This window comes from Aquimarina hainanensis (genome assembly GCF_042684685.1).
Taxonomy (GTDB): Bacteria; Bacteroidota; Bacteroidia; order Flavobacteriales; family Flavobacteriaceae; genus Aquimarina; species Aquimarina hainanensis.
Window position 1 is genome coordinate 239,058 of the sequence record NZ_JBHULX010000004.1, and the last position, 115,343, is coordinate 354,400.

Genomic DNA, 115,343 nt, shown 5'->3' on the forward strand with positions numbered 1-115,343 from the left:
CCCTGTTACTCCTACATTGTCTGTAGCGGCATTCCATGATAATGTAAGAGAAGTGCTGCTGATATTAGAAGCGACTAAAGCCGTCGGAGTAGTTGGAGCTTGTGTATCTCCTCCGGATGCTCCGGCAAGAGGAACTTTCCATACACCACGACCGTAAGTAGCGGCTATCAGTACCTGATCTTTTAAATTAACCTCCAGGTCTCTTACAGAAATAGTTGGCAGATTCGAAGAATAGTTTACCCAATTGTTATTACCACTTTTGTAATATACCCCCAGGTAAGTTCCCAGATAGATATTTTCTGTTCCTTTTTGGTGACGAACAACAATTTTTGCTTCTCCAGGAAGACCTCCTGCAATATTGCTAAAATTGGTTCCCTGATTAGTAGACTTAAAAACTCCTCCGTTACCAGAACCACTGGTGGTTACATAGATAATATTAGAATTGTCATTATGAACTTCTACAGAAGAGATATTTGTTTGGAAGGTATGGATAGAACTCCAATTAACTCCTTTGTCCGTACTTTTATATAAATTTCTATCTCTTGCCACATACATATTATTGGCATTGTTAGGATCTAATTCTATATGGTCTATTTTTCCGCCAAAGTTAAAATTAGACACTTTTTGGAAGGAATTGTTACTCACTTTGTAGAACTTGCTATATCCAGCATATAATACCCCATTTTTATCTGAGACAAGTGGAGTAATCCAATTTCCTGTTTCTGGTCCTCTTGCTACTTGACGCTGCGTAACTCCTCTGTTGGTTGTAACATATAGTTGTTGCCCATTTTGTATAAAGCCATAATATGTATTAGAATTATTACCACTTACAGCACAATCCATTCCATCAGCTCCGTAATAGTTATTCCATTCTGTTCCATTGAGGGCATATCCTCCATTGTCCTGTAGGCCACCAACTAATCGATTAGCACTACTGTTTTGAGCTACAGATATTCTATAGAACTGTCCGATCTGTAATCCTTTGGTTAAATCATTAAAGCTACTTCCATCGTTTTCAGAAAGGTATACTCCTCCATCACTACCACAAAATAGTTTTCCGTTATAATATCTCAAAAAGTGGATATCAGCATGTGTATAAGTTGCTTGTCTGGGGGAACTCCAATTGTTGATTTTGGTAAATCTGTTTCCTCCATTAGTTGACTTCCACACATTAAGACATCCTACAAAAACAATGTCAGGGTTTTTGTCAGATACTCCAAGAGCTAAATCATACCAAGCTTGAGTACTCTCAAAAATATTTTGAGTTTCTTGCGTTTTAGTGAAGCTTTCTCCGCTGTTTGTCGATTTGTATAGACCTTGAAAAGAATTTCTAGTGTTGGCACTTAATACATATACATACTCAGGGTTAGCTGGAGTAATATCAATCACTAATCGTCCTGATCGGGAAGGAAGGCCACTCTGTTTTTGACTAAATGTATTTCCTCCATCAGTAGATTTGTAAAAATTAGAACTGGTAACAGCGTAAATCACCTTAGAGTTTCCAGGTTTTAGTTTGATGTCTTTGATGTTGCCATTCAGTGTTTTTGTCCAATTTGTTCCTGCATTGGTAGTTTTATAAACTCCCGTATCGGTGGCTACCCATAAGGTATTGGAGTTATTCGGATCAATGTAGATATCATTACTGGATGCTCTGCTACTGGTGAAGGTCAGTCCGGTTTTGTTCCAGCTAGCACCTCCGTCAGTAGATTTTAATACCCCAATACTGTAATTATCATTGGTATCATCATCTCCTGTAGAGATATAAATAACTTTAGAGTTATTCGGGTCAATAGCAATTCCAGAAACTCCTATTTGAGGGAGTTTGTCGGATAGTGGCGTCCAGTTAGCTCCTCTGTCTGTAGATTTCCAGATTCCTCCTCCCGGTGCTCCTACATAAAAAGTGCTAGGGTTGTTAGGATCTATGATGGCTACATTGACACGTCCTTGTCCTGGAGACCAGGAATTTGCCTGATTGTGATCAAATGGTCCCATAGGAGTCCAGGTAGCTGCTGAAGCATTTTTGGTAGTTGCCGTCATTTTTTTTCTTTGCTCCCAGGCATTCCAGAAGAACTGAGGAGTAGGCACTGTTCCATCAGGAAGTAATGCATGCTTCCAGTACTCTCTCCATCTCATAAAAGGCTTGTATCCACTTCCTTTTTTGGTGTGGTCTTTATTTTTCCAATAAGAGTCAAAAGCTTGACTTACTTCTTGGAATTCCATCGTTTTTCCTGATTTGGCTTTGTTCCCCTGGTTTACCCATGGTGCATCAGGATTAAATTGAGCCTGACTGATACCACAGGTCAGGCCAATTAAGGCAATTAATGTTTTTTTCATTAGTTGAGCTTGTGTTAAATTAGTTAAATTTTAATTCTAAAGTTTGTGTTTGTTTATTATGGTATCTACATAAGATAAGCATAGCTATTAATAGCTACTTGCGTGTCTTGGTATTATATAGGAAGTTAGTTAGGCTGCCTAAATACGGGGAATAAAGAACAAATGCAAGTAGGTTTCGATTAACCTCGATGCTATCTGTGTATAGAATTAAATCGTTAAATACTGTATGATGTACGTGTGTTGGTTAGTTTGACGAGGAAACTAAGACAAGGGCGTTTATAGGATTTCATTTGTTTGACGTTGAGTTTGTTAAAAAAAGTTAGTAGTTAGTCCCAAATTTCTTAAAAAAAATATAGAAAAAACAGACTTTTCGATAAAATGCAAATAAATTAGTGTGTTCGAACATTTTTGTGAAATAATCGATATGATTTTGAAATGATTTTTTGTTTTTGTAAGAAAAAAGATTACAAACAAGAAGTAACGTCCTCTTGTATCAGATGATTAAGCACTGGGATTGTATTGCCTTCTTTTGTTTTTCTGAGACAGAATGATTTTTAGGTAAGGGGTTGCGGGATAATTGAGAGTTAGATCCCTTGCGTACTTGTATTGAGGAGGAACATTGTATTTTTTCTGAAAGAGAGAATCAACCAGGTAAGTTGATTTTGATGAGGTAGTTTAGAGAAAAAATAAAATCAAAGGTGTTCCTCAATAAATTCAAAGGTTCTAATTTCATTGTAAAAGACGTGATTAGGTAGATAGTATCCTACATGCCCTCCAAAATCAGGAGTTTCTAAGAATACATTTTTATTTTGTGATGCTTCGGTATATGGATAGCAATCTGCTCCTAAAAAAGTATCATTTTTAGCATTGATAATTAAGGAAGGAATCTTGATAGAAGGTAAAAATTGTTTGCTGCTACACTTTTGGTAGTAATCCAGCGCATTCGTATACCCATGAGCTACACTTGTATATAAATTATCAATGTCGATCAGGTTTTTACACTTTTTAATGTCTGAGATTCTAATTTTATCAGGGAATAAGATCTGTTTTTCCAGTAACTTCTTTTTTAGGTGTCTCAAGAAACGTATTCTATAGAGTACATTTTCAGGCTTGTTTAACTGAAGTAAGGAATCATATAAATTACATGGGGTAGAAATGGCTACCCCTGAGCATACTTGAGATGGGATTTCTCTTCCCTCTCCTAGGTATTTTAGTAATACATTACCTCCCAGGCTAAATCCACAGATTGATAAGGATGAATATGCATAAGAAGAACTTATGTAATTGATAATGAAATCCAGATCTTCACTAACTCCTGCGTAATACGAACGGTATTTCCTGTTGGGTTCTCCACTACAATTTCTGAGATTGATCGCTACAGTATCCCAATTGTTTTGATTTAGATATTTGGCAAGTCCGGTTATATATTGTCGTTGTCCGTTCCCTTCTAGACCGTGAATTAAGATGCATAATTTAGAGGCTTGCACTGTGCTATAACTCCAATCAAGGTCGATAAAATCCCGATCTTTTAATTCGATTCTTTCTCGTTGTTGGATGACTCCACTTACTTTTCTGAAAAGATTAGGATATATAGTAGAGATATGACCATTTCTAAATAGATAAGAAGGGGAGTAGGATGATGAAATTATAGGCATAAAAGAAGTACAAAATAGCGTGATTTCAAAAATACATTGATTTTTCAGAAATCAAAGGTTTTTATATTCCGATCATGTCAAAATAATTGTAGTTTTAACAGGTCTTTCTTGATAAGGAAGTACCTGTGGAAATGATATTGATTTTTAAAGAATAATATAGATGTATACAAAAGATTTTGACATTAGATGGAGCGATATTGATGCGAATCGTCATTTAGCAAATAGTGCTTATCAAAATTTTATGAGTCATACCCGTATGGCATTTTTGATAGCGCATGGTTTTGGGCATAAAGAAATGGCGAATTTTGAGATAGGTCCCGTTATTTTTTATGAACATATTTATTATTATCGGGAAGCTTTTCAGGGGAAGCCAATTACAGTAAGTTTGGAGTTAACAGGGTTGAGTGAAGATGGTGCTTTTTTTGAGTTTACACATAATTTTTATGACTACAAGGGAAGAAACCTGGCATATTGTGAGATGATGGGAGCATGGATGAATCTAAGAGATAGAAAAATCAACCCATTACCCTCTTCTGTTAAAGGGATAATAGCAGCTTTTCCCAAAGCTGAAAACTTCAGAATTCTAACAAAAGAAGATACAAGGAAACACGGCAAAAAGCCAAAGGATATAGCTATGAGTTAATCTTTTTTTTGTTTTGAGCAGTAGGTTTGGTTACCAGGTATACTCCTGTAAAGATTATAATGGCTGCTACAATTTTAATGCTGTCCAGATGATCACTTCCTAGAGCAATAGCAAAAATAGATGCCAAAAGTGGTTGTAAATAAATAAAAACAGCAACAGTAGTTGGTTTTAGCTCACGGATAGCAAAGATGTTTAAAACATAGGTTCCAAATGTCGCAAAAAGGATTACGTATCCTATTTTTAAATACCCATCAAGAGGGATGTGTGCTGGTTGCATTTGGGTGATTTGCTCGTAGCCAAATGGAAGTACCATAAAAAAACCAATGGTATACATCCACTTCATAAAGGTAAATGGGTGGTACTTTTGCGTGATTTTTTTTACTACAATAATATAACAAGCATAGGATGCAGCATTGACGAAAACCAAAAAATTACCTAATGTAGGATTCGAAGCCGTTAGACTATTTCCTTTTCCGTATAAAATGATCAATAATGCCCCCGAAAGCCCGGTGAGCACTCCTATGATTTTTATTATGCTGGCTTTTTCTTTTAGAAAAATAACGGATAGAATAAGAACAATAATAGGAGCTGTGATCATTAATACAGATGCGCTGATAGGAGTAGTTAAGTTTAGCCCTTCAAAAAAAGCCAACATGTTTAGAGCTACACCAAAAAAAGCAGCTGCAGTGATACGTTTAAAATCTTTGGGAGCTATCTTTTCTTTTGGTCCTAAGAAACTAATTGCCCAAAATAAGAGCATGGTTCCTAATACCCGAAGAACAATAAAACCAAAAGGCTGAATGTAATGTGGCATTACATCTTTGGCAATAGTAAAATTCGCACCGTAGAATATAGCTACAAAGCTAGCAGCAATAAGGGCAAGAGTTCTTTTACTCATAGGTAATTTATATGGAAGCTTTGGCGGCTTCTATCGTTTTTTTTGAGTTTCCGATGAATATGGATGTTCCGTTGATAATAACTGGACGTTTCAAAAAAGTATAATGTTCTAATAGTAAGGCTTTGAAATCTCCCTCGGTTAGGTGTTGGTTTTTGAGATCTCTTTCTTTGTATAAACGAGCTCTTTTGCTGAACAATGACTCATAATTCCCGGCAAGTGTTTTCATTTCTTCTAATTGCTCAGGAGTGATAGCATCAGACTTTATGTCTTGTAGTTCAAAACTCGTATCAGGAGCGAGTTCTTTCAAAATTCGCTTGCAGGTATCACAGCTGGATAAGTGATATATTTTTTTCATAGGGTATCGTTTTGTTACAATTAAGATTGTGTGATCTTTTTTAGTTTATAAGCATGACTGCTAAACTAGAAATATGTATTTGATGCAAAGGAAATTCTTTTGAAAATAAAAATCATACTTTTGAGAAAAAAATAACAGTAGAAATGAAAGAAAAACTTCGTATCACTCATGTGAACAGGAAATTAATGAAAAAAATATTAGACTCCTATTCTTTAGAGGCACTTAATACTGTTCCGGAAGGGTTTTCTAATAACTTAATTTGGAACGTAGCGCATGTTGTTGTGACACAGCAACTACTGGTGTATAAATTGAGTGGGTTGCCTATGATGTTGGATGAGGAAATGGTCGAGACATACAGAAAAGGGACTAAAACAGAAAGAGATGCTACTCAGGAAGAGGTTGATAAAGTAAAAGAACTGTTGTTCGCTACTTTAGATCAAACAGAGAAAGATATAGAAGCGGGGGTATTTAAGAAATATACAGAGTATCCGACGAGTACAGGATTCGTTTTAGAAACAATAGAAGATGCGATGGATTTTAATAACTTTCATGAAGGGATCCATCTGGGGTATATACTGGCGATGAAAAAAGGATTATAAAACTTCTGAAGAAAGAGCCGTATCAATCTCTTCCCTGTTAATTTTTACTTCGATAGGACCATTCGCATAGGAGTTTACCTCATATGTGTTGTAATATAATATCACTTCCTGATCTGTGAATCCAATATTTTCAGGAAGTGAAAAAACATCATTTTCGAAAAAGAACCCGGTACTGTTTATAGGAGCGTCAGAAGGGATTTTTTGAGATTTTCGAAAAACAGACTCTGCTACTTTCAGAAATAACTGCTTGTCGGCAAATAATTGATCAGTTGGTATAAGCTTACCATTTTTTTTTGAAATGTTTAGATAAGTAGAATAACTATTTCCATGGGCTCCTCCTGTGTATGTGTACTTATTAACCAGAATAGATATTAAATAGTCATTTTGAAGAGAAACTGAAGTATTAAAGATCGCCTCATAAAGATGAGTTTCGTCAGGGAATTCCTCAATGTTTTTTTTAAACACATCATTAAAATCTATAGCTGCTTTTTGTATGGTAGATTCGGCGGTTTCCTGACTCATGGTTAGATCAGCAGTGATTACCTTTTCTATTTCTGAATTTACAGCTTCTGCTAATGCCGAGTTTTCGATTGCTTCAATAAGGTTTATCTCGATATTGGCACAATCAATATCTCTACATTCTTCAGGAAATAAAGAGTCGGTGGTTATTTTTGAGGTTTGGAATGTTAATGATTCAACCTTATTGCAGGCAGATAAGAGGATAGAAATACAGAGAATTCCAATTATATTTTTAGAGAAGTAAGTTTTTGTCCAAATCATCCACTAAAGGTACTGAATGAATATGATTAGAACGAATTAAATGATATTTTTGTAGTGCCTTTTGATATAGCTATATGCTAAAAGGTTTATAATGATTGTTTTGCTTGATAAAATAAATCGCTTTGGGGTAAGCATATGAGGTGTTAGATGTTATTTAGAGACAAGCTTTGGAGATATTTAAATCCCAATTGTAGCGTAAAAAAAGAAGAGGAGCTGAAAAATTATAAAAAGACCTCCTTTTGTCGTATTTTTAAAATTAGCTTTAGCATCTTTCCCTGTTTAAGAATGTATAGCAAATGAATTATCTCAGGATAACCATATAAGGCATTAAAAAATATTGAGAATCAGGTGAAAGAGAAAATACTATTAATATAGTAGCCAATTGTACTAAAAAAATAAAAGAATGAAATTTAATACAAAAACGATACATGGAGGGCAAGAACATGATCCGGCATATGGATCGGTAATGCCACCAATCTATCAGACATCTACCTATGCACAAACTACCCCTGGAGGGCATAAAGGATATGAGTATAGTAGAACGCATAATCCTACAAGAAATGCTTTGGAGAATTCTCTGGCAAGTATAGAAAACGGAACACATGGATTGGCTTTTGGTTCCGGGTTGGCAGCGATTGATGCAGTTATAAAACTATTACAACCAGGAGATGAAGTGATCAGTACAAATGATTTATATGGAGGAACGTACCGCTTATTCACCAAGATCTTTGAAGGATTTGGGATTAAATTTCATTTTGTAGGAATGGAGAATGCTGATAAAATTGAGCGTTATATTACAGATAAGACGAAACTTATTTGGGTAGAAACTCCAACCAATCCTATGATGAATATTATTGACGTAGCTTCTATTGCTTCTATTGCTAAAAAACATCAGATTCTTTTGGCGGTCGATAATACATTTGCTACCCCATACCTGCAAAGACCATTGGACTTGGGAGCAGATATCGTTATGCATAGTGCAACAAAATACTTAGGCGGACATAGTGATGTGGTGATGGGGGCTTTAATTGTTAAAGATGAAAAAATAGCAGAACGCCTGTATTTTATACAAAATGCGAGTGGAGCTGTTTGTGGTCCTCAGGATAGCTTTTTAGTGCTAAGAGGAATTAAGACATTACATGTCCGAATGCAAAGACATTGTGAAAACGGAGAAGCAATTGCGAAATACCTAAAGACACACCCCAAAGTAGATAAAGTATACTGGCCTGGTTTCGAGGATCATCCGAATCACCATATTGCCAAAGAACAAATGGATGATTTTGGAGGAATGATTTCTTTTACAACTAAAGAAGACTCATTAGCAGGAGCTGTACAGGTGGTTGAAAAGTTAAAGGTTTTTACCTTGGCAGAATCCCTGGGAGGTGTAGAAAGTTTGGCAGGTCACCCGGCAAGTATGACACATGCCTCTATTCCTAAAGAAGAACGAGAGAAAACAGGTGTTAAAGATTCTTTGATTCGATTGAGTGTAGGAATAGAAGATATGGATGATTTGATTGCTGATTTGGAACAAGCATTATCAAATTAACGGAATCACTAAAAATAAAAGGAAATTACACGAGAACGTTTTCGAAATGCGAAATTCTTAAAAAATGAGGCTTAAAATTTTAATAAAATTATAATTGTGTAATAATATATCTTTACTTTTGACAACTCAATGGAGAAGAAAGCCTTAAGACAAAAGTAGTTTTCTTTTTATTTTACTAAACAAACAACGAAAGTAGTTATAACATAACTGAATAGATAATGAAAGAAAGGATAGAAAATTTCATTAGTTCTGTAGAGAAGCGTAATGCTAACGAGCCAGAATTTATCCAAGCTGTTAGAGAAGTAGCAGAAACAGTAATACCTTTTATAGATAAAAATAAAAAGTATCAGAATGCAAAGCTTCTAGAGCGTATGGTCGAGCCGGAACGTGTATTTATGTTCAGAGTTCCTTGGACAAACGATCAGGGAGAAATAGAGATTAACAGAGGATTTCGTGTACAGATGAATTCTGCAATAGGACCTTATAAAGGAGGATTGCGATTCCATCCATCTGTGAACCTTAGTATTCTTAAGTTTTTAGCGTTTGAGCAAACGTTTAAAAATAGTTTGACAACACTTCCTATGGGAGGTGGAAAAGGAGGGTCAGATTTTAACCCAAAAGGAAAGTCAGATGCTGAAGTAATGCGTTTCTGTCAGAGCTTTATGACAGAGTTGTCTAAATATATCGGAGCAAATACGGATGTACCAGCAGGAGATATCGGTGTTGGAGCTCGTGAAATAGGATACTTGTTTGGACAGTACAAACGTTTGAGAGATGAATTTACAGGAGTACTTACAGGAAAAGGACTGGAGTACGGAGGATCTCTGATCAGACCAGAAGCTACTGGATATGGAACAGTATATTTTGCAGAAAGTATGCTAAAAACCAGAGGAGAAGATTTTAACGGGAAGAAAGTAGTTATATCTGGATCAGGAAATGTAGCGCAATTTGCAACAGAAAAAGCAATTGAACTGGGAGCTACTGTAGTTACATTATCAGATTCTTCAGGGTATATTGTTGATGAAGCAGGAATTGACTCAGAAAAACTAGCGTTTGTAAAAGAACTTAAAAACGTAAAAAGAGGTCGTATTAAAGAATATGTGGAGAAATATCCGGAAGCAACATACGTAGAAGGAAAAACGCCTTGGACTGTAAAATGTGATATAGCACTACCTTGTGCGACACAAAACGAACTACAGGAAGAAGATGCAAAAACATTGGTGAGCAATGGATGTATCTGTGTAGGAGAAGGAGCAAATATGCCTTGTACAGCAGATGCAGTAGAAGTGTTCTTAGAAGCTAAGATTTTATTCTCTCCAGGAAAAGCATCCAATGCGGGAGGAGTAGCTACTTCGGGATTAGAAATGTCTCAAAATTCACTTCGTTATAACTGGACAAGAGAAGAAGTAGATGCAAAATTACATCAGATCATGAATGATATTCACGCTAAATGTGTAGAATACGGAACAGAAGAAGATGGTTTTGTAAACTACGTAAAAGGAGCAAATATCGCTGGATTTGTAAAAGTTGCAGATGCCATGCTGGCACAAGGGGTAGTATAAATACTGCTTTTTATATAATGAAACCGGAAAAGACCACTTATTTAAAGTGGTCTTTTTTATTTTTGGAGATTAGCATTTATAGATAATAACTTTGTAGCAAATCTGTGAGATATTGGTTTGTGACAGTTTTTGAATGTAGAGATATCTCTGTAAAAGTAAAATTTCACAAAATGAGTAAAGGGTAAAACAATATGGTTGTTACAACTGCGGCAATTGTTATTCATTCATTGCGATATGGAGAGGCAGATTTGATAGTGACGTTATTCACTAGAAAATATGGAGTGCGCTCCTATCTTCTCAAAGGGGTGCTAAAGTCTAAGAAAGGAAAGTTAAGAGCAGCTTTATTCCAGCCACTTACCTTATTAGATATAGAAGCAGTCCATAAAGATAAAAATACGCTGGAACGAATAAAGGAAGCCAAAGTCCGAATGCCTTATCAGACACTTCATCTTGATTTTGTAAAAACATCCATGGTTTTTTTTATTTCAGAAATGCTAAAGAGTTTAATTCAGGAGGAAGAAACGAATGAGGAACTATATGAGTATCTGGAAACTACCTTTCTATGGTTAGATGCGCATGACCAGATAGGGAACTTCCATATTATTTTTTTAATTAAGCTGATGCAATATTTGGGATGTTATCCCGATATATCACAAATGCAATTTAGTTGGTTTAATATGTATGATGGATGTTTTCAGTCAATAAGTACCGATGCTTTTTGTGTAGAAGGAGTACATGTAGAAGCGTTTAAAGAGTTTTTCGGAATGACATTTGAGGGAAGTATGAATATCAAGTTAACGAAGAAAGTGCGTAAAGATATTCTTAACATGATATTAGGTTATTTTGAATTACATTTGCAAGGTTTTAGTAAACCAAAGTCACTTTCAATTATAAACGAAATTTTTAGATAAATAAAATGCGATTATTCACCCTAAGCTTATTGATGTTTGTTTTTATGCAGACAATCATGGCTCAAAAGATAAAAGTGCTAAATAAAACTACTAGGCAACCAATATCTAATGTCGCAATTTATAATAAACAAAAAGAGAAAAGTACAATTACTGATTTTGATGGGATGGCAGATATTTCTGATTTTGAAGGAACAGAACTGCTGTATTTTACACATGTTTCTCATCAAGAGTTCGAGATAACAAAAGAGAAAATCATTACCAATGGAAATGTAGTGTATCTGGAAACAGACGAGAATAAACTTTCCGAGGTAGTGATTTCTATTTCTAAATGGGAAGAGGACGAAAAAGATGTGTCTCAAAAAATAGTAAGTATACGATCCAAAGATATAGCACTGGCAACTCCACAAACTTCAGCGGATCTATTGCAGGGAAGTGGACAGGTTTTTATCCAGAAAAGTCAGTTAGGAGGAGGAAGTCCTATGATTAGAGGGTTTTCTACCAATAGGTTGTTGATCACGGTTGATGGAGTACGTATGAACAATGCTATTTTTAGAGGAGGAAATGTACAAAATGTAATCTCTATTGACCCGTTTTCTATAGAAAGAACAGAAGTGATTTTGGGACCGGGATCAGTAGTGTATGGAAGTGATGCGATTGGAGGGGTGATGAATTTTTATTCCTCATCTCCTAGATTTTCGAAACAAGAATCTCCGCTTTTTAATGTAAATGCCGTTGCCAGGTATGCTAGCACGAGTGAAGAAAAAACAGCTCACTTTGATGTGAATATAGGATTGAAAAAATGGGCATTTCTGACAAGTGTGAGTTATACGGATTTTGATGACCTCAAAATGGGGAGTCATGGTCCGGAAGAATATCTGAGAAATGAATATGTAGAAGTATCCGATGGAGTAGATAAAGTAGTGGCTAATAGTGATCCCGAAACACAAATCTATACGGGGTATAACCAAATTAATTTTCTTCAGAAAATTAGTTTTAAACCAAATAAACAATGGGATTTTTATGCGGGACTCGTGTATACGACTACCTCAGATTATCCGAGATACGATAGGTTAATTCGCAGAAGAAAAGGAAGTCTGAGGTCTGCAGAATGGTACTATGGACCACAAAAATGGTTGATGGGGAATATACACATAGAGCAACACACAGGGAATACGTTGTATGATAAAATGAAACTAACAGCAGCATATCAGCATTTTGAAGAAAGCAGGAATGATCGCGATTTTGGAAAAGATATTTTAGGAATGACAGAAGAACAAGTAGAGGCGTATTCGTTTAATATGGATTTTGAAAAGCGATTGGCTAAAAATACATTGTTCTATTATGGAGGAGAATATGTCTTTAATAAGGTCTCTTCTATAGGACTAGAAAAAAATATTCGAACAGAAGAGGTGGTTGCTGCTCCTTCTAGGTACCCGGATGGATCGACATGGCAATCAATTGCGGCATATCTTAGCATTAAACATAGGTTTAGTGAAAAAGTAAGACTGAACAGTGGTTTGAGGTACAATCAGATTTTATTGAAATCTGAATTTGATAATACATTTTTTGAATTCCCATTTAATGAGGCAGCTATTAATACAGGAGCCTTGACGGGATCTGCAGGGATTAGTTGGTTGCCTAACGAGATCTTGAATTGGAAACTGAATTTTTCAACAGCTTTCAGATCTCCTAATGTAGATGATATCGGAAAAGTTTTTGATTCGGAACCAGGAGCTGTTGTTGTGCCTAATCCTGATTTGAATCCTGAATATTCTTATACAGGAGAACTAGGAGTGAGGGCAAAATTAGGAAAAGCTTTTGTAGTTGATTTGGCGACGTATTATACTCATTTAGACGATGCATTAGTGCGAAGAGATTTTTTGCTCAATGGAGAATCAGAGATTATTTATAAAGGAGAGCCTAGTAGAGTGCAGGCAATTCAGAATGCTGCTAGAGCAAAAATCTATGGATTTGAAGCAGGGGTTCAAGTATCATTCGCTAAGTATTTTAAGTTGACATCTCAATATACTATTACAGGAGGAGAAGAGGAGTTGGATAATGGAACGGTAGCTCCTTCCAGACATGTAGCTCCACAATTTGGAAATACGCATTTAGTATTTAATTCCAAATCGTGGACCATTGATGCATTTACTGTTTATAATGGAACTTTAAAATTTGATGATTTATCCCCTTCGGAACAGAATAAAGAATATTTATATGCCATAGATGGTGAAGGGAATCCTTATTCGCCTTCTTGGTATACCGTGAACCTTCGGACTCAATACAAGCTATCTGAGAACCTTCAGGGAACCTTTGCTATCGAGAATATAACAGATCAACGGTATCGCCCCTATTCTTCTGGAATCGCAGCTGCGGGAAGAAATTTTATTGTATCCATGAAATACTCATTATAAATGTCGCACTTCGCTAATACGAATACCCTTTTTGTCTTTGATATTGATGGAACATTGACTGACAGTGTGCCAATGTATTTAATGGCAGTTACAAATGCAATGTACGCTCTTGGGATCAAAGAGATAGATACAGACTATAACGCATATAAGCATCACTCGGATAGCTATGCTTTGCGATTTAATTATGAACGGAATTTTGAAATTCCTTATACTAAAGAAATACTTACGCTGTTTGAGAAAGCTTTGATAGAAGAAATGAAAACATTTTCTCCGGTGACAGAAATTAAAGGAGCTGGGCGATTTATTGATTTTCTGAAAACCGCTAAGATTCCTTTTTGTTTTGCGACGGGATCCTTGCCAAAACCTGCATTGCTAAAAATGAAGCAAAGTGGTATTTGGTGCGATGAAGCTGTTTTGGCAACTTCCAAAACACATGAAGCAAGAACGGGATTTGTAGCAGAAGCTATAGAAAAGGCTAAAAAATACTATGCCACCTCTGGGTTTTCTAAAATTATCTCTGTAGGAGATGGAGTTTGGGATTTGAAAACCGCAAAAGAGATGTCATTAGACTTTGTTGGAATAGGCTCCAAAAATAAAAAGGAATTAATAAAATTAGGAGCTCAGCATTATTTTGATTCAATAGAAGAGCTCCAAAGTTATTTCTTTTCAGATTAATTGTTGATTAGTTTTGTTATTAGAGCAGCATCGAAGTCTTTTTTCAAAGAAGTGACATCAGATACATTCTCATTAGGAATCGCAATAGAAAGAACATAATGTTTTACTTTCCAGCCTGTTTTGGTTTTCTCAACAACCCCGCTTCCTCTGCATATTCCCATTTGTGTATTGAGTAGTTCATCAAACCAGGCAAATGTGCCAATACTGGATTCCTGACGAAAAACATTTCTTTCTATAGCAGTAAAGCTCCATGCTTTTCCCTTGTCAAAATAAGGTTTGGAAAAGGCTTTAAATGCATTCATATCCCAATGTTCGGTCGCATCAGTGCCTATAAAAATGGCATCTTCGGTCATATAACCAAAATACGTGTCAAAATTAGCATTAGCAGCAGCTTGATGCCAGTTATCCAATAGTTCTTGTATCTTCTTCGTCTCAGTAGAGTTGTCATTCCTGGTAGCAGTCTGTCCTATTAAAGTAAGACTAAACAGGAGGCATGTGATGATTGTTGTTAATTTCATATGTATAATTTAATTGAGGAATAGAAAACATGTGTTTTTTGTTACGTTCTCAAAGATAAGGAAGAAAACAATTGTAAAATAAAGAAGGAGGAGATGTGACTTGTTTCGTATTTGTTTATAAAGAATGTAAGTGGTTTGATGAAAATGAAAAAAAAGATTAATTAATTGAAAAACAGGTGTTTTTGCTGATTTCTTTATAAGGAGTATTGTTTTATTTTTGATATGTTCTTGATTAAGAAAGTGTAATTACAAGAAAAAATCAGATGATTATCATCTGAAAAAAATAAAATATAGTGCTTACAATAGAGTAAAAAAGGTAACTATTTGTTAGCGGGTTAAGGAAGAGGTTGTTTTTGGGCTTAGTATACAACCTCTTTTTTTATGTCTTAAAGTTGGGAGTGTTATAAAGTAAGCAAAGGATTTAATATCTTGTAAGAGTGCTTGAGGTTTGATAACAGGGTTAAGTTATACAGACACGCACTTTCTAAGAAAAACACAATGAATTATGAATGATTCAACACCAAAAGTGACAGGAATAGGAGGGATTTTTTTTCGCTCGGAGAATCCCAAAAAAATAAGAGAATGGTATGGAGAGCATCTGGGCTTAGCGGTTAATAACTACGGCTCTTCTTTTGAATTTAGAAATGCAAATCACCCAGAAAACATCAACTATCTTCAATGGAGTCCGTTTGATAAAAAAACGGAATATTTTAATCCTTCGAAAAAAGAATTTATGATTAATTACAGGGTCCAGAACATTGAAGGACTTGTGGCTAAATTAAAAGAAAAAGGAGTCATTATAGTGGATGAGATAGAAGAGTTTGAGTACGGTAAATTTGTGCACATTATGGATCCCGAAGGTAATAAGATAGAATTATGGGAGCCGGTAGATCATGTTTTTACTCAAATGGGAGGGGAAACTACCAAATAAAGAGAGAACACAAAAAAACCACCTTATTTCAGGTGGTTTTTTTGTGTTTAAGTGTTATTTTAAGTGTTTGGCAAAGAATCCCATCATCGATTTATATAGTTCGATTTTATTTTCTTCATGACCAAATCCGTGTCCTTCATTATATTTCACCATGTAAGGAACATCAAATCCTCTTTTTCTCAGATTGGTAACTATCTGATCTGACTCGTCAATGTTTACACGAGGATCATTTGCTCCTTGAATTACAAATAATGGTTTTTTGATTTTTTCAACATTAAGTGCAGGAGATACTTCTTTCATGATTTTTTGATCCTCTGGAGAGTTTTCATCATACCATTGTTCGTATACCTGCCCTAGATATGGTTTCCAATAGGGAGGGAATGATTTGAAAAAAGTAAAGAGATTAGAAACCCCAACATAATCAACTCCACAAGTATATAGATCTGGAGTTTTTACCAAACTTCCCAGAGTAGCAAGTCCTCCGTAACTAGCACCGTAAATTGCTATTTTGTTTTCATCGATAAACCCGAGAGATTTGGCATAGGCAACTCCATCTTCCAGGTCATTGAGCATTTTTCTACCGATCTGTTTATTTCCGGCCATAGAAAATTTCTTTCCGAATCCTCCTGATCCTCTATAGTTGATTTGTAATGTGGCATACCCTCTACTGGCAAATAGCTGTGTTTCAGGATTGAACCCCCAGTAATCTCTGGGACCGTAAGGACCTCCATGTGGATTGACGATTAAAGGTACTTGATTTGTTGCACTGGCTCCTTTTGGAATGGTTAGGTAACCATACAACGTAAGACCATCTCGGGAAGAAAACTTAATAGGTCGCATTTCTGCCATATCCGCCTCCTTGAGTTGAGGCATAAGGTTGAAGATTTCTTTAAAAGAATCTTTTGTGGTGTCGTACAGATAGTAAACTCCATATAATTTGTCACTACCTACATAGATAAGGTATTTATCTTCATCATCAGTTTTATTGACAATAGAAAATTCTTTATCTCCAAATTGAGTAGTGAATTTTTGGTGTAATTTCTTGTAGGTTTCACTAACAGGGATTACAACAGACTTTTCCCCGTTATAATGATAATAATCTACTTCGTAACCTCTTTTTCTGGAGCGATTGATACCTCCTACGTCGAATGTTTTATTGGCATAGACTTTCTTAATTACTGATTTTTTTGCAAAATCATAAAGTAAGATTTCGTTCGTATCGTTTTCTAAATTAGAGATAACATAAGCATCATGAGGGTTGTTAGTCGAATAATCAAATCCCGCGATATAAAAATTGTCTTTCCAGGTGGTCTTTACAATTTTTTCGAAAGGTTTTGTTTCATCTGTTCTGTAGTATAAAACATATTCGGTTCCATTTTGCTGTTGGGTGTATGCTTTCAGGTTTCCGTCTTTGTCAAAATCATAACCACTGATAGGGTTTTTAGGATCTTTATTCTCGAATAATTTTACAAGGTCTCCGGTTTTGATGTTTATCTTATAAGGTTCGAAGATTTGAGGATTATCTTTATTCATTTGGATAATCATATGATCCTTCTGATCTTTTAAGGAGTTAAGGATGCTTACCTGCACCCCTTCGAATGGTGTTAGCTCGGTATCATTTTTTCCGTCTAGATCTACTGCGAATAAATGATAGTTTTCGTCTCCTCCATTATCTCTGACATAGATCAGGCGGCTGTTATTAGCCCATCCGTATCCTCTGATTAGATCTTCTTTTTCTTCAATAACCCTTTTTATTTCATTTGTTTCCGTATTCTTTATGTAGACATGGTTTTTGTTGTTTTGATCTTTTTCTCTATAAGAAAAGAATAAACCATTAGGAGAGAACTTAAAAGAACTCTGTTTTGGTTTTTGGAAATAATCTTCTACGGAATATGCATATTTTTGCTTTTCGAGTTTTGCTAATGAAGCAAGTTCTTCCTTGGAAGAAGGGAGCGTTGTGTCTCCAGGTAGTTTTTTCTTTGTTTCTTGGGCTTGCATACTATAATTTGTTATGGCCCCGAACAATAAAATTAAAATTGACTTGTACATGAGTTTAGATTGTTAACTGGTTGTTTTGTAAATAGTGCTACTTCGGGGTGTATTTATATACAGATCAAATAACAGAATAAAGATACTGGTTTTATACACATTCCAAAGTGATTATACATGTTTGTTAATTAGTATGTATTGTTTTTAAATTGTTACGCCTGTTAACACTAATTAACGTTGTGGTTTTCTTGATCATAGAGATTTGTGTGTTTTGCTGTTTGCAATTCGTTTTTTCTTTAAATCGATAAGAGATAAGATGATAAAAATTTAGATTGTTTTTTATACAATAATTTGTAACAAACAAGGGTTTTTAGGGTCTTACTTGATAAGTTATTTTGTTTCTTTGAAACGTATATACGATGCGCGCTTTATTAAATAAACCATATCCATACCTGCATTCTTTCAAACGAAACATCCTGGGGGCTGTTTTAATAGGATTATTTGTAGTTGTTGTCAGTACGCTCTTAATAGATGGACAAGTGCTGAAAGGGTATATGGGGATATCCAGAACTACACTGGGATTATTATATGGTTTTAATACTTTTTTAGGGACTCTTCTTGTTCTTGAGTGGTTTCCTAAGGTAGGTATAACAGAGAAAAATAAAGATGAATGGACAATTGGAAAGGAATCTTTATTAATATTTTTTTTGCTTACAGTTATTACTTTATTGAATTATGGAGTCTCTTTTCTGTTTAGTTCAAAACCATCCGTTTTGTTAAGTGTTAATTATATTGCAAAAATATTCTTTTGGGTGATTGTAGTAGGGAGTGCTCCTACTTTTAGTATTGCTATATGGGTTAATTATAAAATGTTCTTAAAAAAGAATCTTTTAGAAGTTAAAGCATATAATGAAAAACTTAATGAAATAATAAAGAAAGAATTAGAGATGGAGGAAAAGAAAATGACAGTCGAAGAAAAAGTTACCTTATTTTCGACAGGGGAAACCAATAGTATTCTTACCGTTTCTGTTCATACCATATTATTTATTCAAGCAGAAGAGAATTGTATAGAAGTGTATTTAATGGAGGGGGATAAACCAGTGAAAAAACAGTTGTGCCAGTCGTTAAACGAAATAGAGGAGCAATTAGCATCTTATCAATTTATTGTAAAAACCCACAACTCGTTTTTGGTTAATATTCGCAGGATTAGTTTTACAGAAGGAAATGCTAGGAATTATCGATTATTCTTTGAGGGGATTACGCATAGTGTTCCTGTATCCAGAAGTGAGTTTAAAGCTTTTCGGGCTATTTTTCAGGAAGAAATGGCTAATTCGTCAGAAGAAGCTGAGGTTTAGAATTTAAATTTTTCGCGGATACTTGCGTTTTTGCTCGAAAAGTTGCCAGCTCATGATTTGTCTAATCAGAAAAGAGACTTTCTTATTTTTTGCAAAGGATAAAGGAACGCAGTACACCTGCATAATATAAAGTTGATGTTAGTTTTGGGGTAAGGTTTTAGCTTTTTTGATCTGTGTTTTTGTGTTATTTTTGTATTCTTTTAACTTCATCCGACGAAACATTGATTACGACTATTGCAAATCTTAAAATAGGGCAGAAGGCTATCATAAAGGAGATAAATGCCGATAATATTCCACTAAAGTTACAGGAAATGGGATGTCTTCCGGGAAATGAAGTCAAGCTTTTACAATTGGCTCCTTTTGACTGCCCTATGTATTTGATGGTTAATGGTACTCATTTGGCAATTCGCAGAAATATTGCAACACAAATTGAAGTAGAAATTATAGGATAATAGAACGAAATGGGTACAAAATTGAAAGTTGCACTGATCGGAAATCCAAATACAGGAAAAACATCTGTATTTAATGTGTTGACAGGTTTGAATCAGCAGGTAGGTAATTATCCTGGTATTACGGTAGATAAGAAAGAAGGGAGTTGTCAATTATCTGAAAAGGTAAGTGCAAAAATAATGGATCTTCCAGGAACCTATAGCCTGAATGCATCTTCTCTGGATGAGAATGTAGCGGTTAATGTTTTATTGGATAAGAAAGATGTGAACTATCCTGATGTTATTGTCGTAGTCTGTGATGTTGCCAATCTCAAAAGAAACCTGCTTCTTTTTACCCAAATAAAAGAGCTTGGAGTTCCTGTTGTCTTAGCGATCAATATGGTAGATAATATGGAGAAGAAAGGCATTTCTCTCGATATTCCGAAGCTGGAAGAAGAATTAAAGACCAGAATAGTACTGATCAGTGCAAGGAAAAAAATGGGGATTGAAGCGCTAAAAGAGAGTATTCTATCTTTTAAAGAGTTGTCTTTAGAACCTTGTTTAGATGCATTGCGATTTGCACCAGAGTATTTTCAAGCGTTGGAAAAAAGGTCTTCAGAGCAATTAAAATATGTTGCCTGGATAAAAAGAACACAGGAGATTTATTTTCAACAGAAAAAAGAAGAGCAATTACACGATTTTTTTGCTCATGAAGTAGATTCTGTAGCGGCATTAAAGCGTTTTCAACAAAAGGAAACGATCCTTAGGTATCAATTTATCAATAATACACTAAAAGAAGCTTTCTCTGTAGATACGGCAAAGGCAACTGGAATACGAGAACGACTGGATCGTATTTTGGTTCATAAGTTCTGGGGGTATATTATTTTCTTTATGATTTTATTGCTGGTCTTTCAGGCGATTTATGATTGGTCGTCATACCCTATGGATGCAATTGATGCATTATTTGCATGGATGAGTGAGAAATCAAAACTCATTTTACCTTCAGGTCCTTTAGTAGATCTGATAACAGAAGGAATCATTCCAGGGGTAGGAGGAGTCGTGATTTTTATTCCTCAAATTGCATTTTTGTTTTTCTTTATCGCTATGCTGGAAGAGAGTGGTTATATGAGTAGGGCAGTGTTTTTAATGGATAGAACGATGCGAAAATTCGGATTGAGTGGAAAAAGCGTTGTTCCTCTTATATCAGGAACTGCCTGTGCAATCCCTGCTGTGATGGCGGCACGGAATATAGAAAACTGGAAAGAGCGACTCATTACGATCCTGGTTGTGCCTTTTACTACATGCTCAGCAAGATTACCAGTGTATTTGATCATTATCTCTCTTGTTATACCAGAAGAAAAAATAGGAGGAGTAATCAGTTATCAGGGGCTGACAATGTTAGTGTTGTATATTTTAGGTTTTGTAAGTGCTGTGGGAGGAGCCTGGTTGCTCAATAAGTTGTTAAAAATAAAAAACATCTCCTATTTTGTAATAGAAATGCCGGATTATAAGGTTCCGTTGTTTAAAAATGTTCTGATTACAGTACTTGATAAGACAAAAGCTTTTGTATTTGATGCGGGGAAGATTATTCTGGCGATATCTGTTGTGCTTTGGGGATTGGCAAGTTTTGGTCCTAATGAGAATTTTAATAATGCAGCAACTATAATAACCGAGAAATATCCATCCTTGACAGAGGAAGAAAAAGAACATAGAATAGCCTCTTATCAATTGGAGCATTCATTTATTGGGTATGCAGGAAAGGCTATAGAACCAGTAGTGGCCCCTTTAGGGTATGATTGGAAAATAGGAATTGGGGTTATTAGTTCTTTTGCAGCAAGAGAAGTGTTTGTAGGAACACTAGCAACAATTTATAGTATTGATGGAGATAATGAAGATACGATTAAGAATAAAATGGCAGCAGAAATACATCCGGTAACAGGAAAACCATTATATAATTTGGCGAGTGGGATCTCTTTATTGCTGTTTTATGCTTTTGCGATGCAATGTATGAGTACACTAGCTATTGTAAAAAGAGAGACTAATAGCTGGAAGTGGCCAATGCTTCAGTTTTTCGTTATGAGTGGTTTTGCGTATATTATAGCGCTAATAGCATATCAACTATTGATATAATTGATTAGGTGAAATGAATATTTTTACACAGAATATTATCGTTGTGTTAATTATAGGATGGGCTGTTTTCTTTTTGATAACAAGATTCATTGGTATATCTTTTTTTGTAAAATCATCAGGGAAACAAAAAAAAGGCTGTAGCAAACATGATTGCAACTGTTAGTTTATAGATGTTTTTTTTTGTTTGCCAAAAGAACGATTACTACTAATTAAATAAACACCGATAATGATTAATCCGCAACATAATAATTTGGAAGCAGTAATGTCTCCTTTGTAAAGACTATCAGGAATCATATAGGATACGATTGCTACTAAGATCATTGCTACAGCAGGTTGCACATAAATATAACTACTGGAAACCGTTGGTTTTACATGCTTTAAAGCAAACATGTTAAGTAGGTATGCTAAAAAGGTAGGTCCTAAAACTACATAAAAAAGAGCTGTCCAATTCGTAGGAGCAAAGGAAGTAAAATCAGTTCGCATCAATGAAGAAAAGCAAAAAGGAAGCATGAATAGGAAGCCAAATAAAAAGGTCCATCCGATAACAGTTATGGGTTTGTATTTAGACATTATAGGTTTAACTAAAACCAAATACAAAGAAAAAACCAATGCGTTGATAAAAATAAAAAAGTTTCCCAGTATGGATCCTGTGCCTGTACCTGATTTTCCTAGATAGATAAGAATAACAGCTCCGCCCCCACCTACACATATTCCGAGAATCCGGGAAATAGTCAAAGGTTCTTTTAAAATAAAGTAGCTCATAATTACTGTAAAAATCGGCATTGCAGTCACAATGATTGCTGCATCAACCGGAGAAGTGAGACTTAGACCATTCATAGAGAAAAATTGGTTGGCAGCTACTCCGAGAAATCCACATAATGCCAGACGTGCAATATCTCTTTTTGCTACAGTCTCTTTGATGAATGTTTTGAGAACAATGAAAAGAAGTCCGGCTCCTCCTATTCGCAAAAAAACCAATGCAGAAGCTTCAATTTTATGAGGCATTAACCCTTTGGCGACTAAATAATTTGCTCCATATATAATATTGACACTTAATAAAGCAAGATGAGATTTAACAGTATTGGATATCATCTGACAAAGAAACAAAAACTATAGAAGTATCCATTTGTTTTTATTGTGTTAATACTTCTATGTAATAGTCTTTTTTATGAAAAGTCTTTTTAGAAGAAGGGTATGGTTTTATGGTATGAGTGATAATGGTCTTGTCCTTAGTTTGGAATAAAGAAGCAGGGTTTTTAGGGTTGATATTATTAACACCAAATGTAAGTTCTTTTGTAACAGTAGGGGTACCTGTTTTTTGGATGGATATAATTGCTAGAACACTTCCAGACCACATGCATGTCAGATCTGAAGGGCATCTGGAGTCATTTTTGACATCGATGAGGGTGATAATGGTGTTATCAAAATCCAGTGATTGCCCAATGTATAGTTCTGTTTGCCGATTAATAGCGGTATTTTGAGCTTTGCAGGAATGCATAAATAGCAAAGCGATCATTAATAGCAAGTAGCGAAGCATACCATTTATAATTGTTAGTTGCTACAAGATACATAAAAAAGAGGAGCTGTTTCTCCGGCAGATTTTATTTTATACCTCTTTCTTTTCGAATTTGATCATAAGCCATTTGTACTTGTCTGAACTTTTCTTCGGCTCCTTTTATGTGTACCGGATCCAAATGTTGTACTTTGTCGGGATGATATTTTTTTGCCATCGTACGAAATGCTTTTTTTATTTCTGCCTCCGAGGCATTCTTGTCTATCTCCAGAATTTTATATGCATGATCTTCAGTTTTGAAAAACATAGCTTTAATACTTTCAAAATCATTTGCACTTATTCTTAGAAAACCAGCTATTTTACGAATTTCTTCGGCTTCTGCACTACTGACATGTCCGTCTGCATTAGCAATGCCAAATAAAAAATGAACAATTTGTAATCTAGAAGCATACCGGGTTTTATGAGAAAGGTATAGGCAGATTCGCTGTGCAGAGACCTCCCTTTTTTTGATAACATCATTAAACGTTCTGAATGTCGCATTCGCTCTTTCTTTTCCATAGGCATTGACAAAATATTGACGAACATAATCAAGCTCTGTTTGATTTACCTTTCCATCAGCTTTAATCACAATAGAACAAAGAGATAGTAAGTTTAATTCAAAATCTCCGGGACTTACGGTTGTCTCATTAGAGAACACTTGTTTTATAGTCGCACTGTTTTTTCCTGTAACAGCGTCAATAAGACTACCGATGATAAACCCCAATATGGCTCCTGGGAAATTAAAGAAAGCATATCCTGCAAAGGCAGTAATCCATTTAAACATACATTGGTATTTTTTCGAGTGTAAAGATAGTAGTATTTTTTCCAGTGAAGGATAGTGCTACTTTGTAGAATAGGTAGAAAGATTGATGTTTTTGTTACATTGTAAGGAAGTTTCGGTTTTTTAATAAGAGAAAAAAACACTAACCTACCTCTTAAAGCAAATTAGTGTTTTTGTAAAATATGGTTGCTTGTAAGTAATAGTATTTTCGAATAGATATTAAGATTCTGTAGAGGGGTTTGTTGATTTTTTTTTAAGACCGGTTCTGTTGTCTACAACAAAGTTGTATTGTCCGGCAAGAATATTCATCTGATCTAATAAGATGTCATATTCAGGAGAGATAGCAAGAGTTGAACCTGCATGAATACGGGATACGAGATGTTTGTACGCATTGGTTGCTTTTTCTCTCAATTTGGAGATGTTAGAAGAAGAGTTCACAGCAGCAGAGCCAACACGGTCAATATATTTGGTAGAAAAATCAATATTTGTACTTTTTAGATCAGAAAGCCAATCTCCCAGCTTTAGAACTTGTACAGCAGCAATGAGATCTTCCTCTCTTTCCCAGTCAGTAATAATGCTATTGAGAACAGTGGTTTCTTCTTGAAAGCTCATGCGTTGTATATTGTTTCCGTGTAAGATAATATTGTCGTGTAGAGCTGTCGCTGCTTTTGAGATTTTCTTGTCAAAATGATATTTATAACTATCGGTTAAACCTCGTAAGCCGACAATAGCTCTGTCCCTTCGTTCGTCAAGGGCAAGGATATCTTTGGTCAATCCGTTTCCTTGACTTTTTAAAAAAGCAATTTCTATCTTGTCTATTAAGGGTAATAAATTATTTACATAATTTGTTAGTTGTAAAGCATTTGTGTCTTGCTCATTAACTAATTCTAGAATATCTTTCATGTATTGTAGATATTCTCCGTTTCTATAACGGTGTAAATAGGGTGAATTCATTTAATAATGGTTTTAAGTTTGTACAATAAACGGGTAGATGAACGAGAATGTATTGGTTTGTAATTCATCTTATTACCTAAAATACAAAATACCCTTTTTGAATAAACATTTTGGAAGGTTAAATTGACTTTACATTCGTTGTAAGACCATTCTTAACGATGAAAACCACAAAACAAATAACACTTTTTTATAAGTAGGAAGAATTTTTTGTTTTTAAGAAGGGGGCTGCTTTTGGGATAAGAATAGTTGTCTATTTAGGATGAGAAGAGATGGTGTGTTGCGTAAATTATGACAGTTTTTATAATAGTAATAATTGCTTTATTTCATGATAGCAGACGACTTGTCATGAAAGTAAGGGTGTGGTACATTATTTGTATCTTTACCAAGAAAAATAGAAAAACAAAACAATAGAATATGTATCCAGCAGATTTAGTGAAGCCAATGCGAGAAGATCTTACGAATATCGGATTCGAAGAATTACATACAACAGAAGCTGTTGATAAGGCAATAGATAGAGAAGGAACTACATTGGTTGTTGTAAATTCAGTATGTGGATGTGCAGCGGCAAATGCTAGACCAGGAGCGAAAGCTTCTTTAGATAATGGAAAAAAACCAGACCATTTGGTGACGGTTTTTGCAGGGGTTGATAAAGATGCCACCAACAAAGCCAGAGAATATATGATTCCGTTTCCTCCATCCTCTCCTTCTATGGCTTTATTTAAAGATGGAGAACTAGTGCATATGTTAGAGCGTCATCATATAGAGGGAAGACCAGCTGATATGATTGCAGAAAATCTAAAAGATGCATATAACGAGCACTGCTAATGATTTTTTTAGCAGATAAAATATAAAACCGTTTGTTTATCAAACGGTTTTTATTTTAGGAAACTATTGGTTTCCTAAAAATAATATCAGACCTTGCAGCGTTTTTAATTGATAATTTTTGATAAACAAACTGCTTGCATCTCTAAACAGTTTTTTGTCAATGATGTATACGTTTATGGAGTTAATAAAAAAGATCATATCTTATCCGTTAAGTGCTGTTTTTTTGTTACTTTTTGGATTGACATTATTGGTGTTCCATCCATTGCAATGGCTTGGTTTAAAATTAGGAGGAGTCAAAGGTCACAGAGGAGTTGTTAATATTATGAATTTAGCAATACTTCGTTGTCTTCATTTTTTAGGAGTAAAGTTTAGTTTTAAAAACAAACATAAACTTCCTGATGATCGTCCTTTAATAATAGTTTCTAATCATCAAAGCATGTTTGATATCCCATTAATCTCTTGGTATATGAGACAATGGAAACCAAAATTTATCTCTAAAATCGAATTAGGAAAAGGAATTCCTAGTATTTCTTTTAATCTTAAACACGGGGGGAATGTGTTAATTGATAGAAAGAATCCGAAACAGTCGATCCCGGCTTTATCAAAATTCGGAAAATTCATTTCCGAACATACATTTTCGGCGGTTATTTTTCCTGAAGGAACAAGAAGTCGAAATGGTAAACCGAGAAAATTTGCTGAAACAGGATTAAAAATTTTATTTAAATATGCTCCCGATGCAGTTGCTGTACCTGTGACGATAAATAATAGTTGGAAATTGGTACGTTATGGTAATTTTCCGATGGGAATAGGGCTTCATTTATCATTAGAAGTACATGAACCATTAGAGATCAAAACAACCAAGACAGATGTCTTGATAGAGACCTTAGAGCAACGAGTTGTGGAAGGAATACGATAAGTAAACAAAAGTTATATTATTATGGCGTTAGATAATATTAGATTAGAAGTAATGCAATTACTGGAAAAGAAAATTGATTCTTTTATAGATAAGTTTCTTATTCCGGTAGAAAAGATTTGGCAGCCGACAGACTTTTTACCTGACTCACAAAACGAAGATACGTTTTTTGATGAGGTAAAAGAATTAAGAGAATTGGCGAAGGAATTACCATATGATTTTTGGGTAGTTTTAGTAGGTGATACCATAACAGAAGAGGCGTTGCCTACGTATGAGTCCTGGTTAATGGATGTGGAAGGAATTAATCAGCAAGAAGGAGGTAATGGATGGTCCAGATGGGTGCGATATTGGTCAGGAGAAGAAAATAGGCATGGAGATGTGCTAAATAAGTATTTGTATTTATCCGGAAGGGTGAATATGATCGAAGTAGAAAGGACAACCCACCACCTGATTAATGACGGGTTTGATATAGGAACTGATAGGGATCCGTATAAGAACTTTGTCTATACAAGTTTTCAGGAATTAGCAACGTACATTTCTCATAATCGAGTAGCAAAACTTGCAAAACAATATTCTAATAAGTCTTTATCAAAAATGTGTAGAATTATTGCAGGAGACGAGATGAGACACCATAACGCATATAGCGAGTTTGTAAAAAGCATTTTTGAGGTTGATCCCAGCCAGATGATGGTTGCTTTTTGTGATATGATGAAAAAGAAAATCATAATGCCTGCTCATTTCTTGAGAGAGTCGGGTCAGTCTATAGGAACAGCATTCGAAGAGTTTTCATGGGCAGCACAGCGAATAGGTGTGTATACTTCTCAGGATTATATAGATATAATGGAACGATTGATAAGCAGATGGGAAATAGACAAACTAGTCGACTTAACTGACGAAGCAGAAAGAGCACGTGATTATGTGATGAAATTACCGGCGAGAATGAAGCGAATTAATGAGCGATTGGTAATCCCTAATGAAGTTTTTCAGTTTAACTGGGTAGCTCCGGCTTTGGCTAAATAAAAATTAAATACTATGAGTGCCTTCGATCTTGTTGTTTCGAATACAATTACTTTTGTCAAAGAAGAATTAAAAGAGGCAGAGGGGGGACATGATTGGTTTCATATAGAGAGGGTTTATAATACTAGTTTGCTAATTGCTAAAGGCGAAAATGTAAATTTGGAGGTCGTAAGTCTCTCTGCGTTATTACATGATATAGCTGATTCAAAATTCCATAACGGGAATGAAGAAATTGGACCAGAAATAGCTAGAAATTTTTTATTGAAGCAACAGGTTAATTCTCAGACAATAGATCATGTAGTTAAGATTATTGAGAATATTTCGTTTAAAGGAGGAAATGTAAAACGAAGTTTTTCTTCACCAGAGCTTTTAGTCGTTCAGGATGCAGATAGATTAGATGCAATTGGAGCGGTTGGAATTGCCAGGTGTTTTAATTATGGAGGGTATAAGAACAGGGCTTTGTACAATCCTGAAATCTCACCAAATCTGTCCATGACCAAAGAAGAATACAAAGCATCAACAGCTCCTACTATTAATCATTTTTATGAAAAACTGTTGTTGCTCAAAGATCGTATGAATACAGAAACAGGAAAAAAAATTGCAGCTCAGAGGCATGAGTTTATGGAGCAATTTTTAGCACAATTTTATAATGAGTGGGAAGGTAGGAGTTAATTCAGCTCCTACCTTCATATGATTGGAAAGTTCGTTTTTTGATTGGGCATGCCTTTTTAGCTAAAAAAGCTAATAGCAAAGTTTATTAGAATGATAAAATAACTTAAAATGAAGTTTAATAGGAGTTTTAGTAATGCTACCATGATTCAGTAATTAATTTTTCCGTTATAAATTGTTACTAGCTTTGTTTCTCGTTGATTCACGAATGAAAGCGTAAACCGATCGATGTCTTTGTAATCAGTCACTTTCTTTATAAGTAACTGATTGATTCTTTTTGTTTCTTTTTTTAAATCCGAATACTGGCAATTTTTTAATTCGTATTCAGCACTTTCTGTAGAACTTCCCTTTTCAGTAGATTCTAATCCTTTGATGTAGATTAGTTGTTGGATCTCTTCACAATCACAATAGGATTCCAAAACGTTTAATATAGCAGTCGATTTATCTTCTTTTTTATTGGATAGAGTAGAGAAGATAATTGCTCCTCCTACGATGGTACCTAAAATAAATAAAGCGATCTGCTGTTTCATCAATGGTTTTTTTGATCAGAAATTTTTACAATAGCAAAGTACCTCCATTTATATGCTATATACAAGAAAAGCTTCCCTCTTTTTATGAAAAACGGGTGCTTTTTAAGGTGTTAATATGTTGGTTTTGAGTATTTTGTGTTTTGTTTGTTTCGGAATGAGAAGAAAGAAGCTATCAGCCCTATTTTTATGAATTTAGGGTGTTTTTTGAGAAGTTTTGTCCTGAGATTTCAGTTTTTTAATATAAAAAGATGGAAGAAGTCCTGTGTGAATTTTAAAATACTTAGAGAAAGAATCTGAACTTTTATATCCTACTTCCTTAGCAATAGATTTAATCGAAAATAATCTGAATTTTGGATCGTTTTTTAAACGGAGAATAGCATAATTAATTCGTAAGTCATTTATGTATGCATGAAAATTTTTGTCAAAATGAGTATTGATAACCTTAGATAAATAAGAAGTATTTGTGTTTATCTTCTTAGCGACATTGTATAGGTTACAATCCGTATTCAAAAAATATTCTTGTTGTTCTAATTTTTCCAACCCTTTCAAAATGTTTTTATGCAAGCTCTCATTAATATCATGGGATTCTGTTAAGGAGGATTTTTCAATCTGTTTTGAGGTGCTTTCTATTTGGTCGTTCTTGTGAACTCGAATAGCCTCTTGTTGTTCTATTCTGGAAAGTAATGCATTAAATTTCTTTTGGTTTCTTTTCTTTATATGAATAAAAAAGAAAGAAAATGTCAGTAAACCTGCTCCAGCAATGGCTAAAGCGATTTCAGAGTAAGTACGTCTGTTTTGTTGTTGTTTTTTTTGTTGCTGAAGCGAATTTATTTGCCCCTCATATCCGGCAATAGTTGCTTCTCGTAATTTTTGAGAAACGGTAGATTTTTTATTGTTTAATTTACTTAGACTTAAGATATACAGCTCGTAATAAGTGTTTGATTTTTCGATGTTTTCACTCTTTTTATGAGCCATTCCTAATAGTTTGTAGCATTTGCTAAGCTCATCGGAATTCCGGTATTTTTTTGTTAGGAGAGGTAAGGCTTCTTCTAGTGAAGCAATACTTTTTTGGTAATCTCGCGATTCGTAAAAACATTCAGCAGTAAAATTTAATATTTTCCCTAAAAAAACAATGTCATTCGCCTCATGAGATAACTCTTTTGCCTGTTTTAAGAAGGTCAATGCCTTTGGATAGGCTTTTTTCTTCATATAAATAAGACCTCTATGCATTAAAAGATCTATATGAATGTTGTAGTTTTTAATTTCTTTAGCGATAGCGATTCCTCTGTTGTTAGTTAGTAAAGCATTATCCAGTTGGTTCAATAGGATATAAGCTTCGCTTTTTCTAGCAAGGACAAGTGCTAAATTTCGTTTTTTTAAGCGTGGTCTGATATTGGGAATCGTTTGTTCGCTTTGCTGTAGTCCTTCCAGCGCACCATGGGCATCTCCTGTACGTAATTTTATAAACTGAAGATTAGCATTTAAAGCCCATGATAGAAAAGTGTCTTCTGTTTTTTTGGCTATTGATAATGCCTCGTAATAAATGGTAGTAGCATGATCATACTCTTCGATATCGAAATAATGATTCCCCTTAAGTGTGATTAAATTGATTAATATTTGAGGTTTTAATCCATTGTCTCTGGCAATATTAATTGCATTATCAATGTATTGTATAGCAAGCTTGTTTTCACCAGAGTTTAGTGCTGCAGTACTTAGGTATTGCATAGCAATAATCATATTGTCGGTGTCTTTTTTTTCGAAAGCAGTTTTATAGAGTAATTTACTCAATGACGTTATTTCGTCAACTTCACTTTCTTCTAGAGACCGTATGCTATGCAGCAAGTTTTCGATCGTTTTATTAGATGTAATAGCATCATACTGTGCTATTGTAGATTGAATAGCAAATAAGAAAAAAAATAGTACTCGAAACGTACTCATGAAGTAATGTAGATAAAACGGTTGCTGTATTCAAATGTACTTAAAAAACTTTAAAACAATCGATATTGTCCATCTTTATACTGCTGATGCAATTCACAATTAAGAAGTATCGCTTCATTGTCTACAGGAAAGTATTTTTTTCGGGCGATTGCGAAGAGTTGATGGATTTGCTCTGCAATTTTCCCGGAACCTTTCATACGATGACCAAAAGTACTGTCATTGAGCTTTCCCAGGTGACATTCTTCAATTTGGTGCAATATTTTGTCTTTTTTGTCAGGAAGAGTGTTTTCTAACCAGGTGGTAAATATCTGCCCGATGGCCCCGTTTAATCGAACCACAGTGTATCCAATACTTTGAGCTCCCCGGGAAGCAACTTCTTTGGTCAGAGGTAAGATTTCATGACTATTGATTGAGGGGATAATTGGAGCCATCATTACATTGGTGGGAACAAGAGCTTTATTTAGTGCCTCTACAGTTTCTAATCTTTTTTTTATACTGGAAGTCCTGGGTTCCAGAATTCTTCGGGTTTTTTCTTCCAGAGAAGTAATAGAAATCATAACAGCAATGAGATTGTCTTTTGCTAATTGTGATAAAATATCCAGGTCTCGAAGAATGAGTGCGTTTTTGGTAATAATTGTAACCGGGTGTTTGTATTTTAAAAATAAAGAGAGAAGCCTTCTGGTAATTTGTAGTTTTTTCTCTATTGGTTGATAGCAATCCGTATTCCCTGATAAGGAAATAGGCGAGGCTGACCAGTGTTTACTTCTTAGTTTTTTTTCTAATAAGACCGGAGCATTTTTCTTAATTAAAATTGTATTCTCAAAATCTAACCCAGCTCCATATCCCCAATATTCATGTGAGTTTCTGGCATAACAATATACGCATCCATGCTCACAGCCTTGGTATGGATTTAGTGAATAATACATGCCTACATCCGGGCTTTTTACCTTATTTACGATTGTTTTTGGGAATACATTTATAAAGGATGTTTCTTTTTTTCTGATGTGTTCTCCTTCATGGAAGCAATAATTTAGGAAATCATCTCTGACCTCATGAGTGTGTGAAAAAAAAGAATTGTTGATGTTTTCTTGTGCTCCCCTTCCTTTTATGTAGTTTTTTGACTTCAATTTTTTATGAGCAAAATACAATATATTTTGGAATAAATCCTAATAAAATAGGAATAAATCCAATTATTGTATTAAGAATAAATATGTATATGGATAATTGTGGAATAGGTAGATTATAGAAAAAACAATATTTTTACTCCTAATAAGATTTTGATAATCCATAAATCATTACAGTAATAAAGAAACACATATCAGGATGAAACAGCTATTTTTATTAGTAGGACTGACGCTACTTTTTTCTTGCAAAAAAGAAGTAAAAGAAGAAGTTCAGAAAGACACAAAAGCGAATGTAGAAGAACCGGTAAAAAAACAAACGGGAGAGAATTTTGGAATTGTAATTCACGGGGGAGCAGGAACCATACTTAAGAAAAATATGACTCCAGAAAAAGAAGCGGAGTATAAAGCCAAATTGGAAGAAGCTGTTCGAGTTGGGCATGCAATTCTTAAAGAAGGGGGAACCAGTCTGGAAGCGATAGAAAAAACGATTAATATTTTGGAAGATTCTCCTTTGTTTAACGCAGGAAAAGGAGCTGTTTTTACCCATCATGAAACGAATGAAATGGATGCGTCTGTAATGGATGGGGCTACACTAAACGCAGGAGCTGTTGCAGGGGTAACGACTGTAAAGAACCCGATAAATCTGGCTAGACAAGTAATGACAAATTCTCCACATGTATTGTTGTCTGGAAAAGGAGCAGAGCAATTTGCAAAGGAGAGAGGGATAGAGATTGTAGACCCTTCTTATTTTTATACCGAGGCAAGAATGAATACATTGAAGCGTGTAAAAGAAAGAGAAGCGCAAAAGACAGCCGGAAAAAAGACAGCCTTTTATGATGCAACGATAAAAGATTCGAAATTCGGAACTGTAGGTTGTGTTGCTCTTGATAAAAACGGGAACCTTGCGGCAGGAACATCTACGGGTGGAATGACAAATAAAAAATGGAATCGTATAGGAGATTCTCCAATCATCGGAGCAGGAACATATGCGAATAATAAAACATGTGCAGTGTCTAGTACAGGATGGGGGGAGTATTTTATACGAGCTATGGTTGCACATGATATTTCCGCTTTAATGGATTATAAAGGAATGTCATTAAAAGAAGCGGCAAGTCTGGTTATACAGAAAAAGGTGAAAGACCTTGGTGGAGATGGAGGTATCGTCGCAATAGATCATGAAGGAAATATAGCTATGGAATTCAATACAGCAGGGATGTACAGAGCGGCAATGAATGCAAAAGGAGATGTTACCGTAGGAATTTATAAAGAAGAGTAAAATAACCCTCTGTAGAACTAAGTTCTTACAGGGATGTATTACAAGAGAAAAAGTTTGATAAGATGCTTTTTGAAGATCTCCTTTTGAGGAGATCTTTTTTATTTAATAAAAGTAGCAAAACCACTGTTTTCAGTGATATAATTCGTATTTTATTGGTTAATTTTACAGATCCGAAAACAACTAAAGTCCATCCAGATGAATTGTAAACAAATTAACGCTTTTTTAATTGCGTTAGTCTTACTTATTTCTTGTAAGAATAGCGATCAGAAGAAAATAGAAAACCTTAGTGAACCCCATAAGTATGAGGAGTATATTTCTCAGGTATCAACAGGAGTGATATCAGCTTATGATAAGATACAGGTAATATTGCAAAATCCGATAGCAGGTTGGAGTGATCATCAGGAGTTATCAAATGATATTATAGAAATATCTCCAGCTGTTAAAGGGAAATTAATAGCAGTAAACAATAGAACACTTTCTTTTGAGCCAGAAGAAAAACTAGCACAAGACACTTTCTACACATTTACGTTGGATTTAGAAAAACTGGGAGTTCAGGTAACAGAAGATCTAAGTAATGATTTTGTTTTTGGAGTACGAACTTTGGAGCAGCAATTTTCTGTGTTTACAGATCACATACAATCATATGATAAAAAATGGCAATATGTCGAGGGAACGATCACTTCCAGTGATCAATTGCAAATAGAGACAGTGAGGCAATTAGTAAACGCCTCTCAGAAAGGAAAACAATTGTCAATAGATTTTGAAGATCAGGCTGTGTTAGGAAGGGAATTCGTTTTTCGAATTGATAGTATTCAGCGATTCGATAAGGATTCTGAAGTAAAGTTAGTGTGGTCTGGGGATTCGTTTAATATTGATTCAGAAGGAGAAGACCTGATAAAGATTCCTGGGAAGGATAACTTTTCTGTTTTAGCAGTGGATATAGCAGATACTGAAGAAAAATATATTGAAATTAATTTTTCTGACCCTTTACAAAAAAATCAAAACTTCAATGGACTGGTTACAATTTCTGGAGTTAAAAATTTGAGATATACTGTAGATAGAAATATTCTTAAGGTATATCCAAAGAGTGATCCGGTGGGAATGTTAGAAGTGATGGTTTTTCAAGGGATAAAAAGTGAAGATGGGTATAAAATCAAAGAAACCTATAAGCAGCGAGTTTCTTTTCAGCAACCCAATCCAGAACTTCGGTTATTACAAAGTGGGGTAATTCTTCCAACATCGGACGATCTGAAGTTTAATTTTGAAGCGATAAATCTGAGAGCTGTAGAGGTTGAAGTTGTAAAAATCTATAAAAATAATGTGCTTCAGTTTTTGCAAAGCAATAACCTGGGGGGAGCTAGTGATATTCGTAGTGTGGGGAGACCAATAGCAAGAAAACTCATTAATCTTCAAAATAACAAGACTAAGAATCTAAGCAAATGGAATGCGTTTGCAATTGACCTAAAGGAATTAATCGTTCCGGATTTAGGAGCTGTTTACAGGGTAGAACTAACCTATAAAAAAGAATATTCATTATACAAATGTAATGGTGTTGTAGATACAAGTCCATTAAAAGAGTTGGAAGATAATTTTGATGAAGAGAACAAAGAATCCAGCTATTGGGATAGTGCACAGTATTATTATGATTATAATTATGATTACAACTGGAGGGATAGAAATGATCCATGTACGAATTCATACTATTATGATAAAAAAGTAGGAGCGAATATACTGGCTTCTAATTTGGGAGTTGTTGTCAAAAAAGGGGCGAATAACTCATGTATGATCGCAGTAAATGATATTATTACTACAAATCCTGTTTCTAACGCCAAAGTACAATTATTCAATTATCAGCAACAAGAGGTTGCAGTCGGAACTACAGATGCAGAGGGAATGGTAATCATAGATGCAGAATCTGCTGCCTTTTTTGCTATTGTAACCTCTGGAAAGCAACAAACCTATGTCAAACTTAATGATGGTAATGCGTTATCAGTGAGTAAGTTTGATGTTGCTGGAGCAAAGCTGAAAAAAGGAATAAAAGGATTTATATATGGAGAGCGAGGAGTGTGGAGACCTGGGGATACAATCTTTCTCTCGTTTATGTTGAATGATAATGCGAATAAGCTACCGGAAAATCACCCGGTAAAACTGGAACTTAGAGATCCATATGGGAAGTTAGTACATCAAGAAACAAAAACAACAGGAGTCAATAATTTCTATGCTTTTGAAATTATTACTTCCGAAGAAGACCCTACAGGAAACTGGAATGCCAAAATAGCGGTAGGTGGAGCCAGTTTTAATAAGCAGTTAAAGATTGAAACCATAAAACCCAACAGACTAAAGATCAAAACTACTTTTGAGAATGAGGTATTAAAGAATAATACCTTAATAAAAGGAGGGGTAGAAGTGCTTTGGTTACATGGAGCGGTTGCTAGAAATCTGAAAGCTGATGTTACTGCACGTTTTTCAGCTAAAAAAACTAATTTTTCGACATTTCCCGGTTATGTATTCGATGACCCTACGAGAGAATTCGGAACGGAGGAGCAAGAAGTTTTTAAGGGCAACATTTCATCCGAAGGAAAAGCCTCATTTGATTTGAGACCGGTTTTACATAAAAAAGCAGCAGGAAAATTAAATGCTTCTTTTGTGACGAAGGTGTATGAAAATGGAGGAGATTTTAGTACAGATGTAATATCCAAAGAGTTTTCTCCTTATGAGGTATATGTAGGTTTAAATACGCCAAAAGGAGATAAAGCAAGAGGGATGCTACTGACGGATACACCACATAAGTTCGAAGTAGTTTCTGTTGATGATAAGGGGAAAATAGTAGGGAATAGAGAATTAGAAGTGCGTATTTATAAAGTAAACTGGAAATGGTGGTGGGATACTTCAGAGGATAACTTGTCATCATATAACGGGAGTAGTTATCATACGCAGATTTTCAAAAAGAATGTGACAACGGGAAATAATGGAAAAGCTACTTTTCATTTTGAACTGAAATACCCTGAATGGGGTCGTTATCTGGTTAGAGTAGTTGATACTAAAGGAGGGCATGCTACCGGAAAAACAATGTATATCGATTGGCCGGGATGGGCAGGGAAATCAAGAAAAAATGATCCTTCGGCAGCTACAATGCTATTATTTTCTACAGATAAAGATTCTTATAAGGTAGGGGAAAAAGCAACCATTACTTTCCCATCGAGTTTAGGAGGAAGAGCTCTGGTAACTGTAGAAAATGGAACAGAAGTTCTTAATTCGTTTTGGGTTTCTGCTAAGAAAGAAGAAACAAAATTTGAATTACCGATAGAAGCTATTTATACACCAAATGTGTATATACATATAACCTTATTACAGCCACATGCCTTTACACAGAATGATTTACCAATCCGACTATATGGAGTAGTACCAATTGCTGTCGAAGATCCTGCTACCAGAATTGTCCCAACACTGAAAATGCCATCAGTGTTAAGACCTGAAGAAACGATTGAGGTAAAAGTAGGAGAAGAAAAAGGAAAGGAAATGACATATGCTATTGCTATTGTCGATGATGGATTATTAGACCTTACCCGATTTAAAACACCAAATCCATGGGATACGTTCTATGCCAAAGAAGCCCTGGGAGTAAAAACCTGGGATGTATACGATGATGTGATAGGAGCCTACGGGGGGAGTATAAATCAGATTTTTAGTATTGGAGGAGATGCCGAAGCAGGAGGAAGTAAATCTAAAAAGGCAAATCGATTTAAGCCAATGGTGGTTTATTTAGGTCCTTTTGAACTAGAAAAGGGAAAAACAAAGACACATACGATCAAAATGCCTAAGTATATAGGGTCTGTAAGAACAATGGTTGTTGCATCAGATGCTGAGAATGCTGCATATGGAAGCGTAGAAAAAACTACTCCGGTGAGAAAACCATTGATGGTATTAACCTCCGTTCCAAGAAAAATAACTCCTGGAGAAAGAGTGACTGTTCCAGTTACGGTTTTTGCGATGGAAAACAAAATAAAAGATGTAACGGTTTCTATCAAACCTCAGGCAGGATTTACAGTCGTAGGAGAAACAACAAAGAAAATCTCTTTCCCTAATCCAGATGAAAAGATGGTGTATTTCGATATAGAAGTCTTGCCTGGTGTAAGGGCTACAAATATTGAGGTGATAGCAGCAGGAAATGGTGCTAAGTCATCCTATAATACTCCAATAAAAATTGTGAATCCTAATCCGGTAACCACAGAAGTGACCTCGGTAGTATTAGAACCTAATAGCGAAAAATCAATAGATATTGCTTCTTTTGGAATAGCAGACAGTAATAAAGTTGTGTTGGAGTTCTCTTCGATTCCTCCTATGAATTTTGAATCTCGATTACAATATCTGATCCAATATCCTCATGGATGTGTAGAACAGACAACATCTTCTGTATTTCCTCAGCTGTTTGTAGGAGATATCTTTGACTTATCTTCCGATCAGAAACATCGTGTTCAAAAAAATGTAGAAACTGCTATTGATAAGATTAAACGTTATATACGACCAGATGGGGGACTGTCCTATTGGCCGGGTGCGACAAATGCAAATGACTGGGGAACTACTTATGCAGGACATTTCCTGTTAGAAGCCTCTAAAAAAGGATATGTATTACCAATAGGATTTAAAAATAACTGGGTACGATATCAACAAAGAGTTGCTCGCCAGTGGAGAAGAGGAGGAAACGATTTAGCGCAGGCATATCGCTTATATACATTAGCATTAGCCGGCAGACCGGATTTAGCTTCGATGAATAGATTGCGGGAAACAAAGAATATATCATATAATGCAGGAATACGGTTAATTGCTGCTTACGCATTGATAGGTCAGAAAGTAATAGCAGAAGATCTCTTAAAAGAGGTTAAGAAACCTAAAGAAGAAAAAGAGAAAAATAATAGATATACCTATGGTTCTAAATATAGAAATAAGGCAATGGTACTGGAAACCAAAATGATTTTACAAGATAAAATTGGGGCAAAAGAAATTGCAGATCAACTAGCGCAGGCATTAAGTGCTGATGAATGGATGAGTACTCAGACAACAGCTTATGTGTTACAGGCAATGTCTAAATATGTGCTTTTCGTAGGAGGAAAGGGAGTGAAAGCACAATATGTGCTAAATGGGATATCAAATAGTATTTCTTCCTCTAAAACAATGACGAACACTCCAGCGATGAAACTGAAGAAAATGAATGCGTTATCATTGAAAAATTCAGGAGAAAACACAGTGTTTGTTCAGATAGCAAATAGCGGAGTATTGGAGGTTGGAAAAGAAAAGGTTCTAGAACAAAAAATAAGAACAATTATTGATTACAAAGATAAAAAAGGAAGTAATATAGCCGTAGAACAATTGTCTCAGGGAACGGATTTTGTTGCAGAAGTTACGATTACAAATACGACTCATGAAGAGATCACAAATGTTGCTTTGTCAGAAATGTTTCCTTCAGGATGGGAAATTGTCAATACGCGTTTTACTGAGTACGGTATTTTTAGACCAAGTGAAGCTACCTATACCGATATACGAGATGATCGTGTTCATTTTTATTTTGATTTAAAAGCACAGGAGAGTAAAACATTTACGATTTTACTAAATGCATCCTATATAGGGAGATATTATTTACCTGGAGTACAAAGTGAAGCTATGTATAATAATTCATATATGTCAAGAACGAAAGGGAAGTGGGTGGAAGTAGTTCAGTAGAGTGAGTTATTTTCAGCCTCCTTTTATTGATGTTTTAATCATTGAAGTTAGGAAATTGGGATTAGAGTAATCGGAGTTATTCGCCAAAGGAGAGAAAAGTGTATTTGAAAGAACTGTTTAGACAAGCAGCAAAATACATGCAATCTTCTAGTGGATATATAAAGTACGGTTTATTAAAATGTATAGGAGAAGATAAGAAGGGATTCAGCGATTCAGATGAATATCAGAAATGGAAAGAATTACTTCGTCATTTCTGTGATTTGTTTTCCTGTGGTAGAATATTATAACCCCGTTCTGAAGTAGTTCGCTGTATTTAATGAATTTTGTTGAAGGTGATACGACATACACTATTAGGTATAATTAAGAAAAGACCTTTGTTAACTTCTGTAATAGGAGGGGTATTCTTATGGTTTTATTTCTGTTTGCCTGCTACGCTTTTTAAGGAGCCCACTTCTACGGTTGTTGTTGGGAAAGATGGAGGGCTTCTGGGAGCAAAAATAGCAGAAGATGGACAATGGCGCTTTCCTGAAACTGATAGTGTTCCCTATAAGTTTGAGCAATCATTGTTGATGTTCGAAGACCAACAATTTTATTACCATCCAGGTTTTAATCCTGTGGCTATTTTTCAGGCGATAAAGAGAAATGCCAAAGAAGGAAGGATTGTCAGGGGAGGGAGTACACTTACACAACAGTTGATACGGTTATCGAGAAAAGGAAAAAAAAGAACATATACAGAAAAAATAATTGAACTAATTCAGGCGACTCGTCTGGAATTAAAAGAATCCAAAAAGAATATTTTACGCCTGTATGCATCACATGCTCCTTTTGGAGGCAATGTCGTAGGAATCGATATGGCGTCATGGCGATATTTTGGGTTGCCAGCTTATCAATTATCATGGGCGGAATCGGCCACATTAGCAGTATTGCCTAATGCTCCATCGTTAATTTATCCGGGAAAAAACCAGATAAGACTAAAAAATAAAAGAGATCTCGTTTTAAAAAGATTATTGGAAAAAGAAATTATTGATAGTATAACCTATACGCTTTCTGTTGCAGAAACCTTGCCTCAAAAACCCTTTCCTCTTCCGCGACATGCTCCGCATCTTATCGATTTTTTAGAAAAAACACATAAAGGAGAGCTCCTGAGAACTACTATTGACGAGGTATTGCAGAAGCAAGTAAATGTGGTAGTAAAACAACATTATGAAGTGCTGAAACAAAACGATGTACATAATATGGCAGTATTAGTAATGGATGTAAATACAAGAAAAGTGCGTAGTTATATTGGAAATACGCCTACTACTAAAACACATCAAAAAGATGTGGATATTGTACAAGCAGCAAGAAGTACGGGAAGTACATTAAAGCCGTTGTTATATGCTTTGATGATGGATAAGGGAGAGTTGTTGCCTAAGCAACTGATATCAGATGTCCCTACAATTATTTCAGGGTATCAGCCTAAAAACTTTGATGAGAAATTTAGTGGAGTAGTATCAGCAGATAGAGCTTTGGCACGCTCGTTAAATGTTCCGGCAGTACGGTTGTTGCAGCAGTATGGGCTGCAGCGATTCAGAGATGAAATGAATGTTTTTGATATCGAAGGAATTTCATTTAGTGCAGATCATTATGGGTTGTCACTGATTCTGGGAGGAGCAGAGGCAAGCTTGTGGGATTTATGTAAGACGTATGCAGGGTTCTCAGGGATATTGACCAATTACACAGAAAGCTCTAGTGAATATTACGAGTCTGAATTTGTTACGCCTATTTTACTTACAGAACAAAAGATTGATTTCGGGAGTTTGAAGAAAGAGAAAGAGTTTCTGGGAGCAGGGAGTATCTGGGCTACTTTTGAGGCGATGAAAGAAGTAAACCGTCCACAAGAAGGAGAAGCCTGGAAATTTTATGATTCATCTAGAGAAATTGCATGGAAGACCGGGACGAGTTTTGGGAATAGAGATGCCTGGGCAATTGGAGTTACCAGGAATAATGTAGTAGGAGTTTGGGTTGGAAATGCAGATGGAGAAGGAAGACCGGAGCTTACCGGGTTAAATGCAGCAGCTCCAGTTCTTTTTGATGTGTTTAATTTGTTGCCTGATGCCAAGTGGTTTGAAAAACCATATGATGATTTGAAGGAAATCGAAATATGCAAAAAAAGTGGATATGTAGCTGGCAGTAATTGTCCGAGAGTACTTAATCACATCCCGGTAACAGGAATATGGTCATCACCATGTGCATACCACACCTTGGTTCATTTGGACGCAGAAAAGAAATATAGAGTTAACTCATCGTGTGAGCCCATTTCGGATATAGTACATGAATCCTGGTTTGTACTTTCTCCACTACAAGAGTTTTATTATAAGCAGAAAAATGCTACGTATAGATCATTGCCTCCTTTTAGAACAGATTGTCAGAAAGAAGGAAAGCAAATGATGGATTTCATATTTCCAAAACCGAATAGTAGTGTGTTTTTACCTAAGGATTTTACAGGAAAAACCAGCGAAGTTGTTTTGCAAATAGCACATAATCACCCCGGGTTGAAAGTGTTTTGGTATGTAGATGATCGTTATATAGGAACTACAGAACAATTCCATGAAAAAGCCATACAACCTAGTATCGGAGAACATACAATTACTGTAGTAGATGAGTTGGGGAATACTCTTAAGCGAGTTATTGAAATAAGAGAATAAGGTTTTCTCGGTTATTGAGGTTTATAGATGGAAGTTTGTGCAGAAAGTAAACTCTCTTGATATTGTAATGCTTTGTGTGTCTGTCTCAGAGGAATCCACTATGTTAAAAAATACTAAAAAGTCTTAAAAAACAGGATTTTAGTGATAAAAAAGTTAAAAAAAGATTGAGGACTTAAAGTGACTTTGTAATTTTAAATTAGTAAAACACAATCATCTAATTGAAATTATGAAAAGAATATTGCTGTTTTTAGTAGCATTGTTACTGGTTTTTTTAGAAGGACAATCTCAGGTTAGTCAAAAAGGAACTCCGGTTTTTGAAGGAAGAAAGGTGGCTAAATCTGCAAAAATGATGAAGGTGCATCTACCTTCTTTAGATATTGAAAAATTAGAAAAAGAAGATATCGAAGAAGAAAAAAAAGGTGTACCGATGAGGTTTGCCTATGGACATAAAGTGGTATTGAATTTCGAGAATTCAGGAAATTGGTTTACGGCTAAAAATGGAGATAAGTTCTGGTTGCTGGAAATAGAATCTACAGGAGCAAAGTCACTAAATATAACATTTGATGAGTTTTTTATGGCTGAAGGGGCGTCTCTGTTTGTCTATAATGAAGGAAAGACAATGGTAAAAGGAGCTTTTACTTCTTTTAATAATAAAAAGACAGGGGATTTTAGTATTGCACCAGTTAAAGGGGATAAGATCATTTTAGAATATTACCAACCTAAAACAGTAAAAGGAAAATCCAGGTTGCAAATTAGTACTGTTGCGCATGATTATAAAGGAATATATAAATTAGCCAAAGATTTTGGTGATTCAGGAAGTTGTCATAATAATATTAATTGTGATGAAGGAGATGGATGGAAAGACCAAAGTAGATCAGTGGCTCTAGTTACTCTAGGAAATGGTACGCGCTGGTGTACGGGAACATTGATAAATAATTCTAAAAATGATGGAACTCCTTATTTTCTGACGGCAAATCACTGCACAGAAGATGAAGGAAGAAATCCTGCTAATTGGATTTTTATTTTTAATTATGAATCTCCTTCTTGTGAGAGTGTAGAAGTGAGTACGGATGATTCGATATCTGGATGTCGGGTATTGGCTAATGGTGTAGATTCAGATTATTTGTTGCTGGAGTTGAGTGTTACTCCTCCAGAACGATATAATGTTTATTACAGCGGATGGGATGCCAGAGAAATAATACCAACTAATACAGTTGGAATTCATCACCCGTGGGGAGATATAAAGAAGATATCTTTTGATCATGATGCTCCTGAGGTTACAAAGTATTATGATAGAGAAAAAGGAAGTGGGATTACTCATTGGCATGTCAAAAATTGGGAAAGTGGTACAACAGAAAAAGGGTCTTCCGGGTCTGCACTGTTTAATCCGGAAAAAAGAATTATAGGGCAACTGCATGGGGGCGATGCTGCATGCGGGATTATTGATAGTGATTGGTATGGTAGATTATCAGTTACTTATCCAAATATATGTCAGTGGTTAGCTCCAGGATGCTCAGAGAAAGTGATGGATGGATATCAACCGATAATAAGTGATATTGTAGATAATGAGCGACCAACAAAAGTTACTGGAGTAAGAGTAGATGATGTACAGGAAACAACGATTCGTGTTTCTTGGAACTCTTCAACAGATAACCGTAACGTTATAGGGTATTATGTGTATGTGAATGATAAGTTATCTGCTTTTGTGGAAGACACAACAGTACTTCTATCGGAATTAAGAGGCGGGACTCAGTATATAATAAAAATAAAAGCAAGAGACGAAGTAGGTAATGAGTCCGATTTCAGTGAGGAAGTGCTTGTCGAGACATTGCCGGAAAAACCCTGTGAAGAAATTTCTGTATGGGAAGCAGGAACTGAGTACGAGCAAGGGAATATGGTGGTATATAAAGAGCGTATTTTCTTTAAAGATTATTCCGAAATAGGCTGGTCATACATAGGAGTGTGTGGAGAAGGGGAGATTAAGGGGTCGATTGAGTTTCCTCCTGTAAAAAATGAGCTGAAAGTATATCCGAATCCAATTTTAGAGAATACGTTGTATGTTTCTTTTAAAGCAAACAATGATGCTGTGATGTATGTGTATGATGTTAGTGGGCACGTAGTAACAAAAATGAAATTTCAATCATTTTTACCAGTTGGGAAGTTGCCGTCAGGGATGTATATCTTAGAGGTGATATCTAATGGACGAAGCTATCAGAAAAGATTTATAAGAAAATAAGAGAAAGGTCTTATTTTGATAAGGTTCCCTTCTCTATAAAAAAATGATTGTTTAGTATAGCTTATATACGGCTCCAAAGGAGAAAGTAGATTCTTTGTTGTAGTTTCTACCATCTATTGCAAGTCCATATCCCGAAGATATTCCAAGAATGTTTTTGTATAAAGGTACATAAAGCCCAAAATGCAAATTGGTGAAGTCAACTTCTGTTTGAGGAAGTGAACTAGGACCTCCGGCTGCGACAAATTCATCAGACCCAATATCAAAACCAGATGTGGAATTCTGAAGACCAATTTTGGCATGCGCATAAAAAGAGTCATTAAAATAGCCTACTTTAAAACTGCTTAAGAAAGCATTGGGAACATCGTAATCAGAATTATTCCGGAGACTATATCCTGCCTGTACCTCTGTAAATAAGTTAAAAGAGGTGGTGTATTGTAATACTGCTGAACCATCGAATGTGGTTGCGTCAGTGCCTATGGATAGAATTCCTCTACCATCATACCCCCCAACAGGAATGCTTGTTCCTGCTGCTGCACCAATGGTAATATTGGAATTATCTTTGAATTTTTTTTCAAAGGCTTTGACTTTTAAAAATAGTTGTAAGTCTTGTAATCCTGAAACCTTACTTTTTCCTTGAACAGGATCAATAGCTCCGTCATTACTTTTTATTGATATATGCGGAAGTGTTACTGTAGTAGATAACCAATCAGTGATTCCGTACTCCCCAAAAAAACTAAAAATTGAAGAAGATATTTTACCAAAACCAGCAGGATTTCCATCAGTAAGCGTGGTACCTCTGTAAAATTGATCATAGCTTTTGGTAGTGTAAGTAGTGGCAATCGTCAGCTCATTTTTTTTGTGATAAAACCCGTTGATTGGAGTTTGAGAAAAGCTCCAAATAGGAAGTAAAAAAAACAAAAGACGAGCCAGTGAATTTAGTGATTTGTGTAGAAGATTCATTGTGAAAAAATTAAATGTTAATGGCTTTAGACGCTTTTGTTAAGAATTGCTTAATGTTAAAAATTGTTAATTTTTAGTTAACAAATCTAAATGCTCCATTCGACAAATGGATGTTTGCTCAATTGAGAGTTGTAATATTTTTTATCACCAGTAACCTCTTCTCCTAACCAAATAGGACGTTCGAATTGCTCGTGTTCATGGGTTAATTCAATTTCTGCAATGATTAAACCTGAGTTTTCTCCAAAAAACTCATCGACCTCTACAGTATGATTTCCTGCAGGGATGGTATACCGAGTTTTATCAATAATTCCTTTTTTACAAAGCGATAACAGCTGTTTTGCTTCTTTCAGATTAATTTCTTTTTCCCATTCGAATCGCGTAGTGCCAGTAGCGTTTCCTTTTCCTTTTATTGTGATGAACCCTTTTTGACCATAGATTCGAATTCGAACAGTTCTTTCGGGATCAGTGGATAAAAATCCCTGAGTAATTCTCGCTTTGCTAATAGCATTTTTTTTAAAATCGGAAGACTTGATCAGAAATTTTCTTTCTATTTCTACCATAAAAACAATTTTTAAGAAAGAGACAAAGGTACGAGTTCTTCTGTATGTTTATTAGAGATTAAAATGGCGAGAGATGTTTATTTTTGTAATTCATGGGAGAAAAAGAGGGATATAGAAAAATTATACATGTGGATATGGATGCATTTTATGCTTCTGTAGAGCAGATGGATAACCCTGAGTTAAAAGGAAAGCCACTGGCTGTTGGTGGTGGCGGAAAAAGAGGGGTCGTCAGTGCAGCGAGTTATGAAGCAAGAAAATACGGAGTTCATTCAGCGATGAGTGGGATGGCAGCTAGACGCAATTGTCCGGAGCTGATATTTGTACGTCCCAGATATGATCGATACAAAGAAATTTCCACTACTATCAGAAAAATATTTTTTGAATATACTGATCTGGTGGAGCCTTTGTCTCTGGATGAAGCATATTTGGATGTAACAGAAAACAAAAAAGGAAACCCCAGCGCTACTCTTATTGCTGAAGAGATACGAAAAAAGATATACGATCAAGTAGGATTGACGGCCTCAGCAGGAATATCTATTAACAAATTTGTAGCTAAAGTTGCAAGTGACTATCATAAGCCTAATGGTCAAAAAACAGTAAATCCAGAAGAAGTAGTAGCGTTTTTAGAAGGGTTGGATGTCAAAAAATTCTATGGAGTTGGAAAAGTGACGCAAGCCAAAATGTATCAAATGGGGATTTATACCGGAGCGGACTTAAAAGCAAAATCACTGGAATTTTTAACAGCTAATTTTGGGAAAGCAGGAAAACATTATTACCACATTGTAAGGGGGATTCATCATAGTCCTGTGAAGCCCAATAGGGAACGAAAATCATTAGCAGCTGAGAGAACGTTTAGTGAGAATATAGCATCAGAGGTGTATATGTTGGAGCGTTTGCAAAGCATAGCTGAAGAATTGCAAAAAAGACTTAAAAAAAGTGGTGTAGCAGGAAGGACTATCACCCTAAAGATAAAATATAGCGATTTTACAATCCAGACCAGAAGTAAGACATTGCCGTATTTTATAAATGATATGGCTTTGTTGTTAGAGACGGCAAAAGAATTATTGTATCAGGAGAAGATGAAAAACTCAGTTCGTTTGCTGGGAATTTCTTTGTCTAATTTGAATACAGCCAACGTCGATAAAAAAGATAAAAAAGAAATCGAAATCATTCAATTAAAATTTGATTTTTAATTCGAATATGAGATTTAGATATTGCATAGAATCTCAGCTGCTTTTTGTAGTGCATCATCTGTTTTAGCAAAGCAGAATCGCAATAATTTATCATCTTGCTGATTCATATTAAAAACAGACACAGGGATAGAAGCAATTTTGTGCTCTATAGTGAGTTTTTTGGCAAAAGTAACATCCGATTCATCAGTAATATTGCGATAATTCAGTAATTGAAAATAAGTCCCTGATGCAGGGGTGAAAGTAAATTTAGAATCTTTTAGTAACGATAGGAACAGGTCTCTCTTTTTTTGAAAAAACTCAGGAAGTGAAGTGTAATTTTCGGGAGTTTTTAGGTAGGTTGTTAGTGCATGTTGCATAGGATGATTACTGCAAAAAACATTAAACTGATGTACCTTTCTGAATTCCTTCATTAATTCTTTAGGAGCCAGGCAGTATCCCATTTTCCAGCCAGTCGTATGAAATGTTTTTCCAAAAGAAGCAGTAATAAAACTGCGTTCTGCCAGATGAGGAAATAAAGCAGCACTTTGATGTGATTTATTATCAAAAACGATATGCTCATACACTTCATCACTAAGGAGTAATATGTTAGTGTCTTTTAAAATTTGCTCCAGACGGAGCATGTCTTTTTTCTGCAAAGTAGTTCCGGTAGGATTATGAGGGGTGTTGATAATCAGCATTTTGGTTTTCTTTGTGATTTTTGAAGCCACTTCATCCCAATTTACCGAAAAATCAGGACCATTTAGTTGTACAGGAACAGGTTTTCCTCCAAATAATTCAATTGTGGGTTCATAACAATCATATGCAGGTTTCAGGAGAATAACTTCGTCATTCTGTCGGATAAAAGCGGCAATAATTGTAAAGATGGCTTGAGTGGCACCAGAAGTAATTGTGATTTCTTCTTCAGGATTATAATTCCGTTGATATAGAGAGGCTGTTTTTTTAGAGATTATCTCTCGTAAAGGGAGTAATCCTGCCATAGGAGCATACTGATTATAGCCATTTTGCATCGCTTCAGAAACTAAACGAATGAGTGTTGGGCTTGTTTCGAAGTTAGGGAAACCTTGTGATAAATTTAATGCATTATGTGTCGTTGCCAATTGACTCATGACACTAAAAATATTGGTGGAAACCGTCGGAAGTTTGGAAATAAGATCTTGCATCTCGTAAAAGTAACTTTTTTGAAAAGAAAAAAGAATTTGTTTAGTCAGAATAGCTGATTCGACCTAATTTTAAGAATTTTATTAAACAAAAAACAGCTCGGTATTTTTATTCATTATAAATACTGAATAAAGAAATCGTAAATGTTGTTAAAAACATACCTGAACCTTACTTTTGTAAACCGAAATATTAAACATTTTTAAATAATGGGTGGATTGATAAAATCTTCAATAGCGAGAAAGGTAGCCATGGCACTTTCAGCTTTCTTCCTAATGTTTTTTTTACTACAACATTTTGCGATTAATGTAACTTCAATTTTTAGTGCGGATGTATTCAATGAGTTATCTCATTTTATGGGTACAAATCCAGCTGTTCAATACGCTTTACAGCCTGTTTTGATTTTTGGAGTTGTTTTTCACTTTGTGATGGGATTTATTTTAGAATTAAAAAACAGAGGAGCGAGAGAAGTGAAGTATTATAAGAATAACGGAGCAGCTAACTCTACTTGGATGTCAAGAAATATGATTTTGAGTGGATTGGTGATTTTGTTTTTTATGGGGCTTCATTTTTACGATTTCTGGATTCCGGAATTGAAAACAAAATTTGTAGATGGTGATTGGACAGGAGTAATTGAAGGTCAGGAAGGATATCGTTATTTTACGGAATTACAACATAAGTTTGTCAGTCCGGTAAGAGTTGGGATTTACATATTAGCATTTGTGTTCTTGTCATTGCATTTACTGCATGGATTTAATTCGGCTTTTCAATCAGTAGGAGCTAATAATAAATACACAAGAGGATTGAAAACTTTTGGGAAATTATATGCGATAGCAATACCATTAGGATTTATAATCATTGCTTTGTTTCACTTTTTCAATCAACCACATTAATTCGACGAGGATATGGCAATATTAGATTCAAAAGTACCACAGGGAGTGCCATTAAAAGATAAATGGACTACTTATAAAGATAAAATCAACTTAGTAAATCCAGCGAATAAGCGTCTTATTGATGTGATTGTTGTAGGAACAGGATTAGCTGGAGGCTCTGCTTCTGCTACATTAGCAGAATTAGGGTATAATGTAAAAGCGTTTGCATATCAGGATTCTCCAAGAAGGGCACACTCAATTGCCGCTCAGGGAGGGATTAATGCAGCAAAGAATTATCAGGGAGATGGAGATTCTTTTTACCGTTTGTTTTATGATACGGTAAAAGGAGGAGATTATCGATCCAGAGAAGCAAATGTATATCGTTTAGCTGAAGTTTCAGCAAATATTATAGATCAATGTGTTGCTCAGGGAGTGCCTTTTGCCCGTGATTATGGAGGGTTATTAGATAACCGTTCTTTTGGAGGGGTATTGGTATCTCGTACTTTTTATGCAAAAGGGCAAACAGGACAGCAACTGTTACTGGGAGCATACTCTGCGATGAATCGTCAGATTGCTCGTGGAAAGATAGAGATGTTTAACCGACATGAAATGTTGGATATTGTCATCGTTGATGGGAAAGCAAGAGGAATTATTGCTAGAAACTTGGTGACAGGAGAAATCGAACGTCATTCGGCACATGCCGTTGTTATAGCATCTGGAGGATATGGGAATGTTTATTTCCTGTCTACTAATGCAATGGGGTCTAATGCCACAGCAGCATGGAAAATACACAAAAAAGGAGCCTTTTTTGCAAACCCATGTTATACGCAGATTCACCCGACATGTATTCCGAGATCAGGAGATTATCAATCTAAATTAACCTTGATGTCAGAGTCTTTGCGTAATGATGGTAGGATTTGGGTTCCCAAGAAAATGGAAGATGTATTAGCGATTCGAGAGGGGAAATTAAAACCTACTCAAATTGAAGAAGAAGATAGAGATTATTACTTAGAAAGACGATACCCTGCTTTTGGAAACTTGGTGCCTCGTGATGTAGCGTCAAGAGCGGCTAAGGAAAGATGTGATGCAGGTTATGGAGTAAATGCAACCGGAGAAGCAGTATATCTTGATTTTAAATCTGCGATTGAACGTTACGGAAAAGAACAGGCTAAAATTCAAGGAATTTCAAATGCTTCTAAGGAGAGAATAACTGAATTGGGAGAAAAAATCGTAGAGGCTAAGTATGGAAACTTATTCCAGATGTATGAAAAAATCGTCGACGAAGATCCATATAAAACTCCTATGATGATCTATCCGGCGACTCATTATACGATGGGAGGAATTTGGGTAGATTATAACCTGATGACTACTATTCCAGGATGCTATGCTATTGGAGAGGCGAATTTCTCTGATCACGGAGCGAATCGATTAGGAGCTTCTGCCTTGATGCAGGGACTAGCGGATGGATATTTTGTATTACCATATACAATAGGAGATTACTTGGCAGATGATATTAGAACTGGAAAAATCTCTACAGATACAAAAGAGTTTGATGAAGCAGAAAAGTCTGTAAGAGAACGTATCGATTTCTTTATTAATAATAAAGGAGAGCATTCAGTTGATTATTATCACAAGAAGCTTGGTAAAATTATGTGGGAGAAATGCGGAATGTCTCGTAATGAAGAAGGACTAAAAACAGCAATGTCAGAAATCAAAGCGTTAAGAGAAGATTTCTGGAAGAATGTGACGGTTCCTGGAGGAAAAGATGAAATGAACCCTGAGTTAGAAAAAGCAGGAAGAGTTGCTGATTTCCTAGAATTAGGGGAACTGTTTGCTAAGGATGCTTTAGAAAGAAATGAATCTTGTGGAGGACATTTCCGTGAAGAGTCTGTGGAGTTGGATGGAATGCAAAAAGGAGAAGCAAAAAGAGATGATGAGAATTATGCATATGTAGCTGCCTGGGAATATAAAGGAGAACCAGGAGATGCAGTTCTGCATAAGGAAGAATTAGAATTTAAAGACATTGAACTAAAACAACGTTCGTACAAATAAGAAGAGATTATGAATTTAACGCTTAAAATTTGGAGACAGAAAGGTCCTAAGGATAAAGGGCAAATGGTAGACTACCAGGTGTCAGATATATCAGAGCACATGTCCTTCTTAGAAATGATGGATGTTCTTAATGAAGAGCTAATTGCTAGAGGAGAAGAGCCTGTTGCATTTGATCATGATTGTAGGGAAGGAATATGCGGAATGTGTTCTATGTTTATCAATGGAGAAGCACACGGACCAGATAGAGGAATTACGACTTGTCAGTTGCATATGCGTATGTTCAAGGATGGGGATACAATTACAATAGAACCTTTCCGGGCCAAAGCATTTCCTGTGATAAAAGACTTGGTTGTAGACAGATCTTCTTTTGATAGGATACAACATGCAGGAGGGTATATTTCGGTAAACACTTCTGGAAATACTCAGGATGCAAATGCGCTTCCTATTGCAAAAGAAGCTGCTGATAAAGCAATGGATGCAGCTACCTGTATCGGTTGTGGGGCATGTGTAGCAACTTGTAAAAATGCTTCTGCAATGTTATTTGTTGGAGCAAAAGTATCTCAGTATGCATTACTTCCTCAGGGTCAGGTTGAAGCAGCAGATCGAGTATTGGCAATGGTAAATCAAATGGATGAAGAAGGATTTGGTAACTGTACCAATACAGGAGCTTGTGAGATAGAATGTCCTAAAGGAATTTCTTTAGAAAATATTGCTCGTATGAATAGTGAGTTTCTTAAAGCAAGCTTGAAAGGATAAAGAAAATAACATAATATACTTTTATGTAAAATCCAAACTTATTTAAAGTTTGGATTTTGTATTTTATAATAAACTCAAAAATAAGTGTAGTAAAATATAATAGTATTTTTGTAGTATACCTGATAGATTAAATACCTGTAGTATAAAATGAAAAAGATAGTAACTGCGATAATGATTAGTGTGCTTTGTGTGTCTTCTTGTAAGGAGCGTAAAAAAGCACCTGAAACAATAATAAATGCTCCTGTAGTTACCTCAGAAGAACTGGTATCTCCTTATTTTGATAAGGTGGAGCTTTTGAAACGATTAGAAAAATTAGCTTCAGATTCCTATGAAGGTAGAAAAACAGGAACAAGAGGAAATGAAATGGCTAGAGGTTTTATAAAAGAAACGTTTAAAAAACTAAATGTAGTACCTGTAACGACCTCTTTTGAACAACAATTTACTATAAACAGGGGAGTAGAAGAATTAACAGGAGTCAATGTGATAGGAGCAGTAAAAGGAACTACCTACAGGGACCAGTATATTGTCATTACAGCTCATTATGATCATTTAGGGATAAAGAATGAGGCAATCTATAATGGAGCAGATGATAATGCATCCGGAGTTAGTGCATTGTTTGCTTTTGCAGAACATTTTGAGAAAAACCCACCAAAGCACTCTGTTGTTTTGATTGCTTTTGATGCAGAAGAAATAGGGTTATTGGGAGCTTCTTATTTTGTCGAGAATTACGATATGCTTGCAGGAGGTGATATTGTTTTGAATATAAATATGGATATGATAGGGAGAAATATTAATGATGAACTCTATGTTGTAGGAACGCGGTATCACAGATCATTAGCTGATGCTGTAAAAAATAATCCGATAACGAATAAGGTAAAACTTTTGATAGGGCATGATGGTTCAGATGGTAAGGATGATTGGACAGAAGCATCTGATCACGGTCCTTTTTATCAGAAAAAAATTCCCTTTTTATATTTTGGGGAAGAAGATCATCCAGACTATCATAAAGAGACAGATGAATTTGAAGGAATTCAGCCTGAGTTTTATTTTGATGCGGTAGAACATATTATAGGAGTGTTTCTTATGTTAGATGAACAAGAAAACTATACTAATTAATGTATGAATCAAGGAGAAATAAGAAAGTATATAGCACGTTTGGATGATTGTTTTGAAGGTGTGCCCTGGTATGGCGTTTCTGTTTTAGAAAAGTTACATACGATTGATTATAAAGATGTAGGGACAGTTCCTGTGGATGGAGTAAATTCCATTGCTAAACTTGTCCGGCATATGGTAAGTTGGAGAGATTTTGTGATAGAAAAATTGCTAAAAAATAAAGCTTTTGATATTCAGTTGAATACAGCTGCTGATTGGCCGGAAATTACTATTCACTCAGAAAAAGATTGGAAGGATCTTGTAAGTACATTGTACGTGTCTCAGTCACGGATAAAAGAGCTTCTTCTGTCCGAAACAGATGCGATACTGGATGTGATAGTGCCAGGGAAATCATATACCTATAAGTATATGATCGAAGGAATCATCCAACATGATATATATCACTTGGGACAAATCGGAATAGCTTCTAAATTGATAAATCTTTCAAAAATCTCTGTAAAAAAATAAATATAAGGTTACATGCTTTCCTTCGAGGTTGTTATAGAAGGAACTACAGGCGTTTTTTGCAGGTTGATAGAATCTGTTTGTATGGTGTCTTTGATTTTTTCAATATATGCTAACCGTATTGATTTTTTAGTGACGATAGCATCATTGAGAATAAAAGGCTTTGGCATCATTTTTTTATTTCTGGAAGGAATAGAGAACAATGGGTTATTTAATAAGTCATAAGAAGATTCATAAACGATGAGTGTAGGGATAGAGTCCTTATGGAATTTCATTTGTACATGTAAAGGTTTTCTTCCGTTAGTATGATACGTCAATAGGTTCTTGCTCCATCTTTTAGTAAAGGCATTATATGTATTATTGTCTTTGTAAGTGAAATCAATTGCGGTTTCGTTATTGACTTCTAAGGATTCGAAATTAAACAGTTTCTTAGTGTATAAATCTATTCTATTTACATTTCTGTTAGGAATGATGGATAAAGAAAGGATTCTGCTGCTACCAGTGATGGTGTCTTTTATGATTTCTAGTGATGGTGCAGGTATTTTTTTTGAAGGAGCTATTGAGGCAAAAGCGAATCCTCTTTCATATTTATTCTGAATAGTATTTTTGTTATAGGTTTCTGCGATATTTTCACCCGGTTTGATGTAGTTTTTGGTCCAGGAATCTAAAATAGCATCATAGCTAGCCCAAACCGCTTTGTTTTCATCGGTATCTAATATGTATACAAGACTATTTGGTTTTTGCCTGGTTTCTGTAAAGTCCGATTTAAAATGGGCAGAGATGAGAAATACTAGTGCTAATAGAAAAGCAATATTTCCAAGGCTCTTTTTTCTTTTGTAAAACCCAAGAATAGGAAGTAATAATCCAAATAATAGAACCGTAAGTATTGCCGATACAAAAAGAATTTTTAATCCTAAAGCAACTGGGAAAGTGGCAATAAAAGGAGTTATAATGTAAATAGCAGGAACAGATAATAACACCATTAAAACGGCATTCGGTTTTGTTTGTCTGATCAAGACAAGGATTGAAAGGATAGAAAAGAAAATAAGAACGGTAAAATAACTGGCTCCCTTGAGGTATAAAGAGGATAATAAACAAATGAGAATCCATACTGCAATTGGGGCGATAGCAAAACTAGTAGGGGTTTGGTGAGATGTAAAATGAGCATATACCTTAAAACAAATACCAATAGAAAGAAAAACAAATGCAGCGATATACTGATGCCCATTATAGGTAAAACCATGTTGGATTTCTGAATAATGAGGGTATATTATTTGGAGAAGACTCCACCCTCCAAACGTAATTCCTCCTGCTAACAAAAGAGATATGAGTAATGCAATTCCTCCTTTAAAGGTGTCCTTGATGGAAATTTTATAAGATACACGTCCGTAGATAATGACCGCTATAAATAGTATTGTAGCAATTATTAAGAGAGTATAAATCCAATCAAAAGGATAGGTTACCATATTTACAAGAGGAGCATTAAAGTAAATGTAATCTTTGTCAGATTTTAGATTGTGAAGATCTGCTTCGGAGAAGTAAGTTAGTAAAGGCATTAAATAACTTCCTTGATGTTGTAAGGAGTTTTTGTCCAGGTTTTGCCATGTGTCATTGAGAGTGTGATAGTCATAATGATCATCAATAAAAGCAAAATTAAACCCGTCAATATTCCCTTGTTCTCTCAAGGCTGTAAGGTCAGTATCATTAGGAAGCATTTTATATATGCTATAAGCCAGAGAATTGGTTACAGGATAGGAAGGATTGGCTTTTGAGAAAGCTTCAATCATATTTTTGTTTTTCCCATTTGTCTCCATAAGCATAAAAGAATTCCCTCCACTTCCTCGGGCTTCGAAGTTTAAGGCAATCCCTATGTCTTTAGCCCATGGGTGTTTTTTTACAAATAGATCAGCTCCCAATAAGCCGATTTCTTCTCCGTCCGAGAAACAAATAATAATATCATTTTTAGGGGTTTTATTATGACTTAAAAAAGCGCGAACACCTTCTAGGATAGTGGCTACTCCACTTGCGGCATCACTGGCTCCTATTGATGAATGTGGATCGCTATCATAGTGTGTAAGCAATAAGACAGCTTTACCGGGTTCTGACCCTGGTATTTTAGCAATAATATTTTGAACATCGCTACATTCTCCCTGTTTGTATATTGTAAAACCTTTTTGAATTGTAGGGGAAAGGTCTAATGCTTTTAATTGGCTAATGATGTAATCCCGAGTATCTTCTTGTTCTTTACTTCCTGTATAGTGTGGCTTTTTGGCAACTTGCTTTACATGCTCTAGGGCTCTCATGGTAGAAAAGCTAGTTTCGGGAGCGTCCTGCTGGGAGATTCGTTGTGGCATGCTACTGTAAAAAGTATACCAGATTGCAAAAAGAATTAAAACCAATGAAAATAAAGAAGGGAATTTTTTCATGAAATGTTGTGTTTAGATAAAGATAGTAAAATAAGAAGAGATGATTTCTTCTGTACTTGTGTATTTGATAAGTTACTGTAAATCACTATATTTAATAAGAACTAAAAATGAGTGGTTATGGGTATAATTAATTTTCAAGGAGCTAGACCAAAAGGAAAGAAAATAGATGAAACTCCGATTAAGGTTTCTGACTATATGAGCAAAAAGCTGATAACTTTTTCTCCAAAACAATCCGTAATGGAAGTAGTAGAGACATTAATTAAGAATAAAATTTCCGGAGGACCAGTAGTTAATGAGAAAAATGAATTGTTGGGAATTATCTCAGAAGGAGATTGTATCAAGCAAATTAACGAAAGTAGGTATTATAATATGCCTATCGAAAACGCAAGTGTAGAGAAGTTCATGATTACGAATGTAGAAACAATTGAAGGAAATCTCAGTGTGTTTGATGCGGCCAATAAGTTTTTACAATCCAAGAGAAGGCGATTCCCGATTGTAGAGAATGGGAAACTAGTAGGGTTGATTAGTCAGAAAGATGTGCTAAAGGCAGCCTTGAAACTAAATGGTCAAAACTGGAATAAGTAATTTTTTCTAAAAACAAGGTAAGTAAAAAGCAGTTGAAATGTTTATAGTGAAAACGTTTCAACTTGTTCTTTTTACTAGTGCGTAAAACTCATTTTCTAAAGGGAGATATCCCTGATCGTAAACAAAGTAATACATGGTTCCTGTTTTGGTTGTATAAATACTTGTAAAATGCTGAAAATCGAATCCTTCTGAAATAAGTCGGGATTTTGTGGTTTTCGTTTTGTCTTTAGGATTTAACCGTTCCAGTATTCGATAATTCTTCCTTAAATAATTATTAGTATTTCTAATAAGGTTTTTGCTGTCTTTGTTTAGTTTGTTGTTAAAAGCGTTTCTACAGTAATCGGAGCAAAATTTCTTATCAGATCTACCTAAAATTTTACCTCCGCATTCAGGACATTTTCTATGCATATTCTAAGTTCTATTTAATTAAGGTTTTTACTCGATAGTCGAGATTTAAATGCTTCGGGAGTTGTACCGAAGAGGTTTACTGCTAGAGTATATGAAAAAACCAAAGAGGGGTTTATAATTCGTCTCTCTTATTGCAAAAAGGGGTATAGAATAGGCTTATTAACTACAGTGATTCCAGCTTTCAAGGTAGTATAGGATATCTTGTTTTGAAAGCAGATCACTTGTACAAGGTAATTAATTCAGCTGAAAGAGTGTATACGAACAAAGTTAAATTTTTTTTTCAAAAGCTCTTGAAAAGGAAATTTGGCAATAATTATGTCGTATGAATAACGGATAAAAAATATGGTTTTGTAAGAAAAATATGGAGGTAATACCGTTTGTGTAGTACCAGAGGTCATTATAATTTTTTATAAGAATATTGGAAATTAATTAGAAATAAAAAACATAGGTTAATCAGTTGTTTTTTAATGTTGTAGCGTGATTTTTTTAAGTGTTTTTATTTTTAAAAATCAATTTTATTGTGTTAAAGCGATTAATTTGTAAAATAAAACTGCACAATTTTAAGTTTACGATAGTCAGGGAAGTTACCTGCCTGCTTTTTAGCTAGGTGACTACATGATTAATTTGAGCATTAAAGGAATCAACATGTGTTTTATATCGATACCTGGACGGAGTCGATGTAATTATAATTATTTCAAATTTTTAATGTATATACTTCCTTGGTATTAAAGAATATCTCGGGTTTTTAATTAGGAAAGCGCTTGGATTAAATATGATAATTCAAGTGCTTTCTTTTTTTAAAAGAATACGTTCTGTGCTACTCTGTATGTATTGGCATGTGCTTCAATGATTGTTTTGATATCAGGAGAATAACCTCCTCCCATAGAGCACATAACAGGGATTTCTTTTTCCTTACAAATAGTTAGAATAAAAAGATCTCGTTGTTTGCACCCTTCCATGGAACATTGAATTTTGCCTAATTTGTCAGAAGCTAAAATATCAACTCCGGATAAGTAATAGATAAAATCAGGTTTTTCGGTTTCAATTAACTGAGGAACGGTTCTTTCTAATAGATTGAGGAATTCTACATCCCCCGTTGTATCAGGTAAAGGAATATCTAGATCTGATTCCTCTTTTCTAAAAGGGTAGTTACTGGCGCCATGCATAGAGAATGTAAAAACAGCAGGTTCATCTTTAAAAATTTCTGCAGTTCCATTTCCTTGATGTACATCCAGATCAATTATCAGAACTTTAGAAGCAAGCTTATGTGTTAGGAGGTATTGAGCCCCGATTGCTTGATCATTTAATAAGCAAAAGGCTTCTCCGTGATCGGAGTATGCATGATGTGTACCGCCAGCAATATTGAAAGAAATACCGTGCTCAATAGCATATTTAGAGGCTTTGATCGTACCATCTGCAATCAGTAACTCGCGATCAATTAATGCTTTTGATAATGGAAAACCGATTTTTCTGCAAGCTTTAGGAGAAAGAGTAAGATCAATAAGTTGTTGATAATATGCTTGGGTGTGAACAGCCAGAATGTTTTCTTCATCGGGAAACACCGGAGTAAAAAAATTATCATGATGACAAGTGCCTTCATGAATCAATTGTTTTTGCAACAATTCATACTTTATCATAGGAAACCGATGCCCGTCCGGAAGAGGATGGGTATACATAGGGTGATAGGCAATACGAAGCATTTCTTTTTGTGCTTTAAACCAAAAAGCTGTTGTTTAGCTAACAACAGCTCCAGGGGTAACTTCTTGCTCTTCTGGATTAAGGAAAACTAGTTTCCCTTCCGGAGTTTCAGTCATTAGAATCATACCTTCGCTTTCAACTCCTCTGAGTTTTCTCGGAGCCAAATTGACTAAGACACTTACTTTTTTTCCTACGACTTCTTCTGCAGAAAAGTGCTCTGCTATTCCGGATACGATTGTTCGTACATCAATTCCGGTATCTACTTTTAGCACGAGTAGTTTTTTAGCTTTAGACATTTTGGCTGCTTCTACGATAGTACCAATACGAATATCTAATTTGGTAAAATCTTCAAAAGTAGCAATGTCTTTTTGTGGTTCTACAATTTTATTAGCTACCTCGTTTGCTTTTTTAGTAGCTTCTAGTTTATCCAGTTGCTGCTGGATTTCTTTATCATCTATTTTAGAGAATAGTAATGTTCCTTTTTGTATCTGATGTCCTGTGGTAAGGAATACCTCTTGTTGATTGATGTTATTCCATCTCAATGAAGAAAAATTAAGCATTGTTTTTAATTTTTCTGAGGTGAAAGGTAAGAAAGGCTCCGAAAGTGTTGATAAGACAGTAGCAATTTGTAGTGCGACATACATTATTGTTTTTGTTCGCTCCTCATCTGTTTTTATCAATTTCCACGGTTCTTCATCTGCTAGGTATTTATTCCCTAAACGAGCTACATTCATAAGCTCCTGGCTTGCTTCTCTAAATCGATAGCGTTCAATAGAGCTCGCAATTACTGCAGGATACGCTTTTAACTCTTGTAGAGTCTGCTTGTCAGTATCGGTTAATGTTCCTGCTTCAGGAACAATTCCATCATAATATTTATTCGTTAAGACGATAACACGATTAATGAAATTTCCAAAAATGGCTACAAGTTCATTGTTGTTTCTGGCTTGAAAGTCTTTCCAGGTAAAATCATTATCCTTGGTTTCTGGAGCGTTTGCTGTCAATGTATATCTTAGTACATCCTGTTTTCCAGGAAATTCTTCCAGATATTCATGTAGCCATACCGCCCAGTTTTTAGAAGTAGATAGTTTATTTCCTTCTAGATTTAGGAACTCATTGGCTGGAACATTTTCAGGAAGAATATAACTTCCTTCTGCTTTTAGCATACTAGGAAAAATAATACAATGAAATACAATATTATCTTTTCCGATGAAATGAACTAATTTTGTGTTTTCATCTTTCCAGTAAGGTTCCCAGTCTTTCCCTTCTCTTGCTGCCCACTCTTTGGTGGAAGAGATATACCCGATAGGGGCATCAAACCATACGTATAGTACTTTTCCTTCTGCATCAGGAACCGGAACAGGAATTCCCCAGTCTAAATCTCTGGTAACGGCTCTAGGTCTTAGTCCGTCATCAATCCAGGATTTAATTTGACCATATACATTGGCTTTCCAGTCTTTTTTGTGACCAACAAGCACCCATTCTTTTAAGAAATCTTCATATTGATCTAGAGGAAGAAACCAATGCTTGGTTTTTTTTAATGTTGGTTTTGCTCCCGATATAGTTGATTTAGGATTAATCAAATCAGTAGCATTCAGTGAACTTCCACATTTTTCACATTGATCTCCATAAGCCTCTTCATGGGAACATTTTGGGCAAGTCCCGATTACGAATCGATCTGCTAAGAATTGATTTGCCTCAGGATCGTATAATTGCTCAGTGGTTTCTTCTATAAATTTTTGATCATCATATAACTTCTTGAAAAATTCAGAAGCAGTTTCGTGATGTATTGAAGCAGATGTTCTCGAATAATTATCAAAAGAAATTCCAAAATCAAGAAAGGAATCCTTAATGATTGTATGGTATTTGTCGATAATTACCTGAGGAGAGACTCCTTCTTTTTTGGCACGCATAGGAATAGCAGCCCCATGTTCATCACTTCCGCAAATATAGGCGACATCATTTCCGGTAAGCCTTAAATAACGTGCGTATATATCCGCAGGTACATAAACGCCGGCAAGATGACCAATATGGATAGGACCATTGGTATAAGGTAATGCTGCTGTAATTGTATATCGTTTTGCTGTGCTCATATCTTTCATAAATAAGGGAACAAAGGTAAGAAACACGGACGTAATATATCAATAGAAAAAGAAGCGAAATGTTATGAGATAAAGGATGAGTTATAAAAGAAGCTTTTTTTGTTGTTAAGTGAAACTAAATTAAAGCTAGGGAGGGTGAGAGAGTGCAGTGTTAATGTGTTAATTTTATTAAAATATGTTTGTGTTTTTATTTTTTTTGTATCAAATAATAATTTAAGAAGCTTTTTTTAACATTTTTTATAAGTGGATTTTAACATTGTGGATGATGATTTTTTTTCTTCTAAGAATAAATTTGCCGGCGCTAATAAACAAAACAAATAATATGAAATTAACATTACTTAGGAAAATAGGAATGATGGTTGTTCTAACTATTGGATTACTTTCTTGCGAAGGCGAAGATGGGACTAATGGTCTCGATGGAAAAGATGGAATTAACGGAGTAGATGGAAAAGATGGTCATGATGGAGTAAATGGAACAGATGGGGCGAATGGAGCAGATGGGACGAATGGAGAAGGCTTTGATGAACTGGTAAAATACGGAAATATTACCATCATGCTGGATGGAACCAGACCAGATAATATTGTTTTTAAAGATACAACTAGTTTTAGATTTACTTCTGTTTTAGATTATGGAGAGAGACCGTATAATAACCTTTTTAGAACAGAAAATGCCGATAAAACAAATAATTATGAGTTTGGAGTTCGTAGGTTTTTAACTGCTCCTGATGATACATATCAATATTCTATATCTGATATTGTATTAAATGTAAATAGAGTTGGAGAGGCAGATCAAAGTTTTGATTTTAAATTGAGTCTTAGTTATTATGTGGTTTCTAATGACAATAAATATTTTGAAATAAATAACTATTTTGATTCAGAGATTACGAATCTGGAAATAACAAATTATAGTTTTGATGAGACTACGAATAATTTAAAATTTTCTTTTGCATTTGATGTAGCGGCAGTAGATAATAGCACAAGAAATGACTTAAAGGTTTCCGGAGTGGTAGATGTCTTTGTGTTAGAAAGAATTGATACGTCAGTAATGCCGTAGCTATATAATTTAAAAAATAGTATACCCTTGTATAAGTTACTTATACAAGGGTTTTTTTATGTCAAAGAAGCAGTAGGGGTAAAGGCTTCTTCTGTTAGTATTTTATTGACAGACTTTCCGGCTATAGCACCAGTATATACAGCAGTTGGAACTGATCGAAACGAGCTACAGTCTCCACAAGCCCATATTCCAGAATTCGTTGTTTGTAATGATTCATTTACTTCGATTTTTCCTTCTTCAGTAAGTGAACATGCCAATGTTTGCGGGATATTACATTGCTGTGTTGCAGGTAAACGGGTATATGCGACAGATAGTACTATAGAGGTTCCGTTTTCGGTCTTGATACTTTTTAGGAACCCGTCTGTATGTTTGATTTCTTGAATAGGCGATTCAATAATAGTGATATCTAGGTTGGAGAGAATCGCTATTTGTTTATCAGACAGCATACAGACTCCATTAGTGAATATTGTAATTTCTTTTGTCCAGTTGCTTATCATTTTAGTGAGTTCAAAAGCCGTTTCTCCATTAGCAATAATAGCTGTTTTTTGGTGCTTTACTTCATATCCATGACAGTATGGACAATGTAAAATCGAGACACCCCAGCAAGGAGTAAATCCTTCTATTTTTGGCAATTGATCTTGTAGACCCGTTGCGAAAATTAGCTTCTTAGACTTGAAGTGTTGCCTACACGAGGTTAAAATCTCAAACCCCTCAGATGTCTGGGTGCCCTCAATAGCAATTCCTTCATAAAAAGCTATGGTGGGATATTGTAATACCTGTTCTTTGGCAATACGAGAAATTTCTTGAGGAGGAACCCCGTCTTGAGTTAAGAAGTTGTGAGAAAAGGGGGTATTTCGATTGCAGGGAGTTCCGCTATCTATAACCAAAACATTTCTAAGTGCCCTTCCTAGTGTCATAGCAGCAGAGAGTCCAGCATAACTGCCTCCTATGATGATGACATCAAATTGTTTTTCGTAATTCATTGGGTAGTATTTATTAGTAGTGAGAATGTAAATTAAGCAAAGAAAAATTGCTGTTACAATTAAGTCGCGTTAAAACATTGTGAAAACAATGAGGATTGAGCAAAAGGAAAAAACTTATGGATTATATCCATAAGTTTTTTTAATTGATATGCTCTTTTGCAAAAAAAAGCATGTTGTATTTTGTAGGGACTAAGAAATTAATAAGGAGCGACTATAACTGGCTCCGTTTGTTTCAATACGATATACATATTGACCAGTGCTTAATCGGGTTTGTGCAGTTTCTTTGACATCAATTTCATGAGAACCTTCAAAGAGCACCTCATTTCTTAAGGTAGCTACTTTTTGTCCAATAATATTATATAAGGTGATGTCGGTATGTGCAGTAGAAGGTGTGGTGATGTGGATATAGGTTTGATTGTTTCTGTACGTAACTGTATGTCCTATGGCTTCTCCATCTATAGGATCAATACTACCAGAGCAATTAAATCCTAAATCCAAAGATTCGAAAGAAGTGCCTAAAAGAGCTTGTGATACCATGTCTTTTGGGATGCATAACCACTCTTGCATGACCGTGGCATATACTTGTCTAAAATCATTAGTGTTGTATACATTTCCACCACGAGTAAGATCTGATAAATCTGGATGTTCTCCAACAAATCCACTTCCTTGTAATCCAGTGCCGAAGAACATAGCAGCAGCGGCAGTGCCATGATCAGTTCCTAAGGAACCATTTTCTTTAAATCGACGTCCAAATTCGGAAATTGTCATGGTCAGTACTTTATCATCCCACCCGGCAGCTTGTAAGTCTTGATAAAAAGTACTAACTGCTTCAGAAAAACTATTCATCAATGTTTGGTGTCTGGTTATTTGACCAGAATGTGTGTCAAATCCCCCTAGTGTAACCATGTATACTTTAGTTCCTAATCCTCCTTTTATAAGACGTGCAATAATACTGAGTTGTCTACCCAGACTATCTTCGAGATATCCTCCAAAATCAGTGGAATTTTCATAAGCCTGACTAATAACATCTGCATAGGTAAAAGTAGTATTGGTGACTTCTCTTAAGTATTTTACTTGTTGTCCGTGAGTACAATCAGGTAAGGTGTCAAGACCGTATGAAGTTCCGTTTTCAGCAATTTGCAATAACCTTCGAGGATCTGAAACTGCAAAAGAGAAATCGTTTTCAGGTCCTTTAAAAATTAAATTTCCAATACTTCCGATTTGAATAGAAGGAGGACTGGTAGGAGGATTAAAAATATAATCAGGATATAATTCCTGAAAGTAGCGCCCTAACCATCCTGTTCTGTCTTCTTCTGTTAGGTTGGTATTTGCCCATATATCAGATCCGTGAAAATGTGATAAACTGGAATCTTCGTATCCTACTCCATGTACTACTTTCATTTGACCATCTCCCCATAAACGCTCAAGTTTGTTCATAGATTTTGCCATTGCAAAATCATCGTTCAAAGTAATAAATTCACTTGGAGGAATTTTGATCAAGGGGCGGGCATTGGCATAGGTGTCGTAATCGTATACAGGTATTATCGTATTAAACCCATCGTTTCCTCCGCTAAGACGGCATATGATTAAAATTTTGTCATTTTCTACACTGTTAAGTGCTACTGAAAGAGGTGAGGGCCTGGATACAGAAATAGGTGTGTTTGCCAACATCATTGATCCTCCTCCTGCAAGCCCTAAAGTTTGAAGAAAAGATCGTCTGCTCCATTTTTTATGATCATCAGGGTTGCATCCTTTTTCTGTTTGTTTGTCAAATGCTGTTTTCGATTGGGTATATTGTTTTTTCATCTGTTCTTTTTTTAATCAGGTAATGTATTAGATGAAATTAGCCAGCATGCACTTTATTATGGCTTATTTCACAGGAATAGATGCTGAATTAGCTTCTTTGAGAGCTCATGACACTTTTTGTTTATCTACTTTGCTTCTATATACGTTCAATTACCTTACTATGTTATAAACTATTCTTGTTGCGGGTGTTTTTTATTTTAATTGGAATTCCGGAATTTCAGAGATGTACAGTAATAAATTGTATAATTGTTGTTCAACTCCAGGATAGTCAAGTGTCCAGGTTCCATCTTCATAGTAATTTTCAGGAACACTATCTCCTTTAAAAACACCTAACAGCTCATTGAATATAATAGGGTCTTCTACCCTCTTAGCGAAAAAGTAATTTGTGATTGCTCTTACTACTAATATGACATCGTCAGTAGTAGTAGCCAATACGCCTTCTGTAGCTGTTCCAATAGGAAGCCCAATCAGAAAGTTCTTAAACTGAATTTCATTGTGTTGCCATGATCTATTGATGAGATAGCGTATTCCATCCCATCTGCCAATTAACAAATCCGGGCTAATCCAGTCACTATCACCTTGCCATCCCGCAACATCAATAGGGTTAAATACATCCTGTCCTAAAACTCTTGATGTATTTCTAAAATAATTGAGATAATCAAGATCAGCAGGTAGGGTGAAATCTGTTTCATTATAATTAGTGACCAGTAAATCAATGGGGCTTTTAATAATTACAGAAAAAGCATATTGATTAAAAAAGTGCTGGCTTTTGAAGAGTTGACGTAATACAGGACCAATCTCAAAATTATTTGTAATAAATGTTTGTGCCATTCCGGCTATAATATCATCTTGGATAACTGGACTGACAAAATAGCGATAAAGCTTGGAACAAATAAACGTAGCAATTTTATCAGTTCGTTGTTCAAACAAAATATCAATAACGTCACTATACCCCCAGTTACCTGTCTGCCCAAAAATTGATTTGGTTTCATTGCTAAACTTTTCGGGGTCAAAAGTAATGGGACCTAATGAGATGTCGTTGGTATTAACCCATCCGGTTAGTGCTTTGGATGTTTCGATAATATCATCTTCATTGTAGCCATTATTAATTCCGAGTGTGAAGAGTTCATAGAGTTCGCGGGCATAGTTTTCATTGGGGCGGTCATTTATATTTTGATCCCCATTGAGGTACACCAGCATGGGAGCGGAAATACCAATATCATGAACGAAATCTTTGAAATTTCCGATGGCGTGAAATTGTAATAAATTATAATATTGATATTGATAGGCTGCACTTCTGTATTCATCATCTTCGGTTACGAAATGGTTGCTCCAAAATAAAGATAAACGATCTCTAAGTTTATGATTTGTAAAATCATTAAACATCATTTTTTTTCCCTCGGCAATATAGTGAGACATTTCTTCAGGGGCATTTTCAAAATTATCCCCTGTCCAATACCCCCAGGAAGGGTCTGGAGTCGGAATGGCACTAATTGCTTCGTCGACTAACATATCTACTAGTGCAGATGGGTCATTCTGAGCAAGGGCATCAGTTACGTCATTTTTTTTGGCACCGAAAGCAGCACGCCTGTATAAGTGATTTATTTTACTTACATTCCATGGGTTTTCAGGAGTAGGAATATAGGGGTCGAGTGGATCTAGATTACAGGAAGGATTAAAACTCATGGCTGTATCTTTTTGTATTTAGTAGGTTATTAGTGATTTCATGTCGATGTAATGGGTAATAACGAAAATTTATGTTAATTATTGTGTTAAAGTTTTTTAAAAAATATGGTTATGTTGCCAGAAAGGCTTAAAAAAGGAGATAGAGTAGGTATTATTTCTACTGCAAGAAAGATTGATAGAAAAAAAGTATCTTTTGCAGTGAGCCTTCTTATGGAATGGGGCTTGGTTCCGGTAGTGGGAAAAACAATTGGAATCGGAGAAAATCAATTGGCAGGCTCAGATACTATTCGTGCTCAAGATTTTCAGGAAATGTGGAATGATCCTTCTATAAAAGCAATATGGTGTGCAAGAGGCGGCTATGGTACTATTCGGATTATTGATGCTATTGATTTTTCTTTAAAAAATAAATGTGCTAAATGGGTGATAGGGTATTCTGATATTACAGTACTACATGCACATTTACATACATTGGCAATACCATCTATTCATGGTCCTATGCCAATTGATATCCATAAATGTACGTTAGAGGCAAAAATGTCTTTGAAAAATGCAGTTTTTGGAACACCAATTAAGTATCAGATTTCTAGTCATAAGAAAAACATTACAGGAACTGGTGAAGGAGTTTTAATAGGTGGGAATTTATCTATTTTGTACTCTCTTTGTGGCTCGGTTTCTTCTATAGATACAAAAGACAAAATTCTATGTATAGAAGATTTGGATGAGTATTTATATCATATCGATAGAATGTTTCAGAATTTGAAACGAAACAAAATACTTGAGGATCTATCCGGGCTTATTATTGGTGGAATGACTCAGTTGCACGATAATACTATCCCTTTTGGGATGAACGCGAAAGAAATTATACTAGATGTAGTAAAGGAGTATTCATATCCTGTAGTATTTGATTTTCCAATGGGGCATATTAAAGATAATAGGGCGCTTGTTTTTGGTGTAAAGGCAAAAATGGAAGTGACAACAGATCAAGTGTTGGTAATGTATAAATAGATATATGGCAGAGCATAATCAATTAGGAAAGAAAGGAGAAAAGTTAGCTGTGGACTTTTTAGTCCAAAAAGGGTATAAGATTCTGGAGGAAAACTATCGTTTTCAAAAATCAGAAATAGATATAATAGCAGAAAATGAAGGATTGATTATTGTGGTTGAGGTTAAAACCAGAAGTTCTGAAGTTTATGGAGCTCCCCATGAGTTTGTAAAACCTAAACAGATTCAATCACTAGTCAAGGTAATTGACCATTATATAGTAGAGAAAGATATAGATATGGAAGTTCGGTTTGATATTATTTCGATTATTAACAAAGGAGGGATATTAGATGTTACACACTTGGAAAATGCATTTTACCATTTCTAAAACTAGTCTGGTAAAGAGGGCAGGGGAGAGATAAAAAATAAAAAACCAGAGTCGATAAATAATCGACCCTGGTTTATAGTTATTTTAAATAGCGGTTACTTTCTAATCAGTAATTTTTCTGTAATAATATCTCCGTTGATATTAATTTTGTAGATGTAAAGACCGCTTTCTAAATCAGATACATCTTTAGAGAAAGATTTATTTCCTTTAGACATTGTATCGTCTAATAAGGTTCTAACTAATCTTCCTGAAAAATTATAAAGTTCAATTTTTACTCTAGAATTCAATTGAGGATTGATACTGATATCAATACGTTCACTTGCTACCGTTGGATAAGTCAATCCGTTTGCAGCAGCTGGAGCTTGAGGGCAGTCAGAATCGAAGGCCCATTCATTACTAGATCCTGGAGTGTTGTTCTGAGTCCACCATTTCGCTGTGTATATTTTTTCCTGATAATATACTTTGTCTCCGGTGTTGTATACTAAAGAAGAAATCCATCGATTGTGTCCGCAGAATTCATCAGATGATCCTCCATTACAATCTCTAACATATGCCCATACATCACTGCTACCTGGTTTTTCAGAAGCACTAGCATACCATTTATTCTTATAAACAATACCATTGTATTTTACAATTTGTCCACTGGCAGCATATACTTTTGGTTCCCATGGAGCAATATCAACACAAGTATTGGTAGAAGTTTTTTCTTTTACAGTAAAGCTGGTCATGCTTTCAGAAGATAAGTTTGTATTATCTGTTGCTGTAATTTTGAAAGAAACCTGACCAAAAGCAGTAGGGGTAAAATTAGCAGTATACACATTTCCTCCGTTTGCATTTGAAGGAGTCAATGTTGTATTTCCAACCATAAATGTTACCGCACTTACAGAACCATTGTCTGTTACTGTCGCTTTTAAGGTAATAGGAGATAAAGCTGTTTGCTCAATTGTACTATTATCTGCAGGATCTACCATTGTTATAGATGGAGGAGTGTTTACGTTGGATTTTTTCTTCACAGTAAATGTTACGACACGCTCTGAAGTAGCATTTTTATCATCTGTAGCAGTTGCTGTGATTGATACCTGACCAAAAGCAGTAGGAGTAAAACTAGCAGTATACTCATTACCTGTTTGAGTAGCGTTGATAACACTTCCGTTATGCTTGAAGCTAAAAGATTTTACAGTACCGTCACTATCAACAGCCTTTGCTTTTAATGTAATAGCAGATAATGTATCCATTTCTATTACTTGACCTTCTGAAGGATTCTGCCATGTAACTACAGGAGCATTGTTAATAGGATTGTTATTCCCTGCTGCTTCATTAATAGCTTTTAAGATACTGGATGATGAGTTGTAATCTGCGTCTTGGGTAAGTTCCCAGATGATTACTCCCTGGTGTCCGTAATTCTTAGTATACTTAATTTTTTCACCTGCTTGCTTAGGTGTTTCGTAATAAATATTTTTACCGTTTAATCCGATATGTCCATTTAGTTTCTTCGGATCTTTTGGGTCATAGCTGGTAGCTGCATTAGGGAATTCAGTTATGATGTCTTTGTATGGTACAAATTTTACACCATTACCACCATCAGGCTTTTTCTCAGAAAAATCATACCCGTACATAGGTACTCCGATAACTAATTTTGCTTTTTTCATTCCAAATCCTCCTGCATGGTTCCAGGTAGGTTCTGCAATTCCTAACCAGTATTCCAAAGCATCTTGAGCAGAATAAATAGGGTTGTCTGCGGATTGTCCGGAATATGTACCCAATGGAAGTTTGTATAACGAAGCATGTGGTCCAATAGGAGACTTATCCCAAGAACCAGTGAAATCGTAGGTCATTAAACCAACCCAATCCATATAGTCTGCCATTTTAGCATCGTAATTGTTTCCGTACCAAGAAGTACCAAAAACAGCTGCGGTAATAAGTTTATTAGGAAGTTTTTGTCTTAGTTTCTTACTTAAGTTTGTTAGTCCGATAGCTGCCGGGTGAGGTCCTTGATCACCGTCTCCCCATTTACTACCTCTTACACGACCTCCCTGGTCAGAAGTTCCTGCGATGGCTGGGTCAGCCCACCAACATTCTAAGTCTAAGTCAATACCGTCTAATCCACGAACAGTAATGTAATCAGCTAATAAATTAGCAATTTCTTCTAGCTTTTGATCATTATTGTAATATTTTGTCATTAGCCATAAGAATGCGTAATCCGTTGCTCCTCCTAGCGCTACAGATACTTTTACGTTTTTTGCTCTTGCTTTGGATAATACATTACAATCTGTTAATACAGAGTCTACTTTTCTTAACTGAAATTCATCAAAAGAAATAGAAGCAAAGTTAGCACTGTTATAATCTTTATTGTTCTGTTTGAACATTAAGAAGGATACGTTGATATTAGTTGCTACTTCAGGGTTGAAGTTGTTTTTAATATCATAGTCAGGAATCCAGGTAGGAAGGTACCCGATGATTCGTTGTTTTCCAGGATAATCAGGACCTAATCCTCCGTCTCCACACCCTCCTTCGCGCTGCCAGGAACCATGCCCTGGTCTGGCAGAGGTGTAGTACTTAGCGGTGTAGTTAATACCGTCCAGAGATACCTTTTCTCCTTGTTTGTAATGATCCCTTGTCGAATCCCATGCCGGGTGGCAGGGAGGGAATTGGTATTGCGCATGTAGCAATACGCTCAAAAATATAAAGTTGAGTAATACAAGCGTTCTTTTCATGACCTTGTGTGTTTTGGTTATTTACTGGTTTAAAAGAAAGCTGGTTTAATAGTTAATTAAACCAGCTCTGTGGTTAATAATTATTAATTTTTAATTAGTTTTTCTGTCTGAATCTTTCCATCCATATAGATTTTATAGATGTAAAGTCCGTTTTTAAGAGTCCCAAGACTTTTAGTAAATGTTCTTGCGCCACTTTGGATGTTTTCATTTACTAATGTTTTTACACGTTTTCCTGAGTAATCGAATAATACAATTTTTACAAATGCATTCTTGTCTGATTCTATACTGAAGTTAACTTGATCAGTTACTACAGTAGGGTATACTCTGGAAATAATGTTTGTAGGGTTAGTTTGAGGGCAATCAGAATCAAACGCCCACTCATTACTAGCTCCTGGAGTGTTATTTTGAGTCCACCATTTCGCTGTGTATATTTTTTCCTGATAGTATACTTTGTCTCCTGTATTGTATACTAAAGAAGAAATCCATCGATTGTGTCCACAGAATTCATCAGATGACCCTCCATTACAATCTCTAACATACGCCCATACATCACTACTTCCTGGTTCTTCAGAAGCACTGGCGTACCATTTGTTTTTGTAAACGATACCGTTAAATGCTACTAATTGACCAGATGTTGCATATACTTTAGGTTCCCAAGCAGGAGTTCCATTACATCCAGTATTGTTATTTTTCTTTTTAACAGTGAAGGTAGTTGTGCTTGTCGTGCTAGCACCTTCGTTATCAGTAGCTGTTATTTCGAAAGTAACATTTCCGAAAGCAGTTGGTGTCCATGTAGCGGTATAGCTGTCTGCTGGATTAGCAGTAACTGCTACAGTTGCATTGTTCACAACAAATGCTACGGAGCTTACTGAAGCGTTGTCTTTTACGATTGCTTTTAGCTCAATACTTGCAAGTTGTGCTTGCTCTATAACAGCTGCGTCAGCAGGAGAAACCTGAGATATTACAGGAGCTGTATTTTGCCCTGTTTGTTGTACAGTAAATGTAATGTCTTTACTTGTCGTCTTATTACTGTTATCAGTAGCTGTAGCGGTAACGGTTACTTGACCAAAAGCTACAGGAGTAAGATCTGCTGTGTATCGATCTCCTGTTTTTGTAGCGTTGATTGTGCTGTTATTGTAGGAGAAAGAAAAAGATTGTACAGTTCCGTCACTGTCAGTTGCAGTAGCAGATAAGCTTACTGTAGGGATTGTGTTTCCTTCGATTACTTGACCGCTTGTTGGACTTTCCCAAGTAACTACAGGAGCAGCTCCAGGACTTGTTCCGCAATCTTTTACTTTTTCCCATACACCATTGGTGTCAGGAGTAGCTCCGATTGCTGCATACCATTTATTTCTATAAACTACGTTTTTGTATTTTACGTAGTTATTTGGCTTTTCATAAATCCTTGTAGATCTCCACTCAGGAATATCAGTACAGTCAAGGTTTACTCCATCCCAGATAATTACTTTGATAGATGAAGAAGCTGTAAGACCGTTTTGGAATGTTGCATTTGCTGTAAATGTATGTGTTCCATAAGACGAAGGAGTCCAGGAGAATGTCTTTCCATTAAATGTTTGACTACCAACGGTTGTAGTTAGTGACTGTAAAACAGAGTTTTTCTCATCAACTTCTATGTTTACTGCTATGGCACTGAAAGCATCTTGAAGAATTACCTGATTGTCTATTGGAGATGTGAAAGTAATGGCAGGTTTTTGCGCACATGGTTCAGCGGTTAAATCAGCTGAATCACCACCATACTTACTCATGTCTTTACATCCACAATCTGATAAGTCATGAACTCCATCCATATCTGTTCCGATATTATAAATACCGGTATAACGCTGGTAATATCCTATTCTACTAAGTACTTGAGGCTTTTCTGTTCCTTGTCCACATTCAACTCCTCCGTTGATAATATTAACCGTCATTCCTAATCCAGGAACTCTGTTTTTAGTTTTGTCTAAATCATTAGGTACCCATTTGTTTGCCATTACGTTATGTGCAGATGGTTTAGGGTATTGAGGAGTCATCCAGAACCAGATAGCAGTTTGGAAAGCTAAGGCAGCATCCTGAATTACTTTGTCTGGGTTGTCTAGTAGAATTTGTTTATCTCCAAAAATAAATTCACTGGCAGGGCCATAGTTATAATTGTATGATAATTGTATAGGTCCTCTTCCTTTATATGATTTTCCTGGAGTAGGAGGATAGTTTGTATCTGGATATGCATAAGGTGCATTTGTGTTTTCTTCTCGGAAATGTAATCCCCAAGAGTATTTCCCTCCTGGTGCAGTATCCCATCCTCCAGTTGTTTCATGAGAGATGTTAGCAAAGAAGGCAGTTATCTCTCTTTGTCTTGTTTCTAAATTTCCTTCTTCTAGGAAAGAAGCATAATCTACCTCTTCAGAAACTACTTCTTTATCTACATTTCTTGGTGCATTGTAATCTACATCAGTACGGATTACTTTAGATACTCCTGTAGTTTTATCTGTTCTGGTAATTTTATAGGCATTAGTACCACATCTTCTTTCGAAAAGAACTTTGATTTTGCCCATTCTGTTAATTGCTTCGATAAACGCTTCGTATGTATAGAAATCGTCTTTTGGATCGAGTACCCATACACCTCCTCCAGTATCTTTAGAACCGAATCGGTATGGGAATAAGGTATTCCATAGTTCTTTAGAAACTAATGGGTGCCCTCCTCCTGGATTTGTTGTTCTTTTGGATACAGAAAAAGACACTGTTTTCTCTGTAGTTGCCTGTTGGTTATCGGTAGCGACAACTTTAACTGTGAAAGCTCCAAAAGAGCTAGGAGTCCATGATACAGTGTACTGGTTATTTGATAAAGCAGCCTGTAGGGTTTCGTTTCCAATAGTAAATTCTACAGAAGAAACTGTACCATCAGTATCATTTGCTTCAGCAACAAGATTGATTGCTTGTAATGTACTTTGTTTGATATCTTCTTGTGTAGTAGGAGCAACGATTGTCAGGGTAGGTGCTTCATTAGGAGTTCCTGTTGTTTTGGAAACAGAGAAAGGAACCGATTTTCTAGCGGTAGCTTGCTCGTTATCAGTAGCAGTAACTGTTACGGTGTAGTTTCCAAAAGCAGAAGGTGTCCAGGAAACTGTATATTGATTGTTGCTTAACGTAGCATTTAATACTTGGTTGTCAACTTCAAAAGTAACATTGGCTACAGATCCATCAACATCATTAGCTTCTGCTACTAAAGTAATTGCCTGTAAAGCGTCTTGCTTGATATCTTCCTGTGCAGTTGGAGCAACAACTGTAAGTGTTGGAGCTTGATTGTTATTTCCTCCGTCAGTAGTAGCAAAAGCCTTGTTTATTACGTTTGCCAGAGGAGCTTTTGTTGTAGGGCAGTATGGGTATTTTCCGATTTTTTTAGATTCAGGACCAACGATAAAGTCACTGAATACTTCCCATACAATACAACCAGCAAGCTTCTTATTCGAAATGTAATTCGCTTTTAAAGTCAATGACTTTTCATTGTCATAGCTTAAAAAAGCATTAGCTGTCTTATGAGTAAGGTAAGGTACTTTTGCAGTATCATCCCAGTGTTCTGTCCAGTTTCCTGAGGCAAGCTCTTTTAGGATAGTCGTGTAATATGGAGTTCCTTCCATGTCTTTAAAACGAACTAAATCTGAAGCAGATTCAACAGGTCCGTCTACAGAAAAAGTTTGAGATGTTTTTTTAGTTTTCGCTCCTAATGATGGCGCTCCGTCAGTGATCACCCCTCGTCCGTAAAAAGCAACTCCTAAGTTTACTTTTGATAGGTTTACGTTTAATTCTACTAATCTTTTATAAGTAGCATCTAGTGAGAAGTTTGCATATTCGGCTTCTGGGTAGTCGTATAAAGGAGAGTTGTGCCCTGCTTTGTTAGACCATCCTCCATTAAAGTCATAGGTCATCATATTATAATAATCCATGTACTTGTCTAATTCAGCCCATTCAAGTCCTCCTAGTTTATTAGGAGCGGCAGACATTGCAGAGGTGATTAATTTATTTGGACCTATTGCTGCTCTTATTTCTTTTACGAGTATCGTAAAATTTCTGTAGTCAGCTTCTGTTCCGGTGAAATTCATTCCTGCAAAAGGTCCTGGGTACTCCCAGTCAAGATCAATTCCGTCGAAGCCATATTCGTCTACTAATTTTTTACAATCAGCAACAAAACGGGCTCTTTTAGTAACATCAGCAGCCATTTCAGGGAAATGCTTACACATACTCCATCCTCCAATAGACGCCATTACTTTTACTCCGTTTTCTTTGGCGATAGCGATCATGCTTTTTTCTACATATTCTTCTAATGGCCATGCTCCTTCTTCTCCTGTAGCAGTTCTTATCCATCCTAGATAAGCCCCTCCAGGGTTCGGTTCATATCCTAAAGCACGTAGTTTTTCATCCCATCCCCAGAACTTTTTTGGTTGTCCCAGAACAAAGGCTTTATCGTGACTACTATTTTCATCAGGGTGCAATAGATCTGCTGGTTGCTGAATTTCATCTGGAGCATATATTTTTTTATTCCTTAAGTCTCCACTGTGTAATGAACCATCTACAGCAACACCAAAAAATGAAAAATTTAGTATTGTATATTGAGAGTAGTCAATATTGTAATGGTTTAAAGATTTGGCAAGGACATCAAATTTGGGTCCTTTCCATGCGTCCCAGTTGGGAACGTACCCGATAACTTGCTTTGTGTGATCTGCTGTCGTATGGCTTCCGCCAGAGTTAATTTGAGCAAATCCTGTATAGCTGACAAAGGCTATACAAAACAGTAATAGTTTAGAGAAACTACTTCTGTGAAAAAGCTTCTTTTTCTTGCAATTAGTTTTTTTCTTCATAGTTACATGAATTAAGTTGAATTTTAACTTAGTAATTAAATTTTGTGTTAAATAATTTAGTCAGTTATGCCGACTAAGCCTTCTAAGTTGGTTTTTTATCGACTTTTGACAAAAAAAAATATACGAATGGTATACTTTTATATATGCAGGACATGGAGGTGGATACCAGCGTTTTTTCGTTTTAAAGAAAGACTGTTATGGAATTGTTAAAAAAGAAGTTGGTTTTTAGTTAAAATATTGTTTCGAAGGGGGTTACTTTTTTGAATCATTAAAAGTAAGGTCTTTCCGTAAGATGTAAACCTTTGTTTTTTTGAAAAAAGAAATCCAAAATAATAGAGATGTTTGGGAGAGGTATTCGAAGTAAAAAATGTAGCCCAATGAGGGAGGGAATTAATTTTATAAGAAAGAGTTGATAAGCATTAGAAACTGATTCATAAGAGTAGGGTTGTTGAATTCTTTTTTGCAAAAAAAAAGCCCCTTATATTCTTTTGAAGAATAAAGAGGGCTTATTTCGGTTTATTTGAGTTATTAGAAAACTAATATTGCTTTTCCGTTTTCGCATTTAATAGCTGTTGGTGCAGCTGGAATCATACAATCTGAGTTTAGTTTCCATTTTTTGTTAAACTGATCTTCAGCTTTTGTGTATTTTGTTACTTTTTCGAGGAAAGCAGTACGTTCAATATTGGTAGGATAAGGGATATAATGTGTCGGTCCACCACATGCTTTTGCTCCTATTTTAGTAAAAGTCCAATTGTCAGGAGTGGTACATTCATTGGAGTGAGATATCGTGAGAATTTCTTCATACATCATATCAAGTGATTCCCTGTCTTTTTTCATCTGCTCTTCTTTGGAAAAAGTAATTTGTTCCTGACTGGTAGAGCAACTTTGGAAAATAAGGAATAGTACTCCGATAAGAATCTCTGTTCTTTTTATCATTTCTACGGTATATTTACTTAAATGATGTGTAATGTGAAATATGGTTGCGTATTTTCTTGTTAAATTATTAATTCGACATTTCCTCTTTCTGGGATAAAGGTTGTAATACAGATAATGCTTTGTCAATTGAGTTTATATTCTCAAATGTAAGTAATAGTCGTAATCCATTCCGCGTTTGTTTTTCTTTTAACTTAGCGGTTTTGGGGTGGGATTGTGCAAATTGTAAGATATTGGTAAAAGCAGGACTTTGATAAAAATCGGATTGTTGATCACTGATAAAATATCCTATTAAACGTTGCTGCTTCATTACTATTTTTTCAATTCCGATATTGGTAGCAATCCATTTGATCCGGACAGAATTAAGTAAGTCCTGAGCAGGAGGGGGGAGTTTTCCGAAACGATCGATTAATCGTTTTTCATAAGAAAGAAGTTCTTCTTCTGATTTGATTTCATTGAGTTCTGTGTATAGATTTAATCGTTCTGCAATATTATTGATATAGCTATCCGGGAATAACAATTCAAAATCCGTATCAATTTGTGTATCCTTCAGGTAAGATTTGTTCTCATTGTGCTCTTTGTACAATTCTGCAAATTCATTTTCCTTGAGCTCATCGATTGCTTCATTGAGAATTTTTTGATAGGTGTCGAATCCGATTTCATTAATAAAACCACTTTGTTCTCCTCCAAGAAGGTCACCAGCTCCTCTGATTTCCAGGTCCTTCATCGCTATGTTGAAACCGCTTCCTAATTCGGAGAATTGTTCTAATGCTGTTATTCTTTTTCTGGCATCATCTGTCATAGCAGAATAAGGAGGGGTAATAAAATAACAAAATGCTTTTTTGTTACTTCTTCCTACACGACCTCGCATTTGATGAAGGTCAGAAAGACCAAAGTTATTAGCGTTATTTATAAAAATGGTATTGGCATTCGGAACATCCAAACCACTTTCTATAATAGTAGTTGCGACAAGTACGTCGAATTCTCCATTCATAAATGAAAGCATTAATTCTTCCAGTTTTTTTCCGTCCATTTGCCCATGTCCAATGCCTACTTTGGCATCAGGAACTAATCGTTGGATCATCCCTGCTACTTCTTTGATGTTTTCTACTCTGTTATGTACAAAATAAACCTGCCCTCCTCGTTGTATCTCATAACTTACGGCATCTCTGATTGTTTCTTCTGTAAATCGGATTACATTAGTTTCTATAGGGTACCTGTTGGGAGGAGGAGTCGTTATCGTAGATAGATCTCTTGCTGCCATCAAACTGAACTGCAAGGTTCTTGGTATAGGAGTCGCGGTAAGTGTTAAGGTGTCGACATTTTCTTTTATTGTTTTGAGTTTGTCTTTGACAGACACGCCAAACTTTTGTTCTTCATCAATGATTAGTAAGCCGAGATCCTTGAATTTTACATTTTTATTGACTAATTGGTGTGTTCCTATGATAATGTCTACTTTACCGGCAGCTAAATCCTCCAGTGTTTCGCGTTTTTGTTTGGCAGTTCTAAAGCGATTAACGTAATCTACCGTTACGGGAAAATCATTGAGTCGTTCTCTGAATGTTTTGGCATGTTGAAATGCGAGAATTGTTGTCGGAACCAGAACAGCTACTTGTTTCCCATTGTCAACAGCTTTAAAAGCGGCTCGTATAGCAACTTCTGTTTTACCAAAACCGACATCCCCACATACTAAACGATCCATAGGGCGTTCACTTTCCATATCTTTTTTGACAGCCTCAGTAGCAGTGCTTTGGTCTGGAGTATCTTCATAGATAAAAGAGGCTTCCAGTTCGTGTTGAAGATAACTGTCCGGATTGTATTGAAACCCTTTTTGTAATTTTCTCTTTGCGTATAATTGGATCAGGTTAAAAGCGATGTGTTTGACACGAGCTTTTGTTTTTTGTTTTAAGCTTTTCCATGCTTTTGACCCTAGTTTGTATATCTGAGGAGGTTTGCTGTCTTTGCCATTAAACTTCGATATTTTATGAAGAGAATGTATGCTTAGGTATAGAATGTCTCTTTCTCCATATATAAGTTTAATAGCTTCTTGTTTTTTGCCTTCGACATCTATTTTTTGAAGTCCTCCGAATTTTCCAATTCCGTGATCTATATGAGTTACATAATCACCGATTTCCAAATTAGTCAGCTCTTTTAGTGTGATGGCCTGTTTTTTTGCGTATCCGTTTTTGAGATTGAATTTGTGGTATCTCTCGAATATCTGATGATCTGTATAACAGGCAATTTTTTGTTCCTGATCAATGAATCCCTGATGTGCAGAAAAAACAATAGTTTCGTATTGTTCTACGTTGAGATCTGCATCGTTAAAAATGTCGTGAAAGCGTTTTGCTTGTTGTTGACTAACACATAAGATGTAGTTTTTTATACCCTTTTTAGTATTTTCATTCAGATTGTTGATCAGTAAATCAAACTGCTTGTTGAAAGAAGGTTGAGGAGCTGTTTTGCAAACAATTGTATAGTCTGCTTTTGTGAGTGGTTGAGACCCTAGCTCTACCAAACAAAAATCGATCAGCTGTTTTGTTAGTAATTCAGAAGTGCAGAAAAGTGCTTCAGGAGAGCTGCGTTTGATTTCTTGAGATAATAAGGAAAAAGCCTCTCCTGCCTTTTTGAAGTTTTTATCAATTCGCGCTGATAATATGGATAGGTCTTTGCAGAAAACTACTGTTTTTGACGAAATATAACTGAGGAAGCTCTCCCGAGAGTCCTGCATGGATTTGTTTTCTACATTGGGGATAATCGTTATTTTTTTTACCGGTTTTGTCGATAATTGTGTTTCTATGTCAAAAGTCCTGATACTATCTACTTCATCTCCAAAAAACTCTATGCGATATGGTTCGTCATTGCTAAATGAAAAAACATCAGCAATTCCTCCTCTTATAGAGAATTCTCCAGGTTCTGTGACAAAATCTACTCGTTTAAATTCATACTCGAATAAAACCTCATTGACAAAATCGAGCGATAATGTGTCCCCTGTCGCAATCTTTAAAGTGTTTTTTTCTAATTCCTTTTTCGTAACAACTTTTTCGAACAAGGCATCAGGGTAGGTTACAATAAGAGCCGGTTTTTTTCGAGAATTAATTCTGTTCAGTACTTCGGCACGTAGAAGTACATTCGCGTTATCCGTTTCTTCTATCTGATAAGGTCTTCTGTAGCTTCCAGGGTAGAAAAGAACTTGTTGATCTCCTAGGATTTGTTCTAAATCATTCAGGTGATACGCGGCTTCTTCTTTATCATTAAAAATGCATAAAAAAGGGTTGTCTGCATTTTTGAAGGTATTTGCTATGGTGAAAGAGGTCGAAGATCCGATTAATCCTTGGAGGTGTATATTAGGAAATGTGTTCGTTGTTTCTTCAGTATTGGAAATAGCTTTCCCTAGTTTCTGCAGTTGCAGAGACTGAGAAAAAATCTGCGCGATTAAAGTAGTGTCCACGGGCATAAATTTGTAGCAAATATACTATTCTTGAATATATAGTTATAAGGAGTAATTAGGGTTTATTTTTCAGGAAGTAAGGTTGGCTTCTATTCCTGGAATTAAAATTGTTTTGATTTTGATTTTAAAAGGAATGGAGTTTATTTATATTTGCAGCAATATAAATAAGCAGGAAATAAAATACTAAAGATACATGTCAATATCCGATTTGTTTGATAGTGGATTTCAAAAAAGAAATCAGGATCACTTTGCTTCTATTGTAAGAGTAGCAATGAGTGATGATATAATTACGGATGAAGAAAAGGCGTTTTTGGACAGATTAGCCAGAAAGCTTAATATTTCTGAAGATGATTATCAAGAGATACTTAAAGATTATAAAAGTCACCCGATAAATCCTCCAACAAATTATGAGGCCAGATTAGAGCGCCTTTTTGATTTGTCTAGAATGGTATATGCAGATCATATAAAAGGAGAAGATCAGGTAACGATCCTTGAAAGGTTAGGAGTAGGTCTTGGCTTTAGAACGGATAATGTAAAATACATTGTTGACAAAGCATTATGCTTGGTTGATCAGGGGGTTGATGCAGATACGTTTGCAGCGGAAATTAAAAGTATGAATCAATAGTAACTTATTGTTATTGATCTAGAGATAAAGAAAAGCTGCCTTAATCGGCAGCTTTTTTTGCTATTTGTCGTATGATTTTATATAAAAGATCTTTTTGTTCAAAGGGTTTTGTTATAAAATCATCCATTCCGGATCGAAGACATTTGTCTCTTTCGGCATCATTTGCTTTGGCGGTAAATCCGATTATAGGTACTTCAGAAATAACTTTGTCCCCATAATTATTTCGTATCATATGGGTGGCTTTATAACCGTCAATTTTCGACAGTTTAAGATCCATTAATATCAAATCGTAATTTCGTCTTTCTATACACTTAATAGCTTCTTCCCCATCAATGGCAAGATCAACAAAGAAACTCCCTTGTGTGATGAGTATTTTCATGACTAGGTATTGAGTTACTTCTTCATCTTCGACAAGTAAAATCCTGAATTTTTTCTTAGAGGAAGGAAGTGAATATTTCTTTTTCTTCCTTTTAGGAGTAGGTTTCGAAATCTCAAATTTAAATGGAAGTTTTATATTAAAAATGGTTCCTTTATCAACCTCACTGCTAACCTTAATATCTCCATTCATCAGGTCAACCAGGTTTTGAACAATGGCTAACCCTAATCCTGTTCCCGAAATTTGCTTATCGGTATTAAATCGTGTAAAACGCTCGAAGAGGTGTTCGAGGTTTTCTTCCATAATACCAATACCGGTATCTTCTATTTTGAAGTTGATCGTTAACTTGTTAGTTCGCTGGTAGTTTTTGGTTATGGATAGTTTGACACTTCCTTCTTCGGTAAACTTAAAAGCGTTATTAAGGACATTGTTTAAGATCTGATATACACGGACGCTATCTCCGATGAGATATTCCTGTATACTAGGATCTATATTGGTTTCAAAAGCAATTCCTTTTTTCTCGGCTACTTTTGAGTAGGATTCAACAAACCCATCTACCAAATCCTGAAAAGCAAACCGTTCTTCTACCAGTCTTAGTTTTCCGGATTCAATTTTAGAGATATCGATCATATCATCAATTAAGGCATTCAAATGAAGGCTCTCTCGTTTAATGATCCTGGAAAGTTCGCTTTGTTCAAAGCTCAGCTTTGTTTTTTCTAATACTTCAATAAAACCTAGAATACTGGTAAGCGGTGTTCTGATTTCGTGATTAATATTAGCAATAAAGTTGTTTTTGAACTTTTCTTTTTCGATCAGATATTTATTCTTGAGTTCAAGTTTGGTAGCTCTGAGAATAGATTCGTTTTTTTGTTGAGCAAACGCATTCAGTTCGTGATATTTTACAGTATAATCAAATAGAATGATAAGAATGTCTTTGGAATCTATTTTAAGAGTAACATCGCAAATTTTTTCCGTGTCTTTGTTCTCTATATGGATACAGGGAAAATTATATTCGGATGGAGCATCACCAGGGTCTTCTAAAAAACTTCTGAGAATCTCAAAAAATGGGTGAGCATCATATATAGAACTACCTTCTTTCCAATCAAACAGGTGATCGTCTGTTTCTGTTATAATACCATCCAAGGAAACTGAGATCAGTTGTATTTTTTTATTAAACTGTAATCTTTCTTCTTGGTGTGACATATGATTATTTTGTTATTTGCTGAGCTAGCTCAGCAAAGAAATCATGAACATTTTTGCTGGTCTTAGCACTGGTTAAACAGTCATAAGTCACTTGTTCATCTTTCAGTTTAGCAATCGTTTCTTTTTGGTTTACTAGATCGATTTTATTTCCAATCGTTTTTAGAAATACGTTGGGGTAGTTGTTTTTTAAATATTCCAGGTCTCTGTTAATGTTTTTATACGTATCTGGTCGGGTAACATCAAATACATATATAAAGGCGTGAGATCCTAATAAGTATGATTTTCTTGTTTCTTCAATATCGGTATGCCCTTCTGTGTCCCATATAATCATAGATAGTTCTTTTCCTTCAGGGAGCTGAATGACTTTTTTCTTGATTTGAACACCTAAGGTTACTTTGTAATCTTCAGAAAAAGCATCGTCTATAAAACGTCTGAATAGCGATGATTTCCCTACACCGAAGTGTCCTAACAATACAACTTTTTTAGACAATTTCATCGGCAAAATGTTTTTTTAATTTTTTAGTGAATAGGTCGCTGTTTTCAATATCCCTTCTGGAAATATGATTTTTAGCAAAGTCTATGATCTGATCTTCTAGTACTTCTTTGAACATCATACTATATGCCCCGGAAATAACAGCGGCAATATAATAGGAGTAAAAATTCTGAATATGAATAGTGAATAATTCATATTCGATCATTTCCAGATTCTGATCTCCTCCTTCGAAAGCATCTTCTACAAAGCTCTTGATAGCGGTAAGCATCCCGGCAACCATTTCCTTGTCTATAGTGTCTTTTGAAAGAGGGCTATAATCGGCTATTAATATACCTGAGTTTTTCTCTATGACAAACATTTGCACCAATCTTGGTTTTGCATAATCGGATATGGCTAAATCTCCACTGCTGATTCCCTGTGCTTTCGCTTTTGTTTTCCTGAACCAGTTTTTGAAGGAAAATGCTTTTTTGGTTTTGTTGCTAATATTTTCGCTGAGAAGTTTCATTTCGTGAGCGATATATTTCTTGATCATTTTACCAATGATTGGAAATAATGCTTCGACAACAGCGTCCTGTGAATTTTTAATTTCTTCTTTTAGGGCTTCCGTAATAGTAGGCCCAAGGGTACTGGGGATTTCCTGTACGAATTCATCCAGTCTATCGTCGATAATCGGATCGACTTTCTCGGACAATTCATTTTTCTGGAGGACAATAGTACGCAGTTCTTCAACTTTTTTGCTGATAGAATCCGCAAACTCATGCTCTTCTGTAAGTAGAAGATCTTTTAGTAATTTAAGTTTATCCTTTTCCCCCATATTTCTGGAATAGTTGGATTACTTTTGGATGATTTTTTCACCCATTGCGATAAGTAAGTCACCCAGTACTTTTTTATCTACTTTTTTAGTGTTGAGCATTTCTACTTTATCAGCGACCTTGTCTTCCAATTCTGTAATTCTGATATTTATATCGGTACTTAAATTATCGATTGCCTGATGAAGTTCTTTGCGAGTTTCTTCAATGAAATCTTCTAATTCATTTTTTTTTGTTGAAATATCTTTCTTAACCTGCTCGAACTCTGAGTCATATGCGGCGATATTATCTCCGAAAATGAGGTTCTTGATCGCTTCAATTTTGGAAGCCTGATCATTAGCAGCAGGTTGGTCTGTCGCTTTTGTATCTTTAGCCATTCTGTGTTATTTGTTTAATTTTCTAGCTGTTATTGTAAAAATAGTTATAAAAAAGCTAAAAACAATAATAAGCTTGCTAATAATGAATTTATTGCATAAAGGATTCCACTTTTTCTACCATGTTTTTGCTACCGCAAATAAAGGGAGTTCTTTGATGAAGTTCAGAAGGTTTTATATCCAGAATCCTTCTATGACCATCACTAGCTTTTCCTCCTGCCTGCTCTGTAAGAAATGCCATCGGATTACATTCGTAAAGTAATCGGAGCTTCCCATTAGGAGACTTAGAAGTGCTAGGATACATGTATATTCCTCCTTTAATCATATTCCTGTGAATATCACTAACTAAAGAGCCTATATACCTGGAAGTGTATGGACGATCTTCTTTTTCTTCCTGACAATATTTTATATAATCTTTAATCCCTTGAGGGAAATGGATATAATTCCCTTCGTTTACAGAATAGATATTACCATCTTCTGGGAATCTCATATTCGGATGTGATAAGTAGTAAGTACCTAATGCCGGATTTAGTGTGAATCCGTTTACCCCATTACCGGTCGTGTATACTAACATGGTCGAGGTTCCATAAATTATATATCCTGCGGCAACTTGTAAATTTCCTGGTTGAAGAAAGTCTTCAAGAGTAACAGGGGTTCCTGTTGGTGTAATTCTTCTGTAGATAGAGAAAATGGTTCCCACAGATACATTAACATCTATGTTAGAGCTACCGTCCAATGGATCCATAAGTACAACATAGTTGTTTTTATGATCGTTCTTATGCCCTTTGATCGTGATGAAATCATCATTTTCTTCTGATGCGATTCCACATACAATTTCTCTGTTCGTTAATGTGTTTATAAAAGTTTCATTGGCTAAAACATCCAATTTTTGTTGGTCTTCACCTTGTATATTTGTTTCTCCTATTGCTCCTGTAATGTCTACTAAACCAGCTTTGTTAACCTCATGGTTAACCATTTTTGCAGCCAATCGGATAGAATTTATTAAGCGGGAAAGCTCTCCGCTGGCGTATGGAAAATCTGTTTGATTTTCAATGATAAATTCTCCAAGAGTTTGATTGCTTTTTGGCATTTTAGTGAGTTTAAGATTTTTGCAAAATTATTATTTTTTGTTTAACTATATCGTTTTCGTGCAAGCTATTTGAAAACTTTATTTTTTTTGGAATATTAATAATTAAAAGGAGGATGGATTAGTTCATAATTTTTAGTTTTGAAGAAAATACCAAATTATGGATTACGTAATACGCGAAGCGAAGGAACAAGATATGCCGGCAGTACTTGGTTTGATTAAGGAATTGGCGGTTTTTGAAAAAGAGCCTGACGCTGTAGAGGTAACTGTAGAAGAGATGGTGAAAGAAGGGTTCGGAGCACATCCATTGTTTCATTGTTTTGTTGCTGAGGTGGAAAAAGAAATAGTAGGAATTGCATTGGTGTACGATCGGTTTTCTACCTGGAAGGGACGTTCGGTTCACTTAGAGGATTTAATTGTGCGGGAATCTATGAGAGGAACAGGATTGGGTAAAGCGCTATATTCTAAGGTACTTACCTATGCAAAGGAAAAAGGAGTTCGGCGAGTAGAATGGGCAGTGCTTAACTGGAACCAAGGAGCCATTGACTTTTATGAGAAGAGTGGTGCGACCTTACTCAAAGATTGGTATTTAGTACAAATGGATGAAGCAGGCTTGGATCGATATGTGCAATCAGTGAAATAAAAAAATCATGAAAATAGCGCTGGCTCAATCTATTTCAAAAAAAGGGAATGTCGATCAGAACATTCTCACACATGAGCGAATGATTCGTCAGGCTTCTCAGGCAGGAGCTGATATTATTCTTTTTCCAGAGCTTTCTCTTACCGGCTATGAGTTGGCATTGGCAAAAGAATTGTGTTTTGATATTGGAGATGCTCGATTGCATAGATTACATGAGTTAGCTAATGAACATCATATTATCACGATTATTGGCGCGCCCTACATTGAAGAGGGTGAGTTATATATTGCTTCGTTCGTATTGTACCCCGACGGGACAACAGATGTCTATAAAAAACAATACCTCCACGACGGAGAAGAAAACTATGTTAGTTCAGGAGATGAAGGGCTGTTGATTGATTATGAGGGAGAGCGAATTTACAATGCTATCTGTGCAGATATCTCAAAGGAAGCACATCCGGAAAAAGCATTTAAGCATAAGGCTACAGTGTATCTGGCAAGTGTTCTGATTACACCAGGAGGGTATGAAGCAGATGAAGTTTTGTTAAAGCGATACGCGATGAATTATAACCTGACTGTAATGATGAGTAATCATGGAGGACCTTCTGGAGGTTATGAGTCTGCAGGTAAGAGTGCTGTGTGGTCTTCAAAAGGAAATAGGATAGGAATGTTGGAGAGCGAAGGGGAAGGGGTTCTTCTTGCTTCCAAAGAAGGGGATTCATGGAAGTGCGAGGTGATTAAAACTAATAAACCGTAAAGAGTTATTACATAATGAAAATATTCAAATTTGGGGGAGCATCGGTTAAAGATGCGGCTGGAGTAAGGAATGTCATCCGCGTTCTGAAAACAGTAGAATTTACCGATTTAGTCATTGTAGTTTCTGCTATGGGGAAAACTACAAATGCTATGGAGGTTATTGTAGAAAACTACCTGCAACATCCGGATAGTCTAGAGGAATCATTGGTGAAAATATTTGATTTTCATACTAAAATCATCAAAGAATTGTTCGGAGATAACGATACGGATGTCAAGGATAAAATTCAGGCGTTATTCCTGGATTTAAGAACAACGTTGGAAAGAAATAAATCAAAACAATATGATTATTGTTATGATCAGATTGTGGGGTATGGAGAATTGTTCTCTACTGTTATTTTGAGTGAATATTTAATGTTTGTAGGAGTTGCTAATCAGTGGCTGGATGCTAGAAATGTAATTAAGACAGATAACGGGTATAGACGAGCTAAGGTGGATTGGGATTGGACGGAAGAGAATATTAGGAAAGAAGTAGTGTCAGAAGGGGGAATTTATGTTACTCAGGGATTTATCGGTTCTGATATCAATAACTTTTCTACTACACTGGGGAGGGAAGGAAGTGATTATACGGCTGGGATTTTTGCCTACTGCTTGCATGCAGAAAATGTCACTATCTGGAAAGATGTTCCGGGTGTTCTAAATGGAGACCCAAGAGTATTCGAAGGGACAGAGTTGCTACAGGAAATTTCATATGAGGAAGCAATAGAGCTTGCTTTTTATGGGGCTTCGGTGATTCACCCCAAAACACTACAACCATTACAACGAAAAGAAATTCCTTTGTATGTCAAATCTTTTTTGCATCCTGCTAATCCTGGGACATCAGTAAAAAAAGGACAAGCCCTTGTGCCATATATGCCATGCTATATTGTAAAAAAAGATCAGATATTACTCTCACTTTCATCTCTGGACTTTTCATTTATTGTAGAAAAAAATATAAGCGAAATATTTGAGCTTTTTGACCGCTATAAATTAAAGGTAGATTTGATACAAAATTCGGCTATAAGTTTCTCTGTTTGTGTAGAAGATAAATTTAATCTGTTTGACACTGTGGCAGATAAGTTGAAATTGAAATTTGCTGTTAATTTTGAGAAAAACGTATCCTTGTATACCATACGGCATTTTACAAAAGAGGCAGTGCAGAAAATAGAGGGGGATAAGGACGTTTTATTGAAGCAATCCACAAGAGAAACGTTTCAGATGATTGTTAAACAATAGCTCATTGAATTCAGCGAATTTGCTATATTTGTAGTTAGCGCGCAAAACAGATTTATGTCGATAGTAACCTCAAGAGAAGTAGCCAAAGGGCTAAAATTGGATAAGTTAGGTTTTATTGGGACTTTTATTGGATGGATCATTCTGAAGATCACAAGGTTGTCAAAAATTAACAGGCAATATAGCTCTATAAGTCATTTTGAAGGATTGGAATTTCTTGAAAAAGCTTTGGAGATGTATGGAGTTACTTTTGAAGTACCTGAAGAAGATTTAAAAAGGTTACCAAAAAATGGAGCTTTTATCACATTGTCTAATCATCCTTTGGGAGGATTAGACGGAATTATTTTATTAAAATTATTATTGGAGAAGAGATCGGATTCCAAGATAATGGCGAATTTTTTATTGCAGAACTTTGATCCGTTAAAACCATTTATTTTACCAGTAAATCCTTTTGAAGATAAAAAAGATGCAAAGTCAAGTCTAAAAGGAATTAAAGAAGCGATTCAGCATCTTTCGGAAGGACATCCGATAGGGATTTTTCCTGCAGGAGAAGTTTCAACCTTTAAAGAAGGTAAAAATATTGTAGACAGACCATGGGAGCCGGGAGCTATGCGCTTGGTGCAGAAGGCAAACGTACCAGTTGTACCTATTTATTTTCACGCGAGAAATAGTCGTTTGTTTTACCGATTAGCAGCTATTCATGACAGTTTGAGAACAGCAAAATTACCAAGTGAGCTATTTTCTCAGGAAAAACGAGTGATAAAAGTTCGGATTGGTCATGCCGTCTCAGTAAAAGATCAGCAAGAACATACATGTTTGGAAGATTTTACCAGTTTTCTGAGAAAGAAGACATATATGCTGGCAAATCCGTACGAGAAGAAAACATTGAGAGAATCAATCCCTCAAAATCTCAAACTTCCTAAACTTCCAAAACAAATTGCTTTGGAAGGAAATAAAAATAAAATAGAAGCTGAATTACAATTTTGTAGGGAGAATGATAAGCGTCTTTTGGCAAGTAAAAATTATGAGGTGTTTTTGGCAACTAAGAAGTGTGTGCCCAATATTCTTCATGAGATAGGGCGTCTTAGGGAGATTACATTTAGAGCAATAGGAGAAGGAACCAATAATTCACTTGATTTGGACCCTTTTGATGATTATTATCATCATATGTTTTTATGGGATAATGATGCTAAGAAGATAGCTGGAGCATACCGAATGGGAATGGGATCGGAAATCTATGCTAAGTTTGGAATAGATGGTTTTTATCTTCAGGATCTTTTTCGATTTGAACCAGAACTTCATAAGATGATGAGCGAGTCTATCGAAATGGGAAGAGCGTTTATTATTAAAGAGTACCAACAACGACCAATGCCGCTATTTTTATTGTGGAAGGGAATCGTTCATTGTACGCTTCGCTTTCCGGAACATAAATACCTGATAGGAGGAGTTAGTATTAGTAATAGGTTTAGTAACTTTTCTAAATCGTTAATGATCGAGTTTATGAAGTCGCATTATTACGATCCATATGTGGCTCAATACGTACGGCCTAAAAAAGAATTTAAGGTAAAGTTGAATGATGCGGATAAAGATTTTGTTTTTGATGAGAGTCGAAGTGATCTGAACAAGTTTGATAAGATTATAGATGAGATAGAACCAGGAAGTCTTCGTATCCCTGTATTGATTAAAAAGTATATCAAGCAAAATGCAAAAGTAGTGGCATTTAATGTAGATCCGTTATTTAACAATGCAGTGGATGGATTGATGTATATCAGGATTTCGGATCTGCCCGATAGTACGGTTAAACCTGTAATGGAAGAATTTCAGGCAGAGTTGGAACAAAAATATTTTAAAGCAGTAGAAGAAAAATAAAAAAGGCAGCAAATAGCTGCCTTTTTGTTTAAGCTACGTTATCTTCAATAAAATTATCACAGTAAGTTTTGATTTCATTTCTTGTTTTTTCAAATGCTTTATGAATTTCTTCTTCTGTTCCTGTTATTTTGGAAGGGTCAAAGAAATTGTAATGAAATCTTTCTGCTTTTCCAGGGAAGAAAGGGCATCGCTCTTTTGCATTGTCACATACTGTAAGAATATAGTCAAAAGTGATATCGAGATATTCATCCAGGTTATTGGATGTGTGAGAGGAAATATCAATACCGTCTTCTTTCATGATGCTGATAGCTCTGGGGTTTACGCCGTGTGTTTCGACTCCAGCACTATATATCGTTGCTGCTTCTTTGGCAAAATGTCTGAGATAGCCTTCTGCCATTTGACTTCTGCAAGAGTTACCAGTACATAAAACGAGGATTTTTTTCATGATGATTATATTTGTTTTGTTTAATTGTGTCTTTTTTCTAATAAGGTGTTGTCGTACCATTCACCATCTAATCGAGCAATTTTTTCTCTAATGCCAACAACTCTGAACCCTGCTTTTTGATGAAGTCGTATACTTGCAGTGTTGATACTGAATATATTTGCTTGTAGTGTCCAAAAACCTTCTTTTTTGCTTTCTTCGATTAATGTGTGTAGAAGGTGAGTGCCTATTTTCTGATGCCTGAATGATTTGGAAATGTATATACTTACTTCTGCAACTCCCTTGTATACTTCTCGTTTGGAAATAGGGGAGAGTGCAGCCCAACCAATGATGATTCCATTTTTTAGCGCTTTTATTCTGCAACGTTGAATGTGGGTTTGATCCCATTGTGACCAATCGGGAAGTTGCGTTTCAAAAGTTGCCATTTTTGTATTGATTCCTTCCTGATAGATCTCGGAAATATCAGGCCAGTCTTCTTTGTCAAAATGTGAAAATGTGATCATTAATGTTTTTTTAGCAACAACCACTACCCGGAGAGCAGGCTGTTTCTTGTTGGAAGGTTTCTTTTGCAGGAACGCCACATGTCTCTTTAGCCTTGCAATCTGTTTGATCAAGAGAAAGTTTTATAATTAAATCTTCTTTTGTGCTTTCATATGATTCTATATGGAGTTGAGAAGTGTGGAATGTGTTATTTCCGTATTCTATTTTTAGAGGGGCGTCCATTTGGTATGGCTTTATTTGTCCAACCTTGGCTAATATTTCGATTGCCTTTTGGGTTTTCATATATTCTTTTTTGCCGATTTCCTTTGGGCTTTCCCATAATTGGATAACCGTTTCCTTCCAGGAACTTGTTCCGGCTCCACAGTCTACAGATTCTATTGAGATGTGTTTTACCTCTGTGATATGGTAATTCGTGCCGACAAATTGCCCTGGAGTGTATTCGAAAATGAGTTGTGAATGAGGGTGCTCAGTTAGTATAGATATGAATTCTGATGTGTTCATTGTGTTTTATTTTATGCCGGTTTAACAACAGTTGTTTTTTGTAGTATTAAAAAAGGAATGTAAAATTTGATGGATTTCATTCCATCGATCGATATTGATACAGTAACAAATACTTTTTCCGTCGATTTCACCTTTTAATAATCCAATACTTTTAAGCTCTCTAAGATGTTGAGAGATGGTTGCTTGTGCCAATCCTATTTCTTCTACAATATCATTACATATACATGTGTTTTGAGTGCTTATGTATTGCAAAATTGCAATTCTTGCCGGATGTCCCAGTACTTTAAAGAATTGGGCAAGTTCATTTTGTTCCTGACTGAAAATTTGGTTTTTAGTAATTCCCATTTTTATTAACTTAATATTGCAATATTACGATAATAGAATAAATAAAAAAAACCGAAAGTGGTGTTTTTCGGTTTTTATGTGTTTAGAACCAGGGTTTTTTGCCTACCTGATATGTTTGATAAAACTCTTCGTCAGACTTGGTAAGATAGATAATACCTTCTATTAATCCTATTAGTCCACCTGCTCCACAAGTTACGAACGTAATGATAATTTGAATAATACCTTCTTTGGTATATCCCAGAATGAATTTATGGATACCTAAAGAACCTATAAGAATTCCTAAGATTCCTGCCATAACTTTTTTGTTTTCGCCAGAAGCGTTGTTAAAAGTGTCTTTTACTTCTTCTGCAAACTCATTAGCAGTTTCTTTGGCAGTTTCAAAAGCTTCTTCTGCTCCTTTTTTAATATCATCCCCAAGGTTGTTGTTTTCCTCGCTCATAGTGGTTTATTAAAATTGATTAGTATTAAATTGAAAGGAAAAGTACAAAAATTAATTTACATAGAATGTTTCTAAAGAAAAGCTTTATTGTGTTTTGTGATATTAATAAGTGGTTGGGGTTCAGTTTATTTCTTCTTTATGTTTGATTCATAAAGAGAAATCCATTCTGATGTAGAGATCTTTGAAGCTAATTCTCCAATAAGTTCTAAGGGTATTTGGTCTGCTTTTCTAAAACGAATACAACTTTTTCCCATATCTAACTTTCTTGTGCTGTGTTTTGAGTATTCATTAGTGAACCAGTCAAGTAGTTTTTTATCAGCATATATACCGGCGTGATAAACAGCAATATGGTTTTTCTGTGAAGCAATGTTTAAAAAAGGTAAGGGTAATTCCGGATCGCAATGGTATCCTTCTGGGTATATTTCATGAGGAATTACATACCCGATCATCCCATAACTTATTACTTCTGAAAATCCTTCGGGAATATTGTTTAAAATTACTTTTCTCAAGGCAGCAATGGCTTTTTTTTCTTTCCTCTGGTAATGAAGCGATGTATTCTTCGGGGGTTGTAGCATTGGATTTCACAGCTGCGAATTTTATGTTAGCGAGTAATATAGTAGTTAAATATACTAAAATTATGCCTGTTAATTTTCTAGAAGCTTTATCTCAGCTGTGATATTTTGCCTTGCTTGAAGCTCGTATTGTTTTTTGAAATGAGGTGTTTTGTAGAGCTGTGGCATAGCTAATAGTTGCCGGAGCACTTGTTTTCTGCCTTTGTTGTAAAGAAAGTCTGGGTATAATTTATATTCTTTGCGAATGTTATTGATGTAAGTGGTATATGTTTGCCAGGAAGCTCCGAGAATCGATAAATCAGCATCTGTGAAATAGTTAACATCGCTGTTGGTGTTGATTTGATGATTTTTAGTAGCTAAAATTATTTGATGACAATTGTCGATGCGTTCTTTCGAAATGTGTTGTAGATTGTTGAGTACTTGGACAGCTTTGTCAGCACTTGCTTCTTCATTGTTTTTCTTTAGGATATTATATATAAAATCATGATAAAACAGAGAAAAAAGTAATATGTCCCAGTCGATAATTTCTGGTTTTATGGATAAGAGCTGTTGGTATATATGCACTAGATGTGAAATATTGTGATAATATCGATTAGGTTTTGTGTGTTCTTTTTCTATCTCGTTCCACAAGGAGGTAGTTTTTAGGAAATCATCAGTATATGATTCGCATAGGTTAAGAAACACTTGTTTTAGCAAAACTCAGATTTTATTTTATGTACAATGGTTGAGGCTAACTTCTCTTTGGACTCTATTGTCCATCCGGCTACGTGAGGACTCAAAAGAACATTAGGCATATTTAATAATTTTTTAAAAGGAGTAGGCATTTCATTTTTTGAAGTAAATAGGTTTTCAAATGATGATTTTTCGTACTCTAACACATCGAGTCCGGCACCGAGGATTTTCCCTTCTTCCATGGCATCTACCAGGTCTTCGGTAACAACGCTTTTTCCCCGGGCAGTGTTGATGAGCCAAAAAGGTTTGGCGAATTTATTAATGAATTCTTTATGAATCATTCCAATGGTTTCGGGAGTTTCTGGAGTATGAAGACTCAAAACATCGGTTTTTTCAAAAATTTCTTGCAAATCAACTTGGGTGGCATCGCTGTTTTCTACATCTTCTTTGATGTCATAACAGATGACCTCTACATCAAAACCTCGAAGTTTTCTGGCGAATGCTCGTCCCATGTTTCCATATCCAATAATGCTTACTGTTTTTAGGTCTAATTCGATACCCCTGTTGTCTTCTCTAAGCCATTGTCCGTTTCTTACTTCGTGATCAGCTTTGTTTAGTTTGTTGAAGAGGGATAAAAGCATTCCCAGCGCATGTTCTCCTACTGCATTTCGATTGCCTTCAGGAGCATTAAAAAGACGAATTCCTTTTGATGCTGCATAAGTGGTATCTATATTTTCTAGACCAGCACCAACTCTTCCAATGAATTTTAAGTTTGTAGCTTTGTCCAGAAAGGTTTGGTCAATGGCAAATCGACTGCGAATGATAATTCCATCATATGCGTAGATTATCTCTTCAATTTCTTCTTTAGTAGAAGAGAAATCTTCATGGTTGGTAAAACCTAATTCGGATAATTCATTTTTTAATAAAGGATGGTTACTGTCTAGGTGTAATATCTTCATGAAATGGTTTAAATTGTTGGGTAATCAGAAATTGTCTTTTTTGTGGTTGTATTTCCTGTGTGTTTCGTATTTAGTTTTTCGAATACAAGAAGGTGTACTTCTTCGCCATTTTTAGTAGAAGGACAATGTTCTGTTCCCTTAGGGACAAGAAGCATCTCTCCGGCATTTACCTGCACTGTTCTTTCTCTAAATTTCATGTATAAGGTTCCTTTGACTACATGGAATAATTCATCAGAATCTTCATGAGTATGCCATATAAAATCTCCTGAAATTTTAGAAAGATATACTTGGTGGTCATCTACTATAGTGATACGGTGAGGATGCCATTGCTTGTCGAATTTAGAAAGCTTTTTTTGGATGTTGATTACTTCCATGTTATAACGAATAATAACAAACAAGATACGTATTTTTCCGGGTGCTTGAAGGGGTGTTAACGTTTAATTATAAAAATGAATATAAATCGAAGCATAAAGTGTTACTCAGATTCCAAGAATGATTTTGGCAATAAAGAAAAAGAGAAAAATACCAAAAATATCATTGCTGGTAGTGATAAAAGGACCTGTGGCAATGGCTGGATCAATTCCTCTCTTGTCTAGAATAATAGGAACAAAAGTTCCGATCAATGCTGCTACTATGATAACACACATAAGAGCTGCTGCTATAGTGAGACTAAATGGCAAAGGATTTCCAAAGAAAAATCCAAAAATAATAACCAATACGGCTAAAGCAGTTCCGTTGATAAGGCTTAAACTAATTTCTTTCAGAAGACGGTTCCATAAGCTTCCTTTGACAACATCGTTTGCTAATCCCTGTACGATAATTGCAGAAGATTGAACTCCTACATTTCCTGCCATCGCAGCAATTAACGGGGTGTAAAAGAATAAGGTTTTATATCGGTCATCATTCATGATTTCTTCATAATCCTGCATAATGAATACGCTTCCTAGTCCTCCTAATAATCCCAAAATTAACCAGGGGAGACGAGCTCTTGTTAGTTCCCATACATTATCATCCGCTTCAACATCCTGAGAGATACCAGCTGCTAACTGATAATCCTTTTCGGCTTCTTCTTTTATGAAATCTACAATATCATCTATGGTAATACGTCCGACAAGGATGTCATCATTATCTACGACAGGGATAGCTTCCAGATCATATTTTTGCATAATCCTGGCAACATCTTCACCTTCTGTGTCTACTGTTACATAGTCTACTTTTTTTATGTAGACTTCGCTGATATGAGATTTGGTAGAAGCTGTCAGGAGATCTTTTAAAGATAATCTTCCTTTTAATTTTCCATCTTTGTCAACTACATAAATTGAGTGCACTCGTGTTACATTTTCTGCCTGCGCTCTCATTTCTCTGACACAACCGGCTACAGTCCAGCTTTCTTTTACCTTTACAAGCTCCTTAGCCATGAGTCCTCCAGCGGTATCCTCATCGTATTTTAGAAGCTCAACAATATGCTCCGCATGTTCTTCATCTTCGATTTGAGCAATGATGTTTTCTACTCTGTTCTCAGGAAGTTCAGAAATGATATCCGCAGCATCATCGGTGTCCATTTCTTCAATTTCTTCTGCAATTTCCTTTGCAGATAAGTTTTCTAGAATACGTTCCCTTAAGTCTTCCTCTAACTCCATTAAGGCTTCAGAGGTTTTTTCACTATCTAATAGTTTTATTAAATAGGTCGCTTCTTTAATGGTGAGTTCTGTGATGATTTCTGCGATATCGGCAAAATGAAATTCATTGAGGAAAGTTTCTAGCTGAGCATTGTCCTTTTCTTCAATAAAAGATTTGACCTTGGTGATAAGTTCGCCTGATATCTCAAATGGCATACAGTATAATTTAATAGGGGGTTAGAAACTTTTCGCAAAGATAATCAAAGAATTTAACTGAACTTTAGGAATGTGTTAAATCAAAAATGTTTTTTTATAGTATAACGAACGAAGAAGCTTTTATTCTTGTTCCAGTAATAAAGTAAGTTCTATGAATTGTTGTACGTTGAGTTGTTCTGGACGTTTGTTCATAATGTCGAGTGATTTTTTTTCATCATTCAGCGAAAAAGATTTTAGGCTGTTTCTAAGTGTTTTGCGACGTTGTCCAAAAGCAGTCTTTACAACAGTAAAAAACAATTTTTCAGAACAGGGAAGAGAAGTTTCTTTTTTTCGAATTAGTCGAATAACACCGCTGTCGACTTTGGGAGGGGGATTAAAAACATCAGGAGGTACTGTAAATAGATACTCAGCATCGTAGAACGCTTGGGTAAGGACAGACAAAATCCCATAGGCTTTAGTGCCGCTTTTTTCGCATATACGCTGTGCTACCTCTTTTTGAAACATTCCTGTTAATTCGGGAACCCTTTCCTTATGGGTTAACATTTTGAAAATGATCTGAGAAGAAATGTTATAAGGGAAATTTCCTGTAATGGCAAATTGTTGTTTCTCAAAAAGATTGTCTAAGTCGTATTTAAGAAAGTCTGCTTCTAGTACCTGAAATAATTTTTTATGAGAAATAGATGAGGCATGTTCAATCCGAAAACTATTCATAAGGTACTCAATGGATTCAGTGTCTAGATCCATTGCTATAAAGTCCACGTCTTTGGGGAGAATGTATTTGGTTAGTACTCCCATTCCCGGACCAATTTCCAATACGTTTTTATATCCCTGTAATGTTAGCGTATCTCCAATTTGTTGAGCAATATTCTCATCTTTTAAGAAATGTTGTCCTAAATGTTTTTTTGCTTTTACGGCAGTTTTTTCAGGTCTGTTATAGTCTCTTGATGAGTGCTTTCTGTTTTTTTTGGATTTAGACATGCTGTTCACTAAGGATTTCTAATTCTGTTCTAAAAGCAACAAATTTACCAGCAAATCGGTTGGATTCTGCACGTAGTTTCTCGGCATTCTCAGTATAGTATTGCTGCAAAGTTTCTTTGTTTTCTGTCGTGTACTGAACAGAATATGTGATTCCTCCCATCTCTTCTTCGACCAGAACACGAGTCATTAAGGCTTTGCTGAATTTTCCAGTAGCTAACATTTGTGGAATGTGTTCTTTTTTCATCCATTCAATCCATTCTTCATGGATGCTCTCTTCTACGTTGATGGTCACATTGTAAATGTACATAAGAAATTAATTAAGTACGGTGTTGATAATGCTGCAAAGATAAGTTTATCTAATGGAAAGTCAGGTATTCTTATGAATGATATATTTGATTGTTCAGCTCATGAACAAATCTCAATTGATATCATCCCCCCTTAAGGCACGATATTTTTTTCTGGCATCTACATAATAAATACTGTCTGCATGATTAAAAATTATTTTTTCATACAACTCTTTTGCTTTTTCCGGTTGCCCCAAATGTTGAGTGTATAATGCAGCTAAAGCATAATAGGCATCATCTGCCAAAATATCAGTGCTGTAAAATTCTATGATTTTCAGGTAGTTTACTTTTGCTTTTTCGTATTCTTTTTCTTTTTCATAAAGTTTTGCCTGTTTGTAGAAGGCTTCGTCTTCGATTTTTTCTCCTTTATGAGATACGAGTATTTTTTCTAAAGTTTCAATAGCTTCTCTGTTTTTATTTTGAAAAGCGAGAAGATCTGCCTTGGCATATATTTTTAATGCAGTATAGGTAGAATCTTCTAATGAATTATCGCTAATGATTAGACTGAGTTCCATAGCGTCATTAGCAATTAGTTGAGAGGTAGATGATTTTAGTACATCTAATTGAGTTTGAGCCCATTTAAAATCTCCTTTATAATAGCTTGTTTTGGCAACTTTAAACCGGGCATCCTGAGCTAAGAAGTTGTTTTTTAATGCATTCTGTACCTGGGTATAGTAGATAAGTGCCTGGTTAAATTTTTGGTCGAGTACAAGAATGTCTGCTATTTTCATTTTGATCCGGGAGGATTGAAATCTCGATAACCGTTCTTTTTTTAAGATGTCTTTTAAGAAGGTGATGGCTTCTTGTTTCATATCTTGATTAAATGCCAGAAAATGAGCATAATCAGTTTGCAGGCCAATGGTTTCTCTGGATCGCCCGTAGGTGTCAAACACATGAAGATATTGTTCGTTTATTTTTTTGTATTCTTTCTTGCTGGCTTTATCCGTTCTGGCTTTGAGAATAATTTTATGAGCTGTAAGCTTCATGTCATTATGGGCATCTTCGGCTTCTAATATGTAATTCAAAATCATGGTGGCAGCTTCCAGATCTTTATGGCTTATAGCAATTCTGGCAAGATCAATAATGCGCTGTAAGCTTTCATTTTTTCTTTTATAAATGGCTTTTTCCTGTACAAAGGCTTTGTTGAATTGCTTTTGCTGAACAAAAAACCAACTTAGCATTTCGTTATATAAAATATCAGGATTCTTTTGTAGGTTTTTTATTAACAGTTTTCTAAAGATGATATTGGGCTCATGAAGAGGGTCTTCTGTAATGTAATCGCTAAAGTTTCTAAGGATAATGTTTTTGTAACTAGGTTGTGTTTTTATCAGAGAAAGATAGCTTTGAAACATCTTCTCGACCTTTCCTTGCTCTCCATAAATTTTAGCCAGACGAAGATTGAAATTTGCTCCGGGATTATACGTCATCCCTTTTTCGTAGATCAGAGCGGCCTGATCTAATAAACTGTATTTTTCAAAAGCTTGTGCCAAAGAGTATGCTTGATTCGTGTTGTTTTGATCGTATGAATCGATGGCTTTATTGTATTCGAACGTTGCTTTTTCTTTTAGTCCTTGAAGATCGAAATGGTGACCTAACTCGACAAGAAATTGTAAGTTTTTTGGGGATTTATTAATTGCTTCTTTTAAGACTTTTTCCGCCTCGTTAAACTTTTCCAGTTGCTGATACGCGCTGGTCAGCCCTAAGATATAATTTAGTCGATACGGGTTTTGTTTATATAGCTTTTTGTATACTGAGATTGCTTTTTCGTACTCCCCTTGGTCCGTATAGTTTTTAGCCAGCTGTATGGATTGACCAAATACTGGTAATGAACATAATAGGATGAAATAAAGAAAGCGCATTTTGCAAGTTTTTTTGTAAATATAGCAAAATGCGCTTTTAGAGTCGTTATGACAGTGGATTAATATTAGTCGATATATTCGAATCCACAATATGGTACAAGTACTTCCGGAATTTTGATACCTTTAGATGTTTGGTAATTTTCCAGAATACCGGCAAGTACCCTAGGAAGTGCCAGAGAACTTCCGTTAAGGGTATGTGCTAATTGTTTTTTACCATTTTTATCCTTGTATCTCAGTTTTAAACGGTTTGCCTGAAATGTTTCGAAGTTAGATACAGAGCTAATTTCTAACCAGCGATCTTGTGCTGTCGAAAAGACTTCAAAATCATATGTCAGGGCTGCTGTAAAACCAATATCCCCTCCGCATAATCGAAGAATTCTGTATGGAAGTTTTAACTCTCCCAGGATTTCTTTGACATGATCAACCATTCCTTCTAGTGCCTCATAAGAATTTTCAGGCTTTTCTATTCTTACAATTTCGACTTTATCGAATTGGTGTAATCTGTTAAGACCTCTTACGTGTGCTCCATAAGATCCGGCTTCTCTTCGAAAACAAGGAGTGTATCCGGTACAGCAAATAGGAAGATCACTTTCCTGTAATAAATTGTCTCTGTACATATTCGTTACGGGCACTTCTGCAGTTGGAATAAGGTATAAGTCATCTCCTGTTACATGGTACATCTGACCTTCTTTGTCAGGTAATTGTCCTGTTCCGTATCCCGAAGCCTCATTTACCAAATGAGGTACCTGGAATTCTTTATACCCCGCAGCAGTGTTTTTGTCCAGAAAATAATTGATTAATGCACGCTGTAATCTTGCTCCCTTTCCTTTGTAAATAGGAAAACCGGCACCACTAACTTTTACGCCTAGTTCAAAATCAATGATGTCATACTTTTTAGCAAGTTCCCAGTGAGGTAATGCTCCTTCTTCCAAAGCAGGAATTGTTCCTTCTTTGAATATTTCTTCATTGTCTTCTTCTGTATTTCCAGGGGCAACAGAACTATGTGGAATATTAGGAATCGTATATAATATTGCGGTTAGTTCTTCCTGAACTGTATTTAGCTTAGCTGATAATTCTTTGGATGTTTCTTTTAATTGCGATGTTTTTTCCTTTAAGATAGTAGCTTTTTGTTGCTCTCCATTTTTGAATAATATCCCAATCTCTTTAGATATTTTATTGGATTCTGCTAAGGTGTTATCAAGTTTTGCCTGTGTGGCACGACGTTCTTCATCAAGAGAAATTATCTTTTCTATAGAAGAAGCGGCATCAAAATTCCGCTTTGCTAAAGCCTGGATAAATTCCTCTTTGTTTTCAATGATTTGTTGTACTAATAACATGATATTTGTTTTTGGCGATTTTAGTACTCATTCCGATGAGTAATAAAAAAACGATAACTTCCTGTGTGTTATTTTCGCTCAGAAGAGTTATCGAATAGTTGATTCGCAATTTTTAAAAAAAACAAAAGTAAAGAAAACATAATTTTTTAACCACTATATCCAAAAGAAACTAACAGGAAAAATAGTTTCCTTTTTTTTAAAAGGGAAAAACGAATGTTTCTGAAAGAAATGATTATTAGAAAAACATATGGAAAGGGCTACATGTATGAGGTCAAAAAGAAGAGATTTTTTTGATTTTTTATAAAGTACAGTTGAATTATTTTCATGATCAAAGTACTTGAGTTTGTTGTACATTTGGTTTTATGGACATTAAGTATTTTAAACTTATTAAGACGATACAGGAAGAAGGAAACCTTGCGAATTCATCTGATAAGCTTTTTTTGACACAATCAGCATTGAGTCACCAGCTAAAAGAGCTGGAAGAGCGACTTGGGTTTAAGGTGTTTTATAGAACGAGGAATAAATGGACATTGACAGATGAAGGGGTTGCTTTATATAAGTTGGGAAACCGGATTTTGGATACGATAGAAAAAGGATTTCAAGATATAGCGCAAATACAGGAAGGCTCTAAAGGAAATATAAAAATTAGTACTGAGTGTTATTCTTTTTATCAGGGGTTGTCGGGTTTTATTCAGAAAATGAAGCTGCTTTACCCGGAGATTACAGTCGATTTTGATTTGGAGGCAACACATCAACCGATTTCTAAGGTTGTTTCCAGAGAAATAGATATCGCGATAGTGACAGCAAAACCAAAAGATAACTCATTAGTGAGTACAGCATTTTTTGAAGATGAAATTTTTGCAGTGATGCATAAAGAGAATCAATTCGCAGAATTGCCTTACCTCGAACCGGATTCTTTTGTAGAGATGCATTTGATTATTCATTCTTATCCTTTAGAGACAGTTGCTGTTTATGAGCATTTTTTAAAGCCTCGGCATGTGATGCCATATAAGATATCAGCTATTCCATTAACAGAGGTGTCTCTGGAAATGGTTGCTGCTAATATGGGGGTTATGTGTATGCCGAGATGGGGTGCGAATTCTTTTGTGTTGCCAGATGATTTGATTTTCAAAAAAATCCTGAAACAAGGGCTAAAGAGAAAGCACTATTTGGTGGTGAGAAAAGAAGATCGGTCTAAACGGTATATTCAGGATTTTATCGCCAATTTTAAAGAGTGTTTTCTGAGGTGAAAATCAGCTATTTTTTGCTGGGAAACAGATATTGATGGATAAATGTAGTTACAAGCTGTAATACAATTTCGGGGGCTTCTTTATGAGGAGTGTGTTTTATATTTGGGATAATGTGTGTTCGTGTGGTTCCTGAGACTTGTTGATGAATACGTTGAACCTGTTCTATGGTTCCATATTCGTCATCTGCTCCTTGGATAATAAGCGCAGGACAAGAGATCTTCGGAAGAAAATGCTCGATATTCCAGTTTCTGAACTCTGGAGTGGTCCAGGTGCTTGCCCAAGCCCAAAACATAGCTTCTGTTTTAGAGCCGTGATATTTTTGTAATCGAGATTTTAGATTGGTTTCCCGATATAGTTTTTCAGCATCTTTAATTCCTTTTATTGTTATATCTTCTACAAAAATATGCGCGCCTTCTGTTATAATTCCAGAAATTAACTCAGGGTATTGGGCGGCGGCTATTAAGGCAATTGACCCTCCGTCACTATGTCCAAATAAAATAGCATTTTGGCAGCTGTTTTCTCGTAATAACCGGGCTAAAATAGCAGCTTCTATTTCGAGGTAATTATTAGTTCTTCTAGGAGAAGAAAACGCTTTTGATTGTCCATATCCCTGGCGATCATATATCAATACATTGCACTTGGTTAAAGAGCTTAGTTTTTCAGGGAAATCCCGCCAAAGTTCTATGCACCCCAGAGAATCATGGAGGAATACTATAGTGGGAGAATTCGGAGCGTAACTGATTTTTTTTAATGCTAATCCTTTGGTTTCGTTACTTTGATTTGATGCCATGAAAATATGCGCTTGTTTATTGAGATGGAGCAGGTAATATATGGAATTAATTTAGTTGATGTTATAAAGAATATGTTTTTTGAATAAAAAAGAGCAACGGAGTCCCTTCTCGGTCTTTTGGAAAATAAAGAGTTAATTAAAACAAAACAAAAGACGTTAAATGTTAAAAGGTAGATTAATGTAAAAACTTGATTTACTATCCAGAGGTTATGGGGTGTTGTCTTCTGTTTAGAAAAAGAATGCTAGGCTAAAATGATGCAAACTAAGGGATTAATGTGTCGAAAATAAGTATGAAAAGTCGTTTTAGGCGTATAAAGAAAATAAATAAGGAATAAGAGATGAAAAAATATTTATGGTTTCAATAATTAAGTGTTTTGTTGTTTTTTGTTTCTTTTTGTAAGTTAAACTTCCTTAAAACAATTGTTAATTTTATACGATTTCCTCTTTTTTAACATTTAATGTTGATAATTAAATATAATTAAGATGAAAAAACGACAAAAACTATTATCGATGTTATCTCTAGGTTTACTAGGGGTGAGTGTGTTATTTACTTCTTGCGAAAAAGATAACAATTTTGAATTAAGTGAAAGTACGGAACTGACAGAAGGGTTCTCGATAGATGCTGATATACCAGATGTGTCTATTGGGTATCCGGATATACCATATGAAGAGGTTGAGATAAATGGAAAGAAGATTGTGGTACAGAGATTATCTGGTAGAGGTTTTATTATTAATAGAGATCAGTTTGTGACTAAGGAAGGTCTTGAAAGGATGGTGGCAAATGAGAAAGCTAATGTAGGGGAAAATGGAATGCCAAGAATATGGACAAATGGGGTTGTGTATTATCAATATGATAACCTTTATGGTCCCCCAAGTCAGACGGTAAAAGATAAAGTAGCTAGTGCTATGAGGTATATTGAGTCAGTAACGAGCTTGAGATTTGTTTTTGGAAAAGGGAATGGTTTTTATATTTCTATAGAGCAAGGAGGAAATGCAGCTGAAGTAGGAATGCGAGGAGCAGGACAGTTTTTTTCAATTAGTAGTTCGGCTTCTTTTGCTACGACTGTGCATGAATTAGGGCATACAATAGGGTTGGCGCATGAGCATCAAAGAGCAGATAGGGATAATTATATCGCAGTTAACCCTAACGTTTTAAGGGGGAAATTGAGAGACCAGTATAAGAAAGAAGGGGTTACTTTTGGAAGCTTTGACTGGGACTCTATTATGTTGTACCCATCAAGAAGACAGTCTAATGGAGAATGGGATGTAATAAGAGCTTCAGATCGAAAACCATTTAGATCCAGATTGTCTAATTCTAATTCAGGATTTAGCCAAGGAGATTTGGCGGTTATAAGAGCGTTGTATAACAGATAATTTTTATACTAATTTAGGTAGGGGTACCTAATTTTTGAAAACAGTCTTTTCTTATTGATGAGGAAGGCTGTTTTCTTTTGTTTTTTTAGGGTATTTTATGATCCATGGATTTGTAGAAAAATAATTCCATGGGACATTGGCTATATCAACTTCAGGGTCAATAAACAGACGTCTTTTTTTGCCGTTGATAGAGACTTTGCTATCGATGTATACTTCAATTTCTTTGCCTTGCTGATGATATTCTTTTTTTAAACGTTGAGCAAATTGCCACATCGCATCAGGTTTGGTAGATACTGTTCGGATTTGTTTATTGGATAGGTAGTCACTTTTATTGATGAATACACGTTCATCTTTGTCTTTTTCCTTAATATAGAAATTAGTAATTCCTGCTCGGCTTCTAAGCATCATGCGCCAGCTCATTCGGTGTCCTTCTTCTGTCCATAAGACATCCCCGGGAATGATCCAGTGTCTCAAAGGGAGTGCTATTTGTACCAGAAGGTAGATAAAAAAGACAGGAATAATAATAGTACTGAACTTAGGAATAATTAGTTCGTTTTTGGTGTAAAACGGTTTTTCCTTTAAAAAACGTCGGTTAATAACTTCTCTAGGAAAGAAAAATAAACTGAATGCTAATGACAGGTATGGAAAAATACCAACCTGAAAAACAATGGAATTAAATAAATGAAAAAAGATACTTGCTCCAAAAGCAAGCCATCTTGTTCTTCTCCAGAGGAGTAGTGGAATAATTAATAAATCATATAGTATACCGGTATAAGCAATACTTACATGTGCCCAGTGATTTTGTAACACCTTTCCAATAATAGGGTAATGGGCTTTTGCGGCCATTAAGTTTTTGGGAACAGTAAAATCAAGCCAATCTGGATACCATTTGGCAACTGATCCATAGGTGTATACAATCCACATTTGACCAATGATAAGTAATAAGCACCATCTGGGCATACTGAGCTTTTTCTTGTCGGGATGTTGTTTCGTGTCCAGAGAGTAATAATCAGCAGCAGGCAGGCAAATCATAATACAGCATAAGAGTAGTAGCAGATAGTAGTGATTGTTATAAGAGGATTTTTGCATAAAATACACCCCTGCCCACATTAGAGTATATGCACTCATACTAAGTTTATATCGGTACCCTATCATGACTAATAATCCGAAGATTCCCATGATTGCATAGTAATAGTACATGCCATTTCCTGGTAATGGCTGTAAGAAATCAAATCCTATAAAGTTGAATGTAAAATCAGGAGCAACCAGTGTTCTCTTAATCCATCCAGTAAAAATAGCTCCTATAGCCTCGAGGGCGATCAATAGCCCGAAGATAATCCGAAATACAATAAGAGGACTGTTATCTATATGGGTAAACAACCAACGGTTAATCATAATAAGGAATTAATATAATCTCTGGAGAAATCTTCGTCTTGTTGCATTGCCGCTTTTAGCTCCTCAATAGAATCGAATTTTTTCTCATCTCGGATTCGGGTTAACAGTTCGATTTGTATTTTCTTTTCGTATAAATTAAAAGAAGCATCAAAAAAATGCGTTTCTATAGATTGTTTAGTACCATTTACAGTAGGGTTATTTCCAATATTCATCATGCCAAAACACGTTTTGTTATCGATAATTGATTTTACGATATAAACTCCTTTTTTTGGGATTAATTTATACGGTTCTGGAATGTGTAGGTTGGCAGTAGGATATTCTAATTTTCGTCCTAATTCTTTCCCTTTTACAATTTTTCCGGTAAGCATAAAATTATATCCAAGGTATTTGTTTGCCTTGGTGATGTCTCCTTCTAATAAAGCATGCCTTATTTTGGTAGAACTTACTGCTACATCTTCTATGTCTTGTTTACTGATTTCTTCTACTGAGAAATTGTACGTTTTTCCATAGCTGATCAGATCATTAATATCAGAGTTTCTGTTTCTTCCGAATCGATGATCGTATCCTATGATGATGTGTTTGGCATTTAGATTATCCACCAGTATTTGTTCTACATATTCTCCGGCTTTTAGTCTGGAGAATTCCTGGGTAAAAGGGTGAATGACTAAATTGTCTAATCCTGTCTTTTGCAAAATCTGAATACGTTCTTCTATCGTATTTATCAATTTGATCCCGGTATCTTTTTGAAGCACCATCCTTGGGTGTGGGAAAAAAGTAAGAATCAGAGATTCCTGATCGTTTTTTTTTGCAGTTTCTACCAGGCGCTCTATTATTTTTTTATGACCGATGTGTACTCCATCAAAAGTCCCAATGGTAACCACAGATGGAATAGAAGTGTCATATGTATCGGCGGAGTCGTAGCGTTTCAAGAAATGTAGATTTTAGTGTAACTTAGATAAAGGAAAATAACACAGGAAGTAGCATAAAAATAAAACGACCATATGCTTTTGGGGTAGGTGTGTTTAGTTGCGTAGCGAATGTGTTTTATTTTAAACATAATTGGATAAAATTAATGAATTGTTGGGAAAAAACGTATTATTTTCCGTTAAACGTATTCATTGTATTGGCTAGCCCTCCCGAAATAAATGATTTGATTAGTTGAGTTCCTTTATCAAGTCGTTCAGGCATAGCAGCTTCTTCTTCTGAATTCCATTCTCCCAGTACGTAATCAACTTGTCTGCCTTTGTGAAAATCTGCACCTACGCCAAACCGAAACCTTGGGTAGGCAGAGGTGTTTAGTTGGGCTTCGATATCTTTTAGTCCATTATGCCCGCCGGAACTTCCTTTTCCTTTTACACGAATAGTACCAAAAGACAGGTTGATATCGTCAGTGATAATCAATAGGTTCTCAATGCTTATTTTTTCTTTGGTTAACCAGTATTTGACTGCTTTTCCGCTGAGATTCATATATGTATTTGGCTTGAGGAGCGTAATCGTTCTTCCTTTGTGTTTGAACTTAGAAATATCCCCTAATTTTTCAGTTTCAAAAGAGATGTTTTCTTCTTTTGCTAGGGCGTCTAGTATTTTAAAACCGATATTGTGTCGGGTATTTTTATACTTAGGACCAATATTACCTAAGCCGACAATTAGAAATTTTTTCATGAGATCTTCTGAGGTTTCCGAAAGGGGTTGTTTGGAAAATATTTTTTTTAAAAAGGAAAACATATCGATGTTTTGGGTAGGGGGTAAAATGATCTGATAAGTTTATAGAAATATAGTTAAAAAACAAAAAGAGCATTCTGATCTTAGAAGATATTCAGAATGCTCTTTTTAATAATATAAACTAAGATTTTGCTTATGCAGCATCCTCTTCTGCTCCTTCTTCCTCTTCCTCAGCAACAGCATTACGAGATGTCTTCACTTGACAAATAACAGTGTTGTCAGGGTGTAAGATTGTGTAGTCTTCACTAGCTACATCAGTAACATATAATTTGTTTCCGATTCTTAACTCTGTAATATCTCCCTGAATTACGTCAGGAAGCTTTGATGCTAATCCTTTTACTTTGATACGACGTAAGTTGAAACGCAATACCCCTCCGGCACGAACTCCTCTTGAGTTTCCTGTAGTTTCGAATGGGATTTCCATTGTGATTGGCTTGTCGTCAAAGATCTGAACAAAATCAATGTGTAAGATTTTGTCTGTTACAGGATGGAATTGAATATCCTGAAGGATAGCATTGATGGTTGTTCCATTATCCAATACAATTTCCACGGTATGAACGTCTGGAGTGTACACTAAGTTTTTAAAAGCAATTTCTGGTGCTGAAAAGTGTACAATAGTGTCTCCACCGTAAATAACACAAGGTACCTGTCCAGCATTACGTAAGGCTTTAGTTGCTTTTTTACCTACGCTTTCTCTTTGAGATGCATTGATTGTTAATGACTTCATTTTGATATATATTAATGTTTATTAATTACATAAGAAATTTAGAGCTGATTGATTCGTTGTGGTGTACTCGGTACATCACATCGGCAAATAAATCTGCACATGATACAACTCTAATTTTTTTAGATTCTTTTTTTAATGGGATTGAATCGGTTACAATTAGCTCTTCCAGTTTAGATCCTTCGATTCTTTCATAAGCACTTCCTGATAGGATAGGGTGTGTACAAATTGCACGAACACTTTTTGCACCTCTTTCAATCATTACATCGGCAGCTTTTGTCAATGTTCCGGCAGTATCTACCATATCATCAACTAAAACCACATTTTTTCCCTCTACATTTCCAATAAGCTCCATATGAGAAATTATATTGGCCTTTTCTCGCTGTTTGTAACAGATTACTACGTCACTTGACAGTGCTTTGGAGTATGCGTATGCTCTTTTTGATCCTCCCATATCAGGTGACGCAATCGTAAGATTGTCTAAATTCAGAGACTGTAGATATGGTAAAAATATAGTAGAAGCAAAAAGGTGATCAACTGGTTTCTCGAAGAATCCTTGGATTTGAGCTGCATGTAAATCCATAGTGATAATTCGTGTAGCTCCAGCTGTCTCTAACGTTTTAGCGATTAGTTTTGCAGCGATAGGAACTCTCGGCTTGTCTTTTCGATCCTGACGAGCCCATCCGTAGTATGGTAAAACAGCAGTAATATGTCTTGCAGAAGCTCTCTTAGCGGCATCTAACATTAATAACATTTCCATTAAATGATCAGAGTTCGGATGTGTTGATCCGATAATAAAAACTCTGGCTCCTCTTACAGATTCTTCAAAAGAAGGTTGAAACTCTCCATCACTGTAAGTAGACGTAATGACATTACCTAATGTGGCACCATATGAAGCTGCAATTTTTTCTGCTAACTCTGTACTCTGACTACATGCAAAAAACTTTGCCTCAATTGCTGTTTTTGACATAGGGTTTAAAGTGTTGTGTTGTAATTATTTAAAACTAATTTTTGTAAAAACGAGCTGCAAATTTATAAATTTATTTGAAGAGTAACTCTTATTTTATTACTTATTTTATGGAAAGAAAGAAATATTTTTATAATTTTGCCGACCGATAAGATGCTCGAGTGGCGGAATTGGTAGACGCGCTGGATTCAAAATCCAGTTCTTTCGGGAGTGTGGGTTCGATTCCCACCTCGAGTACCAGAAAAAAACCTTCTGTTTTCAGAAGGTTTTTTGTTTTTTTGAAGACATCTTTCACAAGGTCAATTTATTCTGCCTCACCTTACTTTTATTTTCTTAATTCTTCCCAATTAAAAGTATAGAATACTAATGTTCACTTTCTGAAACTTTAATGCGCTGTTCTTTAGAGGAGCTATGTCGTTTCTCATGCATTTTCCTCTTTACGTAGGTTATATTCCGTCATACGTAGAAGAGGCGCTGCTTTAATTTTTACTTTTGATTTAAAGCCATTCTAAATTACGCTTTAAAGCCTAGTCACTCAATGATTTCATTTGCAGGACAATAGCATAAAATTATTAAAGTAACTTTCTATTTTTTCTTTACACAATGATGCATGATAATAAGAAATCAAAGACCCCAAATGTTATATCAAGAAAAAAGAATATACCTCCTCTTATAGGGTATATTACGTCTGAAGAAATAAAAAATATTCAAAGCAAAACAGACAAATTAGGAGAGAGAGGGGCTGGTATTTCCTTTTTCTCTTTTGAACATGTGATTACATCTTCGGATTGGAAGTGTTTAAAAAATAAAGCACAGCAATATGAAATAGATTTGTGTTCACTATTCCTAAATAGTTTGATCCCGATTTTGGAAAGATGGAGTTCCCAAAGCTCTTTTTTAGTTGAAACGTCTATTCTTCCTTCAGAGGAAGATCTCCCATTTGCAGAGCAGGTACTGATTGTTCAAAAAACACCCTGGATTACGATAACAAAATATATAGAGGAGCAATTACAGAATGAAATAAGAGCAGTAGATGCAGAAAATAGCATTCCTATTAGTATTAGATCTAATTTGTGGACAATGCCTCAGGTAGAAAATGATGAAAAAGGTCTTTTGTGTTCGATTGTAGAAAATGATAGAGGAATAACTGTGTGTTGGGAAGTTGATTCTCGTTTTTTCGAAGAGAGAAAGGTACATGAAATGTTTACTTCATGGATATCTTTACTGGACTGGTTACAAGATGAAGAATGGGAAAAACCATTACCAGATATTTTACCAGTGAACCAACGAGAAGTTAGGAACTCGATAAATAATACCCAGATACCTATTGTAAAAAAGACGTTACATCACGACTTTTTTTTACAACCAACTAGAAATATAGCCTTACAATATTATAATGAAGAAGGAAATTATGAGCAGTTGACATATGAAGCATTAGCTCATAAAGTACTTTCTCTGGCAGCAACCTTACAAGCCAAAGGGGTAAAAAAAGGAGATCTTGTAGGAATTACAATTCCCAGAGGTCCCAATCAGATTATAGCCGTAATGGGAATTGTATCAATAGGGGCAGCTTATGTTCCTATTGGGGTTAATCAACCGATATCAAGACAAAGAACAATTCACCAAATAGGAGAGATTAAACATGTAGTTGTTACTCCCGAATATGAAGAGAAAATAGGATATCCGGCGATTCAGACAATCTCAGTAACAGATTTGAATCATGGGGTATTTGATTTGACATCTGTAGATATATCAACCGATGAATTAGCTTACGTCATTTTTACATCAGGTTCTACAGGGGCACCCAAAGGAGTAGAAATTACACATGAAGCAGCCTATAATACTATTCAAGATATAAATAAGCGGTTCTTAGTGACAGAAAAAGACAAAGCCCTTGCCTTATCAGCATTGGATTTTGACTTATCGGTATATGACATTTTTGGATTATTGTCAGTGGGAGGTTCTCTTGTTTTATTATCTGAGCAAACAAGAAGAGAGGCGACCATTTGGCGGGAGATGATAGAACGACATAAAGTAACTTTATGGAATTCTGTTCCGGCCTTGTTAGAAATGCTATTGATTAGTAATGTAGAAAAAAGTGAACTGTCTTCGCTGAGATTGGCAATGGTTTCAGGAGACTGGGTTGGTTTAGACCTTTTAGAACGTTTGGAAAAGGTGGCGCCACAAACAAAACTTTTTGCTTTGGGAGGAGCTACAGAAGCAGCTATTTGGTCCAATGTCTTTCCGGTAACCGAGGTGGTTTCAGGTTGGAAATCAATTCCTTATGGAGCCCCGCTGGAGAACCAATGCTACCGGGTAGTAGATTCATTGGGAAGAGATCGTCCCAATGGAGTTCCTGGAGAATTATGGATAGGAGGTAGTGGAGTTGCTAGAGGCTACTTGGGAAATCCAAAGCTTACAGCTGAACGATTTATTGTAGAAGGGGAGCAACGTTGGTATAGAACGGGAGACTTAGGACGTTATTGGGAAAATGGTACTCTGGAGTTTTTAGGGAGAGAAGACCGTCAGGTAAAACTTAGAGGGTATAGAATAGAATTGGGAGAGATAGAAGTAGCGCTCAAAAAAAATGAAGGAATCGATCAGGCAATTGCTTCGGTCGTATCAAGAGAACAGGTACAGCACCTGGTAGCAGCAGTTGTTTCTACTCCTCCACAAGGAACTGTTTCTTCCGAACAAAAAGGAGTATCTGGTGCAATCCAGAAATTCAGACAAAAAGAAATTACAAAGCAATCAGAAGTAATAGAAATGTTTTTATACCGATTGCTGAAAATAGATAATTTATTACTAGAAAAAGAACAATGGAACCCGATCGCTACGCTTGATATTTCTGAAGAACACCATAGAGTAGTACAGATGTGGATGGAGTGGTTATTAACTAGGGAATTACTGTATTTAGAAGGCAATTCTTATAAACCCGGAAAAAGATTCTATGAGGTCTACGAAAAGGTATCAGAGAAGCTGACAGAGAAAACAGAAAACGATTCCTCGTTACTAGTAAAAGTTGGAGCACAGTTAGGAAAAAGAATACTGGATTATAAAGCAATTTTAGCAGGAAAACTAGAAGCAGCTGTTTTATTAGATGATGCCGTTTTGTCTCCTGAGTATCTATCCGTAAATGACCCTGGAACTATTAAGGGAATAGATATAATTGCTGAAAAAATTAAGAAATTATCTTTTTCCAAAAAGAGACCAGTACGGGTGGCTGTACTAGGAGGAAGAACAGGAGTAATGACAGTTCGGTTAGCCAAACAATTAACAGCAGAAGAAATGCATTGCACATTACTTGATACTGCTCCTTCAATGATTGCAATGGCAAAACAAAACCTTAGGGAGTTTTCTTCTTATGTAGATTGTCAAAAAATACATAAAAACAATATAACCGAAGCGTACCGATACCATTTTGATATTGTTCTAGCGATTAATGCACTGCATAGATATGAATGTATTGATGAAGGGCTTGGACTGGCAACTTTATTGGTTAATAATGGAGGAAAAATATTAGCATTAGAACATGCGGCATTGAGTCCGATAGCGATGGTGACTTCTTCTATTTTGGATAGAGGGTATGTAGATTTTGAATATGAAAGAAAAGTCAGATATAATCCAATGCTGACAGGAAAACAATGGAGTGAGTTTTTTGTGAAAAAAGGGTTGCTAGATGTACAATATGAAGGAATTCCTGATTCTTTTACAGAAATAATAGAAGCACAGAGTTCAGAGGATAGAAAACTACTTTTTCCAAACTCGATTTTAGAAGAATTGTCGTGCAAACTTCCAGAGCATATGATACCGGAACAAATAGCAATTCTACCTGTCTTTCCATTGACATCTAACGGAAAAATTGACAGGCTGTCTATTGCTGAATCATTTGATTTTCAGGAAGAAATTTCTATAGAAGAAACCCCTGAAGAAGGTGTGGAAACAGAAATAGCTTCTATGTGGCAGGAACTACTTCAGGTAACTAATATTGGCAGAAACCACAGTTTTTTTAAGATTGGAGGTGATAGTTTGTTGGCGACCCGGTTCCTGGCTATGGTAAAGGAACGATATGAGATAGAACTATCACTTAGAGCAATGTTTGAAACTCCTGAGCTAAAAGATGTAGCAGCGATCATAAAGGATAAATATTCTGAGCTATGCGAAACAATGGAATTAATGGAAGAAGGGGAGATATGATAGGAGTAATAGGAGGATACGGAGCTGTCGGAATAGCAGCAGTACAGATATTAAAAAAATGGAATAGATATCCATTAAAAATAGGAGGCAGGAACCCTGAAAAAGCTAGAGAAAAGCTAAAAAAAGAATTCCCGGATGTCAGGTGGTCGTATGTCGATGTCTTTAATGATACTAGTATTGCTGATTTTGCAAAAGATTGTATAATCATTGTCAATTGTGTTGGTCCTTCTCATAAGGTGTCTTCCAGAGTAGCAAAAGTATGCTTGTCATTAAATTGTCATTTGGTAGATGCAGGAATTGATAAAGTATTGGAGGAGATGAATGCTATCGACGTAGAGACCTGTATCCGGTATGGAGCAGGAATGACCCCTGGATTAACCGGAATTTTGCCACAATGGTTGGCATCAGAATTTGATTCGGTAACTTCATTACAAATGTATACAGGAGCTCTGGATACGTTTACTCCTTCAGGAGCAGAAGATTATCTGGTAGGAGTGTTGGACACATCAAATGAACCATTGGCAGCATGGAGAGATGGTCAGAAACGACAAACTACCTCAAAAAGAAAATCTGCAGTACACCTTCCCTTTTTTCCTCGAGAAGTTTCCGTATTTCCTTTTTTTGATAAAGAATCATTGTTGGTGGCTAATGCGCTAAAGCTTGTAAATGGAGATTGGAGTTTAGTGATCGATGGAGAACATGCTCCGGAAGTACTTAATGAAGTTCGGCTACAGTTTGAAAATGACCCTGTGAAAGCAGTAGAGAAGTTATGTATGGCAGCTGCGTTAGACTTAGAAGGTAGGAAATCATACTGTAATATATTATTACAATTAGACGGACTAAAAGATACTACAGATAAAACAGTGACAGCGTTGTTACAAACGGAGAATGTTTCCCAATTAACAGGTACAATAACGGCTCTTGTGAGTATGGCTGTGTTAGAGCAAGAAGTTACCCCGGGAATTGGTCCAGCGGCATCTATTCCCGAACCTCAAAAAATAATAAAGCGTTTACAGAACTCAGGGATATTAAAACAATTTATAGTACTAGAAGCATCTATCGAATCTCTATGTGAAGAAGTGGAAGGGGAGATCTAGAATTAAGAAATAAGATTTTGATTGTAGATAGGGAGCTTTTTTATCAAATACAATAAAACTATTGGTTTTGATAGAAAAGAGGTCTGTTAAATAATAAATAAAAGTAAATGAAACCTAATAAACTAAAAGCGATTGTTTGTGGTGCTACATTTGGTCAGTTTTATCTGGCATCATTAAAAATATTACAAGATCATTTCGAGGTTGTTGGTCTGTTATCCAGAGGGAGTGATCGATCTAAAAAATGTGCAAAACAATATGGGGTACCACTATTAACAAGTATTAAAGAAATACCAGATACTGTTGATTTAGCCTGTGTGGTTCTAAGATCAGGAGTAATGGGAGGAGAAGGAACAAAACTATCTCTTACCTTATTAGAAAAAGGAATTCACGTGCTCCAGGAGCATCCGGTTCATCATAAAGACTTGGCGGCTTGTTTACGGGCAGCTCAAAAGAATAAAGTTCTGTTTAGAACCGGGGATCTTTATATACACCTGCCTGAAGTTAGACGGTTTATTACTTGTTGTAGAAGTTTGTCAAAACAACAAAAACCAATATATATAGAAGCAGCGTACGCATCGCAAGTGTCATACCCGTTATTACATATTTTATCAGAAGCATTGACAACCACCCGTCCCTGGAGTCTGGATCAAGTTTCAAAAACAAAAGGACCTTTTCAGGTACTAACTGGAGTAATAGGAGGAGTTCCGTTGATCTTAAGAGTTCATAACGAAGTAAACCCTAATGATCCAGATAATCATTTGCATTTATTACATCGGATTACCATTGGTTTTGAAGGAGGGAGTTTATCATTAACGGATACGCATGGACCAGTCGTCTGGAATCCAAGAATGCACGTCCCGGAAGATGTTGGTACGATGAAAGAATTATCAGAAGCGGAAGCCTCTTTCCTTACTGCTAATAGTGTAGAAATATTAGGAAAACATACACCATTAAGCTACAGGGAGATATTAACCAAACAATGGCCTGCTGCTATCGGAGTTGATTTATTAGAAATTAAGGAAGGAATTGTCACGGGAACAAAATTTCAGACTAAATCACAAAATGAACTGCTAATTTCCAAACAGTGGCAGGATATAACAAACATGTTGGGGTATCCTTCTATGGTACCAAATAGTGTACACCAGCCTTTATCTGTATCGACCATATTAGAAGCAGGAGAAGAAAAGAGTCAGGCAGAACTTTTGTATGAAAGGTAATGTTAGACATTACTACAGCAGAAGTATTCTGTCGGATTGGATCATATACCCAATATAATAAAGAATAATAATTATGTTACAATGTAGTCACATCCTTTGCAAAGTAGATAATATCCATAAACTAGTAGAAGATTATACAAAATTAGGTTTCTCTCTAATTTGGGGAAGCCGGAAAGAAAAAGCACATAATGCCTTGCTGTGGTTTGAAGAGGGACCTTATATAGAATTCTTTCAGCTGCCCAAAAAATTTGAGGTCTTAAGTTACCCTCTAAAGATGTTTTACGGTCGGGGAGCAGGGGATAGATGGACTAAATGGTCTAAAAGCCCTGAGGGGTGGTGCGATATGGCTTTGGAGAGTCAAGAAACAATACCTGCTACTTCTTTTATGCCTCCAGTTGATTTAAAAGCCATAAAAAAAGAGATGGATAAGACAGGAGTTCGCTCTTCCAGAATAATAAAAAACAAAAGAGTTAGCCCGGAAGGAGTAAAAATAAAGTACAGTATTTTTTGTCCAAATGCAACAGGATTTCCTTTTGTTTTTTCTGGATATGATTCCCCTCAAAAACCTGAAAAAATCAAACACCCAAATGGAGCTACGAAGATCAATTGGGTTAAGATGGGTGTCGATAGTACATATACTGAAGAATTTCACCATTTGATAAGAACAACTCCTTTTATCAAAACCATACCAGATACAGAGACGAAAGTTTTTGAAGTTGGGCTAACAGGGTTGCGAAATGAATTAGACCCTCAATTATTACACGGAGCAGTATTTAAAACCTCTTGACTCTCTTTCCAAAACAAATACATTTTTTAAACGCACATCAAGCCATGTTAACAAACACTATTACAACAGCAGATTTATTACTAAAACTCAGAAATGAAGGAATTAAATTGTGGGAAGAAGGAGGAAAACTTCGTTATAAAGCACCACAAGGGGTCTTGAAAAAGGAAGATATAGAAGAGTTAAAACAACACAAAGAAGCAATTATTTCTTTACTTCAGGCAGAACAAAAACAAGTGACAATTGTATCAAATCCCGAAAAAAAATATACCCCTTTTCCACTAACAGATGTGCAGTCTGCTTATCTGTTAGGAAGAAACGAAGTGTTTAATTACGGGGGGGTTGCATGTCATATTTATATGGAACTTACCTAT

General features: G+C 35.6%; 95 protein-coding genes and 1 tRNA gene (1 of these 96 only partly in view). 43 read left to right on the forward strand and 53 right to left on the reverse strand.

Annotated elements, in window-relative coordinates:
- Positions 1-2,334 (reverse strand): VPS10 domain-containing protein (locus ACFSTE_RS06485; RefSeq protein ID WP_378298040.1); only part of this gene is annotated, 2,334 nt, incomplete at its 3' end.
- A gap of 692 nt (positions 2,335-3,026) precedes the next feature.
- Complete coding sequence (locus ACFSTE_RS06490; protein ID WP_176028400.1) at positions 3,027-3,989, reverse strand: YheT family hydrolase; 963 nt, start codon at positions 3,987-3,989, stop codon at positions 3,027-3,029.
- A 160-nt stretch (positions 3,990-4,149) separates the two neighbouring features.
- Between ACFSTE_RS06490 and ACFSTE_RS06495 the strand changes: the two genes are divergently transcribed.
- Positions 4,150-4,632 (forward strand): acyl-CoA thioesterase, encoded by a 483-nt coding sequence (locus ACFSTE_RS06495; RefSeq protein WP_378257532.1) that lies wholly within the window; start codon positions 4,150-4,152, stop codon positions 4,630-4,632.
- Here the strand turns inward: ACFSTE_RS06495 and ACFSTE_RS06500 are convergent.
- Together ACFSTE_RS06500 and ACFSTE_RS06505 are read right to left on the reverse strand one after the other, a co-directional pair.
- The gene (locus ACFSTE_RS06500; protein WP_176028402.1) at positions 4,622-5,530 is read right to left on the reverse strand and encodes a DMT family transporter; all 909 of its coding nucleotides are present in this window, start codon (positions 5,528-5,530) and stop codon (positions 4,622-4,624) included. The genes ACFSTE_RS06495 and ACFSTE_RS06500 overlap by 11 nt on opposite strands.
- Before the next feature lie 7 nt (positions 5,531-5,537).
- The gene (locus ACFSTE_RS06505; protein WP_176028403.1) at positions 5,538-5,885 is read right to left on the reverse strand and encodes an arsenate reductase family protein; all 348 of its coding nucleotides are present in this window, start codon (positions 5,883-5,885) and stop codon (positions 5,538-5,540) included.
- Between the two features lie 143 nt (positions 5,886-6,028).
- Between ACFSTE_RS06505 and ACFSTE_RS06510 the strand changes: the two genes are divergently transcribed.
- Complete coding sequence (locus tag ACFSTE_RS06510) at positions 6,029-6,484, forward strand: DinB family protein (RefSeq protein WP_176028404.1); 456 nt, start codon at positions 6,029-6,031, stop codon at positions 6,482-6,484.
- Here ACFSTE_RS06510 and ACFSTE_RS06515 read toward each other — a convergent pair.
- A complete protein-coding gene (locus ACFSTE_RS06515; RefSeq protein WP_176028405.1) occupies positions 6,479-7,264 on the reverse strand; it encodes a DUF3298 and DUF4163 domain-containing protein in 786 nt (261 codons plus the stop codon). The two genes, ACFSTE_RS06510 and ACFSTE_RS06515, sit on opposite strands and share 6 nt — an antisense overlap.
- Positions 7,265-7,667: 403 nt before the next feature.
- On the opposite strand from ACFSTE_RS06515, the gene ACFSTE_RS06520 reads away from it, so the two are divergent.
- The 5 genes from ACFSTE_RS06520 to ACFSTE_RS06540 all read left to right on the forward strand — a co-directional run bounded on the left by ACFSTE_RS06520 (position 7,668) and on the right by ACFSTE_RS06540 (position 14,372).
- On the forward strand, positions 7,668-8,810 hold the full coding sequence (locus ACFSTE_RS06520; RefSeq protein ID WP_378257531.1) for a cystathionine gamma-synthase: 1,143 nt from the start codon (positions 7,668-7,670) through the stop codon (positions 8,808-8,810).
- Between the two features lie 218 nt (positions 8,811-9,028).
- Positions 9,029-10,372, forward strand: coding sequence for an NADP-specific glutamate dehydrogenase (gdhA, locus tag ACFSTE_RS06525; RefSeq protein ID WP_176028407.1), 1,344 nt, complete (start codon positions 9,029-9,031; stop codon positions 10,370-10,372).
- Between the two features lie 191 nt (positions 10,373-10,563).
- Positions 10,564-11,283 (forward strand): DNA repair protein RecO, encoded by a 720-nt coding sequence (gene recO / locus ACFSTE_RS06530; RefSeq protein ID WP_176028408.1) that lies wholly within the window; start codon positions 10,564-10,566, stop codon positions 11,281-11,283.
- 5 nt (positions 11,284-11,288) lie between these two features.
- On the forward strand, positions 11,289-13,697 hold the full coding sequence (locus ACFSTE_RS06535) for a TonB-dependent receptor (protein WP_378257530.1): 2,409 nt from the start codon (positions 11,289-11,291) through the stop codon (positions 13,695-13,697).
- Positions 13,698-14,372 (forward strand): HAD family hydrolase, encoded by a 675-nt coding sequence (locus tag ACFSTE_RS06540; RefSeq protein WP_378257528.1) that lies wholly within the window; start codon positions 13,698-13,700, stop codon positions 14,370-14,372.
- Here ACFSTE_RS06540 and ACFSTE_RS06545 read toward each other — a convergent pair.
- A complete protein-coding gene (locus ACFSTE_RS06545; protein ID WP_176028411.1) occupies positions 14,369-14,890 on the reverse strand; it encodes a nuclear transport factor 2 family protein in 522 nt (173 codons plus the stop codon). The genes ACFSTE_RS06540 and ACFSTE_RS06545 overlap by 4 nt on opposite strands.
- A 505-nt stretch (positions 14,891-15,395) precedes the next feature.
- Here ACFSTE_RS06545 and ACFSTE_RS06550 point away from each other — a divergent pair.
- Positions 15,396-15,821 carry a VOC family protein gene (locus ACFSTE_RS06550; protein ID WP_378257526.1) on the forward strand — a complete coding sequence of 142 codons (426 nt, stop codon included), beginning with the start codon at positions 15,396-15,398 and terminating at the stop codon, positions 15,819-15,821.
- 54 nt (positions 15,822-15,875) lie between these two features.
- Here ACFSTE_RS06550 and ACFSTE_RS06555 read toward each other — a convergent pair whose 3' ends face one another.
- Positions 15,876-17,819: a S9 family peptidase gene (locus tag ACFSTE_RS06555; protein WP_254884115.1), complete on the reverse strand. Its 1,944-nt coding sequence runs from the start codon at positions 17,817-17,819 to the stop codon at positions 15,876-15,878.
- 410 nt (positions 17,820-18,229) lie between these two features.
- On the opposite strand from ACFSTE_RS06555, the gene ACFSTE_RS06560 reads away from it, so the two are divergent.
- The 3 genes from ACFSTE_RS06560 (at position 18,230) to feoB (ending at position 21,723) form a co-directional block, all read left to right on the forward strand.
- On the forward strand, positions 18,230-19,165 hold the full coding sequence (locus tag ACFSTE_RS06560) for a LytTR family DNA-binding domain-containing protein (protein ID WP_378257524.1): 936 nt from the start codon (positions 18,230-18,232) through the stop codon (positions 19,163-19,165).
- A gap of 221 nt (positions 19,166-19,386) precedes the next feature.
- Complete coding sequence (locus tag ACFSTE_RS06565) at positions 19,387-19,617, forward strand: FeoA family protein (protein WP_378257522.1); 231 nt, start codon at positions 19,387-19,389, stop codon at positions 19,615-19,617.
- A gap of 9 nt (positions 19,618-19,626) precedes the next feature.
- Complete coding sequence (feoB, locus tag ACFSTE_RS06570; RefSeq protein ID WP_378257520.1) at positions 19,627-21,723, forward strand: ferrous iron transport protein B; 2,097 nt, start codon at positions 19,627-19,629, stop codon at positions 21,721-21,723.
- 159 nt (positions 21,724-21,882) lie between these two features.
- On the opposite strand, the gene ACFSTE_RS06575 is transcribed toward feoB, so the two are convergent.
- The 4 genes from ACFSTE_RS06575 to ACFSTE_RS06590 form a co-directional block, all read right to left on the reverse strand.
- Positions 21,883-22,815 (reverse strand): DMT family transporter, encoded by a 933-nt coding sequence (locus tag ACFSTE_RS06575; RefSeq protein ID WP_378257518.1) that lies wholly within the window; start codon positions 22,813-22,815, stop codon positions 21,883-21,885.
- A gap of 40 nt (positions 22,816-22,855) precedes the next feature.
- Positions 22,856-23,260, reverse strand: a complete 405-nt coding sequence (locus ACFSTE_RS06580) for a hypothetical protein (protein WP_176028418.1) — start codon at positions 23,258-23,260, stop codon at positions 22,856-22,858.
- 64 nt (positions 23,261-23,324) lie between these two features.
- A complete protein-coding gene (locus tag ACFSTE_RS06585; RefSeq protein ID WP_176028419.1) occupies positions 23,325-24,059 on the reverse strand; it encodes a TerB family tellurite resistance protein in 735 nt (244 codons plus the stop codon).
- Positions 24,060-24,275: 216 nt separating this feature from the next.
- Positions 24,276-25,010 carry a DUF6261 family protein gene (locus ACFSTE_RS06590; RefSeq protein ID WP_176028420.1) on the reverse strand — a complete coding sequence of 245 codons (735 nt, stop codon included), beginning with the start codon at positions 25,008-25,010 and terminating at the stop codon, positions 24,276-24,278.
- Between the two features lie 414 nt (positions 25,011-25,424).
- Here ACFSTE_RS06590 and ACFSTE_RS06595 point away from each other — a divergent pair, with 414 nt between their 5' ends.
- The 4 genes from ACFSTE_RS06595 to ACFSTE_RS06610 all read left to right on the forward strand — a co-directional run bounded on the left by ACFSTE_RS06595 (position 25,425) and on the right by ACFSTE_RS06610 (position 28,437).
- A complete protein-coding gene (locus ACFSTE_RS06595; protein WP_176028421.1) occupies positions 25,425-25,835 on the forward strand; it encodes a BrxA/BrxB family bacilliredoxin in 411 nt (136 codons plus the stop codon).
- A 160-nt stretch (positions 25,836-25,995) separates the two neighbouring features.
- Positions 25,996-26,751, forward strand: a complete 756-nt coding sequence (locus ACFSTE_RS06600) for a lysophospholipid acyltransferase family protein (protein WP_254884116.1) — start codon at positions 25,996-25,998, stop codon at positions 26,749-26,751.
- A 21-nt stretch (positions 26,752-26,772) separates the two neighbouring features.
- A complete protein-coding gene (locus ACFSTE_RS06605) occupies positions 26,773-27,768 on the forward strand; it encodes an acyl-ACP desaturase (protein ID WP_176028422.1) in 996 nt (331 codons plus the stop codon).
- 12 nt (positions 27,769-27,780) lie between these two features.
- Positions 27,781-28,437 (forward strand): HD domain-containing protein, encoded by a 657-nt coding sequence (locus tag ACFSTE_RS06610; protein WP_378257514.1) that lies wholly within the window; start codon positions 27,781-27,783, stop codon positions 28,435-28,437.
- Between the two features lie 146 nt (positions 28,438-28,583).
- Here the strand turns inward: ACFSTE_RS06610 and ACFSTE_RS06615 are convergent, their stop codons facing one another.
- The 3 genes from ACFSTE_RS06615 to ACFSTE_RS06625 form a co-directional block, all read right to left on the reverse strand.
- A complete protein-coding gene (locus tag ACFSTE_RS06615; RefSeq protein WP_378257513.1) occupies positions 28,584-28,964 on the reverse strand; it encodes a hypothetical protein in 381 nt (126 codons plus the stop codon).
- 192 nt (positions 28,965-29,156) lie between these two features.
- Complete coding sequence (locus tag ACFSTE_RS06620; RefSeq protein WP_378257511.1) at positions 29,157-30,902, reverse strand: helix-turn-helix domain-containing protein; 1,746 nt, start codon at positions 30,900-30,902, stop codon at positions 29,157-29,159.
- A 50-nt stretch (positions 30,903-30,952) separates the two neighbouring features.
- Positions 30,953-32,029 carry a PA0069 family radical SAM protein gene (locus ACFSTE_RS06625; protein ID WP_176028426.1) on the reverse strand — a complete coding sequence of 359 codons (1,077 nt, stop codon included), beginning with the start codon at positions 32,027-32,029 and terminating at the stop codon, positions 30,953-30,955.
- 196 nt (positions 32,030-32,225) lie between these two features.
- Here ACFSTE_RS06625 and ACFSTE_RS06630 point away from each other — a divergent pair, with 196 nt between their 5' ends.
- The 5 genes from ACFSTE_RS06630 to ACFSTE_RS06650 all read left to right on the forward strand — a co-directional run bounded on the left by ACFSTE_RS06630 (position 32,226) and on the right by ACFSTE_RS06650 (position 43,943).
- Positions 32,226-33,302 carry an isoaspartyl peptidase/L-asparaginase family protein gene (locus tag ACFSTE_RS06630; protein ID WP_378257509.1) on the forward strand — a complete coding sequence of 359 codons (1,077 nt, stop codon included), beginning with the start codon at positions 32,226-32,228 and terminating at the stop codon, positions 33,300-33,302.
- A gap of 195 nt (positions 33,303-33,497) precedes the next feature.
- Complete coding sequence (locus ACFSTE_RS06635) at positions 33,498-39,020, forward strand: alpha-2-macroglobulin family protein (RefSeq protein WP_378257505.1); 5,523 nt, start codon at positions 33,498-33,500, stop codon at positions 39,018-39,020.
- Between the two features lie 104 nt (positions 39,021-39,124).
- Positions 39,125-39,307, forward strand: coding sequence for a hypothetical protein (locus tag ACFSTE_RS06640; protein ID WP_378257503.1), 183 nt, complete (start codon positions 39,125-39,127; stop codon positions 39,305-39,307).
- 87 nt (positions 39,308-39,394) lie between these two features.
- On the forward strand, positions 39,395-41,707 hold the full coding sequence (pbpC, locus tag ACFSTE_RS06645) for a penicillin-binding protein 1C (RefSeq protein WP_378298043.1): 2,313 nt from the start codon (positions 39,395-39,397) through the stop codon (positions 41,705-41,707).
- A 226-nt stretch (positions 41,708-41,933) separates the two neighbouring features.
- Complete coding sequence (locus ACFSTE_RS06650) at positions 41,934-43,943, forward strand: T9SS type A sorting domain-containing protein (RefSeq protein WP_378257499.1); 2,010 nt, start codon at positions 41,934-41,936, stop codon at positions 43,941-43,943.
- Between the two features lie 51 nt (positions 43,944-43,994).
- Here ACFSTE_RS06650 and ACFSTE_RS06655 read toward each other — a convergent pair whose 3' ends face one another.
- Both ACFSTE_RS06655 and ACFSTE_RS06660 read right to left on the reverse strand, forming a co-directional pair.
- Positions 43,995-44,903 carry a transporter gene (locus tag ACFSTE_RS06655; RefSeq protein WP_378257497.1) on the reverse strand — a complete coding sequence of 303 codons (909 nt, stop codon included), beginning with the start codon at positions 44,901-44,903 and terminating at the stop codon, positions 43,995-43,997.
- An 86-nt stretch (positions 44,904-44,989) separates the two neighbouring features.
- On the reverse strand, positions 44,990-45,463 hold the full coding sequence (locus tag ACFSTE_RS06660; protein WP_176028432.1) for a CYTH domain-containing protein: 474 nt from the start codon (positions 45,461-45,463) through the stop codon (positions 44,990-44,992).
- Between the two features lie 92 nt (positions 45,464-45,555).
- On the opposite strand from ACFSTE_RS06660, the gene dinB reads away from it, so the two are divergent.
- Complete coding sequence (gene dinB, locus ACFSTE_RS06665; protein ID WP_378257494.1) at positions 45,556-46,656, forward strand: DNA polymerase IV; 1,101 nt, start codon at positions 45,556-45,558, stop codon at positions 46,654-46,656.
- Between the two features lie 14 nt (positions 46,657-46,670).
- Here dinB and ACFSTE_RS06670 read toward each other — a convergent pair whose 3' ends face one another.
- Positions 46,671-47,816 (reverse strand): methionine aminotransferase, encoded by a 1,146-nt coding sequence (locus tag ACFSTE_RS06670; protein WP_378257492.1) that lies wholly within the window; start codon positions 47,814-47,816, stop codon positions 46,671-46,673.
- Positions 47,817-48,020: 204 nt separating this feature from the next.
- On the opposite strand from ACFSTE_RS06670, the gene ACFSTE_RS06675 reads away from it, so the two are divergent.
- The 5 genes from ACFSTE_RS06675 to ACFSTE_RS06695 all read left to right on the forward strand — a co-directional run bounded on the left by ACFSTE_RS06675 (position 48,021) and on the right by ACFSTE_RS06695 (position 53,111).
- Positions 48,021-48,704 carry a succinate dehydrogenase cytochrome b subunit gene (locus tag ACFSTE_RS06675; RefSeq protein ID WP_176028435.1) on the forward strand — a complete coding sequence of 228 codons (684 nt, stop codon included), beginning with the start codon at positions 48,021-48,023 and terminating at the stop codon, positions 48,702-48,704.
- Between the two features lie 12 nt (positions 48,705-48,716).
- The gene (locus ACFSTE_RS06680) at positions 48,717-50,735 is read left to right on the forward strand and encodes a fumarate reductase/succinate dehydrogenase flavoprotein subunit (protein ID WP_176028436.1); all 2,019 of its coding nucleotides are present in this window, start codon (positions 48,717-48,719) and stop codon (positions 50,733-50,735) included.
- A 9-nt stretch (positions 50,736-50,744) separates the two neighbouring features.
- Positions 50,745-51,491 carry a succinate dehydrogenase/fumarate reductase iron-sulfur subunit gene (locus ACFSTE_RS06685; RefSeq protein ID WP_176028437.1) on the forward strand — a complete coding sequence of 249 codons (747 nt, stop codon included), beginning with the start codon at positions 50,745-50,747 and terminating at the stop codon, positions 51,489-51,491.
- Between the two features lie 147 nt (positions 51,492-51,638).
- The gene (locus tag ACFSTE_RS06690) at positions 51,639-52,607 is read left to right on the forward strand and encodes a M20/M25/M40 family metallo-hydrolase (RefSeq protein WP_378257490.1); all 969 of its coding nucleotides are present in this window, start codon (positions 51,639-51,641) and stop codon (positions 52,605-52,607) included.
- A gap of 3 nt (positions 52,608-52,610) precedes the next feature.
- Positions 52,611-53,111, forward strand: coding sequence for a DinB family protein (locus tag ACFSTE_RS06695; protein WP_378257488.1), 501 nt, complete (start codon positions 52,611-52,613; stop codon positions 53,109-53,111).
- Between the two features lie 8 nt (positions 53,112-53,119).
- On the opposite strand, the gene ACFSTE_RS06700 is transcribed toward ACFSTE_RS06695, so the two are convergent.
- Positions 53,120-55,534 (reverse strand): M28 family peptidase, encoded by a 2,415-nt coding sequence (locus tag ACFSTE_RS06700; RefSeq protein ID WP_254884118.1) that lies wholly within the window; start codon positions 55,532-55,534, stop codon positions 53,120-53,122.
- A 117-nt stretch (positions 55,535-55,651) separates the two neighbouring features.
- Between ACFSTE_RS06700 and ACFSTE_RS06705 the strand changes: the two genes are divergently transcribed.
- Entirely contained in the window at positions 55,652-56,119 is a 468-nt protein-coding gene (locus ACFSTE_RS06705; protein WP_176028439.1) for a CBS domain-containing protein, read from the forward strand.
- Between the two features lie 57 nt (positions 56,120-56,176).
- Here ACFSTE_RS06705 and ACFSTE_RS06710 read toward each other — a convergent pair whose 3' ends face one another.
- The 3 genes from ACFSTE_RS06710 to metG form a co-directional block, all read right to left on the reverse strand.
- The gene (locus tag ACFSTE_RS06710; protein ID WP_176028440.1) at positions 56,177-56,527 is read right to left on the reverse strand and encodes a DUF2116 family Zn-ribbon domain-containing protein; all 351 of its coding nucleotides are present in this window, start codon (positions 56,525-56,527) and stop codon (positions 56,177-56,179) included.
- 797 nt (positions 56,528-57,324) lie between these two features.
- Positions 57,325-58,227, reverse strand: coding sequence for a histone deacetylase family protein (locus tag ACFSTE_RS06715; protein ID WP_378257485.1), 903 nt, complete (start codon positions 58,225-58,227; stop codon positions 57,325-57,327).
- Positions 58,228-58,260: 33 nt separating this feature from the next.
- Positions 58,261-60,315, reverse strand: coding sequence for a methionine--tRNA ligase (metG, locus tag ACFSTE_RS06720; protein ID WP_378257483.1), 2,055 nt, complete (start codon positions 60,313-60,315; stop codon positions 58,261-58,263).
- A 331-nt stretch (positions 60,316-60,646) separates the two neighbouring features.
- On the opposite strand from metG, the gene ACFSTE_RS06725 reads away from it, so the two are divergent.
- On the forward strand, positions 60,647-61,378 hold the full coding sequence (locus ACFSTE_RS06725; RefSeq protein WP_378257481.1) for a hypothetical protein: 732 nt from the start codon (positions 60,647-60,649) through the stop codon (positions 61,376-61,378).
- Between the two features lie 56 nt (positions 61,379-61,434).
- Here the strand turns inward: ACFSTE_RS06725 and ACFSTE_RS06730 are convergent, their stop codons facing one another.
- From ACFSTE_RS06730 to ACFSTE_RS06740, 3 genes are all read right to left on the reverse strand, one after another.
- The gene (locus ACFSTE_RS06730; RefSeq protein WP_378257479.1) at positions 61,435-62,361 is read right to left on the reverse strand and encodes an NAD(P)/FAD-dependent oxidoreductase; all 927 of its coding nucleotides are present in this window, start codon (positions 62,359-62,361) and stop codon (positions 61,435-61,437) included.
- A gap of 189 nt (positions 62,362-62,550) precedes the next feature.
- Entirely contained in the window at positions 62,551-64,167 is a 1,617-nt protein-coding gene (locus tag ACFSTE_RS06735; protein ID WP_254884119.1) for a DUF1501 domain-containing protein, read from the reverse strand.
- 192 nt (positions 64,168-64,359) lie between these two features.
- On the reverse strand, positions 64,360-65,853 hold the full coding sequence (locus ACFSTE_RS06740) for a DUF1800 domain-containing protein (protein ID WP_378257475.1): 1,494 nt from the start codon (positions 65,851-65,853) through the stop codon (positions 64,360-64,362).
- 111 nt (positions 65,854-65,964) lie between these two features.
- Here ACFSTE_RS06740 and ACFSTE_RS06745 point away from each other — a divergent pair, with 111 nt between their 5' ends.
- Together ACFSTE_RS06745 and ACFSTE_RS06750 are read left to right on the forward strand one after the other, a co-directional pair.
- Positions 65,965-66,858: a S66 peptidase family protein gene (locus tag ACFSTE_RS06745; RefSeq protein WP_368660073.1), complete on the forward strand. Its 894-nt coding sequence runs from the start codon at positions 65,965-65,967 to the stop codon at positions 66,856-66,858.
- A gap of 4 nt (positions 66,859-66,862) precedes the next feature.
- The gene (locus tag ACFSTE_RS06750; protein WP_378257473.1) at positions 66,863-67,222 is read left to right on the forward strand and encodes a YraN family protein; all 360 of its coding nucleotides are present in this window, start codon (positions 66,863-66,865) and stop codon (positions 67,220-67,222) included.
- Between the two features lie 95 nt (positions 67,223-67,317).
- Here the strand turns inward: ACFSTE_RS06750 and ACFSTE_RS06755 are convergent, their stop codons facing one another.
- The 4 genes from ACFSTE_RS06755 to mfd form a co-directional block, all read right to left on the reverse strand.
- Complete coding sequence (locus ACFSTE_RS06755) at positions 67,318-69,936, reverse strand: glycosyl hydrolase family 18 protein (protein ID WP_378257471.1); 2,619 nt, start codon at positions 69,934-69,936, stop codon at positions 67,318-67,320.
- Between the two features lie 83 nt (positions 69,937-70,019).
- Positions 70,020-74,789 carry a glycoside hydrolase family 19 protein gene (locus ACFSTE_RS06760; RefSeq protein WP_378257469.1) on the reverse strand — a complete coding sequence of 1,590 codons (4,770 nt, stop codon included), beginning with the start codon at positions 74,787-74,789 and terminating at the stop codon, positions 70,020-70,022.
- Positions 74,790-75,317: 528 nt separating this feature from the next.
- A complete protein-coding gene (locus ACFSTE_RS06765; RefSeq protein WP_176028449.1) occupies positions 75,318-75,725 on the reverse strand; it encodes a hypothetical protein in 408 nt (135 codons plus the stop codon).
- Between the two features lie 67 nt (positions 75,726-75,792).
- Positions 75,793-79,170 carry a transcription-repair coupling factor gene (gene mfd / locus ACFSTE_RS06770; protein WP_378257467.1) on the reverse strand — a complete coding sequence of 1,126 codons (3,378 nt, stop codon included), beginning with the start codon at positions 79,168-79,170 and terminating at the stop codon, positions 75,793-75,795.
- Positions 79,171-79,363: 193 nt separating this feature from the next.
- Between mfd and ACFSTE_RS06775 the strand changes: the two genes are divergently transcribed.
- Complete coding sequence (locus tag ACFSTE_RS06775; RefSeq protein WP_176028451.1) at positions 79,364-79,795, forward strand: TerB family tellurite resistance protein; 432 nt, start codon at positions 79,364-79,366, stop codon at positions 79,793-79,795.
- A 40-nt stretch (positions 79,796-79,835) separates the two neighbouring features.
- Here ACFSTE_RS06775 and ACFSTE_RS06780 read toward each other — a convergent pair whose 3' ends face one another.
- The 5 genes from ACFSTE_RS06780 to fbp form a co-directional block, all read right to left on the reverse strand.
- Positions 79,836-81,374, reverse strand: a complete 1,539-nt coding sequence (locus tag ACFSTE_RS06780) for an ATP-binding response regulator (RefSeq protein WP_378257465.1) — start codon at positions 81,372-81,374, stop codon at positions 79,836-79,838.
- Between the two features lie 4 nt (positions 81,375-81,378).
- Positions 81,379-81,870, reverse strand: coding sequence for a Rab family GTPase (locus ACFSTE_RS06785; protein ID WP_176028453.1), 492 nt, complete (start codon positions 81,868-81,870; stop codon positions 81,379-81,381).
- Positions 81,857-82,681 (reverse strand): cell envelope biogenesis protein OmpA, encoded by an 825-nt coding sequence (locus tag ACFSTE_RS06790; protein ID WP_176028454.1) that lies wholly within the window; start codon positions 82,679-82,681, stop codon positions 81,857-81,859. Before ACFSTE_RS06790 ends, ACFSTE_RS06785 begins: the two co-directional genes overlap by 14 nt.
- Positions 82,682-82,699: 18 nt before the next feature.
- Complete coding sequence (locus tag ACFSTE_RS06795) at positions 82,700-83,053, reverse strand: fructose 1,6-bisphosphatase (protein ID WP_176028455.1); 354 nt, start codon at positions 83,051-83,053, stop codon at positions 82,700-82,702.
- An 88-nt stretch (positions 83,054-83,141) separates the two neighbouring features.
- Positions 83,142-84,140: a class 1 fructose-bisphosphatase gene (gene fbp / locus ACFSTE_RS06800; protein ID WP_176028456.1), complete on the reverse strand. Its 999-nt coding sequence runs from the start codon at positions 84,138-84,140 to the stop codon at positions 83,142-83,144.
- A gap of 157 nt (positions 84,141-84,297) precedes the next feature.
- On the opposite strand from fbp, the gene ACFSTE_RS06805 reads away from it, so the two are divergent.
- From ACFSTE_RS06805 to ACFSTE_RS06820, 4 genes are read left to right on the forward strand one after another with little or no spacing between them, the layout of a single operon-like run.
- Positions 84,298-84,780, forward strand: coding sequence for a GNAT family N-acetyltransferase (locus ACFSTE_RS06805; protein ID WP_176028457.1), 483 nt, complete (start codon positions 84,298-84,300; stop codon positions 84,778-84,780).
- 7 nt (positions 84,781-84,787) lie between these two features.
- A complete protein-coding gene (locus ACFSTE_RS06810) occupies positions 84,788-85,531 on the forward strand; it encodes a carbon-nitrogen hydrolase family protein (RefSeq protein ID WP_378257461.1) in 744 nt (247 codons plus the stop codon).
- Positions 85,532-85,545: 14 nt separating this feature from the next.
- Positions 85,546-86,802, forward strand: coding sequence for an aspartate kinase (locus tag ACFSTE_RS06815; RefSeq protein WP_176028459.1), 1,257 nt, complete (start codon positions 85,546-85,548; stop codon positions 86,800-86,802).
- A gap of 54 nt (positions 86,803-86,856) precedes the next feature.
- Positions 86,857-88,668 carry a GNAT family N-acyltransferase gene (locus ACFSTE_RS06820; protein ID WP_378257459.1) on the forward strand — a complete coding sequence of 604 codons (1,812 nt, stop codon included), beginning with the start codon at positions 86,857-86,859 and terminating at the stop codon, positions 88,666-88,668.
- Between the two features lie 28 nt (positions 88,669-88,696).
- Here the strand turns inward: ACFSTE_RS06820 and ACFSTE_RS06825 are convergent, their stop codons facing one another.
- The 14 genes from ACFSTE_RS06825 to serS form a co-directional block, all read right to left on the reverse strand.
- On the reverse strand, positions 88,697-89,113 hold the full coding sequence (locus ACFSTE_RS06825; protein ID WP_378257457.1) for an arsenate reductase ArsC: 417 nt from the start codon (positions 89,111-89,113) through the stop codon (positions 88,697-88,699).
- Between the two features lie 20 nt (positions 89,114-89,133).
- Positions 89,134-89,613, reverse strand: a complete 480-nt coding sequence (locus tag ACFSTE_RS06830; RefSeq protein WP_176028462.1) for a GNAT family N-acetyltransferase — start codon at positions 89,611-89,613, stop codon at positions 89,134-89,136.
- A 10-nt stretch (positions 89,614-89,623) separates the two neighbouring features.
- A complete protein-coding gene (locus ACFSTE_RS06835) occupies positions 89,624-90,112 on the reverse strand; it encodes a DUF6428 family protein (protein ID WP_378257454.1) in 489 nt (162 codons plus the stop codon).
- Between the two features lie 21 nt (positions 90,113-90,133).
- A complete protein-coding gene (locus ACFSTE_RS06840; protein ID WP_176028464.1) occupies positions 90,134-90,457 on the reverse strand; it encodes an ArsR/SmtB family transcription factor in 324 nt (107 codons plus the stop codon).
- Positions 90,458-90,539: 82 nt separating this feature from the next.
- Positions 90,540-90,896, reverse strand: a complete 357-nt coding sequence (locus ACFSTE_RS06845) for a TM2 domain-containing protein (protein ID WP_176028465.1) — start codon at positions 90,894-90,896, stop codon at positions 90,540-90,542.
- 125 nt (positions 90,897-91,021) lie between these two features.
- Positions 91,022-91,471: a DUF1801 domain-containing protein gene (locus tag ACFSTE_RS06850; RefSeq protein ID WP_378257452.1), complete on the reverse strand. Its 450-nt coding sequence runs from the start codon at positions 91,469-91,471 to the stop codon at positions 91,022-91,024.
- A gap of 69 nt (positions 91,472-91,540) precedes the next feature.
- Positions 91,541-92,152 carry an HD domain-containing protein gene (locus tag ACFSTE_RS06855; RefSeq protein ID WP_378298045.1) on the reverse strand — a complete coding sequence of 204 codons (612 nt, stop codon included), beginning with the start codon at positions 92,150-92,152 and terminating at the stop codon, positions 91,541-91,543.
- Positions 92,153-92,157: 5 nt separating this feature from the next.
- Positions 92,158-93,099, reverse strand: a complete 942-nt coding sequence (locus ACFSTE_RS06860) for a 2-hydroxyacid dehydrogenase (RefSeq protein WP_378257448.1) — start codon at positions 93,097-93,099, stop codon at positions 92,158-92,160.
- An 8-nt stretch (positions 93,100-93,107) separates the two neighbouring features.
- Complete coding sequence (locus ACFSTE_RS06865) at positions 93,108-93,473, reverse strand: cupin domain-containing protein (RefSeq protein WP_378298047.1); 366 nt, start codon at positions 93,471-93,473, stop codon at positions 93,108-93,110.
- A 105-nt stretch (positions 93,474-93,578) separates the two neighbouring features.
- Positions 93,579-94,934 carry a magnesium transporter gene (gene mgtE, locus ACFSTE_RS06870; RefSeq protein WP_378257444.1) on the reverse strand — a complete coding sequence of 452 codons (1,356 nt, stop codon included), beginning with the start codon at positions 94,932-94,934 and terminating at the stop codon, positions 93,579-93,581.
- Positions 94,935-95,054: 120 nt separating this feature from the next.
- Positions 95,055-95,912 (reverse strand): 16S rRNA (adenine(1518)-N(6)/adenine(1519)-N(6))-dimethyltransferase RsmA, encoded by an 858-nt coding sequence (gene rsmA, locus ACFSTE_RS06875; protein WP_176028471.1) that lies wholly within the window; start codon positions 95,910-95,912, stop codon positions 95,055-95,057.
- A complete protein-coding gene (locus ACFSTE_RS06880) occupies positions 95,905-96,219 on the reverse strand; it encodes a DUF4286 family protein (protein ID WP_176028472.1) in 315 nt (104 codons plus the stop codon). Before ACFSTE_RS06880 ends, rsmA begins: the two co-directional genes overlap by 8 nt.
- 111 nt (positions 96,220-96,330) lie before the next feature.
- Complete coding sequence (locus ACFSTE_RS06885; RefSeq protein ID WP_176028473.1) at positions 96,331-98,115, reverse strand: tetratricopeptide repeat protein; 1,785 nt, start codon at positions 98,113-98,115, stop codon at positions 96,331-96,333.
- Positions 98,116-98,180: 65 nt separating this feature from the next.
- A complete protein-coding gene (gene serS / locus ACFSTE_RS06890; protein ID WP_176028474.1) occupies positions 98,181-99,452 on the reverse strand; it encodes a serine--tRNA ligase in 1,272 nt (423 codons plus the stop codon).
- Between the two features lie 362 nt (positions 99,453-99,814).
- On the opposite strand from serS, the gene ACFSTE_RS06895 reads away from it, so the two are divergent.
- Positions 99,815-100,702 carry a LysR family transcriptional regulator gene (locus tag ACFSTE_RS06895; protein ID WP_176028475.1) on the forward strand — a complete coding sequence of 296 codons (888 nt, stop codon included), beginning with the start codon at positions 99,815-99,817 and terminating at the stop codon, positions 100,700-100,702.
- A gap of 7 nt (positions 100,703-100,709) precedes the next feature.
- Here the strand turns inward: ACFSTE_RS06895 and ACFSTE_RS06900 are convergent, their stop codons facing one another.
- Positions 100,710-101,492 (reverse strand): alpha/beta fold hydrolase, encoded by a 783-nt coding sequence (locus ACFSTE_RS06900; RefSeq protein ID WP_378257440.1) that lies wholly within the window; start codon positions 101,490-101,492, stop codon positions 100,710-100,712.
- Between the two features lie 483 nt (positions 101,493-101,975).
- Here ACFSTE_RS06900 and ACFSTE_RS06905 point away from each other — a divergent pair, with 483 nt between their 5' ends.
- The gene (locus ACFSTE_RS06905; RefSeq protein WP_378257438.1) at positions 101,976-102,866 is read left to right on the forward strand and encodes a M12 family metallopeptidase; all 891 of its coding nucleotides are present in this window, start codon (positions 101,976-101,978) and stop codon (positions 102,864-102,866) included.
- A 51-nt stretch (positions 102,867-102,917) separates the two neighbouring features.
- Here the strand turns inward: ACFSTE_RS06905 and ACFSTE_RS06910 are convergent, their stop codons facing one another.
- The 5 genes from ACFSTE_RS06910 to ACFSTE_RS06930 all read right to left on the reverse strand — a co-directional run bounded on the left by ACFSTE_RS06910 (position 102,918) and on the right by ACFSTE_RS06930 (position 107,677).
- Positions 102,918-104,261, reverse strand: coding sequence for an HTTM domain-containing protein (locus tag ACFSTE_RS06910; RefSeq protein WP_176028478.1), 1,344 nt, complete (start codon positions 104,259-104,261; stop codon positions 102,918-102,920).
- Positions 104,258-105,190: a bifunctional riboflavin kinase/FAD synthetase gene (locus tag ACFSTE_RS06915; protein WP_176028479.1), complete on the reverse strand. Its 933-nt coding sequence runs from the start codon at positions 105,188-105,190 to the stop codon at positions 104,258-104,260. Before ACFSTE_RS06915 ends, ACFSTE_RS06910 begins: the two co-directional genes overlap by 4 nt.
- Positions 105,191-105,356: 166 nt before the next feature.
- The gene (gene pth / locus ACFSTE_RS06920) at positions 105,357-105,986 is read right to left on the reverse strand and encodes an aminoacyl-tRNA hydrolase (protein ID WP_378257436.1); all 630 of its coding nucleotides are present in this window, start codon (positions 105,984-105,986) and stop codon (positions 105,357-105,359) included.
- A 130-nt stretch (positions 105,987-106,116) separates the two neighbouring features.
- Positions 106,117-106,710, reverse strand: a complete 594-nt coding sequence (locus tag ACFSTE_RS06925) for a 50S ribosomal protein L25/general stress protein Ctc (protein WP_176028481.1) — start codon at positions 106,708-106,710, stop codon at positions 106,117-106,119.
- 25 nt (positions 106,711-106,735) lie between these two features.
- On the reverse strand, positions 106,736-107,677 hold the full coding sequence (locus ACFSTE_RS06930; protein WP_176028482.1) for a ribose-phosphate pyrophosphokinase: 942 nt from the start codon (positions 107,675-107,677) through the stop codon (positions 106,736-106,738).
- Positions 107,678-107,829: 152 nt separating this feature from the next.
- Between ACFSTE_RS06930 and ACFSTE_RS06935 the strand changes: the two genes are divergently transcribed.
- The 6 genes from ACFSTE_RS06935 to ACFSTE_RS06960 form a co-directional block, all read left to right on the forward strand.
- Positions 107,830-107,914: transfer RNA gene (locus ACFSTE_RS06935), tRNA-Leu, on the forward strand.
- Positions 107,915-108,277: 363 nt separating this feature from the next.
- Positions 108,278-111,871 (forward strand): amino acid adenylation domain-containing protein, encoded by a 3,594-nt coding sequence (locus ACFSTE_RS06940; RefSeq protein ID WP_378257433.1) that lies wholly within the window; start codon positions 108,278-108,280, stop codon positions 111,869-111,871.
- Positions 111,832-112,968, forward strand: a complete 1,137-nt coding sequence (locus ACFSTE_RS06945; RefSeq protein ID WP_378257431.1) for a saccharopine dehydrogenase NADP-binding domain-containing protein — start codon at positions 111,832-111,834, stop codon at positions 112,966-112,968. The genes ACFSTE_RS06940 and ACFSTE_RS06945 overlap by 40 nt, the downstream gene beginning before the upstream one ends.
- Positions 112,969-113,075: 107 nt before the next feature.
- Complete coding sequence (locus tag ACFSTE_RS06950; protein WP_378257429.1) at positions 113,076-114,185, forward strand: Gfo/Idh/MocA family oxidoreductase; 1,110 nt, start codon at positions 113,076-113,078, stop codon at positions 114,183-114,185.
- 73 nt (positions 114,186-114,258) lie between these two features.
- Positions 114,259-114,972, forward strand: coding sequence for a VOC family protein (locus ACFSTE_RS06955; protein WP_378257427.1), 714 nt, complete (start codon positions 114,259-114,261; stop codon positions 114,970-114,972).
- Positions 114,973-115,016: 44 nt separating this feature from the next.
- Positions 115,017-115,343, forward strand: the start of a protein-coding gene (locus ACFSTE_RS06960; RefSeq protein WP_378257425.1) for an amino acid adenylation domain-containing protein. Its footprint extends 4,038 nt past the window's final position; the window shows 327 of its 4,365 coding nt (coding positions 1-327); it begins with the start codon at positions 115,017-115,019; its stop codon lies beyond the right edge, outside the window.

Bases quoted from the DNA above. Each gene is read 5' to 3' on its own strand.
- ACFSTE_RS06490 (WP_176028400.1), bottom strand. From the start codon at position 3,989: ATGCCTATAATTTCATCATCCTACTCCCCTTCTTATCTATTTAGAAAT.
- ACFSTE_RS06495 (WP_378257532.1), top strand. From the start codon at position 4,150: ATGTATACAAAAGATTTTGACATTAGATGGAGCGATATTGATGCGAAT.
- ACFSTE_RS06500 (WP_176028402.1), bottom strand. From the start codon at position 5,530: ATGAGTAAAAGAACTCTTGCCCTTATTGCTGCTAGCTTTGTAGCTATA.
- ACFSTE_RS06505 (WP_176028403.1), bottom strand. From the start codon at position 5,885: ATGAAAAAAATATATCACTTATCCAGCTGTGATACCTGCAAGCGAATT.
- ACFSTE_RS06510 (WP_176028404.1), top strand. From the start codon at position 6,029: ATGAAAGAAAAACTTCGTATCACTCATGTGAACAGGAAATTAATGAAA.
- ACFSTE_RS06515 (WP_176028405.1), bottom strand. From the start codon at position 7,264: ATGATTTGGACAAAAACTTACTTCTCTAAAAATATAATTGGAATTCTC.
- ACFSTE_RS06520 (WP_378257531.1), top strand. From the start codon at position 7,668: ATGAAATTTAATACAAAAACGATACATGGAGGGCAAGAACATGATCCG.
- gdhA (WP_176028407.1), top strand. From the start codon at position 9,029: ATGAAAGAAAGGATAGAAAATTTCATTAGTTCTGTAGAGAAGCGTAAT.
- recO (WP_176028408.1), top strand. From the start codon at position 10,564: ATGGTTGTTACAACTGCGGCAATTGTTATTCATTCATTGCGATATGGA.
- ACFSTE_RS06535 (WP_378257530.1), top strand. From the start codon at position 11,289: ATGCGATTATTCACCCTAAGCTTATTGATGTTTGTTTTTATGCAGACA.
- ACFSTE_RS06540 (WP_378257528.1), top strand. From the start codon at position 13,698: ATGTCGCACTTCGCTAATACGAATACCCTTTTTGTCTTTGATATTGAT.
- ACFSTE_RS06545 (WP_176028411.1), bottom strand. From the start codon at position 14,890: ATGAAATTAACAACAATCATCACATGCCTCCTGTTTAGTCTTACTTTA.
- ACFSTE_RS06550 (WP_378257526.1), top strand. From the start codon at position 15,396: ATGAATGATTCAACACCAAAAGTGACAGGAATAGGAGGGATTTTTTTT.
- ACFSTE_RS06555 (WP_254884115.1), bottom strand. From the start codon at position 17,819: ATGCAAGCCCAAGAAACAAAGAAAAAACTACCTGGAGACACAACGCTC.
- ACFSTE_RS06560 (WP_378257524.1), top strand. From the start codon at position 18,230: ATGCGCGCTTTATTAAATAAACCATATCCATACCTGCATTCTTTCAAA.
- feoB (WP_378257520.1), top strand. From the start codon at position 19,627: ATGGGTACAAAATTGAAAGTTGCACTGATCGGAAATCCAAATACAGGA.
- ACFSTE_RS06575 (WP_378257518.1), bottom strand. From the start codon at position 22,815: ATGATATCCAATACTGTTAAATCTCATCTTGCTTTATTAAGTGTCAAT.
- ACFSTE_RS06580 (WP_176028418.1), bottom strand. From the start codon at position 23,260: ATGCTTCGCTACTTGCTATTAATGATCGCTTTGCTATTTATGCATTCC.
- ACFSTE_RS06585 (WP_176028419.1), bottom strand. From the start codon at position 24,059: ATGTTTAAATGGATTACTGCCTTTGCAGGATATGCTTTCTTTAATTTC.
- ACFSTE_RS06590 (WP_176028420.1), bottom strand. From the start codon at position 25,010: ATGAATTCACCCTATTTACACCGTTATAGAAACGGAGAATATCTACAA.
- ACFSTE_RS06595 (WP_176028421.1), top strand. From the start codon at position 25,425: ATGTATCCAGCAGATTTAGTGAAGCCAATGCGAGAAGATCTTACGAAT.
- ACFSTE_RS06600 (WP_254884116.1), top strand. From the start codon at position 25,996: ATGATGTATACGTTTATGGAGTTAATAAAAAAGATCATATCTTATCCG.
- ACFSTE_RS06605 (WP_176028422.1), top strand. From the start codon at position 26,773: ATGGCGTTAGATAATATTAGATTAGAAGTAATGCAATTACTGGAAAAG.
- ACFSTE_RS06610 (WP_378257514.1), top strand. From the start codon at position 27,781: ATGAGTGCCTTCGATCTTGTTGTTTCGAATACAATTACTTTTGTCAAA.
- ACFSTE_RS06615 (WP_378257513.1), bottom strand. From the start codon at position 28,964: ATGAAACAGCAGATCGCTTTATTTATTTTAGGTACCATCGTAGGAGGA.
- ACFSTE_RS06620 (WP_378257511.1), bottom strand. From the start codon at position 30,902: ATGAGTACGTTTCGAGTACTATTTTTTTTCTTATTTGCTATTCAATCT.
- ACFSTE_RS06630 (WP_378257509.1), top strand. From the start codon at position 32,226: ATGAAACAGCTATTTTTATTAGTAGGACTGACGCTACTTTTTTCTTGC.
- ACFSTE_RS06635 (WP_378257505.1), top strand. From the start codon at position 33,498: ATGAATTGTAAACAAATTAACGCTTTTTTAATTGCGTTAGTCTTACTT.
- ACFSTE_RS06650 (WP_378257499.1), top strand. From the start codon at position 41,934: ATGAAAAGAATATTGCTGTTTTTAGTAGCATTGTTACTGGTTTTTTTA.
- ACFSTE_RS06655 (WP_378257497.1), bottom strand. From the start codon at position 44,903: ATGAATCTTCTACACAAATCACTAAATTCACTGGCTCGTCTTTTGTTT.
- ACFSTE_RS06660 (WP_176028432.1), bottom strand. From the start codon at position 45,463: ATGGTAGAAATAGAAAGAAAATTTCTGATCAAGTCTTCCGATTTTAAA.
- dinB (WP_378257494.1), top strand. From the start codon at position 45,556: ATGGGAGAAAAAGAGGGATATAGAAAAATTATACATGTGGATATGGAT.
- ACFSTE_RS06670 (WP_378257492.1), bottom strand. From the start codon at position 47,816: ATGCAAGATCTTATTTCCAAACTTCCGACGGTTTCCACCAATATTTTT.
- ACFSTE_RS06675 (WP_176028435.1), top strand. From the start codon at position 48,021: ATGGGTGGATTGATAAAATCTTCAATAGCGAGAAAGGTAGCCATGGCA.
- ACFSTE_RS06680 (WP_176028436.1), top strand. From the start codon at position 48,717: ATGGCAATATTAGATTCAAAAGTACCACAGGGAGTGCCATTAAAAGAT.
- ACFSTE_RS06685 (WP_176028437.1), top strand. From the start codon at position 50,745: ATGAATTTAACGCTTAAAATTTGGAGACAGAAAGGTCCTAAGGATAAA.
- ACFSTE_RS06690 (WP_378257490.1), top strand. From the start codon at position 51,639: ATGAAAAAGATAGTAACTGCGATAATGATTAGTGTGCTTTGTGTGTCT.
- ACFSTE_RS06695 (WP_378257488.1), top strand. From the start codon at position 52,611: ATGAATCAAGGAGAAATAAGAAAGTATATAGCACGTTTGGATGATTGT.
- ACFSTE_RS06700 (WP_254884118.1), bottom strand. From the start codon at position 55,534: ATGAAAAAATTCCCTTCTTTATTTTCATTGGTTTTAATTCTTTTTGCA.
- ACFSTE_RS06705 (WP_176028439.1), top strand. From the start codon at position 55,652: ATGGGTATAATTAATTTTCAAGGAGCTAGACCAAAAGGAAAGAAAATA.
- ACFSTE_RS06710 (WP_176028440.1), bottom strand. From the start codon at position 56,527: ATGCATAGAAAATGTCCTGAATGCGGAGGTAAAATTTTAGGTAGATCT.
- ACFSTE_RS06715 (WP_378257485.1), bottom strand. From the start codon at position 58,227: ATGCTTCGTATTGCCTATCACCCTATGTATACCCATCCTCTTCCGGAC.
- metG (WP_378257483.1), bottom strand. From the start codon at position 60,315: ATGAGCACAGCAAAACGATATACAATTACAGCAGCATTACCTTATACC.
- ACFSTE_RS06725 (WP_378257481.1), top strand. From the start codon at position 60,647: ATGAAATTAACATTACTTAGGAAAATAGGAATGATGGTTGTTCTAACT.
- ACFSTE_RS06730 (WP_378257479.1), bottom strand. From the start codon at position 62,361: ATGAATTACGAAAAACAATTTGATGTCATCATCATAGGAGGCAGTTAT.
- ACFSTE_RS06735 (WP_254884119.1), bottom strand. From the start codon at position 64,167: ATGAAAAAACAATATACCCAATCGAAAACAGCATTTGACAAACAAACA.
- ACFSTE_RS06740 (WP_378257475.1), bottom strand. From the start codon at position 65,853: ATGAGTTTTAATCCTTCCTGTAATCTAGATCCACTCGACCCCTATATT.
- ACFSTE_RS06745 (WP_368660073.1), top strand. From the start codon at position 65,965: ATGTTGCCAGAAAGGCTTAAAAAAGGAGATAGAGTAGGTATTATTTCT.
- ACFSTE_RS06750 (WP_378257473.1), top strand. From the start codon at position 66,863: ATGGCAGAGCATAATCAATTAGGAAAGAAAGGAGAAAAGTTAGCTGTG.
- ACFSTE_RS06755 (WP_378257471.1), bottom strand. From the start codon at position 69,936: ATGAAAAGAACGCTTGTATTACTCAACTTTATATTTTTGAGCGTATTG.
- ACFSTE_RS06760 (WP_378257469.1), bottom strand. From the start codon at position 74,789: ATGAAGAAAAAAACTAATTGCAAGAAAAAGAAGCTTTTTCACAGAAGT.
- ACFSTE_RS06765 (WP_176028449.1), bottom strand. From the start codon at position 75,725: ATGATAAAAAGAACAGAGATTCTTATCGGAGTACTATTCCTTATTTTC.
- ACFSTE_RS06775 (WP_176028451.1), top strand. From the start codon at position 79,364: ATGTCAATATCCGATTTGTTTGATAGTGGATTTCAAAAAAGAAATCAG.
- ACFSTE_RS06780 (WP_378257465.1), bottom strand. From the start codon at position 81,374: ATGTCACACCAAGAAGAAAGATTACAGTTTAATAAAAAAATACAACTG.
- ACFSTE_RS06785 (WP_176028453.1), bottom strand. From the start codon at position 81,870: ATGAAATTGTCTAAAAAAGTTGTATTGTTAGGACACTTCGGTGTAGGG.
- ACFSTE_RS06790 (WP_176028454.1), bottom strand. From the start codon at position 82,681: ATGGGGGAAAAGGATAAACTTAAATTACTAAAAGATCTTCTACTTACA.
- ACFSTE_RS06795 (WP_176028455.1), bottom strand. From the start codon at position 83,053: ATGGCTAAAGATACAAAAGCGACAGACCAACCTGCTGCTAATGATCAG.
- fbp (WP_176028456.1), bottom strand. From the start codon at position 84,140: ATGCCAAAAAGCAATCAAACTCTTGGAGAATTTATCATTGAAAATCAA.
- ACFSTE_RS06805 (WP_176028457.1), top strand. From the start codon at position 84,298: ATGGATTACGTAATACGCGAAGCGAAGGAACAAGATATGCCGGCAGTA.
- ACFSTE_RS06810 (WP_378257461.1), top strand. From the start codon at position 84,788: ATGAAAATAGCGCTGGCTCAATCTATTTCAAAAAAAGGGAATGTCGAT.
- ACFSTE_RS06815 (WP_176028459.1), top strand. From the start codon at position 85,546: ATGAAAATATTCAAATTTGGGGGAGCATCGGTTAAAGATGCGGCTGGA.
- ACFSTE_RS06820 (WP_378257459.1), top strand. From the start codon at position 86,857: ATGTCGATAGTAACCTCAAGAGAAGTAGCCAAAGGGCTAAAATTGGAT.
- ACFSTE_RS06825 (WP_378257457.1), bottom strand. From the start codon at position 89,113: ATGAAAAAAATCCTCGTTTTATGTACTGGTAACTCTTGCAGAAGTCAA.
- ACFSTE_RS06830 (WP_176028462.1), bottom strand. From the start codon at position 89,613: ATGATCACATTTTCACATTTTGACAAAGAAGACTGGCCTGATATTTCC.
- ACFSTE_RS06835 (WP_378257454.1), bottom strand. From the start codon at position 90,112: ATGAACACATCAGAATTCATATCTATACTAACTGAGCACCCTCATTCA.
- ACFSTE_RS06840 (WP_176028464.1), bottom strand. From the start codon at position 90,457: ATGGGAATTACTAAAAACCAAATTTTCAGTCAGGAACAAAATGAACTT.
- ACFSTE_RS06845 (WP_176028465.1), bottom strand. From the start codon at position 90,896: ATGAGCGAGGAAAACAACAACCTTGGGGATGATATTAAAAAAGGAGCA.
- ACFSTE_RS06850 (WP_378257452.1), bottom strand. From the start codon at position 91,471: ATGCTACAACCCCCGAAGAATACATCGCTTCATTACCAGAGGAAAGAA.
- ACFSTE_RS06860 (WP_378257448.1), bottom strand. From the start codon at position 93,099: ATGAAGATATTACACCTAGACAGTAACCATCCTTTATTAAAAAATGAA.
- ACFSTE_RS06865 (WP_378298047.1), bottom strand. From the start codon at position 93,473: ATGGAAGTAATCAACATCCAAAAAAAGCTTTCTAAATTCGACAAGCAA.
- mgtE (WP_378257444.1), bottom strand. From the start codon at position 94,934: ATGCCATTTGAGATATCAGGCGAACTTATCACCAAGGTCAAATCTTTT.
- rsmA (WP_176028471.1), bottom strand. From the start codon at position 95,912: ATGTCTAAATCCAAAAAAAACAGAAAGCACTCATCAAGAGACTATAAC.
- ACFSTE_RS06880 (WP_176028472.1), bottom strand. From the start codon at position 96,219: ATGTACATTTACAATGTGACCATCAACGTAGAAGAGAGCATCCATGAA.
- ACFSTE_RS06885 (WP_176028473.1), bottom strand. From the start codon at position 98,115: ATGCGCTTTCTTTATTTCATCCTATTATGTTCATTACCAGTATTTGGT.
- serS (WP_176028474.1), bottom strand. From the start codon at position 99,452: ATGTTATTAGTACAACAAATCATTGAAAACAAAGAGGAATTTATCCAG.
- ACFSTE_RS06895 (WP_176028475.1), top strand. From the start codon at position 99,815: ATGGACATTAAGTATTTTAAACTTATTAAGACGATACAGGAAGAAGGA.
- ACFSTE_RS06900 (WP_378257440.1), bottom strand. From the start codon at position 101,492: ATGGCATCAAATCAAAGTAACGAAACCAAAGGATTAGCATTAAAAAAA.
- ACFSTE_RS06905 (WP_378257438.1), top strand. From the start codon at position 101,976: ATGAAAAAACGACAAAAACTATTATCGATGTTATCTCTAGGTTTACTA.
- ACFSTE_RS06910 (WP_176028478.1), bottom strand. From the start codon at position 104,261: ATGATTAACCGTTGGTTGTTTACCCATATAGATAACAGTCCTCTTATT.
- pth (WP_378257436.1), bottom strand. From the start codon at position 105,986: ATGTTTTCCTTTTTAAAAAAAATATTTTCCAAACAACCCCTTTCGGAA.
- ACFSTE_RS06925 (WP_176028481.1), bottom strand. From the start codon at position 106,710: ATGAAGTCATTAACAATCAATGCATCTCAAAGAGAAAGCGTAGGTAAA.
- ACFSTE_RS06930 (WP_176028482.1), bottom strand. From the start codon at position 107,677: ATGTCAAAAACAGCAATTGAGGCAAAGTTTTTTGCATGTAGTCAGAGT.
- ACFSTE_RS06940 (WP_378257433.1), top strand. From the start codon at position 108,278: ATGATGCATGATAATAAGAAATCAAAGACCCCAAATGTTATATCAAGA.
- ACFSTE_RS06945 (WP_378257431.1), top strand. From the start codon at position 111,832: ATGCGAAACAATGGAATTAATGGAAGAAGGGGAGATATGATAGGAGTA.
- ACFSTE_RS06950 (WP_378257429.1), top strand. From the start codon at position 113,076: ATGAAACCTAATAAACTAAAAGCGATTGTTTGTGGTGCTACATTTGGT.
- ACFSTE_RS06955 (WP_378257427.1), top strand. From the start codon at position 114,259: ATGTTACAATGTAGTCACATCCTTTGCAAAGTAGATAATATCCATAAA.